Consider the following 115,343-nt stretch of genomic DNA (forward strand, 5'->3'; position numbering starts at 1 on the left):
ACTGAAAATTGCAGAATCTGTTTATTTCAGGCCAGGATTTCAGGCAAGCTATATTCGCAGGGATATAGGGTATTTTGAAAATTTGATTTTTGCCAACCAGATAAACCCTGAAGATCCTTTTGGTCCATTATTACCAGGTAATTCTGATTTGTCTGGCTTGGGTGAACCCGTGAATATGGTTTCCCTTTCTTTTGGAGGCTTGTTTTATACCGAAAATCTATGGCTTGGAGCATCCGTTCATCATATCAATCAGCCCAATCAGTCTTTTCTGGATGGAGAGAGCCTTTTACCAAGAAAATATTCAGCTCATGCCGGATATAGAATAGGGCTGGGTCATGGCGCTATGAAAAGAGACTTTACCCATACCTATAAGCAGCGGTATTTTGTTCCTACTGTCAATTATAAAAGACAAGGTCCGTTTGAGCAATTGGATGTTGGAGCTTATTTGTACGCAGAGCCATTGATATTTGGTCTTTGGTACAGAGGTTTGCCCTATAAACCCCTGAATAGCGAAACTAATCGGGATGCAATCGTAGCTTTGATTGGTGTGAGTCTTCCTTCAGGTTTGGACATTGGTTATAGCTTTGATTATACTGTTTCACAATTGGGTATTCAATCCGGGGGGGCACATGAGATAAGCATTTCCTTAAGGTTTCCAGATAGCAATCCGGGAGCGCCAAGGTTAAGAGAGACATTATTGCCGTGTCCCAAATTTTAGTAGCTTTGCCGCATGAGCGCAGAAGGACTGAAATACCTAATGATCGGCCTGATTACGGCTGGTTTCTTTTTTGATAAATTTACCAGTTGGCTTAACGTTCGACAACAGGTGCCCAAAGTTCCCAAAACTTTGGCTGGTTACCTTGACCAAGGTAAACTTCAAGAGTCAAAAAGCTACCAAAAGGCGAATTTTAAATTCGGACTCTTCACGGGCCTATTGTCGTTTATAATAACGCTTATATTTCTTTATTGGGGGATTTTTGGAGCCCTAGATAAGATGGTGAATGCTTGGGTTGAAAATCCAATTTGGCAATCCTTGATTTATTTTGGATTGCTTTATATTGGTTCAGACTTGCTTTCACTGCCCTTTGATTATTATCATACTTTTAAAATAGAGGAGGATTTTGGTTTTAACAAAACCAGTAGAAAGACCTTCTTTTTGGATAAGCTTAAGGGATATGTCTTGGCCATTATAATTGGTGGTGGACTTTTGGCATTTTTGCTTTGGTTGATCAATGAACTTGGGAGCTCTTTTTGGATATATTTCTGGACTGTGGCAGCCTTTTTTATGGTGTTGCTCAATATGTTTTATACTTCATGGATTTTGCCATTATTCAATAAACTCAGCCCTCTGAAGGAAGGAGAATTAAAGGAAAGTATTATGGCCTATGCGGCTTCTGTGGATTTTTCTCTGGAAAATGTTTTTGTTATTGATGGGAGCACCCGTTCTACTAAAGCCAATGCTTTCTTTTCAGGAATTGGAAAACAAAAAAAAGTAGTATTATATGATACCCTGATTGAACAACACAGCAAGGAAGAGTTGGTGGCTGTCTTGGCACACGAGATCGGTCATTATAAGAAAAAGCATATACTACAGAGCATGGTCATCAGTGTTTTGCAGGTTGGTTTGATGCTATATATTTTGTCATTGTTTGTAAACAGCGAGATGATCAGTTTGGCAATGGGTGCAGAAAGAGTTGCAGTACATTTGAACCTAATAGGCTTTATGTTACTATTTTCGCCGATATCTACCTTTTTGGGTATTGGGATGAATATTTTGAGTAGGAAAAATGAGTTTGAGGCTGATCTATATGCCAAAGAGACCTATGCAGGAGAACCTTTGGCAGCAGCTTTGAAGACGCTTTCAGTGAAGACCCTGAGTCAGATCAACCCACATCCTTTACATGTATTTGTCAATTATTCCCATCCTCCATTGATGGAAAGGTTGGGCAAATTAGAATCCTAAGTTCCAATTTTATTTATTAATGTCTGTTCAAGCGAAGTTTGAGTAATCGATAAAGAATGCGGTGTTTTTTGAAACATTTGATAAAAATTTAATTAAATTGGATAAATTAATTAAAAACTTTACGTATGAACAAACCACTTACCGCGACTACATTATTTTGCTTAATGCTTTATGTTCTTGGGATTTCAAGTTGTTCTTCATCTTCAGAAAAGGGAGAACAGGATTTACCGAGAATAGCTATAGCTGGATTGGCGATAGAATCCAGTACCTTTTCTCCTGCAGTGACTGAAAAAGATGCTTTCAAGGCCAGAAGGGGGGAGGAGATTTTCTCTTATTATCCATTTATGTCTGAAGGATCTGAAAACCGAAAAAGGGCAGACTGGGTACCGACCTTGAAAGGCCATGCCATTCCTGGAGGCATAGTCAGTAAGGAAGCTTATGAATCCTTGATGAATGAAACCTTGACGATGCTCAAAGAAAATGGTCCATATGACGGCCTGTTTTTTGATATTCACGGAGCCATGAGTGTTCAGGGTATTGATGATCCTGAAGGAGATATGATAGAAAAGATCCGAGAGGTGATCGGTGAAGAAGCTGTTATTTCCACTTCAATGGACCTGCATGGTAATGTTTCACATAGATTGGCAAAGCATTCGGATATCATAACTTGTTATAGATTAGCTCCGCATGAAGATGCTTTGGAATCTAAGAAAAGGGCAATGGATAATTTATTGGACAGGTTGGAGAGTGGAAAGGGTAAGCCTGCCTATAAGGCCTATGTGCCAGTGCCCATTTTATTGCCTGGAGAAAAAACTTCTACGCGAATTGAGCCGGGAAAAAGCCTGTATGAGCAAGTAGCTCCGGCGGCAAATCAGGAAGGCGTTGTTGATGCTGCAATTTGGATCGGCTATGCTTGGGCAGATGAACCAAGGAACCATGGCGTGGTGATGGTAACAGGAGATGATAAGGAAAAAGTAGGCAGTACAGCCGAAAAATTAGCAGAAAGCTTTTGGTCAGTGAGAGAGGAATTTGATTTTGTCGCTCCGACTGCCAGTCTAGAGGAAGCGCTGGATGCTGCAGTGGCAAGTGATAAGGTGCCATTTATGATCAGTGATTCAGGTGATAATCCCACCGCTGGTGGTGCAGGAGATGTTACTTGGACCTTAAAAGAAATATTAGCAAGGCCAGAATTTAAAAAGGCAGATGGCCCATCATTGATTTATGCTTCCATTCCTGGCCCTAAGCTGGTAGAGGCTGCTGAAAAAGTAGGTGTTGGTGGAGAAGTTGAAGCTCCTGTGGGAGCCGCTGTGGATGATCGTTATGCTGGTCCTGTGACCTTGAAAGGGAAGGTTGTTTCTATTGAAAAGGGAGATAGAGATGCAGATGTAGAGGTTGTTGTAAAGGTAGGTTCGGTTAATGTTATTGTTACCAAAAAGCGCAAGCCTTACCATCATGAAAGTGATTTTACCAATTTGGGGTTGAATCCTAAGGAGACAGATATTGTTGTAGTGAAAATCGGATACCTAGTTCCTGAATTGTATAATATGAGAGCAGACTGGCTATTGGCCTTAACGCCTGGTGGAGTAGACCAAGATTTGATGCGACTAGACTATAAGCGTATCAAGCGTCCAATGTTCCCTTTTGACCCTGAGATGGAAAAACCAGATTTATCTGCACAGTTTATTCCTTTATCTCATGAATAGTCAATGAGTTAGAATGGAATTATAGTGTGAATAAATAGGAAGGAAGCCTCATTTCTGATAATGGAAATGGGGCTTTTTTTGCTTTTGGGAAGTTTATATTGGGTTTAAAAACTTGGTTGGCCTTTTGAAGATCATATTTTTTCCCAAAGTAAACTGGATGAATTCATTCTGAAGACACTATTTAGTTAAAGCAAGGAGCTAAGTAAGGGTATTTGAAAAAAAAGCGGTAAATTAATTTGTAATATAAAGAATGTCAGTGTTTTGTGTTGAGGGTGAAAGGACTATGGCAATTTGATTTTTTATGAAACAGGCAGTTTTAATTATTCATGGTATTGGTGAGCAAAGGCCGATGGAAACCTTGAGGGGATTTGTTTGCGCTTTGGTGGGGGAGAATTATTCGAGTTCTCCAGATTTGGTTGATGATAGTTTTGAATTAAGAAAGCTCAGTTATTTCCATGAAGAAAATTCAGTGACAGATTTTTATGAGTTGTATTGGGCTTATAGGTTTAGGGATTCGACTTTTTCACAGGTTCTCAAATGGTTTTTGAAGATGATTTCATCAGAAAGCATTCCAAAGAGGTTTCAATTTATCAAAACTATTTTGGTTTTGATTTGTGTGTCTTTCTTTGTTATTATTTTTCTGCTAATCCTTAATTTATTGTGGGGTCCGGAAAAAAACAATTCCGCTAATTTCTTAACTACCTATTATTGGGAAACGCTAGCACTAATAGCTGAATTTATTCTATCATTTATTTCCTATCATTTCCTGAAAAAAATAGCAATGACTGCAGGTGACGCCTCAAGGTATTTAAGTCCAGATCCTGAAAATATCCAAGAAAGGCAGGCCATTAAAAAGGCCGGGATTCAAACCATTGATTATTTACATGAAAAAAGGGATTATGATAGGATATTGTTGGTGGGCCATAGTTTGGGAAGTGTAATCGGTTATGATATTCTCAAGCATGCTTGGCCAAAGTACAATCGTAAACTGGTATTTGACCCACATAAAATAAAAGACCATTTCAAGAGAAAGACTGAATATCCGTATAAGTTTCGAGATACGCAGCACCTTTATTGGTCCAGCCAAGTAGGCTTGGACAAATGGAAGGTGTCGGATTTTATTACATTGGGAAGTCCACTTACCTATGCAGATTTTTTATTGGCGGAAAATAGTGGGGAATTTGCTCAAAGGATCATCCAAAGGGAAATTCCTGTCTGTCCACCTGCAATAAGTAATCATGAATCGGATGGGGAAAATTACTTATTGAAATATGGCTACAAAGATGGCCAAAAAGTCATATTGCATCATGCGGCCCATTTTGCCCTGACTAGATGGACCAATATCTTCTTTGAGGGAGATATGCTCGGGGGAAAGCTTTCTTCTTTGTTTGGAAATGGAATTATTGACAAAAAAGTTGAATTGATTAAAAAGTTTAAAACGGGAAAATTGAAAAAGATTCATAGAAAAAGGGCTTCACACACGAAATACTGGATGAAGGGTGATATGCTGAATAATGAATCTGTTGCATTACTGAAGCATATTATTTTTAAAAGTGGAAAAGCTTTGAAAAAGGATTGATCAATATCAGTGATAAAATATCTCTAAATGAAAAAAGTAAAATTTAGTATTGGATGCCTCCTTATCGCTACCTGCTTTATTATGGTGAAGTGTACAGAAAAGTATCCTGAATATTTTGTACAAACTGTAAATGGTACTCTGGATATAGATACTTCAATGGTCTGGTTGAGTCATGAGCATTTATTGGTCGATTTTATTGGAGCTGACAGTATTCGGAAAGATGATTGGGATTTTGCTGAAGTAGTGCAAACTATGCTGCCCTATTTGGAAGCGTTAAAATTATATGAAGTAAGTTTCTTTGTGGATCCGACTCCCAATTACTTAGGGAGAGATCCAGCGTTGTTAAAGGAGCTTTCGAAGCAGTCTGGGATTAATATTATTACAAATACTGGTTTATATGGAGCTGTGGATAATAAATATCTTCCTGGTTTTGCTTTTGAGCTTAGTGCAAAAGAACTGGCTGAAAAGTGGATTGAAGAATATATAAATGGAATAGATGCTACGGGTGTCAAGCCTGGCTTTATTAAGATTAGTGTGGATAATATGGATCCTTTGGAGACAATTGATGAAAAATTGGTTGAAGCAGCTGCGCTAACTCACTTGCGGACAGGATTAACGATTGCTTCGCATACGGGGCCAGCCAAGGCCCTTTGGCCTCAGTTGGAAATATTGAGAAAGAATAAAGTTTCTCCTACTGCTTTTGTATGGGTGCATGCACAAGGGGAATCGGATATGAAAGAGTTCTTGAAGGCGGCAGAATCAGGATGCTGGATCAGTTTGGATGGTTTGGGCTGGGAAATGGAAAAGCACCTCGAGAAAGTTATTTTTGCCAAAGAAAATGGTTTTTTGGATCAAGTGTTGATTTCCCATGATGCGGGATGGTTTGACCCACAGAAAGATGAACAGGGAATCGTTGCTTATACCCGGATTTTTAAAGCATTCGTTCCGCAATTAAAATCAGCAGGATTTACCCAAAGAGAGATTGATTTATTGCTTAAAGTCAATCCAGCAAAGGCCTTCGGGATCAAGGTAAGGGAGTTGCAGAAAGCTGATCTTTTTGCACATTATAAATTAATTTCAACCTTTGTCCATGCACATTATATTAAGCAGGAAAGGTTTTGATATGCAATATGGGGGTCAGCCCAGTCCCATTTTGCCTGATGGTACTTTATTGAGTTTTCCTATTCCCGAAGATGCAGAGGCCTTAACGTTCAAGGAATTGACACATCGGGGACAAAGCTATTTGGATATCATTAAGACTTTAAATCCCAAAAGCCCTATCACTGCTGAAAGTGGCTGTCATTTAGATCCAGATTTAGTGAAAGAGACAATTATTAGAGGGGAGAACTGGAGTCCTTTGTTTGGTCAAATTGGAGCTGCTCAAGGTCATTTAGCCAAAAGTGGTATTGGCGAGGGGGACTTGTTTTTGTTTTTTGGAACCTTTCGACAAACGAAAATGGTGAATGGATCCCTTAGTTATGTTAGCAATGCGCCTGATTTGCATCTTATCTTTGGCTACTTGGAAGTAGGAAGCGTCCATAGTGATTTTGAAGATTTTGAAAGACATTTGAAATACCATCCTCATGCCCATGAGCGGTTTCGGGAAAGAACCAATAACTGTATTTATGAGGCAAGCGGAAGGCTCAGTTTTCAGCCTGAATTGCCCGGAGCCTCAGCTTTAAAATATCACCCTGGATTGCAGCTCACCAAGGAAGGTTATTCTAAAAGTAGGTGGGAGTTGCCGGAATTTTTTAAGGATTTGAAGATCAGTTACCATAGTGAAAGATCCTATAAATCCGAATATTTCCAATCAGCTGCCAAAGGGCAGGAATTTGTTGTCGAAGCTAATGTGAATTTGATTGATTGGGCCAAGACATTAATTCAGAGAGGAACATGAATTTCTAGTTTGTGTCCCTAATAGTTTGGTTTCAAAAGTGATTTAAGGGAAAGTCTACCAAATATTTTTCTGTCCATTGGTCATTTTATAGTTTCGCAGCTTAATTAATTGAAAGGTGATGAATTGTACTGCGAAGAGAAAATCAGTTAATAATATTTGTGCCACCAATGTATTGCCTCAAACACCCTTTTGGGCAAAGGTGAAGCACCAGCAAGGTTTTGTACCCAAAGGTTTTGAGCTGGCTGTATCCAAGGAATTATTGAATCCTGATACTGAATCTAGTCATAAGGATCAAGAGGATTTGTTGGTCTTGATTAAACATGTCAATGAACAGGATTGCTTTGCCTATGTTCCTTACGGACCAAAATTGGAACCTCAATTTGAGCAACAAGGCTTGTTCTTGGAAAAATTATCAGAAAGCCTCAGGCCCTATTTGCCTTCTAACTGCGTGTTTATTCGTTATGATCTGATTTGGGAAAACCAATGGGCCGATGAAGAGGAATACTTTGATGGAAATGGGAATTGGCAGGGGCCTCCTCCAGCGCAGACACAGGAATTCAGGTTGAATTTTGGTACAGATAATTGGAATCTGAAAAAGAGCCCTGGCGATGCTTTGCCCAAGAATACTTTTTTTCTGGACCTTGAAAAGCAAGATGAAGAATTGCTTTACGATATGCGATACAATACCCGTTATAATATCCGCCAGGCATTTAAAAAAGGAGTAGAAGTAAAGGAGTACGGAGTGGAGATGTTGGATGAATGGTTTGACTTGTATGAAGAAACGGGGATTAGAAAAGGTATAGAATACCAAACCAAGGACTATTTTTTGGATCTTTTTGAACATCAGGATGATAATGTGGGAGTTTGCTTACTGATGGCAGAATATGATGGTCAGGTATTGGCCTCTATGTTTTTGGTTTTGTCCAATAAGCGGGCGACGTATTTATTTGGTGCTTCATCTTCCCATCAGAAGCAGGCCATGGGAAGTTATGCTCTACAGTGGGAAGCTATAAAACGGGCCAAGGCTTTTGGCTGTGAGGAATATGATATGTTTGGTTGTGCACCCAATTTGGATAAGTCCCACCCTTTGCATGGAGTGCATTTATATAAAAAGGGGTTTGGAGGGGAGATCTATCATAGAATGGGATGTTGGGATTATCCTTTCAAGCAGGAAGAGTATGAGTTGATTAGGGCTATGGATTTGAATAAATGAGCCAGCTCCTATTGAGTAGATTCTATAATTGGAATTAAAGAGGGTGAGACTAAAATATTAGTCTCACCCTTTTGTATTTATCTAGCTCCTGCAATATCCATTTTCATGGTGTAGACAGCGTTGCTGGCTGTAATGAAAAGGGTTTTTCTGTCTTTTCCGCCAAAGGTGACATTAGCAGTCCACTTTTGGGGAATGGGAATATGTCCTATTTGTTCTCCTTTGGGATTAAAGATGGTGACCCCATTGCCGGTGAGGTAAACATTTCCTTTTTCATCGATGGTCATGCCATCCGATCCCATTGAAACGAAGCGTGCTGGTTCTCCCAGTTCTCCGTTATTTTTCACGGCATATCTATAGGTTTTTTTATCACCAATATCAGCAATATAAAGTGTCTTGCCGTCCTTTGTTCCAATAATACCATTTGGTCTTACAAAGTGGTCTGCCACTATCTTTACTTCCTGTCCATCAGGACTTCGATAATAGACACGCTGGCTATCCATGTCCATTTCTGTTCTTTTCCAATAGGGCCTTTGATAATAAGGATCAGTAAAGTAAATTCCTCCTTTTTTGTCCACCCAGAGGTCGTTTGGGCCATTGAAGTTTTTGGAATTATAGCCATCTACCAAAACTGTTACCGCTTTGTTCTTATCAATTTGCCAAAGTTGGAAATTTTCATCAGCGCAGGCCAACAGCTTGCCTTGATTGTCAAAATAGAGTCCATTGGCACGACCAGCGTTTTCCATATAGGTATTTACTTCACCGGTTTCAGCTGACCAACGGTGGATGCTGTTATTGGGTTGGTCCGTGAAATATACATCCCCATTGGGAGCTACTGCGGGGCCTTCAGTAAAGGCAAAATCTTCTGCTATGAGTTTTGGACTTGTGTCCTTAGGAAAAAGATTTTTCTCCGAAGTTTTGCAGGAAAACATTAAGGAACAAATAGTGATAATAAGAAGTGGTCTGATTTTCATTTGCAAGGTCTTTTGGGTATTAAAAAGCCCAGTCCCAAACTATGATGGAACTGAACTAAGTGTTTTATAGAAAGTCAATGTCTACATTGAATGGGTATTTCATCAGATAATGCAGGGCGTCCTCTACTTTAAAGCCTTCAAAAAGCACTTTATATAGGTTTTCAGTGATAGGGGCTCTCATGCCAGATCCCTCCAAAAAGGTTTTCATCAGTTTGACGGTATTGATGCCTTCTGCCACTTCCTCCATACTATTGTTAATTTCTTCCAAGCTTTCACCTTGGGCAAGTCGGTAGCCAACGGTATAATTCCGAGAAAGTGTGGAGCTGCAGGTGGCCACTAAATCGCCAATTCCTGCCAAACCTATAAAAGATTGTGTTTGCCCGCCTAAAGCATTGCCTAGGTGGATTAATTCTACCATTCCCCTAGAGATCAATAGGCCTCTGGCATTTTCCCCCAATCCAAGTCCTGCCAATGCCCCAGAAGCAATAGCTATGGTGTTTTTTAGTACTCCACTCAACTCTACCCCAATGATGTCCTGATTTCCATAAACCTGAAATTTATCGGAACGCAAAAGCCGTTGCCCTTCAAGGATAACCTCATTGAAGCGGCTGGCAACCACGGTGGCAGCAGGTTGACCTTTCGAAAGTTCTTTTGCCAAATTGGGCCCTGCCAAGCATCCTACCCTTACGACCACCGTTTCATTTAAAATGACCTCACTCATGGTGCAGATGTTTTCCCTTTTGATTCGGTTGACATCTTCCAAGCTTTTCCCGTCAGGTAAGTTTAATGCTAGTCCTTTTGTGCCATGGATCAGGATGTGATAGGGGTGTAGAAAGGGAGCAAACTTTTGCATGACCTCCCGAAAACCAGAAGAGGAAACCACAGGAAACATTACCTCACATGAATCACAAATCAATTCTGGATCAGTGGTGGCGCTGATGTTTTCATGAAGGGTTCTTCCTTCAACGGTATGTTTTTGGTTGATTTCATCAACGATTTCCTGCTTTCGGGCATAGACGATTACCTTGCTTTTGGCAGCCAGTATATTCGCAATGGCAGTGCCGAAACTGCCTATTCCAATGACTCCAACGGGCTTGTCAGAATTATTTGAAGAGTTTTTCAAGGTCATAACCATCGAGTCTGTTGTGATAAAAATATAATAGGCTCATATCTTGGGTAGTGATTTGCCCTTCTTGGGTTTTGATCAAGGGACGTTTTGCATGGTACATACCTACATTGGAGAGGCCATGATTAATGATATCATCCAGACCTTGTTTGAGGTGGGGAGCCACATGGACCAGTCCCTCACTTCTTATCTCCATGATCCGGTTAAGCACTCTTTGGCATTCAGACCTAAAATCACTGTATTCTAAAATTAGATCTTCTTCAGGGAGTCTCAACAAGCTAAAAAGATCCATTTTATTATTGTTTTTCTTGATCATCTCAAAAGCCGTAAAGGCTACTAAATGACTACTGAAGATCCTGTTGATCTTATGGTATTCCTCAACAATCCTTTCTCCTAATTTTTGGGTGTATACCTCTTCGCGTTGCGGGTCCTCAGTAACTTTTCCATTGGAAATAAAGTAATCCCTGCAATCTATGATTCTGTCATCCTTGTCCAGGCTGTTTCCTTCCTTGTCTACATAATTGCCTAGAATGTCCATGGCTTTACCAATAGAAACAGAAATATCTGAACCCTTGGTAAAGAACTTTACTAAGAATTTGGAGATTTTATAAGAGGTGGAAAATTCGTCAGTTTCCTTATAATATCGTTCCTGACCAGTAAGACTAAGGTGTTCTTTGATCAGACTAGGAGCCTCCAAGACAAAATGGTAATTGATGGTTACGGGAACAATAAATACCTTGCCACCAATATCATTTAGGCCTTTTTCATAGTTGGCTCTTTGAGCGCCTATGGCAGTACTTAGAAGACCTAGCTTAAGTTTGGATTCTATTTTCCCACTTCTAGAGCGAGTACCACCAGGGAAGAATAAGCTATGACATCCAAACTGGATTGCCTCGCTGGAGTAGGTCTTCAAGGTTTCTAGGTAGATCAGGTTTTTCTTTCTGCGGTCCACCTTATAAGCACCCAAGGCATCCATAAAGTAGGCAAAGATCTGGATGTTAAAGAGGTTTAGTCCTGCGCCATATATAAAAGGAGGCATGCCCAATGTACTGATGGTCCAGCCAATGAGAATACTGTCAAGGTTGCTGAAATGGGTGGGAACCATGACTACCGTCCCCTTTGATGCTAAATTTCTGATTTGTTCAGTTTCTCCTATAATCTGGATTTTGTCCTCCAGGCTATATTGCTTGCTGAATATGGACATCAATCCTTTCACCCTACCTGCATTCAATAATCGGGAAAAGCCGAAGGTGACTATTTTTCTGGTTGCTTTATAATGGCTGTGTTTGAAATTACTGGCGATTTCCTCTGCATATCGGGAAGTGATATTGTCCAGAATTTCATGATAACCTTTCTTTTTTGATTCCTCGGAGCCATTGGTCTCCGAAGAAAGCTGCACTAAAGCAGATTTTACATTGGCCCAAAAATCATCTTCATCATCTGGGTCAACCAGCCAAGGATTTTGTTTGATGCGTAGTTTTTCCCTGTATAGTGTGGTCTCTAGTTCCTCTTTGAGGAGTTCTATATTGTTGCCCGTAATATTGATGACGCTATCTTTACTGTGAGAAGCGATTCTCTGCACGAATTCTTTTCGGCTTTTGGATAGCTTCACCACTGGCCACTCATCTTTTTGAGGAAGAATCGGGTCGTATTTGTGTTTGATATAATCGTCAGTCAATGGAAATAATTTTGTTGATTTTTCAAAGATAAACAAAAATTGAAGCTTTGATAGTAAGGAGAACTAATAAGCTAATGAAAACAAAAAAGGGATTTCAGCATGCCTTAATGAAGATTTTTTAATATTTTGGATAATCTTTTACCTAATGCAAAACTTGTCCCTTGATTACGCCCAAGTTAGCCCTTGTAATTTTATCGTTTTTGTTCTTTTCTGTGCCAATAGTTAATGCGCAGAAAGCAGCTGATGTGATTAACAAGCATGAGGTGTTTCTGCAGTTTGATAATGATGCGTTTGCTTTTTCTCGCTTTGACCGTTATTACACCAATGGGCTTTTCGTTGGTTATAATTATCTTTTAAATGAGCGGTCAAGACTCAAATTTAATTTGTCCCAACAAATCTTTACACCACAGAAGTATACCAGGACAGAGTTGAAATATTATGATCGGCCCTATGCAGGTGTTTTATATGGAGCAGGAAGTTTTCAATATTTTGTGAAAAAAGCTTGGTTTGAAGGGGAGTTGATGCTGGGGAAGATAGGTCCAGGCTCAAAGGCTGAGGATGTTCAGGTTTGGTATCATCAAATTTTTGGTTTTCCTGAGCCTAAAGGTTGGCGTTATCAAATTCAGAGTGGAGGGTTAATTAATCTAAAAGTCAAATCTGCCTATAATTTGATAGCTACAAAGCGTTTTGATTTTTGGCTAAACGGATCAGCGGCTTTGGGAAATTATGACAGGAGCTTGCAGTTGGGGCCATCCATTAGGCTGGGGAAGTTTTTGCCGGGTGAGCAAAGTTATATTTCTGGATCTCGATTAGGAGCCAAAGGTGATAAAGAGTTTTATCTGCATATGGGGACATTGTTTAAAAGGGTATATTGGAATGCAACTTTGCAGGGTACTGATCATGTGTCTAAGTGGAATCTGGTAACCATGGACCCTAAGCGTTTAGTCAATGAATTTTTTGCAGAGCTTGTTTTAGGCTATCCTAGATTTGGGTTTTCCTATAGGTTTTTTTACCGTACTCGGGAAACTCAGACTGCAAGTGGACAGTATTTAGGGAGTTTGAGGTTTTCCTACCTCTTTTAGATTTCTTCCCATAGGTTATAAAAACCAATTTGTTGTAGTGAATAAACGTGTCCTCCATTTTGTCAATGGCATATTTGATTGTATTATTGCATCACCAAAGACGTAATGAAACCAGACCTCCAACAAATACAAGCACCTATAGCATCGGAAATGACCGACTTCGAAAAGAAGTTCCGTTCTTTTATGAAGAGCAAGGTCAAACTTTTAGATCATATCACCAGCTATATTGTCAAAAGGAAAGGGAAGCAAATGCGACCTATGTTTGTTTTTTTGACTGCTGGAGTGACAGGAGGTATCTCGGAGTCTACCTATAGAGGTGCTGCACTGATTGAATTGTTGCATACTGCTACCCTGGTGCATGATGATGTGGTGGATGATGCCAATTACCGTCGTGGTTTTTTCTCTGTAAATGCTTTATGGAAAAATAAGATAGCCGTTTTGGTAGGTGATTACCTCTTGTCCAGAGGCTTATTGCTAAGTGTGGATAATGGGGATTTTGAATTGCTAAAAGTGGTTTCTAATGCGGTTAGGGAAATGAGTGAAGGGGAGCTTTTGCAAATTGCCAAGGCAAGGAAGTTGGATATCACGGAAGAAGTTTATTATACCATTATACGTCAGAAAACAGCTAGTCTGATAGCTTCTTGTTGTGCTGTGGGTGCCTTGACGGCGGGAGCTGAGGAGGAAGTAGTTGAAAAGATGCGTGATTTTGGGGAGAAAGTTGGAATGGCTTTCCAGATCAAAGATGATTTGTTCGATTATGGTGAGGATGAGGTAGGAAAACCGGTAGGTATTGATATCAAAGAGAAGAAAATGACGCTGCCTTTGATCTATGCGCTCAATAATGCCAGCTGGTCAGATAAAAAGAAGATCATCTATCTGATTCGTAATAAAAATGAAGATAAAAAGGCGGTGAATCAGGTCATTGATTTTGTAAAAACTTCAGGAGGGCTGAATTACGCAGAGGAAGTAATGAACAAGTTTTATAGGGAGGCCTTGGGTATTCTGGCTGGTTTGCCAGATTCGGATTATAAGGTTTCTTTGGAGAACTTGGTGAAGTATACCATAGAGAGGAAGAAATAGGTTTGTTTTGAGCATTTGAAAATACGTTTTGCCGTAGTTGAAGAACGTTTAATTAGATGTGTTTTTCTTTATTATGCCTCGTTTTTCATTGTTTTTTAAGTTTTAAAAAGTGAAATTTTTTGTTTTTGAAAAAATCATGGGATTTCCCCCCACTTTTTGGGAAATCATGTAATTCCCTGTAAAATTGTACTAAAATCCACCCTAAATAAGCCTTAAATCGGCTTTTTAAGACTGTGGATACTGTTTTGTTGTTGTCTTGGTTGCTGCATAACTTGGTGAAAACCAGTTGATAGCTTTGATATTTTTTATTCATTTATTGGGAAAAATCAAACTTTTGGATACATTTATAAAGAAGTGGGAAAAAGTGGGGAAAGGTGGTGGATTGTGTGATTGCTTTTATTACTTTTGTATTTGAACGAGACTCGATCGGAACAACATGGCAAACTTCTCTAGCGAATATTATTGCAAGCTTGACGCCAAAGGCCGTCTGGTTTTGCCTGCCAAACTAAAGGCGGCATTACCGGAGACTTATGGTAATGAGCTTGTTATGCGCAGGGGTTTTGATCCATGTTTGGTGTTATATCCTATGAATGAGTATCGCAAGTTGGACAGTCAGGTGTCTGCTTTGGATGATTTTGATGTAGATAAAAGGAGGTTCAAAAGGAATTTTTACCGTGGCAACACAGAAGTGGAGTTGGATTCTACTGGTCGCTTTTTAATTCCTAAACCTTTGTTGAGGTTTGCTGATATCACCAAAGAAGTGGTAGTCGTTGGTATGGGTAAGACCATTGAGATTTGGGATCCGGAGAGATATGAAGATTATCTTATCCAAGATCCTGAAGTTTTTGCAAGTGAAGCTAAGAAATATTTGTCCAATACAAACAAATGAGTGAGAGCGAATACCATATTCCCGTAATGCTCCTACAGTGCATTGAGGGCTTGGCTATACGTCCTGATGGCGTATATATTGATTTGACCTTTGGTGGTGGAGGACATTCAAAAGAAATACTTAAGCACTTGGGGCCTGAAGGGCACCTGTATGGCTTTGATCAGGATGATGATGCGGCTAGAAATGCTTTGGAGCATCCCAACTTCACTTTTGTGCAGGCTAATTTCAGGGACCTAAAGCGTTACCTCAGGTTGTATGGGGTAAGCCAAGTGGATGGTATTTTGGCGGATCTTGGGATTTCCTCCCACCAAATTGATGAGCCTAGCAGAGGGTTCTCAACCCGTTTTGATGGGGACTTGGATATGAGAATGAATCAACTTGGTAGTGTTACTGCCAAGGATGTATTAAATACTTATGAGGAGGAAAAGCTTCATAAGGTTTTCGGTATATATGGGGAAGTGAAAAATGCAAAGTCGCTTGCCCAGGCGGTGGTTTCAGAAAGGGCTAATCAGCCTTTTGAAACCATAGAGCAGTTTAAGCAGCTATTGCAAAAGTTAGCTCCTCGAAACAGGGAGTTTAAATATTTTGCACAGGTGTTCCAGGCATTGCGGATAGAGGTAAACGATGAGATGGGAGCTTTGGAAGATATGTTGTATCAGACGGTGGAGGTTTTGAAGCCGGGGGGGAGATTGGTTGTTATGAGCTACCATTCCCTTGAGGACCGTATGGTGAAGAATTTTATCAACAAGGGAAAACTACAGGGAGAGGTAGAAAAGGATTTCTATGGCAACCTTATTAGACCCTTGGAGCCGGTGAGCAGAAAGGCTATTCAGGCAAGTCCTGAAGAAGTCGCTGTCAACAACCGTGCGCGAAGTGCTAAGTTGAGGATTGCAAAAAAATTGTAGTCATGGAGGGAAATTCTTTCAAGAAAAAAATTAAAAGAGGGGCCAATGAATCTAGAAGGTCGGGGAACCCTGGTGGAGGGAATAACCTCTTTTCATTTATAGACAAAAAGTTCAAGATCAGTGATTGGCTTGGAGAAGGAATCCCGGTAAGGTTGGTGCCTCCTTTTTTGTATGCGGCCTTTTTGGCACTGATTTATATCTGGTCCAATCACAAGGCCGAAAGTACGATTCGTGAAATCGAAAAGCTGCAGCAGGAAGTGGAAGATCTTAGGGCTGATGTCACCACGCTTGAAGCTGAATATATGTTTAGTAGCAAGCAGTCTGAAGTGGCCAAAAAAATTGAAGTGTTAAATATTTACGAAATAGAGGAACCTCCAAAAAAGATTATAGTAGATAAATGAATATAAAAAAATCCATACTTCTGAGAGTAAGACTTGCCTTTTTGGCAATGGTACTCTTTGCAGGGGCTATTCTTTATAGGATAGCCCATGTTCAGTTTGTGGATGGAGATAAATGGCGCCAAAAGGCTGAAGATATTAATCTTCAGTATAGAAAGGTCAGTGCCACACGTGGCAATATATACAGTGCGGATGGTAGTCTTTTGGCGACGAGCCTTCCATTTTATAGGGTGGCCATGGATCCAGGTATCGCCAGTGAAAAAGACTTCAGGGCAGGTATTGATTCCTTAGCGATGAACTTGTCCAATTTCTATAAGGACAAATCCGCCAATGCCTATAAGCGCATTATTAATGATGCACGGATAGATGGTAGAAGGTATTTGGTGCTTAACAGAAGACAAATTGGATATCAAGCCAAACAAAATATGTCTACTTGGCCTATTTTCCGCAAAGGAAGAATGGGTGGTGGTGTATTATTTGAAAAAGTAGAAAAAAGGTATAGGCCATTTAAAAATTTAGCCGGAAGGACTGTGGGGTTTTTGAATGAAGACCGGTATGGTGCTGGATTGGAATATAGCTTTAATGGTTATTTGGAAGGGAAAAATGGGGAGGCTTTGTTTCAAAAGATTGCTGGTGGAACTTGGAAACCTGTCCATGATGCTGAAGATATTCGTCCGGAGGATGGTTATGATATTGTGACAACAATAGATATAAATATTCAGGATGTCGCTGAATCGGCTTTGCTGAGACAGTTGATGAACAAAGATGCTGAATATGGAAGTGTGCTAGTGATGGAAGTGAAGACAGGACATATCAAGGCCATTGCAAATTTGGAAAAGAATGAAAGTGGAAGCGGATATGGGGAGTACTATAATTATGCGGTGGGCGAGCAAGGTTTGACTGAACCAGGGTCCACTTTTAAGTTGTTGTCCATGTTGGCGCTTTTGGAAGAAGGTAAAGTAAACCTTAAAGACACAGTAGATACAGGTAACGGTTCCTATAAATTCTATAACCAAACCATGAGGGATGCCAAATACGGAGGTTATGGAAAGTTGACCGTAAGGGAGGCTTTTGAAAAATCTTCCAATGTGGGTATTTCCAAATTGGTAGATGAGCATTTTGGTGTAAAGCCAGAGAAATTTCTTTCCTATTTGGAACAAGTGGGAATGGACAAGCCGCTGGGTTTCCAAATTAAAGGGGAGGGCGTGCCGTATTTTAAGGATCCAAAAGATAAAAAGAATTGGTATGGAACTACTCTTCCGTGGATGTCCATTGGTTATGAGCTAAAAGTTTCTCCACTACATACATTGACATTATATAATGCGGTAGCAAATGGCGGTAAGGTAGTTAAGCCTATGGTGGTGCAGAGGATCCAAAAAGGCAATCATATTGAGGAAGAATTTGACACGGAGGTATTGAGGAGAAGCATTGCTTCATCGTCTACCATCAAACAGCTCCAGTCCTTGTTGGAAGGAGTAGTAGAAAAAGGTACAGCCAGAAATATCAGTAATAGCGAATATAAAATTGCAGGAAAGACAGGGACTGCACAGAAATTAGTAAATGGAAGATATACTAGGAGATATTATACTTCCTTTGCTGGGTATTTCCCGGCTGATGATCCTAAGTACAGTATGATCATTGTCATTGACAGTCCAAAAGGATTTAATGCTTATGGCGGGGATGTTTCAGCCCCTGTATTCAAAGAGATTGCTGATAAAATATATGCCCAAGATCTAAAGTTGAACAAGGAGGAAGAAAAAAGTGCCCCTGCTGCCCCGCAATTATCACAGGTGGTTTTTCCTTATATACAAGCTGGAATGGCAGATGAACTCCAGATGATCTGTAATAAGTTTGGGCTTTCCAATCATTATGACGGGGCAGACAGGTGGGTGAAATCTTCTGTTGTAAACAGGTCCATTAATTGGAAATCCAATAAAGTAGAAGCGCCAATGGTGCCAGATGTTTCAGGAATGACACTTAAGGATGCTTTGTATGTATTGGAGAATAAAGGATTACGTGTGGATTATATTGGAAGAGGAAGGGTGAAAAAACAGTCGGTTCCAGCAGGTTCCAATATTTCAAAAGGTGGATCAATAAGAATAGTACTAGGTTAATGATGACGCTAAAGGACATATTGTATAAAGTTTCGCTGACCTCTACTACCGGTGATATGGAAGTAGCAGTGAAGGATATTGTCTTTGACAGCCGTAAAGTGAGCGAAGGCGTTGTGTTTGTAGCAGTGGCAGGGACTCAAGTTGATGGACATGATTTCATAGATCAGGCCATAGCCAAAGGGGCGAAAAGTATCGTCTGTGAGAAGATGCCGGAAAAATTACAGGCCGATACAACTTATGTAAAAGTTGTCCATGCTGCCAATGCCTTAGGAGTGATGGCTTCCAATTTTTATGACAATCCCTCCAGTAAATTGAAAGTTCTTGCAGTAACCGGAACCAATGGTAAGACTACCTGTGTCACCTTACTTCATCGTCTATTTATTGAGTTAGGCTACTTGACTGGTATGCTTAGCACGGTGGAAAATAAGATCAATGAAAAGATCATTCCAGCGACACATACTACTCCAGATAGTGTGGCGATCAATAAGTTGATGGCTGATATGGTTGAGGCTGGATGTACTCACTGTTTTATGGAAGCAAGTTCTCATGCCATTGTTCAAGAAAGAATGGCCGGACTACACATCAGTGGGGCAGTGTTTACCAATATTTCCCATGATCATTTGGATTATCATGGAAGCTTTGATGAGTATATCAAAGCAAAGAAAAAGTTATTTGATGATTTGCCAAGGGGTGCATTTGCCTTGGTCAATGCCGACGATAAAAGGGGGATGGTAATGCTTCAGAATACCAAAGCCAGCAAACATACTTATGGTTTGAAGTATCCTACGGATTTCAAAGCAAAGGTGCTAAGTAATACCCTTCAAGGGTTGGAGTTGGATATTAATGGTAAGCAGGCTTGGTTCCGACTGATAGGAGAATTCAATGCTTATAATCTTTGCAGTGTTTTGGGGTCTGCGATATTATTAGGAGAGGAAGAGGAAGAAGTTTTAACCCAGCTCTCTAAAATCAAAGGGGCCCATGGAAGATTTGACCAAATAGAAATAGCAGGCATAACAGCAATTGTGGATTATGCCCATACGCCAGATGCATTGGAGAATGTGCTGAAAACCATACAGGGTGTGAGAACTGGAGGGGAAAACGTGATCACTGTAGTGGGATGCGGCGGTAACCGGGATAGGGCCAAAAGGCCTCTGATGGCAAAAATAGCTACAGAATTTAGTGAGAAAGTGGTGTTGACTTCTGATAATCCCAGGGATGAGGAACCCATGGATATTATCAGAGAAATGGAAAAAGGAGTGAACCCAGTGGCCTTTAAAAAAACAGTGGTAATCGCTGACAGGAGAGAGGCCATCAAAACTGCCTGTGTAATGGCTGTAAAAGGGGATATTATCCTTGTTGCAGGAAAGGGGCATGAGACCTATCAGGAAATCAAAGGTGTAAAATATCCTTTTGATGATTTCCAGACCATAACAGAATTGATGCAATTAATACATACAACAAAATAGATAAATGCTTTACCATCTTTTCGAATATATCGACAGTAATTTTGATTTTCCTGGTTCGGGTTTGTTCAGGTACATTTCCTTCCGAGCGGGATTGTCTGCTATGCTGTCTTTGATAATTACGATCACTTTTGGTAAAAGTATTATCAATTGGATTAGAAAACAACAGATTGGAGAAACGGTAAGGGATCTTGGCTTGGCCGGACAATCAGAGAAAAAGGGTACTCCAACCATGGGGGGACTGATGATGATTGCTGCCATTATTATCCCTACACTTTTGTTCGCTGATGTATACAATATTTACATCATCCTTCTGCTGGTCACAGTTGTCTGGCTAGGCGGAATAGGCTTTTTGGATGACTATATAAAAGTCTTCAGGAAGAACAAAGAAGGGCTTGCCGGTAAATTCAAAATTATTGGTCAAGTGGGAATGGGGATTATCGTTGCGATTACTCTTTTCTACCATGAAGATGTGGTGGTAAGGGAGTTCCAAACCCCTGTTTCCATCGAAGAAGGCGTGGTAGAAACTCCCGCATATAAGGATGTGAAGGTGATGAAAACCACCATTCCATTTATGAAAAACAATGAGCTCAATTATGAGAATTTCTTTGGGTTTATTGGGGATGGAGTTACACCTGTTTTATACACCCTATTAGTGATATTTATTGTTACCGCGGTATCAAATGGGGCCAATATAACAGATGGGATAGATGGCCTGGCGGCAGGGACATCAGCGATTATCGGCTTGGCCATAGCGATTTTTGCTTACCTCAGTGGTAATGCGATTTTCTCCCAGTACCTCAATATCATGTTTATCCCCAATTCTGGTGAGTTGGTGATTTTCTGTGCAGCATTTTTGGGGGCTTGTGTAGGCTTCCTATGGTACAATTCTTATCCCGCTCAGGTGTTTATGGGTGATACGGGTAGTTTGATGTTGGGCGGAGTAATTGCTGTTCTTTGCCTAGTATTGAGAAAAGAGCTTTTGATCCCTGTTTTATGTGGGATTTTTGTAATAGAAAACTTGTCGGTAATTATTCAAGTGGCCTATTTCAAATATACGAAGAGGAAATACGGTGAAGGCAGAAGGGTCTTTAGAATGTCTCCATTGCACCACCATTATCAAAAAGGAGGGATTCCTGAGTCCAAGATCGTTACCCGTTTTTGGATTGTAGGGATATTGTTGGCGATTATCACATTGGCAACTTTAAAATTAAGATAAGTAATGAAGAAAATAGCCATACTGGGTGCTGGTGAAAGTGGGCTTGGTGCAGCATTGCTGGCCAAGAAGAACGGCTATGATGTATTTGTCTCAGACGGAGGCAAAATAAATACTGAAAGAAAGAAATTATTGGCGGAGGCAGGTATTGCTTTTGAAGAGGAGCAAAATAGTGTGCAGCGTATTTTGGATCAGGGAGAAATCATTAAGAGTCCTGGAATCCCTTATAGCAATGCCATTATAAAGGAAGCCTTGGAAAAAGGAATTCCAGTGATTGATGAATTGGAGTTTGCTTATGGTTTTACTAAGGGAAAGGTGATTGCTATTACTGGAACCAATGGGAAAACCACCACCACGCTTTTGACCTACCACCTGATGAAAAAAGGTGGACTTGATGTTGGAATTGGGGGCAATGTAGGGAGAAGCTGGGCTGCCCAATTAGTGGAAGAAGATCATGATTGGTGGGTGCTGGAGGTGAGTAGTTTCCAAATTGATGGATTCAAAACACTTAAACCTCGGATTGCGGTACTGACCAATATCACGCCTGACCATTTAGATCGGTATGATTATAAGCTGGAAAATTATATTCATTCCAAACTGAATCTTTTGAAGCAGATGGATGATGAAGATGACTTCATTTATTTCAGTGAAGACAGTAATATATGGAAAGGCTTATCGGATTTGATCGTGAAGCCTAGCGTGCATGAAGTGTCATTGGAAAAGATCGTGAAGGAGGGAAGTTTCTTCAATGGTACTGAGGTGAAGATCAATCATGATGAACATATGGTTTCATTCCCAGAAAGTGAAATGTCACTTAGGGGGACGCATAATATGTTGAATGTGATGTGTGCGGCCAATGCAGCATTATTGGCAGGAGCAAAGGAAGCAGCTATCAGGGAAGGCCTGGCTGATTTCAAGAATGCCCCTCACAGGATGGAGCAGGTGGCTGTGATAGATGGAGTGGTATTCGTGAATGATAGCAAGGGGACCAATGTGGATGCTACCATTTATGCCTTGGCAGCTTTCAAGGAGCCATTGATTTGGATTGCAGGAGGAGTGGACAAGGGCAATGAGTATGAAACGACAATGTCTGAAGTGAAAGGACATGTGAAGATCTTGATCTGTTTGGGAAAAGATAATGAAAAGCTGAAAAAGGCTTTTACAGGAGTGATTCCAGAGATTCTGGAAACTCAGGATATCACAGAAGCGGTGAGATGGGGATATGAGAAGGGAAAGTCCGGGGATGTGGTTTTGTTGTCACCGGCCTGTGCAAGTTTTGACTTGTTCAAAAACTATGAAGATCGAGGTGATCAATTTAGAGAAGCAGTAAAAAAGTTGAAGCAATAAAAGTATGGTAGCGGTCAAAACTTGGATCGACAAGAACTTAAAGGGTGATCCCATTATTTGGGGGATTGTGATGGTGCTTTCCATCGTCAGTATCCTGGTGGTTTATTCTGCTACTGGGACTTTGGCTTATCGTAGAATGGGCGGTAATACGGAGGCTTATTTGATCAAGCATTCCTTTTTGGTGCTTTTGAGTTTGGTGGTGATGTGGGGAGCGCACAAGTTGCCTTATAAGTACTATTCAAAGTTGAGTTTGATGGCATTGTGGGTGTCAGTACCTCTTTTGGCTATAACCTATTTATTTGGATCCAATGTGAATGATGCCAACAGATGGTTGACCATTCCCTTGATCAATCAAGCATTCCAGCCCTCTGATTTGGCTAAATTGGCCTTGATAGCAGCGGTGGCAGGGATGTTGGCCAAGCGTCAAAAGAATATTCAGGACTTCAAGCGAACATTTATTCCTGTGATGATCTGGATAGGAATGATCTGCATGCTGATTGGATTGGCGAATATGTCCACGGCAGTGATGTTGCTTTGTACCTGTTTGCTTCTGATGTTTATCGGTAGGGTTCCGGTGAAGTTCCTGATAGCGGTTTGCCTTATTGGCTTCCTTGCGTTGACCTCTGCCATTTTCTTGGGACAGCGCGGAGGAACTTTCTTTTCAAGGATAGAAAACTTTATGTCTGAAGAGGAAATTCCTTATCAGGCACAGCAGTCATATATGGCCATTGCCACTGGTGGTATTGCCGGCAAGGGTCCAGGGAATAGTGAGCAGAGAAACTCTTTGCCACACCCATACTCTGATTTTATCTACGCCATTATCATTGAAGAATATGGCATGATCGGGGGCGGGGTAGTCTTGTTCCTATACCTGGCATTGCTCTACAGGGGGATGCGGGTCGTAGCTGTTTCGAATCGGCCATTTGGGGGCTTGCTTTCTGCAGGTCTGAGTTTTGCCCTGGTGATACAGGCCATGGTAAATATGGCAGTTGCAGTAGGCTTGGGGCCTATTACCGGTCAGCCATTGCCATTGCTCAGTATGGGGGGGACCTCTTTATTGTTCACAGGGATATCCCTGGGAATTATTTTAAGTGTTAGCCGTGGAGATCAGGAAGATGGTTTTGCCGGTGATGCCAATACAATTAGAAAAAACGCCATGCAAATGGCACAATAAATATAATAGTCTATCAAAGAGAAGGAAATATATCGCATAATGATCAGTGGTGGTGGAACGGGTGGACACATCTATCCTGCCATAGCTATCGCCAATGCCTGGAATGAAAAACATCCAGACAGCGAAATCCTATTTGTTGGGGCAGAAGGGAAAATGGAAATGCAGAAGGTTCCAGAAGCGGGATATCCAATTGAAGGTTTGCCAGTGGCAGGGCTTCAAAGGAGATTGACCCTTGAGAACTTGAGCTTTCCCTTTAAGCTTTGGGACAGCATCAATAAAGCAAAGAAGCTGATCAAGCATTTCCGGCCTCATGCCGTGGTAGGTGTAGGCGGATATGCGAGTGGTCCTTTATTGTATGTAGCCCAAAGAAAAGGTATTCCTACTTTGATACAGGAACAAAACTCTTACGCTGGACTGACGAATAAGTTGCTGGCCAAAAAGGCAATGGCCTTTTGCGTGGCCTATGATGAGATGGATAAGTTCTTTCCTTCAGATAAGATCCATTTTACTGGAAATCCAGTAAGGAAGGATATCCTTCATCTGGCAGATAAGAAGGTAAAGGCACTTGAGCATTTTGGCCTTGACCCTGCAAAACCAGTGGTTTTGGTATTGGGAGGAAGCTTGGGGGCAAGGACCATTAATAATGCGGTGGTGACATCCATGAAGCATTTTGAAAAGAAAGGATATCAGCTGCTTTGGCAGACAGGTAGATTTTATATTAAAGAAATGCAGGGGAAGCTAAAGGGTGCTGGACTGAAAAGCATTCATGCTTTGGAATTTATCAGGGAAATGGACTTGGCTTATGCTGCGGCTGATATGGTGATATCCAGGGCAGGAGCGCTGTCTGTATCAGAGTTGAGCCTAGTGGGCAAACCAGTGATCTTCATTCCTTCTCCTAATGTGGCTGAGGATCACCAGACAAAAAATGCCCTCGCCTATGTGAGGCAGGAGGCCGCCTTGATGCTTGGAGATGATGAAGCAGTTTCTGGCCTTGCAGGTAAGGTGGATGAACTGATGAACGATAAATCCTTGCAAGAAAAGCTAGGAAAAAACATAAAGAAAATGGGCAAGCCTGAGGCTGCCCTTGAAATAGTAAAAGAATTGGAAGCATTGATCAAATGAAGTTGGACAAACTACATAGCGTGTATTTCTTAGGGATCGGAGGCATTGGCATGAGTGCCATAGCAAGGTGGTTTAAACATGTGGGCATACCTGTGTTTGGCTATGACCGCACACCTTCACCATTGACCAAGAAATTAGAGGAAGAGGGAATGGTAATCACCTATGAGGATAGTTTGGAAACCATTCCTGCACGGATTAAGTCTGACAAGGAAAATGTATTGATCGTGTGGACACCGGCCATTCCAAAAGATAATGTGCAGTTGCAGTTCTTCCAGAATGGTGGCTATGATCTGAAAAAACGCTCAGAGGTTTTGGGAATGATTACCCATGCTATGTATACCGTTGGGGTGGCAGGAACCCATGGCAAGACGACTACTTCTTCTATGGTCGCTCATATGCTAAAGAGTGCGGGGAAAAATATTGCGGCCTTTTTGGGAGGCTTGACCCAGAATTATGAGAGTAACCTTATTCTACATGATGAGGAAACCAATGAGCAAGCTACAGTGGTAGTTGAAGCGGATGAGTTTGATCGTTCCTTTCTAAGGCTTCATCCCAATGTGGCTGTAGTGACTAGTGTGGATGCTGATCATTTGGATATTTATGGTGATGCTCAGGAGCTTACAAGGAACTTTGAAAAGTACATCAGTTTGCTTCCTGAAGATGGCTTATTAATTATTCAAAAAAATGCCCTGAAAAAACTAAATAGGAATGGTTTTGGCGGAATGACTGTGCTTGAGTATGGTCTTGAGGAAGGGGAAATAAGAGCTGAAAATATTAAGGCAGGTATTGCTTCTTTTGAATTCGACTATGTCTCTGAAGAGAAGATTATCAAAGGCTTGGTTTTGAAGGTGCCAGGTTTCCATAATGTGGAAAATGCCCTTTCAGCAGTGACTATCGCCTTACATTTTGGCGTTGGGGAAAAAGATATCCGCGAAGGACTGGAGAGTTTCAGAGGAGTGAAGCGACGTTTTGAAATTAAGCGCCAGGATGAAAAAGGAGTTTATATAGATGACTATGCGCATCATCCCGAAGAGATCAAAGCCTTCTTGGGGTCAGTAAAAGCCATGTATCCAGATAAAAAGTTGACAGCCATATTCCAACCACACTTATTTACAAGGACCAGGGATTTCGCTGATGGTTTTTCTGAAGCCCTATCTATAGCTGATGAAGTGGTATTGTTGGATATATATCCAGCGAGAGAACTCCCAATAGAGGGCGTGAATGCTGCCATGTTAATGGATAAGATAAATGCTGCTGAAAAGTCCCTTCAAAGCAAAGAAGACTTGATGGACTTTTTGGATAAGAAGCGGCCAGAGGTCCTCGTGACTTTGGGAGCAGGAGATATTGACAGACTTGTGGATCCAATCAATAATTTGATAGCAACATGGGATTGAAGGATGTTAAAATAAAGCAATCATTTGTTTTCACGGCCTTGTTGTTGGTCTTGTTGGTATTCATAGGCTTTGTAGAAAAAAAAGGAGCTGAGAGGAGTTACCATGGATTATCGGTCAAGGTCAAAGGAATAAGTGATGTCTATTTTGTAGAAGAGGAGGAAATATCCTCCATGTTGTTGAAGGAATTTCCAAGTCTTAGTGATGGTGCCAAGCTGGAGAATATAGCCTTGAGGAATTTAGAGGAAAAAGTGGAGAGCCATCCTTTTGTAAAAAATGCAGAAGTGTATACGGACCTAAAAGGGGATGTTTTGGTAACAGTAGATCAATATAGGCCAATGGCCAGGATTACTAGACCCTTGGCTGCAGATGGATACATTTCTTCAGAGGGTTTGATTTTGCCTACTTCTACCCATTATACCTCTAGGGTATTGATTGTAAACGGGGCTTTGGCGAATGAGCTGCTGGCGGCAAAGGATCTGACCAAGAAGCATCAGGGGCTGTTAGATCTGATCAACTTTATTGATCAAAGTGAATTTTGGAGTGCCCAGATCGCCTCCTTGGAAATAGACAGAAATGGAAATATAAATATGTACCAACAGGTGGGAAGGCAGAAGATAGAGTTTGGAAAGCCTGAGGACCTAGAATCAAAATTTAATAAAATCAATCTCTTTTATGAGGAGATTGTCCCAGAGAAAGGCTGGGATGCCTATACAAGGGTGAATGTGGAATTTAAGGATCAAATCATTTGTGAATAATTGATATAGCTATGGAAACTGACAAATTAATCGTAGGACTGGACATTGGAACCACAAAAATTTGTGCCATCATTGGGCGCAAAAATGAGTTCGGAAAATTAGAAGTGCTGGGCATGGGTAAGGCCGTGTCTGACGGAGTAATCCGCGGCATAGTTACCAATATTGATAAAACCGTTAATGCTATACAGAAAGCAGTTAATGAGGCTTCTGATATGGCAGAGGTAGATATCAGAGAGGTAATTGTCGGTATCGCCGGACAGCATATTCGCAGTTCCGTACATCATGGTGTGATCATCCGGAATACCAAAGATGATGAAATCACCATTGAAGATGTCCGTCGTCTTTCCAATGATATGGAGAATATTGTTGTTCCTCCTGGCAATACGATTATTCACGTAATGCCACAGGATTATACGGTTGACTATGAAGATGGGATCAAGGATCCAGTGGGTATGTCAGGTGCCCGCCTTGAAGCCGACTTCCATATTATTACCGCCCAGACCACAGCTATCAATAATATTAACAGATGTGTTAAAAGAGCCGATCTTCATTCCAAGGATTTGATTCTTGAGCCACTTGCCAGTTCGCTTTCAGTCCTCAGCGATTTGGATAAAGAGGCTGGAGTATGCCTAGTAGATATCGGTGGTGGTACTACGGACATCGCTATATTTTACGATAATATCATCCGTCATACAGCGGTTATTCCATTTGGAGGGAATATCATCACATCTGATATCAAAGAAGGTTGTATGGTAATGCAGAACCAAGCGGAATTATTGAAAACCAAGTTTGGCCGTGCCATAGCTGAAGAGGCCAATCCTAATGAAATCGTATCTATTCCAGGTTTGAGGAACAGACCACCAAAGGAAATTTCGGTAAGGAACTTGGCTTGCATTATCGAGGCAAGAATGGAGGAGATCATTGAGATGGTCCAATCTGAAATCGTAGCAAGTGGACTTTATAAGAAATTGGCTGGAGGAATAGTCCTTACAGGAGGTGGTTCACAGCTGCAGGGTGTTGGTCAATTATTCGAATATATGACAGGGCTTGATACTAGAATCGGTTATCCAAATGAGCATTTGGGCAAATCTAAAATAGAGGAAGTGAAGAGCCCGATGTATGCCACCACAGTAGGTTTGGTATTGGCTGGATTTAAAGCCTTGGACGATAGAGAAGATTACTACCGTCAGCGTCAATCTGTTCCTGTTGAGGGGAAAAACGAGCGCAGACCGATGGAAATGCCAGGTAAAGATATTTTTGGAAGTATCCGAAAAAGATTGAAGGATTTTATCACGGACGATATCGGGGACGATAGCAACTATTAATACAGATTAGAAAGATTTAGAAAGAGTAATAAAGCATTTAGAAATAACAGTTCACCAAAAATTGAGGAAATAATGTCAGATATCATGAAAGATTACAAATTTGATATTCCTAAAAATCACAAGTCTATCATAAAGGTGATAGGTGTGGGAGGCGGTGGTTCCAATGCTGTGAACCATATGTTCAGCCAAGGAATAAAAGATGTGGAGTTTGTGGTAGTAAATACCGACTCCCAAGCATTGAAAAGCAGTCCTGTTCCTTTAAAGCTTCAGATTGGAGCACACCTTACTGAGGGACTTGGAGCAGGAGCTAATCCTGAGAAGGGGAGAAATGCCGCTTTGGAAAGTAAAGAAGAAATCAGAGAGCTGCTTTCTGATAATACCAAGATGGTGTTCATCACTGCTGGTATGGGTGGTGGTACCGGTACTGGTGCTGCTCCAGTGATCGCTAAGATTGCCAAGGATATGGATATCCTTACAGTAGGTATTGTTACTGCACCATTTATTTTTGAAGGTCGTAAGAAGACTGGTGCTGCCCAAAGGGGGATAGAGGATTTAAGAGCGAACTGTGATACCGTATTGGTTATCCTTAACGATAAACTAAGAGAGGTTTACGGTAACTTGCCGATCCGCTCAGCTTTTGGTAAGGCGGATAATGTTTTAAGTACTGCTGCCAAATCCATCGCGGAAATCATCACTGTTCATCAGGATGTAAACGTCGATTTCGAGGATGTAAAAACAGTAATGAAGGATGCCGGTGCTGCTGTAATGGGATCTGCTACCGAGGAAATGGAAGGCAGAGCCATCAAAGCTGCTGAGAAAGCCATTGCTTCTCCATTGTTGAACAATGTGGATATCAAGGGCGCTGAGAAGATCCTCTTGTCCATCATGTCAGGAGAGGAAGAAGAACTTTCAATGGATGAATTGAGCGAAATCACTGAATATATCCAAGAGCGTGCTGGTGACGATGCAGAGGTGATCTTCGGTCAGGGTATTGATCCGGACTTGAAGAAAGCTATCCGGGTTACGGTAATCGCTACTGGTTTTCAGGCAGGCGCATTGACCAAAGAAGAGGCCGATAAAGCAAAAAAAGTAGAGCAGGAAAAAGAAGAAAATGCTAAAAAGGTAATTGACTTGGACTCTGGTAAGACTACCAAAGTAACTGAGGATACAACAGCTACAGCTGGTCAGACCTTTACCTTTACGGTGCAGCAGCCAAGTCCTGCAAACAATAGACCTGAGGAGCCAAGTGCATCTTCTGCGCAACCGTCTAAGCCACAAGTACAGCCTCAAAGCCATGTGGAAACGGAAGAAGACTATAATCAGCCAAGTACAAATTCTTCTGAAGATGAATTTGAGTTTGTACCTGCGAATCCTGCTGCTGATTCTAGAAAAGTAACTCCATTGTATGACGAGGAACCTCAAGCTGAGCAGCCTAGTGCACCAAGATATGAGGAGCCTAGTCAGTCCAATGCTGCGTATACCAATGATTACTATGAGCAGATCAAGCAAAAAGCCATGCAACGCGCTCATGAGCGTTTTGAGAGATTAAAAAATCTTAGAGCTGCAAACCAAACGCCAGAAGAGTTTAAGGAAAAGCTTGATAAGCCTGCTTATTTAAGGAAAAATGTAAAACTCCAGGATGTGCAACATAGCTCAGAAACCAACATTTCTAAGTTCAATTTGAACGATGATAATGAAATTCTGGGCAATAACCGGTTTTTACATGATAATGTTGATTAACTAAAAGTTAATCAACATTTCTGCCTGGGATTTTAAAAGGTCTATGTAAAGCTTGTTGGTGAGCAAGTTATTAGACATGTTTTCCTCAATTTTTGCAAGTTTTGGTTTACTCGCCAAAACATGCATTCCCAGGTAGTTGAATATGTCGGTCAGGTGGCTCAATGCGATGCCACCGCCGCCTATTCCAGAGGAGAGCCCCACCAAAGCACATTTTTTGTTCCTAAAGGTATTGGGATAGGTCATTCCATCTATAAATGATTTTAATATTCCAGGAAACGATCCATTGTATTCCGGAACGATAAACACGAATTTGTCTCCAGTTTTTATTTGATCATGAAGTTGGTTATAATCTTCGTTTTGCCCATTGTTTTCATATAGGGCTGTAAAGACAAAATCGTTTGGAAGCTTCCTTAGATCAATTAACTCAGATTTTACCCCTAATTCTTTTAGAATTTCCTGGTACAGAATGCCTATGCTTTTTGATAATGCGTTTTTTCTATTGGTACCTATAATAATTTTAATCATGAATAAGTCTTATTCTTGTTAAATTGATCTTTAATATACAATATCGTAGTGTATAAAGTTCTAATGATATTTTATTAGCCTCAAAGTAAGATTGTAGTTTGTCCAATTCCAAGAAAACATGAAAAAAGGAAGTACAGAAGCATATAGTGACCAAATAAGTCAAGCCGTAAATTTTATTCAGGGAGCATACACTGGTCAGCCCAAAATCGGGGTGATTTTGGGCACGGGACTTGGTCAGTTGATAGATCATGTTGATGTAGAAAAGACCATTTCCTACGCGGATATTCCATATTTCCCCATTTCCACTGTAGAGACCCATACAGGTGAATTGATTTTTGGTAAGCTATCTGGGGTTGATCTTATCATCATGAAAGGTCGGTTTCATTATTATGAAGGTTATAATATGAAGGAAGTGACCTTTCCGGTAAGGGTGATGAAAAAACTGGGGATAGGGAAATTAATAGTGTCAAACGCCGCGGGAGGATTGAAACCTGATTTTAAAGTGGGGGATGTGATGATCATCAATGATCATATTGATCTATTTCCGGAGAATCCACTGAGAGGGAAGAATTTGGATGATTTTGGTGTAAGGTTTCCAGACATGAGTGAACCTTATTGTTTAGCGTGGATAGAGGAAGCATTAAAAATTGCCAAGGACAAGGGGATCAATGCGCATCAAGGTGTATATGCAGGGGTTCAGGGACCTAATTTGGAAACCCGGGCAGAATACAAATATTTAAGAACCATAGGAGCAGATGCTGTGGGGATGAGTACGGTACCTGAAGTGATTGTAGCACGACAGATGGATATGCCAGTGTTTGCTATTTCAGCCATTACTGATTTATGTTCACCTGGTAATATCAAGAAAATTTCAATTCAAGAAGTGATTGCAGCCGCGGCCATAGCAGAACCAAAGATGACTGCAATAGTCAAAGAATTGGTACATAAATTATAGAGGTTTATCCAGTTTTTATGTTGATTAAATTCCAAGATGCTTTGCGTCAACATTTCAAAAAGAGCAGGCTTTTTTGTAAGTTAAGGAATGGCAAATTACAGATTGAAAATTTTGGAAAAAGAGCCATTGACACATGATGTCAATAGGTTCAAATTGGAGAAACCGCGTGGCTTTCAGTTCAACCCTGGGCAAGCTACAGAGGTGAGTTTGCTAAAAGCAGGGTGGGAAGCAGAAAAGCGTCCTTTTACATTTACCAGTTTGCCCTCTGACGATTATTTGGAGTTTATTATCAAGTCTTATAAGGGGCATGAAGGCGTAACCAAAAGACTTGGTAATGCGGAAGTGGGTGATGAAGTAGAAATAGGAGATGCCTGGGGGACAATCAGTTTTAAGGGTGAAGGTGTTTTTATTGCAGGAGGGGCAGGAATTACCCCATTTATAGCAATTTTAAGACATCTGCGAAAGAAAAATAAAATTGGTAATAGTATGTTAGTGTTTGCCAATAAAACGAATGATGATATTATTCTTTATGAGGAACTTAAAGCGATTCTTGGGCATAAATTCCTCAATATTATATCTGACCAAAAAGATACTGCCTATGATAAGGGCTTAGTTAATAAGGCCTATTTAAAAGATAAAATTGGCCATTTCGATCATCAACATTTTTATGTATGTGGACCCGGCGGGTTTATGAAGGCTGTTATGGGTGGACTGAAAGACTTGGGGGCGAATCCCGAGGCTTTGGTATTTGAAAAGTAAATTTTCTTAAGCGAAATATATCAAAGAAGGCTGTTAAATTAATTGACAGCCTTCTTTGATATTAAAATTTATTATTGCTGATCCATATAATCTACAGTTAAATAACTTAAGGCCCTTACTCCGATTTTAAGACTTTCTTCATCAATGAAGAAATCAGGAGTATGGTGGGCGGCTACTTTTGTAGGATCTTTTCCCTTTGGCATTCCACCCAAAAAGATAAACAAACCAGGAGCTTGCTGTTGAAAATAACTAAAATCTTCCGCTCCGGTGATAGGGTCATGGTATATGACGTTTTCTTCGCCAGCTACTGCATAGAGTGTTTGGAGCATTTTTTCGGTGAGTTCTGGATTATTGATGGTGGAAGGGTAAATTTTGTCAATTTGAATGTCCACCTTGGCTCCGGCTGCCTCAGCTGTATGACTTACGATTTCGCGAATTCTTTTATGAATAAGCTCTTGCTGTTGTGTTCCATAAGTTCTGATGGTGCCGAGCATTTCAACTTTCTCAGGGATGATATTTTGGCGTACGCCCCCATGGATGCTCCCAATGGTAACAATAGCTGGGTTTTCAGTGATATTTACATTTCTGCTGATGATAGTCTGTAGGGAATTAACGATTTGTGCTGAGGTCACTATAGGATCAACTGATGACCAAGGATAGGCCCCGTGAGCTTGACGGCCATTGACAATAAGCTTAAGGTTATCAACTGCGGCCATCGCGGGACCAGGCCGGTACTTAATTTTGCCTACTTCAGTTTGAGAGTTGATATGCAGCCCAAAAATCGCATCCACCTCTTTCATAACACCTTCTTCCACCATTTGTTTGGCTCCCCAAGAATCAATACCGGGATCAAAGACACCTTCTTCTGCTGGTTGAAAGATAAATTTGACATTTCCATGTAGGTCATCCTTCATGCCTGCCAATACTTCTGCTACCCCCATTAAGATCGAAACATGAGTGTCATGACCACAGGCATGCATGATACCTGTTTCCTGATCATTATATATGGTGGTCTTGGTAGACTTAAATGGTAAATCGTTTCTTTCAGTAACTGGCAAGGCATCCATATCTGCCCTCAGTGCAACAGTGGGGCCTTCATGACCACCTTTCAAAAATCCGACGACACCCGTGACCGCTATATTTTCTTTTACCTCTAATCCCAGTTGTCTAAGGTGTTTTGCAACTAAGGCTGCAGTCCTGGTTTCTTGGTTACCCAATTCAGGATTCTGGTGGATATCCCTCCGCCAATCAATTACCTTAGATTCGATGGCAGAGGCAGTTTGATCGATTTTTTTATGTAATGGGTTTTGTCCGAAAGAAAGGGTGCTTATTAGAAAGCAAAAAGAAGTGAAAAGGCTTTTGTACATGGTTGAATGATTGGTTTAATTAAAAGTAGGAAAAATTAGAAAGTATTAAAATGGGTGGATTTAATAACTTTTAAGAAGTTTTTAGTTTGAAACTATTTTATTCTAGAAAAAAAAGGAACAATTTGTGTTCGTATTTCATTAAGGAAGTTCAAATAAAATCAATGAGATATGGAATTATCAGGTAAAAGGGCCATCGTAACTGGCGTGAGCAAAGGAATTGGATTAGAAGTGGTAAAACAACTTCTTGAAAAGGGAGTTCAAGTAGCTGGATGGGGCAGGACTAGTCCTCAATTGGAAAATGAGTATTTTCATTTCATCAGCTGTGATGTGTCTGATGAGGAGTCTGTTGGTAATGCCTATGATGAAACCAAAAAGATAATGGGGGATGACCTCAGGATTTTGGTCAATAATGCTGGATTTGGCGTTGCAGGAAATATTGAGGAAATGGATACGGCTGATTGGAAAGCCATGTTTGATACCAATGTACATGGAATTTTCTATACCAGTAAGAAAGTTATTCCCAATATGAAAAAGCAGGATGAAGGACACATACTTAATGTCGCTTCTATTGCAGGATTAAACGGGGTAGCTAAATTTGCAGGGTACTGCGGTACAAAGCATGCTGTTAAAGGGATTTCGCATGCCATGTATATGGAGTTGAGGGATTATGGGATAAAAGTTTCCACCATTTATCCAGGATCCGTTCAAACCAATTTCTTTGATGATATCGAAGGAATGAATGCCCATGAAAATATGATGCGTCCAGAGGATGTGGCAAGCACCATTGTCCAGACTTTGGAAACACACCCCAATTATTTTGTGGCTGATGTGGAATGTCGACCACTAAGGCCAAAAGGAAAACAATAAAAAATGTCGCTTCAAGTAAAGCAGCTCAGTAAGTTTTATAAAAAACAGAAAGCCCTTGACCAGGTCAGCTTTGAAGCTGTCCCTGGTCAGGTTTTAGGTTTTTTGGGCCCTAATGGGGCCGGTAAGTCTACCACCATGAAGATTGCAGCAGGATATATTCTTCCCGATGAGGGAGATGTCTTGGTGGATGGGGTTTCGTCTATCCTGCATCCAGAAGAAACAAGTCGTCTGATTGGTTATTTACCCGAGCATAATCCACTTTACTTGGATATGTACATTAAGGAATTTTTGGGCTTTATGGCCGGATTGCACAATATTAAGGGCAAGCTTGCAAAAACTAGGATTGACGAGGTGGTTGAATCTTGTGGCTTGTTACCTGAGCAACACAAAAAGATAGGCGCCCTTTCAAAAGGCTACCGTCAAAGAGTAGGTTTAGCCAAGGCACTTGTACATGATCCAAAGGTTATCATTCTTGATGAACCTACCACTGGCCTGGACCCCAACCAATTGGTGGAGATCAGAAAATTGATCAAAACAATCAGTAAAGATAAGACGCTTATATTGAGCACCCATATTATGCAAGAGGTGGAAGCTTTATGTGAAAAGGTGGTTATCATTCATCAAGGAAAAGTGGTGGCCCAAGATCTGCTTTCAAATTTGAAGAACAAAAGAGAAAAAGCCATTTTAATTCTTGAAACACAGGAGAGCTTGAAGGAAGAATGGTTTGAGGGATTGCCTGGATTGGATAAGATGAAATTGTTGGATGGGCAGCAGCTGCAAATGTCGACAGATGATCCTGGGCTTTTGCGTAAGGGCTTGATGGAACTCATTCATGAAAGACAGCTTACACTCTTAAACTTGAAACAAGTCGAGAAAAACTTGGAGACCATTTTCCATCAGTTAACAGGAAGTAATATATGATCAGCTTGGTTTACAAAGAGGTAAATGCCTTTTTTAATAATATCATAGGTTATTTGATACTTACTGTATTTCTGGTGGCCATGGGCATGGTGGTTTGGGTATTTCCTGATACAAGTGTTTTAGAATATGGTTTTGCGGATTTGGAGGCACTATTTGTATATACTCCTTATGTTTTTGCCTTTTTGGTACCAGCAATTACCATGAGGATGATAGCAGAAGAAAAGAAAACGGGTACTTGGGAATTATTAATGACATCTCCCTTAAAGCCTCATCAGCTGGTGCTTGCCAAATATTTTGCAGGCTTGTTGGTACTCACCTTTTCCCTTGTGCCTAGCTTATTGTACTATTTCAGTGTTTATCAATTGGGGGCTCCAATAGGAAATATTGATAGTGCAGGATTTTTTGGTTCTTTTTTTGGGATCATTATGATAGGAGCTGTATTTACAGGTATTGGGCTTTTTAGTTCTTCTTTAACGGATAATCAAATAACAGCTTTTGTACTTGGCGTTTTTTTGTGTTTTGTGTTTTATTTTGGTTTTATGGGGCTTATAAGTCTTTTTGACACTAGTCAATGGGCTGTTCTAATAGAGCAGGTTAGCCTTAGTTATCATTATGAAAACTTGAGCAGGGGAGTGATAGATTCAGGAGATTTATATTTTTTCATCACTTGGATTGTTGTAATGATTGTTTTTACCACACTAATGGTCAGAAGGAAATGAGTAATAAAGAATCGAATTTTGGCCTGATGAATAGGATGAGAATTGTTAAAGGAGGAATCCTGATAATCTTGTTGGCAGGAGTTCTTGCCATCATGAATAATCTTTTTCCTTTTCGCATAGATCTTACCGAGGAGAAAAGGTATTCATTACATCAATCGACCAAGGACGTTCTTGAGAGCTTAGAGGAGCCTTTGGAAGTAGAAATGCTTTTGAATGGTGATCTACCAGGGGGCATGCGTCGTTTCCAAAAGAATATTGAAGAAATGGTCAAAACCTTCAATGACTACAGTTCTGTATCGATCAACCTTAAAAGGTTTGATCCATTAAGTATAGAAGGAGAGAAGGAAAAGGAAGACTATATTGTTTACTTGGCTGAATTTGGTATCAATCCGACCAACCTTTTTGCAACTGAAGGTGGAGCACAAACTTCGAGGATGATTTTTCCGGGTGTTGTAGTTCGAAATGAAGAATTTGAAACAGGAGGTCTATTGCTAAAAGGAGAAAAAGGGATGACACCTGACCAGATTCTTAACCTATCTGTAGAGAATTTAGAGTTTGAGTTGATTAATATGATCAAAAAGCTCACCAGAAACCAAATGCAAAAGGTTGCGATGATTACCAATCATGGCGAATTGCAAGAAGATGAGGGCTATGGGATCGTAGAGGCTTTGTCTGAAGAATATGAAGTTTACAAAGTCCCTTTGGGTCAGGCAAAAGGTGTTGAAGATCTTTTAAGTTTTGATGCGATAATCGTTGCTGGACCAAAATCAGCTTTTTTGGAAAGGGAAGTGTATTTGTTGGATCAGTACCTGATGAGTGGTGGTAAATTGATGTTTTGTATCGATCCTTTAGCGATCAATATGGAGGATGCAGGAGGGGAAGGTACTTTGGCCTTGGGCTTTGATACTGGCTTGGAGCGCTTGTTGTTTAAGTATGGTATCCGGATCAATAAGGACTTGGTCCAGGATATGAATTTCGGGTATTATCCTGTAATGGCAGGAGAGTTTGGTGATCAGCCCCAGATAGCTCCTTTACCATGGCCTTTTTATGTTATCGCCAATACTATGAGCGAACATGTTATCACTAAAGGGCTGGATCAAATGAAATTTAGGTTTATCAGTTCTTTGGATACCGTGAAAGCCGATGGTATAAACAAGATTCCACTGGTTTTTAGTGGGAATTATAGTAGAACATTGGCTCAGCCCGTGAAGGTTGCTTTCGAGGATATGTCGAAAGAGCCGGATATTAATTTGTACAATCAGAAGCAACTACCATTAGCGTACTTATTGGAAGGTCAATTTGAGTCTTATTTCAATAATCGATTTTTACCGGAGGAATTTGAACAAGATTCTGATTTTATTAAAGCTAATTCAGATGGAGCTGTGATTGTAATTGGAGATAGTGATTGGATTCAAAGTGAGCATGAAGTAGGATCAGGAGATCCTTTGCCCTTGGGGATAAGTCCTTTTACGACTAATAGTTACGCTAATAGGGCTTTTCTACAAAATAGTTTAAAATACCTGATTGATCCTGATGGTATAATGGCCACAAGAAGTAAAGTGCTTAAAATCCGCCCATTGGATAAAAAGAAGGTTAAGGAAGAGAAGTTAAAGTGGCAGCTTGTTAATATAGCATTACCTGTAGGCTTGATAATGTTGATTGGACTGGTGAAAGTTTATATGCGAAAAAGACGATATGGAGGATGATTGGTGGAGTGGAATGAAGGATACAATAAGTATGAAATTTTTTTCTTGAGAAATCCTCGAGCCGTACAGGCTTTTATGATTTTATTTATAAATTTACCCTGTTGAAAACCAATTGGAATAAAAGCTTTGGTATTTTGATTGAAAAGTTTTGCTCTATCTATAGGATTGTGGATGATCAAGACGTATTTTCAATTTAATTCCAGTAAAAACTAAATCATATTCACATGAAATTTATTGTTTCTTCTTCTGCTCTTTTGAAGCAACTATCCGGAATCAATGGGGTGGTGACCACTAATCCTGTCGTGCCGATTTTAGAAAATTTCCTTTTTGAAATCAAAGAAGGGAAGCTGACCATTACGGCATCCGACTTGCAGACATCCATGATGACCGAGATTGATGTAGAGGCCAAAGAAGATGGAAATATTGCTGTACCAGCAAGGATCTTGATTGAAACTTTGAAAAACCTTCCTGAACAGCCAGTAACTTTCAGTATTGACCACGATACTTATAGTGTTGAAATCAGCTCTGATAACGGTCGATATAAATTAGCAGGTGAAAATGCCACTGATTTCCCTAAAATTCCTTCTGTTACCAATGCCACAGCGGTGGATATGTCTACAGAGGTTTTGAGCAGTGCGATCAATAATACCATTTTTGCTACTAGTAATGATGAGCTTCGTCCCGCAATGACTGGGGTATATGTGAATTTGAGTAATACGAATGCTACTTTTGTTGCTACGGATGGTCACCGCCTTATCCGTTACAGAAGAGTGGATATCGCTGCTCAGGACGCTGCAAGTATTATTATTCCTAGAAAGGCGCTTAATTTATTGAAATCTACTTTGCCAACTGAAAATGTACCGGTTACTGTTGAGTTCAATAATTCCAATGCATATTTTAAATTTGGTAATATCCAGATGATCTGTAGATTGATCGATGAGCGTTTTCCAGATTATGAAAATGTAATCCCAGTGGACAATAATAATGACATGACCATCGATAAGGTGGAGTTCTTAAGTTCATTGAAGAGGATTGCTATTTATGCCAATAAAACCACGCATCAGGTAAGACTGAAGTTGACTGGTAGCGAATTACAGATTTCAGCAGAGGACCTTGATTTCTCCAATGAGGCGAATGAAAGATTGTCATGTGAGCATGAAGGAGAGGATATTGAAATTGGTTTCAATGCCAAATTTTTAGTAGAGATGTTGAATAATATTTCTGCCAAGGAGGTTACTTTGAAATTCAGTGCTCCAAACCGTGCAGGTTTGATCGTTCCAAGTGAAAAGGGGGAGAATGAAGATATTTTGATGCTCGTGATGCCAGTAATGCTTAACAACTACGTGTAAGCGTCAATTATAAGGATTTTGAAACCCGAGTCGTAAGGCTCGGGTTTTTTTGTTTTTAAGCCATTTTACTTTTGCTGAAAAACTTAACATAAGATTTTCAAGTGCGATATTGCTCTAATGTTAACAAATTGTTAACTTGTTTATATTAAGTTAACATTAGAAGGGAGGAAAGTTGAAAAGGGTATTATTTATAATATTAGGATTGGTGTTAGTTATTTCTCACGGAATGTCCCAAGAATGGGAAGGAGAGAAGTCTGTTTATGAAAATCTACAAGAGCAATCCTATTTGATGAGCTCTACAGAGCCTATTCAGTTATTTCAGGCCTTGCATGCGGAGGAGGATTTAAATACGGAACGTTTTGATAAGTTAGTGAGCAAACTGGATTCAAAAGCCAAAAGAAAGCATTATACTGAATGGTTTCTTGGAGAAGTGTTTTATAAAGCTCATCAATACTTGTTAAAGAATTACACCAAGCATAGTAGCTTTAATCAATTGATGGAATCGGGAGATTATGACTGTGTGAGTGGATCAGCCCTGTATGCACTACTATTGGAAAGATATGGTTTTTCATATGACATCATAGAAACCGATTTTCATGTTTTTGTATTAGTCAATGATCAGGATAAATCGTATGTGTTGGAAAGTACTGAGCCAAGAGCAGGATTCATAAAAGACCAAGAAGAAGTTAAGGCATATATTGCCTCTTTTAAGCCGAGAGCAAATCCTAGGAAAAAGATAATGTCAGAATTGGCTGGTTTGTCTGCTGAAACTGAAGACGGAAAAACGATATATTCTTCTATTTCTCTTAAAGAACTGGCTGGTTTGCAATACTATAATGATGCAATTCATCATTTCAACCAAGGTAAGGCAGTTACGGCCGAAAAACAATTGATAAAGGCAAAGCAGATTTATCCTTCAGAAAGGATAAGGTCGTTTTACGAATATTTGTCCGAAAGAAACAGTAGTGTTAAGAACTTAGCAGGGAGATAACTTTAATTTTTTCAAGCAAAAAGGCCGAAGAATTTTTTCTTCGGCCTTTTGTATTTATTCAGCTATTTTCTATTAATCTATTCTTACAATATCTGCACCAAGTGCATTAAGTCTTTGGTCGATGTATTGATAACCTCTATCGATTTGTTCTACATTATCAATAACAGAAGTTCCTTCAGCAGATAAAGCAGCGATCAATAACGAAACTCCAGCTCGAATATCTGGGGAAGTCATCCGAATACCTTTTAGAGGATATTTTCTGTCCAAGCCAATCACTGTGGCTCTATGCGGGTCACAAAGAATGATCTGCGCTCCCATGTCAATCAATTTATCGACAAAGAAAAGTCGACTCTCAAACATCTTTTGATGTACCAATACGGTGCCTTTTGCTTGTGTAGCTGTAACTAGCACAATGCTCAGTAGATCTGGAGTAAATCCAGGCCAAATGGCATCTGCAACTGTTAGGATAGAGCCATCAATAAAGGTTTCTATCTCATAATGCTTTTGAGCAGGAATATATATGTCGTCACCCTTGAATTCAAGTTTGATTCCCATTCTCTTAAATGTGTCAGGGATGATCCCTAATCGATGGATTTGGGCATCTTTAATGGTGATTTCAGATTGGGTCATGGCAGCAAGGCCAATAAAAGATCCAATTTCGATCATATCAGGAAGCAGGGTGTGCTCAGTGCCGCCCAGTTCTTTTACTCCCTCGATATGCAAGAGGTTAGAGCCAACACCTGCGATCTTGGCACCCATGCGGTTAAGCATATCACATAATTGCTGAAGGTATGGCTCACAGGCAGCGTTATAAATGCTTGTTTTTCCTTCTGCCATTACAGCAGCCATTAGGATATTTGCTGTTCCGGTAACGGAAGCTTCATCCAATAGCATATAGGCGCCCTTAAGCTGCTTTCCATCTATATTGTAGATTTCCTGCTTGTCATCATAGTTAAATTTGGCTCCTAGTTTTTGAAATCCTACAAAGTGGGTGTCCAATCTCCTGCGGCCGATTTTATCACCACCTGGTTTCGAAATTTTACCCTTTCCGAATCTGGCCAAGAGCGGGCCAAGGATCATTACTGATCCTCTTAGTGCTGATGCTTTGGTGAGGAATTTTTCTGAATCAAGGTAATCTAGGTCAACCTTTCCTGCATTGAAACGGTAGCTTTCTGGTCCTATCTTTTCTACTTTTACCCCCATGTCAGCCAATAATTCCATGAGTTTATTGACGTCCCTGATATTTGGGATTTTATGGATGGTAATGTCTTCCTTGGTTAACAGAACGGCGCAAAGAATTTGGAGTGCTTCATTTTTAGCACCCTGAGGGGTGATTTCGCCTTTTAGTTTTAATCCCCCTTTTACTCGGAATGAAGACATTAATTTCTGCGTTTTTTATAGTTGCCCCCGTTATTTCTTCTTTTGTTATTTCTTCGGCCACCTCCATTATTATTGGAGTGATCGCTAGATTGGGAAGGTGTTTTAAAGTCCCTTCTTGTATTGGTTTCAAAAAGAGAATTTTCTTTTACCTTTTCTAGGTCTATATGAAGTTTGCCTTTAGACAAGGTTTTGATATCATCGATGATAATCCCGTCGTCAAAGTTTTCCCTGTTCCAAGTCGAGTGAAAGCTTCTCATCAACTGACCGATATAAATGATAGCGGTTTCTTGGTCCTCATCATTTTCAATTTCGATGGCTTTTTCGATCAGCTTTTCTATATTTCTCCCGTAATGTTTGAATTTTACTTCACCTTCCGGGTAGCCCACGACTTGAGGTTTTTTGCCTAATAATTCCTTCTCGGGCATAGGAAATGGGCTGTCCACATCTAGTTTAAAATCGGACATGATGAACAGATCATCCCAAAGTTTTTGATCGTTTTCACTTTTAAGCTGCGGATTTAGCTGCTTCATCAATTCCACCAAGGTATAGGACTGTTCTGTACGCTTGGCTTTATCAGGAACGGTAGTGATATAGTCCACCAGTTTCTGAATGTTTTTTCCGTATTCTTTCAAAATTACTGAGTGTTTATGCTTTTCTGTTTCTTTCATATCTTTCCCCAGTTTAATTAACGATTGTTTCAAGTTACGAAAAAATGTCGTTAAGAGGGGAAAAGGGAATAGGTTACCTGGAAGATTTTTCTTGGGGTATTCATATAAGTTGCTCTCTTCTAGGATTCCACAATTCGAAGCTTAGCAAAGCTAAGTAATAATGTCTTATCTCCAAAATTGTCGAAGCCTATAGTGGCTTTTTTATTTAAACCTTCTACTTCTACCTTTAAAACCTTGCCATAACCAAACTTAGGATGCTCCACTTTCATTCCCGCAGACAGGTTGTTAGTGTTGGAAGGTTTGAAGTCTGGACTTGGTGTATGGATTTTAGCGGTAGTATTAGCCCTTACTGTCGGTCGCTGCTTGATGCCTATAAATCCAGATTTCCCTTCACTGCTATTGGCTTGATCCCTATAAGAATGGCCCATTTGTATGCCTTTTCTTTTGGTGACCTTCATGCAGTTAGGGTCCACCTCCTCAAGGAAGCGGCTGGGTTCGCAATTCAGCAATCTTCCAAATCGATAACGCGTAATGGCATAACTTAAATATAGTTTTTCCATAGCCCTGGTCGAGGCTACATAGAAAAGCCTTCTTTCTTCTTCCAAATCCTCCCTGCTTTGCATCATCATTTGTGAAGGGAACAAGTCTTCTTCCATTCCCACCACAAAAACTTGACGAAATTCTAAACCTTTGGAAGAGTGAATCGTCATCAAGGTAACTGCATCTGTATCATCTTTATCCCTGTCGTTGTCGGTTAGTAAGGCAATTTCCTGCAAAAATGCACCGAGACTCTTGTCTTCATTGTCCTTATTGTCAACATACTCTTTGATGGCATTTAACAATTCTTGGACGTTTTCATATCTGTTAAGACCTTCTATGGTTTTATCTTCATAAAGTTCCCTGAGAAGCCCGGATTGCTTGGCAATAGTTGAAGCTGCTTCATAGGCGTCTTTTCTTTCGCATTCCATCCGGAAGCTTTTGATCATCGTCGCAAAGTCAGATACTGAATTGGCCGCCCTGCCACTTAAGAAGGAATTTGAATTATCTACCACCTGCCAAAGAGGGATGTCGTGCTCATAGGCGGCTACCAGCATCTTTTCAACACTGCTTAGCCCAATACCTCTTTTGGGATAATTGATGACACGTTTGAAGGCCTCCTCGTCATCAAGATTGACTACATAGCGAAGATAAGCCATCAAATCTTTGATTTCTTTTCTTTGGTAAAATGAAAGACCACCTACAATTTTATAAGTAATATTCATTTTTCTCAAGGCTTCCTCTATCGCTCTTGATTGGGAGTTGGTCCTATAGAGTATAGCGAAATCACTGTTTTGAAGCTTTTTATTGTTTTTTTCCTCAAAGATAGTGGAGGCAACCATTCTGCCTTCCTCATTGTCCGAGGCAGATTTTATAAGCTCAATAAGGTCGCCGCTGTTGTTTTGGGTCCAGACATTTTTCTTTAGCTGGGCTTTGTTTTTAGCAATGATGGAATTGGCTGCTTCGACAATGTTTTTTGTTGATCTATAGTTCTGTTCTAGTTTTACAACTTCCAGATCAGGGTAATCCTTTTCAAAGTTCAGGATATTTTGAATGTCGGCGCCTCTAAAAGCATAGATACTCTGGGCATCATCCCCAACCACACAGATGTTTTGGTGTACCGCTGCCAGTTTTTTGGTGATAAGGTACTGGGATAAATTGGTGTCCTGAAACTCATCTACTAGCACGTATCTAAATCGTTGCTGGTATTTATTAAGGACATCAGGATGATCTCTGAAAAGGACATTAGTGTTAAACAATAGATCATCAAAGTCCATTGCAGAAGACTTGAACAATCTTTTTTGATATGCCCTGTATATTTCTCCCATTCTCGGCTTCATGGCCGTTTCATCGTCTGCTTTGATATATGGGTCGTTAAGGTAGTTTTCCCAAGAGATTAACCTGTTTTTTGCCCCTGAAATCCTTGATAAAACAGTGTTAGGCTTATAAACTTTATCGTCCAGCTTCATCTCTTTGACGATGGTCTTGATCAGGGATTTACTGTCGTCAGTATCGTAAATGGTGAAGTTAGAGGGAAATCCAAGTTTTTCAGATTCGACCCTAAGGATTTTGGCGAAGATAGAGTGGAAAGTACCCATCCAAGTATTTCGTGCTTCCAGGCCAATAAGGTTTTCAATCCTGTTTCTCATCTCACTGGCAGCCTTATTGGTAAAGGTGAGTGAGAGGATCTGAAAGGGATCGACTCCCTTTGCATGTATTAAATGGGCAATCCTGTAAGTGAGTACCCTCGTTTTACCCGATCCTGCACCTGCAATGATCATCAATGGCCCTTCTGTATGTTCTACTGCTTGTCTTTGTGGGGGATTTAATCCTTCTAAATAATCCATGCTTCTAACCTCCTGTAAGCTTCAAAGTTAATGTATATAAATGGAAAAATGGAAGCAAGTCGGGATCACTTACTATTTTTCCATCTATTATGTGACCATAAGTACAATGCTGGTTCTTCCCGAATGTTCTTTTCTGTTAATTCAATAAATTTTTCCGTAATACTATGTTCTGTGGTATCATGTGGTGGTTCGGTTACAAAGCGATAGGTAAATTTATAATGGCCGCGTTTTATCTTATGAACTTCAGAAAATATCACTGTAAGGTCAAATCGTTTGGCTAGTTTTTCTGCTCCTTCAAAAAAACCTGTTTTTCGGTGCATGAAATAAGTGTGGTAGCGTTGGTCTTCTCTATTGGGTCTTTGGTCAGCAGCTAAGCCAATTAGTCTGGGGTGGTGTCTATGTTTTAAAAAGTGTCTTTGGAATTTACTCTTTTCCACTAAGTAACCACCAAATCTACTTCTTATGGCTCTCATCAGCTTTTCGAAAAACGGGTTGCTGACTTTTTGGTAAACAATTTCGATTCTTTCGTCGACCAAGGCCCTGACGGATAATGGGTGTCCTTCCCAGTTAAAGAAATGGGCGGTTAAGCCCACAATGACTTGCTCCCTTTCTAAAAGGCCTCTTAAGAGATCCATGTTTTCAAGTTGAAATCGCTTTTCTATTTCAGCTTTACCCATGGTCATGAGTTTGATGGTCTCGGCAAATGAATCAGTGAGGTTTCTGTAAAATTCCCGCATGATCTTTTTCCTTTCTTGCGGGCTCTTCTCAGGAAAAGCATGTAACAGGTTTTCACTGACTACCTTTTTTCTGTATCCAATCAAATAATAAGCGATGAGGTAAAAGACATCTGATATCAAGTATAAAAACCAAAGAGGGAGATAAGAAATTAAGCGGAATGCAAACATTAAGTGCTGTGTTACGTTAAACTCGTCCTATTGAAAGGTGAAAGGCGTGGTTTTGGGAACTCAAAATAAATCAAATCAAGCGAATTCTTTCAAAAAATTAGTGATAAATTAAGTCAATGATTATTTTTGAAGCTTATGTCTGAGGTACAGAAGAAAAAATATTCCGATAAAGAGAAGAATAATATATTCGATCATGAGTTTATGCCCCATATTGACTCGATGTATAATTTTGCCTTCAGGCTGACTTTTGATGAGGATGATGCCAAAGATTTGGTCCAAGATACTTATTTAAAAGCTTACCGTTTTATAAACTCCTTTGAACAGGGCACTAATGCTAAGGCTTGGTTGTTTAGGATTTTGAAGAACAGTTTTATCAATGAGTATAGGAAAAAGAGTAAGCAGCCATCGAAGGTAGATTATCAGGAAGTTGAAACTTATTATAACTCCGATAGTGTTGACTATAATATTACCTCAGATCTAAGGATAGACGCGGTAAAGGATATGCTGGGGGATGAAATCTCCAATGCGCTCAACAGTTTGGCTGTAGATTTCAGAACTGTCATCATTTTATGTGATCTTGAAGGTTTTACTTATGAGGAAATGGCCAAGATTTTAGACATTCCTATCGGTACAGTCAGATCAAGATTACACAGGGCAAGGAACTTATTGAAGGAGAAATTACATTCTTATGCTAAGAATATGGGGTATGATACTGAGGAAGAGTGATTTGAGTTTGAAAGTGAAATTAAAAGGAACATGGAGAAAAAAATAGACTCGTCCGGAGAAAAGAAACTTAAGTGTGGTGATGTAAGCAAGTGCTTCCAGCTTTTGGAAAGCATCTTGGATGGTGAGGATAAAGATGCTTCTAAGGAGGTTTTGAAAGAAAAACTATCAAAATGTCAGCCCTGTTTTGAACATTATCACCTAGAGCAAGCTATTCGTGAGGTACTTAAAAATAAGTGTACAAAACAATCTGTGCCTGGGGAATTGGCTAACAGTATCCGCCAGAAAATCGAAGATATTAAATAAGAAATCACCACCATGTCTTTTGGAAAAGCTTTTATTTTTTCAGCACCTTCGGGCTCTGGAAAAACCACTATTGTTCATCACCTTCTTTCGAACCATGATAATTTAGATTTTTCAATTTCAGCTTGTACCCGGGATAAGCGAGGGGAAGAAGAGGATGGTAAAGATTATTATTTTTTAAGCCTGGATGAATTTAAGACGAAAATTGAAGAAGATGCCTTTATAGAATGGGAAGAAGTCTATGAAGGGAATTTCTATGGAACCCTCAAGTCAGAAATGCAAAGGATTTGGGACAGTGGCAAACATGTAGTCTTTGATGTGGATGTAAAAGGAGGGTTGAAAATCAAAGAGTATTTTGGTAACCGAGCCTTGGCTGTTTTTGTAAAAGTCCCTTCCTTGGAAGTATTAGCAGAAAGATTAAAGGATAGAGGTACAGAATCCGCTGAAAACCTCGAAAAGAGAATTAGTAAGGCCAAATTTGAGATGTCTTTTCAGGATAAATTTGATGCTGTTTTGGTAAATGATGATATGGAAAAATCATTTCAAAAAGCAGGTACACTGGTCAATGAATTCATTGATAAATAGGGAAAATTGAAGGTAGGTTTATTTTTCGGTTCATTTAACCCCATTCACATCGGGCATTTGATCATTGCGAATGTCATGCAGGACAGGACAGATTTGGATGAGGTCTGGTTTGTGGTTTCTCCCCAAAATCCTTTTAAAAAAAGAAAAGCCTTATTGCACGAATTTGATAGGTTGCGAATGGTGGAACTGGCCATTGAAGGAAATTTCCATTTTAGGGCAAAGGATGTTGAATTTCATATGCCCAAGCCCAGTTATACCATTGATACTTTGACCTACCTTTCTGAAAAACATCCCCAAAATGAATTTAAACTGATCATTGGAGGGGACAATTTGACACATTTCCATAAGTGGAAAAATTCAGAACAAATTTTGGAACATTATGGGCTCTATGTTTATCCTAGACCTGGGGAGTCAAAAGCATATTCACATCCCAACGTTCAGTTTGTAGAGGCACCTTTAATTGATATCTCCGCTACTTTTATAAGAAAATCTGTAGAGGAGGGTAAATCTGTTACCTATCTGTTACCGCCTTTAGTAGAAGATTATATAAGAGGGAAAAAATTCTTTCAATAAACAAGAAAAAATAAGGCCTGATAATATTGATTATCAGGCCTTATTTATGATATAGACATTAAGAACTGATTTTGTCAACAATCCAGTTTCCTACGTTTTTTCCTTGGGTCTGGCCTCTGGTGATAGCATCCATAAAATGTATCCCTCCATAAAGCCTGGAGATCGCTGCTTCATTGGCTGCTTGAGCAAATGATTCATAGGTTCTAGCTTTTAGTCCGTAGCGTTCTTCAACGGTGTCCGAATATTCAAAATTGTCACCAAGATAGTGGGTGAGAATTACCGATGCTGCTGTGGAAACAGTTGAATGTCCACTCAGATATTCAGGAAAAGGTGGTGTTTGTAGGAATGGGGTCCATGTTGGATCGATATATTTTCTGATGGCTGTTTCTGGTCTAATTCTGTTGCTCCTATATTTTTCATCCCAACAGGCGATAAACCCATCCATTAATGTCACTGCTACCATGGTGTGGATTTCCAAGGTTTTTGCAAATGAAAGACCTGCTTTTTGACAGGCTATATTGGTAATACCCATCCAGTGTGCACCTGGGGATATTTTTTTCATGCCAACCATCAAGTGACCATTGTCTTGTAGTGCAAAAGGATTACAGTCCCAAAATGCTGCAATTTCTTTATTTTCCTCATTGAGGTCGACTTTGTATACTTCTTCGGTGATTTTAAAGAATTCAGAAGTTTTTTCAGGAGAAAATGCAACAGGTGGAGCTGGTTTGAACTGTTGGGCTGAGTCCAAAAAGAATGGTCTCACCGTGTGGAAGTAAGGTTCAACAGGGGCAAAATAACCTGGAGGTGTTGGGTACCAGCTACCGGGTGTTTCCAATGGTGAATACCTAGGGTAGTTGCTGATTAAATTGTATCCATCAGCCTTGGCATATTTTAGTATCTCTTTGCTAATGGATTTGGCGTATGCTAAAGAGTGAGAAATTGTCGTCTCATCTACGCCCATATTTCTGCAGCTATCCAAAATGGCATCCTCCAATGATTGGAGTTCAGGTCCTGAAGGCTGTATTTTTTTTGCAGTTTGAAGCATCCCTAAAACAGCACTAAGCTGGTAAGATTGCTCTGGAAATCCTGATGGTTTTTTGATATCAGGATATTGATTGAGAACACCATGTAGGTCTGATAGGCTAGTGTCATTTTGGGAGGTGATTTCATAGCCCGTTAGACAGGCATAAGAGAAAAACCTTGCAGCTAATGGGGGATTGGTGACGTCGTGTATCATCAATTCCGTCATTTGAATGGTCACCTCATCTATATAGGAGGTTGGGATAGCTATCTTTTTATTTTCTTTTTTGCCACATCCGAATAGAAAAATGGCTATTAAAATTAGTCCGAGGAATTGATTGAAATATTTCATGATAGGTAATCGATTTAAATACTTTATTGGGCAGGGGTATAGGCAACTATACCTGTTTGGTTGATGCCAAACAGCCATTGGTCCTTCAGCTTGATAATACTACGTACATCTCCTTTTAATTTGAATCCTGATTGATGTTGTGGGATATATTTAAATCCACCTTGTCCATCCCCTTTTAAAAGGGTGCCATAGTTAGCATCATATTTCCCAAATCGCAATCTGGCATTTTCAATATTGCCACATAAGAGCAGGTCCATATTTCCATCTCGGTCAAAATCATCACATGCAATGGCCATGATCGGAGAGGCCTGAGCTTCCTGCGGTAAAGTGGCTGGGGTGTATTTCCCCGAGCTATTGCTTAAGAATACAGCGGTTTTTAGATAGTTGGCTGATAGTTCTTTTGCTCCTTTAAGTTCTTCTTGGGTAAATATATCAGCAATTTTTGCTTGAGCATAACTTTTATAGCTTGGAAAACGGGTTCTCATGCTGGCCATTTGGTCCAAAAGCTCATCTCTGGTAAGATAAGGAAATTTTTCACCTTGGATATAACAGGTCAAAATAGGATCAATAGAACCATTTTCATCGAAGTCTTTATAGAGCATTTCTGTAGGCTCTTTTTGATTGGCGTGTATCTGGGTATTGGTGCCTTGGTTTCCTATTATAAGATCCATTTGGCCATCACCATTAAGATCTTCTATTTCCAAGGTATTCCACCAACCGCTATAATTACCTTCAATATACTTGTCAGTGACCTTGGAAAGTTTTCCATCTTCTTGTTCATAGATACTGATGGGCATCCATTCACCTATAATGATCAATTCGTCCTTTCCATCAGCATTTAAATCGGCCCATTGTGCATCAGTTACTAGGCCTGGGGTCTCAAGCTCACTGGACACTGCTTTGGTTTGATCAGTAAATTTTCCTTTGCCATCATTGATTAATATATAGCTTCTAGGGGCTGCCGGGTACATTCCAGGAATAACTCTTCCCCCAACAAATAAATCTGGAGCACCATCTGCATTGATGTCTGAAGAGCTTACAGTGCCAGAACTTACCAGCATGCTTGGCAATGCGCTATTGGATTTTTTAAAATTGCCATTACCGTCATTGATATAAATCCTGTCTTGGAGATTTTTGTCCTCAGGCATAAAGTTGGAATACCCACCACTGGCCACATAAAGATCCAGATGGTCATCACCATTGATGTCTAGAAATATGGCATCTGTATCCTCACTGTCTTTGTCTGCTAAAAAGGCTTGTCCCTTTGATTTAGTGAAACTACCATTTTGGTTTTGAAGGAATAGGCTTGCTGCATCTCCTAGTCCGCCTCCAACAAAAATATCTTCCAGTCCATCGCTGTTTACATCAGCTTTGGCCATGGTAGGGCTGTTAAATGATAGAGGATTAACTAATAGAGGCTGCCTTTTGAAATCATTTATATTATTTCTGCTTAGGTTAGGGGTGATGGGTGATTGTGAAGTGGTGAATAGCGGAGAGTTTTTCTCTTCAGTCCTTTTTTTATCCAATGCATCAGCTTCTGAAATCGCCAAAGTTTGGTTAGGTTTGACATTTTCCAATTGCTGGATTTTTCCACTTTGCCACTCCACGCGGATGGAGTCTATGGTGTTGGCTTTTCCTATTCCAAAATGCATCATTGGAGAAACGCTGGACTGATAGCCACGGGTAGGCATTTGTTCTTGATAATAAACTTCTTGGTCACTATATATCCAGATTTTAGTGCCCAGTCCAAATGTGTTTTTGTCTTTTCCCTTTAGTTGTATTTTTAGGTATGCATTTTCTGATTGTGTATCACTTAGATTTTCAAATACAAAGGCCTCCAGGTTTATATTATTGACTACTAAGTCTAAATCACCATCATTGTCCAGATCAGCGTAAGCGGCGCCATTGCTGTTGGAAGAAAAGTCTAGTCCCCATTTCTTGCTTACTTTGTCAAATGTAAGGTCTCCATTATTTTTGAACATATAGTTGTGAAGGTTGGAAGAAGGGATTTGTTTGACGAGATCCAACACATTTTGCCTCCTGATATTACCATCGTTATTTTGGACATAATCTCCCATAAATTTTAGGAAGTCCATATTGGTATAATCCCGTAAATATCCGTTTGTGATATATAAATCCTTCCAGCCATCGTTATCAAAATCTGCAAAAAGTGCTGCCCAGCTCCAATCTGTATTGGATATTCCAGCCATTTGACCAATTTCACTGAATGACTGGTTACCATTATTGACCTGCAACATGTTTCTCATGTATTGATGGTGAAAGCCTACTTTGACTTTAAAGTCAAATTTTTCATAGTTATCAGGTGCCATGAGTAATTTTTGTCGATTATTATCCTCTGGCAACATGTCCAGTGTAAAAATATCTGGTAAACCATCATTATTGATATCAGCAACATCACTCCCCATGGAAAAGTGGGAGGTATGTCCCATTTCGCTGCCAATTACATCGGTAAAGGTGCCGTCACCATTATTGATATAAAGATAATCAGGCGCAGTATAATCATTACTTTCATAGATGTCGGGCCATCCATCGCCATTGATGTCGGCAACACCCAAACCCAAGCCATAGGAGAGGGCAGAGTTCCTGATCCCGGCTTTTTCCGTAACCTCAATAAATTTTCCATTATCATTTCTAAAAAGTTGAGATCCAGCAGGTGATTTTGATTTCAGTATTTCTGCTGTACTAGATTCATCGAGGACAGGAAGGGATTTGTGATTGTGGTTAAGCAGGTAAAGGTCCAGATCTCCATCTTTGTCATAATCAAAAAATGTCCCTTGGGTACTGGTTGCAGAACTAGCAATTCCATATTTTTCAGCTTCCTCAGAAAATTTGGGAATGCCATTTTTATCAGATCCCTGATTAATGTAGAGTTCATTTTTTCTTTTTTCTGGTCTCAAATTACCTGAATAGCACACATAGATATCTAGTAAACCATCTCCATTTACATCTGCCATGGTAACGCCCGTTTTCCAAGGCCCCTTGCGTCCTTTTGTACCAGAAGGGTTGGTGATGTCCTCAAATACCATTTCACCTCTGTTAAGATAAAGCTTGTTTTCTGACATATTAGCGGTGAAATAAATGTCATCAAGTCCGTCATTATTGATATCACCTATGGCTACTCCTCCTCCATTATAAAAATATTCGTACATCAGTACGTTGGTATTAAGTCCTTCAGTGAGTTTGTTCTGGAAGGAGATATTGGATTTTTTTGAATCTACTAATTCAAATAGTGGTTTTACGTTTGACTTAGGTTCATCCTGCTGCTTTGGTGGCTCGCAAGAAACAATCAAGCTAATGATGAGTGATAAGGTTATTCCTGAGTAGAGTTTGAGCATATTGGGTGTTTGTTGTGGATAATTAAATATAAAAAAATCTATACCAAACACTTAGGTTCGGTATAGATTCTTTATTAAAAATTAACAATAGGTCGTGGCTTAATCTGTATAGCCTGGATTTTGTACCAAGGCTCCATTTCTATTCATTTCATCCCTATGGATAGGTAGGAAATACATTTTGTCCAACCAAGTCCTGTTTTCCTTACCTGGATCTATGTTAACAGGTTGGTAAGAATAATTATAGATATCTGGATCATATCTATACAGGCTGAGTGACTCTCCTGGTTTTAATTCTCCAACGATATTGATGCCATTGGCTTTTCTTCCTAATGTTTCTTCAGGAATCATCCACCTTCTACAATCGTGATAACGTTGCTCCTCATAGGCCATTTCTATTCTTCTCTCATTACGGTATCTTTCCATTAAGGCGTCACCGGAATCGTTAATGGCTGGCATACCCACTCTATAGCGGATTTTGTTCAACCAATTTCTGGCTTCTTCTTCTTGACCCAATTCGATACAGGTCTCCACGTAGTTCAATACTGCTTCGGTGTATCTTAATACAGGCCAAGGAATCTCTTGCCAAGTGTTTTGATCAACAATGGCAGGGTCTGGATCAATGAACTTTCTCATATAATATCCAGTATAACTACCGTTCCAGTCTTCTATAGGGCCATTTCTTGTATCCAAGCCAAAGTGGATGACCGTTTCACCTCCAGAAATGATTTCGTACTGTCCAGTTTGGATTTGACCAAGAGGATCCCTTGGTTGGTTAGCTGAAGATCTTGGCTTCCACTGCGAACCATCATAAAGGATAGATGCATAGAACCTAGCATCCCTGTTGTCATAAGGTGCAGAGGCATGCTCAGGATTATCCCAATCGAATTCAGTACCATCCATCATTTCATAATCATCCACAAAATGTTGGATTGGCGTATTACCTGCCCAGTTATTATAACCGTTTGGCCCATTGAACAAGCCTTGGCGGCCACCGTTTTCCTGTTTGGCATTAATAAAATACCTGGCAAATATCAGCTCGTTTTCACCGCCATTTCTTGAAAGTGAATTATTGATATAGTTTTGGATGCCTTCTTCATGAGAAACAGGCCCATCTAAGTTCAATAAATTGCCATCTGCATTGTCCAAAACCGCTTTGGCAGCTGTTTGTGCCCTTTGCCATCTCTGGGTTCTGTCACCAGATGTGTATCCAAGGAATTCAGGATTAGAGTAACCGGATATCACAGAGGAATTTGCTGATGCAGTAGGGACATCATGAAGGTCACTGGCAGCATATAGTAGTACCCTAGACTTAAGTGCTAAGGCAGCAATTCTACTGGTGCGGCCAGAAGCCATGGATTTGCCATCCAATAAAGTTGCCGCATCGTCCAGATCAGTAACGATGAAATCCACACATTCTTCCCAAGTGTTACGGGCTGCATCATAGGATTCTTCACCTAATTCGTAGGGCCTGTCTACAATAGGGAATGCACCATAATATCTCAATAACTGATGACTATAATAGGCTCGCATGAATTTGGCTTCGCCCATCAGTCGGTCCACAATCCCATTATCATTCGGGAATTCTGGTTCGGTCAGGTTTTGGATAGCCACATTAGTAGCACGGATATAGCTGTACATATTTCCCCAAGAAAGGGTATTGTTCACCCAACCAATATCAGCAGGGTTTGATCTTGCTTCTGTGATCGTGGTGATTCCACGTCCAGGGTGCGTAAATATGGCTTCGTCAGTTAGAGAAGCTAGCATTTGCTCATCAAAACCACCATTTCCTAATCCCCGATAAATATCGGTAACTGCTGCTTCTGCTAAGGCTGCATCAGACCAAACATCGGATTCAGATACTTCTCCCAATGGGTCGGTATTTACAAAATCTGCACTACAGCTGCCCATCATCCAGGAAGACAGCGTAACTAAGACTATGTAGCTTATATTTTTAAGTTTATTCATCTTCGTGTCCATTAATTATTAGAAGGTGAGAGATAGGCCAGTATTAATAACTCTAGCTTGTGGGTAGTATTGACCAGTAGAAGCATCGGTTTCTGGGTCAAGAATTCCAAGCTTATTCATGAAGTTGGCCAAGTTCAATCCATTAGCAAATATTCTTAGGTTACTGATGCCTACTTTTTGACCTATTTCTACAGGTAGGTTATAGCCGATTTCAACATTTTTCAAACGGATATAATCAGCTTTTCTGAACCAGTAAGTGTTTCCATTTGAATAGTATTGGTCACTTCTGTTGGCAATTCTTGGGTGTTCAGTACTTGGGTTGTCCACAGTCCATCTGTTCTGATAGATATCCAAGAAGTAATTACCAATATTACCGGACTCACCTGCACTGATGTACTGGCGTGCACCAAAAGCTCCTTGGATCAAAACAGAAAGATCGAAGTTCTTATAGGAAGCCGTTAGGTTAATACCACCTTGGAACATTGGAATATTGTTTTGGTCCATTCTAACACGGTCATCTGGAGTGATGGCACCGTCACCATCATAATCCACATATTTCATGTCCCCAGGTCTCAATTCATTTGTGATAGCGCTGTAGTCCAATGTTTCTGAATCTATTGACGCCTGGTCAGGGAAAACACCATCATATTGGTATACCAAGAAAGTGTTCATTGGTTTACCCGTGGAGCGTTGCCATTCCGGAGCTCCTGGAGCTTCATCCCAGAAAAGGATTTTGTTTTTGGCATAACCACCATTCACACTTGCGCTATAATTGAAGTCACCTGAGCGGCCTCTGTAGCCCATTAGGAAATCAAAACCAGAGTTGGCTACCTCACCAATATTCTCGGCAGGAAGGGAAAGTCCTGTACTTTGAGGTACTGATGCATTTTTTCTCCATAAAATATTGGTACGCTTATTATAGAAATAATCCATTTCGAAGAAGATTTTTCCATCTAATAATTGACCTTCTATACCAATATTGGAATTATTGGCGACCTCCCAAGTAATGGCTGTATTGGGAACCCTAGTTTCAAACAAAGTTTTGGTCTCTGTTCCGTCAATGATATAACTATTAAATCCATAAGTGGAAAGGAACTGGTATTCCTGAAGGGTGTTTTCAAAATAAATTTGGTCATTACCCATCTGTCCCCAGCTACCACGGATCTTGAAGAACTCAAGTGCTGGAATCGCATTTTTAAAGAAATCTTCTTCAGAGGCTACCCAACCCAGCATGATGCCTGGGAAGAAACCAAATCGAGTGTCTTCAGGGAAGATATAAGAAGCATCATATCTCCAAAGGAACTCCGCAAGGTACTTTTCTTTATAGTTATAGGAAGCACGACCGAAATAGTTCAGTCTGGCCCTTTCGTAAGCACCACCACCATTATCTTTTTCCAAGTCACCACCGGCAAACATTTGGTCAATGGCAGGAGAGATAAAGTACCTTCTGAATGCAAAGAAATTATCGCCTTCTTCAGTTTCTCTATTTGTACCAGCCAAAATATTAATGGTATGGTCCTCATTGAATGTTTTGTCATAAGAGAAAACACCTCCCAAAAGGATATTCAGCTGATTATAGTGTTGCTGACGAAGTCTTGGTTCAGCAGGTCCTCTTTTACTAGGAACCAATACTGGAGTTACACCATCATCTTCAAAACCGCTGCCTCTTTCATAAAGTGTCCAGGGCGTTTCCCATCTTTTAAGGTCTCTGGATAGTTTATCTACGGCTGCCGTTCCGACAAATTTAAGACCTTCTACACCTGGGATCTTGATAGTCAATTCACCATTGGACTGGAAATAATCCCTTTTGTCTCTGTCGTAACCAGTAGCATTGGTGGTGATCACCACAGGGTTTTCTCCGTTTTCGATATCAGGTCCCGGAAGCCCGTTTGGCCAGTAGGCTGGTTGGTGAGGTTTACCTCTAACCTGCATACGGAAGATAGCTCCTGCACTCCTTGTTGGGAAGAACCTGAATTCTTCACGACCTAGTACACCCAGTTTGACACTGATATAATCGTTGATTTTTGCATCAAGATTAATTCTCATGTCATATTGTTTATAGCCAGTTGCCGCATTTTTATAATAAGCATCTTGGTTTTGATAGCCTAGGGAAGCCAAATATTTTACGTTTTCACTACCACCATTAAGTTGTAGGTTATGTCTTACCTGGGGAGACCATGTTTTAAGGGTTTCATCATACCAGTCTGTGTTGGGATAGTTCCATGGATCACCGCCGGCGCGATAGGCTGCAATATCTTCTGGAGTAAATGGAGCAGCTCTTTCTTGACCGTTCGGGCGGGTGTAGACACCTGTTGTTTTATAGGCGTCATTAGCTGCTTGCCATTCCTCTGCCGGTAATTCATAAACACTTAGGTCATTAAGCATTTCAGTGTACTGGGCGGCATCCGCCATATCAGGCAATACAGTTGGTTGACCCCATCCTTGGTTGAACTGATAGGATAGTTCTGGCTTGCCGCTTTTACCTCTTTTGGTAGTTACCAAGATAACACCATTTGCTGCTCTGGAACCATAAATGGCCGCAGAAGCATCTTTCAATACAGAGATGCTTTCAATATCATTTGGGTTAAGTCTTTCGAAACCACCTGCTCTGGCAGGTATTCCATCAATCACGATTAGGGCATTATTATTACCTAAAGTGTTTGAGCCACGGATACGAATACCTGATCCATCATAACCAGGCTCTCCGCTACGGTTTACAGCGACTACACCTGGCATTCTACCGGCGATGGAATTGGAAATGTTTGTAGCAGGGGATTTAGCTAATTCAGTACCTTTTACTGATGCTACGGAACCTGTGACGGTTTCCTTTTTTTGCTCACCGTAACCAACAACGACCACTTCTCCCAGAGATTTTAGGTCTTCGTTCATGGTGATAGATAGGTTGGTTTGATTGCCAACGGTTACATCTTGACTTTCAAATCCGATGAATGAAAAAGTTAAAACATTTTCACCCGGGTTTAAGGTGATTTTGAAATTACCATCCAAATCTGTGATGGTCCCTTTCGTGGTGCCCTGTACTAAAACAGAAACACCCGGTAAAGGTTGATTGTCTTCAGAAGAAATAACCGAACCGGTTACCTCTCTACTTTGTCCGTATGTTATCGATTGCACTGCTGTTAGAAACACCGTGCATAACAGGAGGACCCTCAACTTTTGTAGAGTTTTTCTCATGTGGGTTATTGTTAAAATTTGTTAAAAGGTTATAATAATATATTACATAAAAATGACTGTTTAATGGGACAATTGCAATACGTGATTTTTACATATAGATATTTTACCTTATAAATTTTTCAATATTATCAGTAATTGATAATGATTGTTTTAATATTAGAGGGTTATGACTGCTGATTTATTATCCGAAATCGGTTGTTGAGTTAAAATCATTAAAATCTACTAATAATATAATATTTCAATCGTTTGTTGAAATATATAATTTGGATTTTTTGCTAAAAAATGGTTATTATTTGGTTTTTATAATTGTTTTTTTGACATTTAAGATATGGATAAATGGTTTTAGTGAATCAATCCAAATAAAATTTTTTTGTGTGTAATTTACACTTAAATAATTCTCAGGTATTTTTTGTGGTAAAAAGGGAATTCTGACTAAGGGCACTTTCGTTTGCTTATTTAGTCATTTTTTTAAAGTGACGGGAATTGCAATAAATCATAATATATTGGCTCTATATGGTTTGCTGTGGGTAACTTTTACTTTTGTTTACCATATTCTAGCGCAATATTAACCTGATCGCCACTGCTACTTTTTTCCTACAGGTGAAAAAAGAAACCAGCCCAAAGGCCGGGAGGTAGGGAAATCTGTCGCTACGCCAGGGTGAACAGGTGGACATTTATCAATACATTTGGGGGCTTGAGGACCAGATAAGATATTATTTGTCATTAATGTTTAGCCACATTATTTCATATAAGGACTTATTTATATGTATGGCTACTATTGCACAGATACCAAATAATTTAGTATTGTCAATTGTTCCAGTTAAGTTTTGACTCTGTATAAATAGGGTTAAAACAAACGGTTTTGGCCAGTAATATCCTCAACTTTAGCAACCTGTTTCCTGACGGATCTTCTTGTGTCTCGTCATCAAGTAGAAAGGGAGTAAGCTATCCTCATCTGTTGGATTAATTCAAGCATTTACAATCTATCTGTTCCTTTTTAATGCATTTATTGGAGCCCAATGCTACAATTTGACATAATCAGGATTGAGATCTATGCGTTGATCAAAATCTGGTAAAAGAAAGAAAATCTTATCTGAGCCATCAGCTGCCCCAACCATTCTAAAAATCAAATCAGGTATTGGGCTCCTTTAGGGTTGAGGGAATGTTGGCTTATCACGATGACAAAAAAAGGCTTAGGCTTCTTTTTGCTAAAATATTTAAGGATATGTACCCATGCTCTTCTAGGACTTAAGGTGAGGGTAAGTTCAAGACGACCCGAAGATAACCCTAGGACTAGTCTCTGTTTCTGATAAGAGAAACACGGCTAAAACACGGGATAAACACGGCTTAACTAGGGGGTAAACACGGGTTAATGCATGAACGTTAAAAATGTTAAATTCATTAATATTGGACAGTTTTCACACCAGTCATCTGATTTCCCACAGCCAGTTCAGCCCATGTCGGGGATTCTTGGGATTTAGCTATCGGTAGAAAGGAAGAATCGATCATTTCTGTGAGATCTGTGCTGTCTTGGAGAGCATGTTTTGATTTGAATAGTAAAATGTACTGGTGCATAGCAGATATAATGCAAAGGGAATATGAGTAAACAGGAAAGAATTACTTGTTCTAAAATTTTGATTTTGTAATAAGCCAAGGTATATTTAAATCGTAAGGTTTAAATAAATGGAAAAGAATTGGCAGCTCATGGCTGTCCCTTCTTTAATTAACAGCTTCTTAAGGAAGCTTTTTTTGTGCCCTTTATTATGGGGAGAACAATTTTTAGAATTGGCCTAGCTAAATTTATTTACATGCATGCTTTTTATATCTTAGGATATGATTAATTTATTCCACTGAAACATGTACATTTTGTATGGGCAGTTCTTTTTATATCAAGTTAGTCGTCTTATTGAGTTTTTTCCTTCTGATATGTTATTTGAGTTCGGGGCAAGGAATAAGAGGAACTGTGAGAAACGAGGCTGGAGAATCATTGGCCTATGCGTCCATATTAATAAGAAATCTTAATGATGGGGTTCCTACTAATCAAGAGGGAGTCTTTGAAATTGAATTGGCCCCAGGGTATTATGATGTCATTGTTCAGCATTTAGGTTATGAGTTTGCTCAAAGAAACATTGAAGTAAAAGGTGCTTGGGAGGAAGTTGAATTTGTCCTGAAGCCCCAAGTTTATGCTTTGGAGGAGGTTGAAATCAGGGACGATGCTGAAGATCCTGCCTTAACGGTGATGAGGAAGGCAATTGCCAAAGCAAAATACCATAGGCTTCAGGTGGCAGAGTATAGCATGAAGGTATATATTAAAGGAACGGGAGAGTTGACGGACGCACCGTTTTTTATGAAAAAGAAGCTCAAAGACGAAGGATTAGCACTTAATGAAGCCTATACTTCGGAGTCCGTTTCAGAGATTACTTTTAAACAGCCAAATGAAATTTCGGAGAAAGTAATCAGTATCCGGACCACTGGGGAAAATAATCAAACCAGTCCAGCCCCTTATATTGGAGCAAGTTTTTATGGAGATAAGATCAATGAGGTGGTATCGCCATTGTCCAATTCTGCATTTGTATACTATAGGTTCAGGCATGAGGGTACATTCTATGAAAACGGGGTCTTGGTCAATAAGATTAGGGTTAGGCCAAGATCAAGGGGGGAGCAGGTGTTTGAAGGTCATATTTATATTATTGAAGACCTTTGGGCGATTCATAGTTTAAGCTTAAGCACTAGTATTATGGGGTTTGATATTGGTGTGAAGCAGCAATATGCATCGGTCGAGAAAGATGTTTGGATGCCTTTGACACATGTTTATACTTTTTCGGGCAAATTTTTTGGATTCAAAGGGCATTATAAATACTTGGCCTCAACCAGGGATTATAAGATCAGATTAAATCCGGATTTGAAAGTAGAGACAGCAATACTAGATGAAAATATTGAAAATATCCCTGATGATGTAGAGGAAATAAATGCAAGAAGCATTTCTGTAAAAGATTTGGGAGATATGGAGCAGATGAGTAGAAAGGATTTTAGAAAAGTGATCAATCAGTATGAAAAGGAGCGTTTAAAAGAAAGGAATGATGCTGAAGTCATTGCTAAGAGGGAATATAGTATTGATTCATTGGCTGAAAAGAGAGGGATGGCTTATTGGGATAGTATCAGGCCTGTGAAATTGACCCAAAAAGAAATTGAGGGGTATAAAAGGGATGATAGTCTGGCACAAGTGGAAGCGTCAAAAAGATCCAATGTGGACTCCCTTGCTGACGGGGTCAAGAGAAAATTCAATGCCCTCGATGTTTTAGGAGGGGGTAAATATTATTTTGGAAATGGATTGTCCGTCGGATTTAGTCCAAATTGGAGCAAGATATCTTTTAATACAGTGGAAGGCTTTAAAATAGGTTTCGGAGGTTATTTTAAGGTGGAGAGGGAGGATAGTATTTCTTTAAATTCAAATTCATGGAGTATTAGTCCTGAACTACGGTATGGCTTTTCGAGCAAAAAATTTTATGGTACTGTGGACTTTAGAAAATCCAGAAAGGAAAATGAAGGGGAGATGTCTTACGGTTTAAAAGGTGGGAGTTTTATTTATCAGTTTAATTCCAATAAACCAATTAATGAACAGGTGAATGCCTTTTACTCTCTCTCTTTCCGGCAAAATTATATGAAGCTTTATGAACAAAGGTTTTTAAAACTTTATTTTGATCATAAAATCAGTGAGGTGTTTGATTATAAGTTGTCTCTTAGCTATTTGGACAGGGGGGAGTTAGAAAATAACAATAACTACAGTTTCTATAACAAGCCGGGGAGGGAATATACCTTAAATAGACCGGCGAATATAGAAGCAGTGGATATGGCTTTTGAGCCTAACGAATCATTGATTTTGGATTGGGAAATGCAGTGGAGGCCTGGGTTGAAGTTTTATGAGCGAAACGGTGAAAGATATTCCCTTAATAATACTGCTCCACTAATTAGCTTTGTTTATAGGAAAGGCTTGGCAAATGTAGGTTTAGAGGATGCTGCTGCCAATTTTGATCAATTAGAAATAGGTATAAAACATGGTTTTAAATTTGGGGTGAGTGGTAAGCTTGACTTCAATATTAAAGCAGGTGATTTTGTCAATAGAGAAAAGCTTTATTTCATGGATTATAAGCATTTTGGAGGAAATAGAACAGTTTTTTCCAATATGGGTACTGTGAATAATTATCGATTCTTAGATTACTACCGGTATAGTACCCAGAGGAATTATATTAGTTCTATTATTCATTACCAGTTCAGAAAGTTTCTTTTTACACAATTTCCTGTATTAAGGTTTTCGGGGATTAGAGAAAACCTGTTTTTTAATTATCTTAAAACAGAGGAGAGTCCTCATTACTGGGAGATAGGATATTCTTTGGATAATTTGTTCCGTTTATTCAGAGTAGAATTTGGAGCTGGATTTGAAAACAGCAAATATCAAAGAAGTGGGGTGCGGATAGGTGTAGCCTCATTTATCAATATTGATTAAAAAACAAAGGCCTTATGATTGCTCATAGGCCTTTGAAGATTTTCCATATTGAAAATTAAACCGTCATAATTTCGGCTTCTTTTTTAGTAAATAGGTTGTCAATTTTTGTAGAGAACTGGTCTGTAAGTTTTTGAACAGCATCCTCAGCTCTTTTAATGTCATCCTCAGGAGCACCGTCCTTTTGGAGTTTTTTCAAAGAATCATTGGTGTCTTTTCTTGCTGTTCTGATACTGATTTTGCCATTCTCGCACTCATTCTTCACTTGCTTAACCAAAGACTTTCTTCTTTCCTCAGTTAAAGGCGGGATGGTTAACATCACCAATTCTCCATTGTTTTGAGGAGCCAATCCAAGGTCGGAGTTAATGATGGATTTTTCTATTTCTCCGATCAAGTTTTTCTCCCAAGGTTTGATGGATAATGTTCTGGCATCTGGAGTGTTGATAGAAGCTACCTGCTGAATTGGGGTAGGGGCTCCATAATAATCAACCATGATGCCATCCAAAAGATTGGGCATGGCTTTGCCAGCCCTGATTTTTAGCAGTTCTGCGGCAGTATGGTCTACTGATTTTTGCATTTGCTCCTTGGCTGCATCGAGTTCTAGCTGTATCTCTTCCATTATATAATAGCTTAATTAGATTTTATTAAAGTACCCACATCTTCACCTTTTACCAAGTTCTGAAGATTACCTTCTTTATTCATGTCAAACACGATAATAGGCAGGTTGTTTTCCTGGCAAAGGGTAAAAGCAGTCATATCCATGACATTGAGGTTTTTTTCGTAAACTTCTTGGAAAGATATATTGGTATATCTTTCTGCATTTTTGTCCTTTTCTGGATCAGCTGTATAAACACCGTCGACCCTTGTTCCTTTTAGGACCACTTCAGCTTCGGTTTCTATCGCTCTTAAGCTGGCTGTGGAATCTGTAGTAAAATAAGGATTACCTATTCCAGCTCCAAATATTACAATACGTCCCTTTTCAAGGTGTCTAATGGCTCTTCTCCTGATGAATGGTTCACAAACGCTTTCGATTTTTATTCCTGACATCAATCTGGTGTACATACCGTTTTGCTCAAGGGAGCTTTGTAAAGCCATGGCGTTAATCAAAGTTGCTAGCATTCCCATATAATCACCCTGCACGCGGTCGATGCCTACTTTTTCACCCTGTACCCCTCTGAAAATATTTCCACCTCCAATTACAATGGCGATTTCAACTCCCAGTTCCTTAACTTTTTTGATCTCCTGGGTATATTGCTTGAGTTTGTTGGAGTCGATTCCATATCCATTTTCCCCCATCAAAGCTTCACCACTGAGTTTAAGCAGAATTCTTTTGTATTTCATAATGTGTTTGGTTAGCAGAGTGCTAAATACTAGATTGATTATAGAATAGATAAACTCGACAAATATAAATTCTTGAGCCCAGAAAAATAAATCTAGGATTCTAAAATTGTATCAATACTTGATTTTTTTCTACACTATCACCTTTAGATACCAGGATTTCCTTTACTTGACCATCTGCGGGCGCCTTTAGAATATTTTCCATTTTCATGGCTTCCAGGACCAGGAGTGCTTGGCCTTTACTAACAGGATCCCCCACTTTTACCTTGATGTCTAAAATCAATCCTGGCATTGGGGCAGAGATAAATTGGGCTTTATTTTCTTCTCTACCATTGATTCCAAGTTTTTCTAGGAGTAGGTCGAATTTGTCTCGGATTTGGATCTCTGCCTGTTTGTTGTTCAGTTTCAGCGTGAGAGATTTTTTTTTGTGGTCCAAGTTGACCAATTCAATATTATAAGATTTGTGATTATATATAATGTTGAATTGGCTTTCGTTGAATTGATGTAGGTCCCAGTTCAAGGCTTTTCCATTAATCAAAAAATCGTCGCCATCATGCTCAATACTAAAGTTTTCTTCGTTTATGGATACTGAGTACATTTGATTTAATTTAGCATTACAATATACTATTTATCTTATAATAAGCTTTTATGAATTTAAAATTCTCTTTCGCACTTGTTTTGGTGAGTTTAGTCTTTGATGCTTGTCAGTCTCAAAAGCCAATGGTGAAGCCTGAAATCCCAGAAACGGTTCAGGTTCCAGTGAAGCAAGATGAAAAGATGGATGATCAAGAACTGGTCGAAAGTAAAGAGCGTGCACTTTCTGATTATAGAGCCAGTCGGGAGAGAAAGTTTGATCTGTTGCATTTTAGTTTGGATTTGAGTTTTGACTGGGAGAGGCAGCTGGTCAATGGTAAAGCTTTATTACAATTAAAACCTTATTTCTATGATCAAAAGTTTTTGGAGCTGGACGCAAAAGATTTTGATTTCCATGTAGTAAGCTTGGTGGAAAATCAAAAAGAGCAGCCTTTGGGTATGAGGTATGATGGTCAGGTCTTGAAAGTGTACCTGCCTAAAGAGGTTACTGCGAAGGACACTTTGAAACTCAAGGTAAATTATACCGCCCATCCAAATAAAAATAGTGGGAAAGGTAGTGAAGCAATTAAAGATAATAAGGGCTTATACTTTATCAATCCAGAAGGTAAAGATAATAAGCCTAGGCAAATCTGGACGCAGGGAGAGACAGAACATAACTCTAAATGGTTTCCGACGATAGATGCTCCCAATGAACGTGCTACTCATGATATTCGGTTGACAGTAGAAGACAGGTTGACGACGATAAGCAATGGGGAATTGATAGGTCAAGTTGTCAATGGGGATGGCACAAGGACGGATCATTGGGAAATGGACCTGCCACATGCACCTTATTTGGTGGCTATTGCTATAGGTGAATTTGCCAAAGTGGAAGATGAGTGGAAGGGAAGACCAGTGAATTATTATGTTGAAGAAGACTTCAAAGAAGGGGCTGCCAAAGTTTTTGGTAATACCCCTGAGATGATGAGTTTTTATTCAAAACTATTGGGTGTTGAATTTCCTTGGCAAAAATATGATCAAATAGTCGTCCGTGATTTTGTGTCCGGGGCCATGGAAAATACTACGGCATCGATTTTTATGGAAGAGCTCAATATGAATGCTCGTGAAGCAATTGATAATGAATATGAAGGAATTATTGCGCATGAGCTTTTTCACCAGTGGTTTGGAGATTTTGTGACCACAGAGTCCTGGTCTAATCTGCCCTTAAATGAAGCATTTGCCAATTATGGGGAATATCTCTGGTACGAACATAAAGAAGGACGTGATGCGGCTGATCTTCATCATATCGGAGAAATGGAGACTTACTTTTATGAAGCCAACACCAAGCAGGTGGACCTGATTCGATATGAATATGAAGACAGTGAGGAGATGTTTGATAGTCATTCTTATGCGAAAGGGGGGCGTGTGCTGCATATGTTGAGGAGCTATTTGGGAGATAAGGCATTTTTTGAAGGTTTAAAATATTATTTGACTGAAAATGCATTTAGTTCGGTGGAGATCCATGATTTGAGATTGGCCATGGAAAAAGTCTCGGGTCAGGACCTGAACTGGTTCTTCAACCAATGGTTTTTGGATTCCGGTCACCCTGAGTTAAAGATCAAAGTGGACTATTCTGTTCCGGAAAATATACTTCTAACGGTGATGCAAACTCAGGATCTTAAGGAATTTCCATTATACCAATTACCCTTTACGGTGAGTTGGTATGATAATGGACGGCGAAAGGAGAAAGCCTTTGTTCTTGATAGAAAAGTGCAGCAGTTTGCTTTGGAGAATGAAGTCCCTTTGGATTTGGTTTTATTTGATGAGTATAAGACAATCCTTTCGAAGAACAGCACTAATCGGAGTAAGCAACAGTTTATGAATCAGTTCGAAAAGTCCATAAGCGGTGTTGCTAGATATGAGGCTTTGGACAGTTTGAGTAGTTTGGACTTGGAGGAAAATGAAATACTATGGGTTTTAGAAAGGGGATTAGCTGATGCTTATTGGCCGATCAGAGAGATATCGCTGAGTAGATTAGTAGATCAATCAAAATCAGAAAGAGTGCTGGATATCGTAAGGAAATTGGCCGCCGAGGATCCCAATAATAGTGTTCGTGCTGCCGCTATAGAAAAGCTAGGATCACTAGAGGATGAAATCAGTCGTAACAGGTTTCTGGAATGGATGGAGGATTCATCCTATTATGTTTCGAGTGCGGCCTTGACGGCCTATTTGGAAAGTACGGAAGAAGGAGTAGGGAAGGAGATTGTAGCAGAGTCGTTTGAGGGAGAGGATAATATAAGAATTTTGGTGCCTTTGATTGATTATTACAGCCGAGCGTCCATAGGAGGCAAGGGAGAGTGGCTTCATAAGAAATTTGAAGCCACCAGCGGAAATTCTTTGTATTATTTGATCGGTTTTTACAGTGATTATTTTGTAAGGATGCCCGATGAGGGGAGTGGTCGAGCCATTAAAAATTTATTGGGCTTGGCAGAAGGACACCGTGCTAGCCATGTGAGGCTGGCCGCTTTTCAGGCACTTTTTGGATTTATAGATGATCCTGGAATGCAGGAAAAGTTAAGGTCAGTTTACCTTAAAGAAAAGGATTTGGAAACCCAGAAAGCAGAAGAGTATTTTTTGCTGCCCTATTTAGATGAAAATTAATTCACTGATTACGAAAAGCTTAAAGAAAAAGGTGTGAAAAAGATGAGAAATATTTAGCCAAAGTTTTGAACTTTTCAAGAAAGGGTATACCTTTGCCATCCGTTAAGACAAACAAAAAAGAACAAAAGAGTTCGACAGTCGAAACGAAGTTTGAAATTTTGCCAGATGGGGGAATACCAAAGCGGCCAACTGGGACGGACTGTAAATCCGTTGACTTATGTCTTCACAGGTTCGAATCCTGTTTCCCCCACACTTTATATTTTCATAAATATTACTAAATTTGTGAAAACTATACAGCAAAAGTTCTTCATAAAGGAACACGACGATTGAAATTATTGTCAATAGTTGATATTCTTTTGCAAGATTTTGGTATGTATAAAATTAATCCTGAGTGGATTTTTCACGAGGGTATTCTAAAGCGTTTCCCTTTCTCAGGGAGTCGATTTAGAAATAGCATAAAAGTATTAGAGTATAAGCGGGAGTAGCTCAGTTGGTAGAGCGGCAGCCTTCCAAGCTGCAGGTCGCGGGTTCGAGCCTCGTCTCCCGCTCTATGCTATTTATAGCGTAGACAAATTAAATGTTATCAGCCGACGTAGCTCAGGGGTAGAGTGCTTCCTTGGTAAGGAAGAGGTCACGGGTTCAAATCCCGTCGTTGGCTCAGTGACATTAGCAAAATTTAACTAATTCATATCATTAACTAAACAGAGGATTTTCACGCATGGCAAAAGCAACCTTTGACCGTTCCAAACCGCACGTAAATATCGGTACTATTGGTCACGTCGATCATGGTAAGACTACCTTGACAGCTGCCATTACTACTGTATTGGCCAGAAAGGGTCTTTCTGAATTAAGAGATTTCTCTTCTATCGATAACGCTCCAGAAGAGAAAGAAAGAGGTATCACCATTAACACTTCTCACGTAGAATATCAAACTGAATCAAGACACTATGCTCACGTAGATTGTCCTGGTCACGCCGATTACGTGAAAAACATGGTAACTGGTGCTGCGCAGATGGACGGTGCTATTCTAGTAGTTGCTGCCACTGACGGTCCAATGCCTCAGACTAGAGAGCACATCCTTCTTGCTCGTCAGGTAGGTGTACCAGCTCTAGTAGTATTTTTGAACAAAGTTGATTTGGTAGATGATGCTGAGCTTCTTGAGCTAGTTGACATGGAAGTAAGAGAATTGCTTTCTTTCTACGACTTTGACGGAGACAATATCCCAGTTATTGCTGGTTCTGCTCTTGGTGCACTTAATGGTGAGCCTGAGTGGGAAGAAAAAGTAATGGAATTGATGGGTGCAGTAGATGAATATATCCCACTTCCTGAGCGTCTTGTTGACAAAGATTTCTTGATGCCTGTAGAGGACGTATTCTCGATCACTGGTCGTGGTACTGTAGCTACTGGTAGAATTGAAAGAGGTGTAATCAACTCTGGTGATCCTGTAGATATCATCGGTATGGGTGCTGAAGGTCTTAAGTCTACCGTAACAGGTGTTGAGATGTTCCGTAAGATCTTGGATAGAGGAGAAGCTGGTGATAACGTAGGTCTTTTGCTAAGAGGTATTGAAAAAGCTCAGATCAAGAGAGGTATGATTATCTGTAAGCCTGGGTCTGTAACTCCTCACGCTCACTTTACTGCAGAAGTTTACGTATTGTCAAAAGAGGAAGGTGGACGTCACACTCCATTCTTTAACAAATACCGTCCTCAATTCTACTTGAGAACAACAGACGTAACTGGTGAAATTAAACTTCCTGAAAACGTTGAAATGGTAATGCCAGGTGATAACGTTTCTATGGATGTTACATTGATCAACCCTGTTGCTCTTGAGAAAGGACTTCGTTTCGCTATCCGTGAGGGTGGTAGAACTGTAGGTGCTGGACAGGTAACTGAAATTCTTGACTAATACTTGATCAAGATATAAAATCAAATGCGGTTCTGAAATTTTCAGAATCGCATTTGTTTCTTTATAGAATAATACCTACTTTTGCATTCCTTTTGGGATGTAAAAGTGTACACGGGCATAGTTCAATGGCAGAATAGCGGTCTCCAAAACCGTTGATGGGAGTTCGAATCTCTCTGCCCGTGCAATTAAAATCATATACCATGAACGTAAAAAACTTTGTTATCGAGTCAATTGACGAAATGAAGAACAAGGTTACATGGCCAAAATACGCGACATTGCAAAGTAATGCAGTATTGGTTCTTGTTGCCTCTTTGATATTTGCCATTGTAATCGGCTTAATAGATCTGAGCTTCGAGAATGTCATGAAATGGTTTTATGATTTGTTTTAATTGAATCAATAGTTACTGATGGCAGAACATAAATGGTATGTACTTAGGGTGGTAGCCGGGCAAGAGAAAAAGGCCAAATCTTATTTGGACAATGAAATTGCAAGGCAAAAGCTTGAGGATTTTATTCCTGAGGTTTTGATACCTTCTGAAAAAGTATACGAAATGCGCAATGGCAAAAAGAGAGTCAGAGAGAGAAACTTCTTTCCTGGCTATGTTTTGGTTAATGCGGATTTGTCCCATGGTGAAGCTAATCACGTAATTACGAGTATCCCGGGTGTTATCGGTTTCTTAGGAGCAAATGCAGGAGGGGCTTCCAAAACTCCTGAGCCATTACGACAATCTGAAGTCAATCGTATTTTAGGTAGGGTTGAAGGGATTGATGAATTTGCAGAGAAGCTGGATACGCCATATATAGTTGGAGAGAGCGTTAAGGTAATGGACGGTCCTTTCAGTGGTTTCTCGGGAACAATAGAAGAGGTGTTTGAAGACAAGAAGAAGCTTAATGTTATGGTTAAGATCTTTGGTCGAAATACACCTGTCGAATTAAACTTTATGCAAGTAGAAAAACAAGACTAGGAAATGGCTAAGGAAATTACTGGTTATCTGAAATTACAGGTGAAAGGTGGCCAGGCAAATCCATCTCCTCCTGTTGGTCCGGCCCTTGGTTCAAAGGGTTTGAACATCATGGAGTTCTGTAAGCAATTCAACGCTAGAACTCAGGACAAAATGGGTCAAGTTCTACCTGTCCTTGTTACGATTTATTCGGACAAGTCTTTTGATTTTGTAGTAAAAACTCCTCCAGCTTCCAATTTGTTGCTAGAGGCTGCAAAGCTAAAAGGTGGTTCTCCTGAACCAAACAGAAAGAAAGTGGGCTCAGTAACCTGGGATCAAGTTAAAGAAATTGCTGAGGTGAAGATGCCTGACTTAAATGCCTTTAAAGTGGAATCTGCAATGAGAATGGTTGCAGGTACGGCGAGAAGTATGGGAATCACAGTTTCAGGAAAAGCTCCTTGGGAGGAATAAATATAAAACAATGGCTAAGTTAACAAAAAAGCAAAAAGAAGCTCTTTCTAAGTACGACCCAAGCCAGCAGTACTCCCTTACTGAGGCTTCTTCAATTGTCAAAGAAATCACCAATACTAAGTTTGATGCTTCTGTAGATGTAGACATCCGTTTGGGTGTTGATCCTAGAAAAGCAGATCAAATGGTTAGGGGTGTGGTTGCTTTGCCTCACGGAACAGGTAAAGAAGTTAAAGTACTTGTACTTTGCACACCTGATAAGGAAGAAGAAGCTAAGGAAGCTGGAGCTGACTATGTTGGCTTAGATGACTATATTGCCAAAATCGAAGGTGGATGGACTGACATTGACGTCATCATCACTATGCCTAACGTAATGGCTAAAGTAGGTAGATTAGGTAGAGTATTAGGACCGAGAGGTTTGATGCCTAACCCTAAATCTGGAACTGTAACCCTAGAAGTAGGAAAGGCAGTTAAAGAAGTAAAAGGTGGTAAAATCGACTTTAAGGTAGATAAGTTTGGTATTGTACATGCAAGTGTAGGAAAGGTTTCTTTCGAGCCAGCTAAAATTCTTGAAAATGCTCAGGAATTGATCAATACTATCTCTAAGTTGAAGCCAGCATCTTCTAAAGGTACTTACTTCAAGAGTATACATTTATCTAGCACAATGTCTCCTGGTATTGCAATTGATAAGGGGAGTATTCAAGGTATTTAATTATGACTAGAGAGGAAAAAAAATCAATAATCGAAAGTCTTACCGAGAAGTTTAAAGAAACTCCGCATTTCTATATTGCAGATGCATCAGGTTTCAATGTTGCTCAGGTAAACGCTTTCAGAAGACTGTGTTACGAGAAGGGCGTTGAATATCGTGTGTACAAAAACACCTTTATCAAAAAGGCGCTAGAAAATCTTGACACGGATTTTACAGAATTAGAAGGAACTCTTAAAGGTTTTTCAGGTGTTATTTTTGCTACCGAGACAGCAAGTTTACCTGCAAAAGTCCTTAAGGAATACAGAAAAAAAGCTGGATCAAAAGAAACTAGACCAGTATTCAAAGGAGCTTCTATTGATAGCGACATTTTCATTGGCGAAGCCAACTTGGACGTGTTGTCATCTTTGAAGTCCAAAGAAGAACTATTGGGCGAGGTTATCGGATTGCTTCAGTCTCCTGCCAAAAATGTTATTTCTGCGCTTTCAAGTGGTCAGGATACATTGGCTGGGCTTGTTAAAACTCTTTCTGAAAGAGAATCATAATATCATTCAAATCAATTAGAAAAAAATCAGTTAATTTTAAATAATAATACAATGGCAGATCTTAAAGCATTCGCTGAGCAGTTAGTTAACTTGACTGTTAAAGAGGTTAGTGAATTAGCCGAAATATTGAAGGACGAGTATGGTATCGAACCTGCTGCTGCAGCTGCTCCAGTAATGGTAGCTGGTGGTGCTGGTGAAGGTGCTGGTGAAGAAGAAAAATCTTCTTTCGACGTGATCTTGAAAGCTGCTGGTGGACAGAAGTTGGCAGTTGTGAAATTGGTTAAAGAATTAACCGGTCTAGGTCTTAAGGAAGCTAAAGAAGTAGTTGACGGAGCTCCTAAGGCTATCAAAGAAGGAATCGCAAAAGACGAAGCTGAAGCACTTAAGAAGCAACTTGAGGAAGCTGGTGCTGAAGTAGAGCTTAAGTAATTTGAATAACCTCATCTAATAGGTGATGGTTATTGCAATAGACCTGACTTTTTAGTCAGGTCTTTTCCTGTTTGTGCACAGTTTGAAAATTGCACTATTCTAAGCGGAAATTGCCGCATTCAGTTATTAATTATCACTATAAACATATACTGCCTTGGCTATCCAGAATCAAACCGAAAGGAAAAGTTTCTCATCTATTAAGGTAGTCAAAGACTATCCGGATTTCCTTGATATCCAATTGCAATCATTTAAGGATTTTTTCCAATTGGATACTCCCGCTGAAAAGAGGAGACAGGATGGGCTTTTCAAGGTGTTTTCTGAGAACTTTCCAATAAGTGACTCAAGAGAAAACTTTACCCTTGAATTTATTGACTATGCAGTCGACCCGCCTAAATATAGTGTCGGTGAATGTATTGACAGGGGATTGACTTACTCTGTTCCGTTGAAAGCGAAACTTCGTTTATTGTGTTCAGATGAAGACAATGAAGACTTCGAAACGATCGAACAAGAAGTATTTCTAGGGAACCTACCTTATATGACTGAAAAGGGCTCTTTTGTCATCAATGGAGCTGAAAGAGTCATCGTTTCCCAGTTGCACCGTTCCCCTGGGGTATTCTTTGCCCAAAGTAAGCATACCAACGGTACCAAGCTTTATTCGGCCAGGATCATTCCTTTCAAAGGATCTTGGATTGAATTTGCTACGGATATCAATAATGTCATGTATGCTTACATTGACAGAAAGAAGAAATTCCCTGTAACTACCTTGTTGAGAGCCATTGGCTATGGTTCTGATAAAGCCATATTGGATTTGTTTGGCCTTTCTGAAGAGGTTGAATCAAACAAAGCCAAGCTGGAGAAGGTAGTAGGTAGAAAATTGGCTGCCCGTGTTTTGAGAACTTGGGTAGAGGACTTTGTGGATGAAGATACCGGTGAGGTAGTTTCAATCGATAGGAATGAAGTACTCTTAGAAAGAGACTATGTGTTGACGGAGGAGGATATCGATTTGATCCTTGATTCTGGCGCTAAGAGTATTATTCTACATAGAGATGATGTCAATATAGCTGACTATTCTATTATCTATAACACCTTACAAAAGGATAATTCTAATTCAGAGAAAGAAGCGGTTGAGGTGATTTACCGTCAATTAAGAAATACTGAAGCACCTGATGAAGCTACTGCTCGTGAGGTTATTCATGGTTTGTTCTTCTCCGATAAGCGTTATGACCTAGGTGAGGTTGGTAGATATAGAATTAACAAAAAATTGGGCTTGGAGATTGAATCAGAAAAGATCGTTCTTACCACCCAAGATATCATTAGTATTGTTAAGTACCTTATCGGTCTAATCAATTCTAAGGCTGTGGTCGATGATATTGATCACTTGAGTAATAGAAGGGTTAGAACTGTAGGGGAACAGTTATATAGCCAGTTCGGAGTAGGTTTAGCCAGAATGGCCAGAACTATTCGCGAGAGAATGAACGTAAGGGATAATGAGGACTTCAAGCCGGTTGATTTGATCAACGCTCGAACCCTATCATCTGTTATCAATTCATTCTTTGGTACCAATCAGCTTTCTCAGTTTATGGATCAGACCAATCCATTGGCAGAATTGACGCATAAGCGTAGACTTTCTGCCTTGGGGCCAGGCGGTCTATCCAGGGAAAGAGCAGGTTTTGAGGTACGAGATGTTCACTATACTCACTATGGTCGTCTTTGTACTATTGAAACACCAGAGGGGCCAAATATTGGTCTGATTTCTTCTCTTTGTGTTCACGCGAAAGTGAACTCTATGGGCTTCTTGGAAACACCATATAGAAAAGTGAAGGAAGGTAAAGCTGGAATGGAATCGGAAGATATCGTATTCCTAACTGCAGAGGAAGAGGATAATAATAATATTGCCCAGGCAAATGCACCATTAGAGCCTGATGGTACATTTGTAAATGACAGGGTAAAAGCAAGGTTTGAAGGCGACTTCCCTGTGTTGGAGCCTAAGGAAATCAGTTATATGGACGTTGCTCCTAACCAGATTGTATCTGTTGCAGCTTCCTTGATTCCTTTCTTGGAGCATGATGATGCCAACCGTGCATTGATGGGATCAAACATGCAGCGTCAGGCCGTACCGTTGTTGAAAGCAGAATCACCAATTGTAGGGACTGGTCTTGAGGCAAAAGCAGCCGTTGATTCTCGTTCTTTGATCATTGCTGAGACCGATGGAGTGGTTGACTATGTGGATGCTAAGAAAATTGTCATCAAGTATGACTTGAGTGATGATGAATTATTGGTTAACTTCAGTGATGAGTATAAGTCTTACGACTTGATCAAGTTCAGAAGAACTAACCAAGATACTACCATTAACTTGACACCGCTAGTACTGAAAGGTCAACGTGTTAAAAAGGGTCAGGTATTGGTAGAAGGTTATTCAACTAATCAAGGAGAATTAGCTCTAGGTAAAAACCTTAAGGTGGCTTATATGCCTTGGCAAGGATATAACTTTGAGGATGCGATCGTGATTTCTGAAAGAGTTGTAAGGGAAGATATCTTTACCTCAATTCACGTAGAAGAATTCCAACTTGAAGTTAGGGATACTAAACGAGGTGAAGAGGAATTGACTTCTGAAATTCCTAACGTATCTGAAGAGGCTGTTAAGAACTTGGACGAGAATGGTATTATCAGAATCGGTGCTGAGCTGAAAGAAGGTGATATCATTATCGGTAAAATCACTCCAAAAGGAGAGACAGATCCTACTCCTGAAGAGAAATTGCTTAGAGCGATTTTCGGTGATAAAGCTGGTGATGTGAAAGATGCTTCATTGAAAGCTTCTCCTTCTTTGAACGGTGTGGTTATTGAGACCAAATTGTTCTCAAGACCTAAAAAAGATAAAGAGTTAAGAGCTAAGGCTAAAGCTGAAGTTGAGAAATTGAAGCAGACTTATACCAAAGAATTACTTGGTGTACGAGCTAAGATGATCAATAAATTGCTGAGTATTCTTGAGGGTAAAACTTCTCAGGGAGTGAAACACAAGTTTGGTGATGAAATCATCAGCAAAGGAGTGAAATTCAACGCCCAGAATATTGAGCAAAACTTATTCCCTGCTAAGAATCCATATAGAGATGAAAGTAACTATAACGTTCCTGAAGAGGCTAATTTAGTTTCTGACATTATTCTGGATGATTGGACAGATGATGAGCATACTAATAGCTTGATTCAGCAATTGGTGAAAAACTATACCAACACCCGAAATGAGATTTCAGGTAGATTTAAGCGTGATAAGTTTACCCTTGAAGTAGGGGATGAGCTTCCAGCTGGTATCGTTCAGCTTGCCAAAGTTTATGTGGCTAAGAAACGTAAGCTTAAAGTGGGAGATAAGATGGCAGGTCGTCACGGTAACAAAGGTATCGTAGCGAAGATTGTCAGAGATGAAGATATGCCGTTCCTAGAAGACGGTACGCCAATGGACATTGTTCTTAACCCACTAGGGGTGCCTTCCCGTATGAACATCGGACAGATCTTTGAGACTGTATTGGCATGGGCAGGAGAGAAGATGAACAAGAAATACGCAACCCCGATCTTTGATGGAGCTACCACAGATGAAGTGGCTGCAGAATTGGATTTAGCAGGTCTTCCTTCTTTCGGTAGAACTTACCTTTTTGATGGTTTGTCCGGTAAGAAATTTGACCAACCAGTTACAGTAGGTATTGCCTATATGTTGAAACTTGGTCACTTGGTGGATGATAAGATGCACGCAAGATCTATTGGGCCATACTCATTGATTACGCAACAGCCATTGGGTGGTAAAGCCCAGTTTGGTGGTCAGCGTTTCGGAGAGATGGAAGTTTGGGCACTTGAGGCATTTGGTGCATCTCATGTGCTTCAAGAAATCCTTACTGTGAAGTCTGATGACGTAATAGGTAGGGCCAAAGCTTATGAGTCTATTGTAAAAGGAGAAAACCTTCCAAAACCAAATATTCCTGAATCTTTCAATGTATTGGTTCATGAATTGAGAGGTTTGGCATTGGAAATTACCTTAGACTAAAATTAGATCAATTTGGGCCGAAAGGCCCTTCACATACTCACAAAACGAATTATGGCGTTCAGAAAAAATAAAAAACTAAACAACGACTTTTCCAGAGTCACTATTAGTTTGGCTTCTCCGGAATCCATCCTGGATAGCTCTCATGGTGAGGTGACCCAACCTGAAACCATCAATTACAGAACTTACAAGCCTGAAATGGGCGGTCTTTTCTGTGAGCGAATTTTCGGGCCTGTAAAGGATTGGGAATGTCATTGTGGTAAGTATAAGCGCATAAGATATAAAGGTATCATTTGTGACAGATGTGGGGTAGAGGTTACAGAAAAGAAAGTACGTAGAGAAAGAATGGGACACATCGAATTGGTGGTTCCAGTGGCGCATATTTGGTACTTCAAATCTCTTCCTAACAAAATCGGTTACTTGCTAGGTCTTCCTACCAAGAAACTGGATCAAATTGTATACTACGAAAGATATGCTGTAATTAATCCTGGTATCAAGGCTGAAGACGGTCTTCAATACCTAGATTTCTTGACAGAAGACGAGTATTTGGATATCATGGACAAGCTTCCAAAAGAGAACCAAATGCTTGATGATGATGATCCTAATAAGTTCATCGCCAAAATGGGTGCTGAAGCTATCGAAATGCTATTGTCAAGATTGGATCTTGATGATCTTTCTTACAGCCTACGTCACCAGGCAGCAACTGATACTTCTCAGCAAAGAAAAGCGGAAGCTTTGAAGCGTCTGAAAGTAGTTGAAGCCTTCAGAGATGCCAGAACCAGAATTGAAAACCGCCCTGAATGGATGGTAGTAAGAATGGTTCCTGTAATTCCACCAGAATTGAGACCTTTGGTTCCTTTGGATGGTGGTCGTTTTGCAACCTCTGATTTGAATGATCTTTACAGAAGGGTGATCATTAGAAATAACCGTCTGAAGAGATTGATCGATATTAAAGCTCCTGAAGTTATTCTCAGAAATGAGAAGAGGATGCTTCAAGAGGCAGTGGATTCCTTGTTTGATAATTCAAGAAAGGTTAACGCTGTAAGATCCGATGGTAACAGAGCATTGAAGTCATTATCAGACATGCTTAAAGGTAAGCAAGGACGTTTCCGTCAAAACTTGCTTGGTAAGCGTGTGGATTACTCCGGTCGTTCTGTAATCGTGGTAGGTCCTGAATTGAAACTACACGAGTGTGGTTTGCCTAAGAATATGGCAGCAGAACTTTTCAAGCCTTTTATTATCAGAAAACTGATTGAAAGGGGTATTGTTAAGACTGTAAAATCTGCCAAGAAGATTGTAGACAGAAAAGATCCAGTGGTATGGGATATCCTTGAGAATGTATTGAAAGGACACCCTGTATTGCTTAACCGTGCTCCTACGCTTCACAGATTGGGTATTCAGGCTTTCCAACCTAAATTGATAGAAGGAAAAGCTATTCAGCTTCACCCATTAGTATGTACAGCCTTCAACGCCGATTTCGATGGTGACCAGATGGCGGTTCACGTACCACTTGGACATGAAGCTATTTTGGAAGCTTCTACCTTGATGCTTTCATCTCATAACATCCTTAACCCTGCAAATGGTGCGCCTATTACAGTACCATCTCAGGATATGGTATTGGGTCTGTATTATGTAACCAAAGGTAGAAGATCTACTCCTGAAGAGCCCGTTGCTGGTGAAGGAATGACTTTCTATGGAGAAGAAGATGTAGTAATCGCTTTGAATGAAGGCGTTATTTCTCAGCACGCTTATATTAACTGTAAGGTTACTGTAAGAGAAGAAGACGGATCTTTGGTTGATAAAGTGATAGAGACCGTAGCCGGTCGATTGATCTTTAATCAGTTCGTTCCTGAAGAAGTAGGTTATGTTAATGAATTGCTTACTAAGAAAAAGCTTCAGCAGATTATCGCTGAGGTAGTAAAAATATGTGGTATCGCTCGAAGTGCTAAATTCTTGGATGATATCAAACATTTAGGTTTCCAAATGGCTTACCAAGGTGGTCTATCGATGGGACTTAATGATGTGATTATCCCTGAAGATAAGGATCCATTGATCACAAAAGCTAAGGAAGAGGTTGATCAGGTATGGAATAACTACCTAATGGGATTGATCACGGATAATGAGCGTTATAACCAAGTAATTGATATCTGGACCAGAACCAACTCCAATCTGACTAATATCTTGATGAAGCAGATGGAAGAGGATAAGCAAGGATTCAATGCTATCTATATGATGATGCACTCAGGTGCGAGAGGTTCAAGAGAACAGATTCGTCAGCTAGGTGGTATGAGGGGATTGATGGCCAAGCCGCAGAAAAACCTTCAAGGTTCTGTAGGTGAAATTATCGAAAACCCGATTCTTTCTAACTTTAAAGAAGGTCTTGATGTATTGGAGTACTTTATCTCTACTCACGGTGCCCGTAAAGGTCTTGCCGATACAGCCTTGAAAACTGCCGATGCTGGTTACTTGACCAGAAGGTTAGTGGATGTTGCTCAAGATGTAATTGTATCTGAAGAAGACTGTGGTACGCTTAGAGGGCTGGTAGTTCAAGCATTGAAAGATAATGATGAGATTGTAGAGCCACTATCTGAGCGAATTGTAGGTAGGGTATCAGTTCATGATGTGGTTGATCCTCTAACTGATGAGATAATCATTCAGTCTGGTGAAGAGATCTCTGATGAATTGGCCAAAAAGGTAGATGAATCTGCAGTTGAAGAAGTTGAGATCAGGTCTGTATTGACTTGTGAGTCCAGAAGAGGAGTTTGTACCAAGTGTTACGGTAGAAACCTGACAACTGGAAATATAGTACAAAGTGGTGAGTCAGTAGGGGTAATTGCTGCCCAGTCTATTGGGGAGCCAGGTACGCAGCTTACCTTAAGAACTTTCCACGTAGGGGGTACAGCATCTAATATTTCCGTTGAAGCAAGCATCAATGCCAAGTTTGAAGGTGTTGTTGAATTTGAAGAGGAAATGAGATGGATCAATACCACAAACAAGGATGGTGATCCTGTCGCCATTGTAATGGGAAGATCTGGTGAGATAAAAATCAATGATGTCAAATCTGGTAAGACACTAGTTTCAAACCATGTGCCTTATGGTGCGATCCTAAATGTTAAGGATGGTCAGAAAATCGGCAAAGGAGATTCTCTATGTACTTGGGATCCATATAATGCAGTGATTCTTTCTGAATTTGACGGAGAGGTTTCATTTGATTCTATTATTGAAGGGATTACTTTTAAAGAAGTAGCCGATGACCAAACTGGTTATAGAGAAAAAGTAATCATTGATACCAAAGATAAAACCAAAAACCCTGCTGTAGTTGTAAACTACGGAGATGAGACAAAGGGATACAATATTCCTGTGGGGGCTCACCTTGCAGTGGAAGAGGGAGACAAAGTTAAAGCTGGTCAGATCCTTGTGAAAATTCCTCGTTCTGTAGGTAAGACAAGAGATATTACCGGTGGTCTTCCAAGGGTAACGGAGCTTTTCGAAGCACGTAACCCATCTAACCCTGCTGTAGTTTCAGAAATTGATGGTGTGGTAACTTATGGTGGTATCAAGCGTGGTAATCGTGAGATCTTTATTGAATCTAAAGATGGCGTGAAGAAGCGTTATATGGTATCATTGTCCAAGCACATTTTGGTTCAGGAAAATGACTTTATTAGAGCTGGTGAAGCACTTTCTGATGGTGCTATTACTCCTAATGATATCCTTTCTATTAAGGGACCAACTGCTGTTCAGGAATATTTGGTGAATGAAATCCAAGAAGTATACCGACTGCAAGGTGTGAAAATCAATGATAAGCACATTGAGGTTATTGTTAGCCAGATGATGCAAAAAGTTGAAATCCTTGATGCTGGAGATACTGGGTTCCTACAAGGACAAGTAGTAGACAAGTGGGCTTTCCGTGAGGAAAATGACAATATACTAGATAAGAAAGTTGTTATGGAACCAGGAGATTCGGCCACGCTTAAAGCAGGAATGATCATTACTGCCAGAAGGTTAAGAGATGAGAATTCAAGCTTGAAGCGTAAAGACTTGAAATTGGTACAAGTTAGAGATGCAGAAACTGCAGTATCTAAACCAACCCTTCAAGGTATAACCGCTTCTTCATTGGGTACTGAAAGCTTTATCTCTGCAGCTTCCTTCCAGGAAACTACGAAGGTATTGAGTGAAGCAGCCATTAGAGGTAAGCGAGATGAGTTACTTGGTCTGAAAGAGAACGTGATCGTAGGTCACTTAATTCCTGCGGGTACTGGTCAACGATATTTCAAAGATATCATCGTTGGATCTAAGGATGATTTGGATAAACTTTCCACTTCTGAGAAAGAAAAAGGCTCGCGTAAGACTAAGGAAGCCGTAAAGTAATTAGAGTTTAACTTTATATAAAAGGCCTGTAAACAGCAGGCCTTTTTTTAATTCAAGGGAAAAATGGAAGACAATAAGGAAGATAAGAAGCACGATAATCAGCAAATCAATGTAGAATTGACTGATGAGATTGCTGAGGGGATTTATTCCAATCTGGCAATGATTGCGCATTCCAATTCAGAATTTGTAATTGATTTTATTCGTTTGATGCCTGGTGTTCCTAAAGCTAGGGTAAAATCAAGAATCATCATGACCCCTGATCATGCTAAAAGGTTATTGTCCGCATTGAAGGATAATATAGAAAAATACGAGAATGCATTTGGGAAAATTGAATCAGGTACGGAAACACCGGAATTTCCTATGAATTTTGGTGGAACATTAGGAGAGGCTTAAATAAAATATAACCCTTTAATTTTGTTTGTTTTACCTATTTGATTACCTTTGCAGTCCAAATTTCATATGTTAAAGGAGTATTAAAATTATCAGTTAATGCCTACTATACAACAGTTAGTTAGAAAAGGTAGAACTACCCTTGAGTCAAAATCAAAGTCTAGGGCTTTGGATGCTTGTCCTCAAAGAAGGGGTGTTTGTACCAGGGTGTATACTACTACACCAAAGAAGCCTAACTCGGCCATGAGAAAAGTAGCCAGGGTTAGATTGACAAACGGAAAAGAAGTGAATGCTTACATTCCAGGTGAAGGTCACAATTTGCAAGAGCACTCTATTGTATTGATCAGAGGTGGTCGTGTGAAGGATTTACCAGGTGTACGTTATCACATCATCCGCGGTGCACTAGATACTGCAGGGGTTAAAGACCGTAAGCAAGGTCGCTCTAAGTACGGTGCGAAACGTCCTAAGGACAAGAAATAATCAATTGAAAAAAACTGAACAATGAGAAAAGCGAAACCAAAAAAGAGATATATTCTTCCTGATCCAAAGTTTAATGATACTTTGGTGACCAAGTTTGTTAACTGTCTTATGGTTGATGGGAAGAAGAGTATTGCTTACAAAATTTTCTACGATGCAGTGGACAAAGTAGAAGAAAAATTGGGTGAGAATGGTCTTGAGGTTTGGAAAAAAGCGCTTAACAATATTACTCCATCTGTAGAGGTGAAGAGTCGTAGAGTTGGTGGTGCAACATTCCAGGTTCCAATGGAAGTAAGGCCAGAAAGAAAAACATCATTAGGTATCAAATGGATGATCACTTTTTCTAGAAAAAGAGGTGAAAAGACCATGATGGATAGACTGGCTGGAGAAATCATAGCTGCTTCTAAGGGTGAAGGTGCTGCTGTTAAGAAGAAGGATGATACCCACAGAATGGCAGAAGCCAACAAAGCATTCTCACATTTTAGATTCTAATACAAGATGGCAAGAGATTTAAAATTAACAAGAAATATCGGTATCGCTGCCCATATCGATGCTGGAAAGACTACCACCACAGAGCGTATTCTTTTTTACTCTGGTGTTTCTCACAAAATAGGTGAGGTACACGATGGTGCCGCTACTATGGACTGGATGAGCCAAGAGCAGGAAAGAGGTATTACGATTACTTCTGCTGCCACTACTGTTTTTTGGCCATATAGAGATAATAAATACCAAATTAATATCATTGATACTCCAGGTCACGTCGACTTTACTGTAGAGGTTAACAGATCTTTGAGGGTTCTTGACGGATTGGTGTTTTTGTTTAGTGCTGTGGATGGTGTTGAGCCTCAGTCAGAAACTAACTGGAGGCTAGCTGATAATTATAAAGTAGCTCGTATTGGTTTCGTTAATAAAATGGACCGTGCAGGGGCTAATTTCCTTGAAGTTTGTAAACAAGTAAAAGAAATGCTTGGGAGCTATGCAGTTCCTTTGCAGATTCCAATCGGGTCGGAAGATAAATTCCGCGGTGTAGTTGACTTGATCAACAATAGAGGTATCGTATGGAATGAAGATGATATGGGGATGACCTTTGAAGAGGTGCCTATTCCTGATGATTTGAAAGATGAGGTAGCGGAATATAGAGAGTATTTACTTGAAGCTGTGGCTGAATATGATGAGAGTTTGATGGAGAAATTCTTCGAAGATTCTAATTCAATCACAGAAGAAGAGATCCTTACAGCCCTTAGAAAAGCTACCATCGATATGAAAATTGTTCCGATGGTATGTGGATCTTCATTCAAAAACAAAGGTGTTCAAACCATGCTCGACTTGGTGATGGAATTACTTCCTTCTCCACTTGATAAGGATGATATCATTGGACATGATTTGGATGATGAAGAGAAAGAGGTTGCTATAGCACCAGACAGAGATGAGCCATTTGCAGGTCTTGCCTTTAAGATTGCAACTGACCCATTTGTAGGTCGTCTTTGTTTCGTAAGAGCTTATTCAGGTGTTCTTGAGTCTGGTTCTTATGTTTATAACAGCCGTTCTGGAAATAAAGAGCGTATCTCTCGTGTATTCCAAATGCACGCGAATAAGCAAAATCAAATCGAACGATTAGAAGCCGGTGATATCGGTGCTGTTGTTGGATTTAAAGATATTAAAACTGGGGATACACTTTGCGCAGAAAGCCGTAAAGTAGTATTGGAATCTATGATTTTCCCAGAGCCTGTTATCGGTTATGCTATCGAGCCTAAGACGCAAGCTGACGTTGATAAATTAGGTATGGCTGTTGCTAAATTGGTAGAAGAAGATCCTACCTTGCAAGTAAACACCGATCATGAGACTGGACAGACTATCCTTAGAGGTATGGGTGAACTTCACCTTGATATCATCATGGACCGTCTAAAAAGAGAGTTTAAAGTAGAGGTAAACCAAGGTGCACCTCAGGTTGCTTATAAAGAAGCTTTGTTCGGAAATGTAGAGCATAAGGAAGTTTATAAGAAGCAGTCAGGTGGTAAAGGTAAGTTTGCCGATATCGTATTTGAATTGGGACCTAAAGAAGCAGATCCTGAAACTGGTGAGATCAAGCCAGGATTGGAATTTGACAATGCAATTGTGGGTGGTGTGATTCCTAAAGAATTCATCCCTTCAATCCAGAAAGGTTTCCAAGAGGCAATGAAGAACGGTCCTTTGGCTGGATACCCTGTAGAGGCAATGAAAGTAAGGCTTTTCCACGGTTCCTTCCATGATGTCGATTCAGATGCCCTTTCATTTGAATTGGCAGCTAGACTTGGTTTCAAAGAAGCAGCTAAGAAGGCCAAGCCACAATTACTTGAGCCAGTTATGTCAGTAGACGTTGTTACTCCAGATGAGTACACAGGTCCTATCACAGGTGACTTGAATAGAAGAAGAGGTTTGATGAAAGGAATGGATACCAAAGGTACTTCATCTGTAATCAAAGCTGCAGTTCCATTGTCAGAGTTGTTCGGTTATATCACTGACCTTAGAACAATTTCATCAGGTAGAGCGACTGCCTCATTGACATTCTCTCATTATGAGCCTGTTCCTAATAATATAGCTGAAGGTGTTATTGCCGAAGTTAAAGGAGCTAAAGCCTAAAATTAAAAGAAAATGAATCAGAAAATTAGAATAAAACTTAAGTCTTACGATCATACTTTGGTGGACAAGTCATCTGAGAAAATCGTAAAAGCTGTGAAAACTACAGGTGCTGTGGTAGTTGGTCCAATTCCATTGCCTACAAAGAAAGAAAAATTTACTGTGTTGAAGTCGCCACACGTAAATAAGAAAGCAAGGGATCAGTACCAATTGTGTACTTATAAAAGATTGGTTGATATCTACTCAAACAGTTCAAAGACTGTGGACGCTTTGATGAAAATCGAACTTCCAAGTGGTGTAGATGTTGAGATCAAAGTTTGATCTTCCTACCATCTAAGATATAAAAAACCTGTCTGCTTCGGTAGACAGGTTTTTCTTTTATCAGCTCTAAGCTCATATATTATTCGGTTAAAGGTGATGTAAGGTGGTGACTTATAGAAGAATATTTTTGTAAATGTTTGAAAATATATAAGTTGTAATTTGTAAGGTGTTTATAAATTACTAACTTTGCAGTCCTTAAAAAGGCACAAGTGTGTAAATACCTGTGCATAATTATATTATATAACAGAAGATGTCTGGAATAATAGGTAAAAAAGTAGGAATGACTAGCATTTTCAGTGCCGATGGGCGTAATGTCGCATGCACGTTAATAGAAGCTGGTCCTTGCGTAGTGACGCAAGTAAAAAATGTTGAAACAGACGGGTACAGCGCTGTTCAGTTGGGGTACGGTGAGCGTAAGGAGAAAAACACTCCTAAGCCACTTTTGGGCCATTTCAAAAAGGCCGGTACAACACCTAAACAGAAAGTTGTAGAATTCAGAGACTTCAGAGTTGAATTTGAAGGTCAGGTGGATTTAGGGAAAACCGTAAAAGCTGGAGAGGTATTCGGTGAAGGTGACTTCGTTGATGCTATCGGTACTTCTAAAGGTAAAGGTTTCCAAGGTGTAGTAAAACGTCACGGATTCGGTGGTGTAGGTGGTGCGACTCACGGTCAGCACAACCGTCAAAGACACCCAGGTTCAATCGGTGCTTGTTCTTGGCCTTCAAGGGTATTCAAAGGCTTGAGAATGGCAGGTAGAATGGGCGGTAGCCGCGTGAAGGTTTTGAACCTTAAGGTATTGAAAGTCTATCCTGAAAAGAACTTGATCTTGGTAAGTGGCTCTGTCCCTGGTCCAAAAAATTCTTTCGTTATTTTAGAGAAGTAATCAAATGGAATTAGCAGTATTAAAACATAACGGTGAAGAGACAGGTAGAAAGATTAGTCTTTCTGACGATATTTTCGCGATCGAGCCTAATGATCATGCGATCTACCTGGATGTGAAGCAGTTTTTGGCCAACCAAAGACAGGGTACGCACAAGAGCAAAGAGAGGGCTGAGATAGCCGGCTCAACAAAGAAAATCAAGAAACAAAAAGGTACAGGTGGTGCCAGAGCTGGTTCTATAAAATCTCCATTGTTCAGAGGAGGGGGAAGAGTTTTCGGTCCTAGACCAAGAAACTATTCTTTCAAATTGAACAAGAAAGTAAAACAATTGGCAAGAAAGTCTGCCCTTACTTACAAAGTACAGGATAATAGCCTTACAGTTTTGGAAGATGTGAACTTTGATTCTATCAAAACCAAAAACTTTGTATCGTTATTGTCAGGTCTTTCTTTGGCGGATAAGAAGACATTGTTTGTGCTTCCTGAAGCTAACAATAATGTTTATTTGTCAAGTAGAAACCTACCAAAGGCACAGGTAAAAACAGTAAGTGATGTAAATACTTATGATTTGCTTCACGCTGATACATTGGTGCTTTGTGAAGGTTCAGTAAGTAAGTTAGAAACCCTTTTATCGAAGTAATACAATGGATATACTAAAGAAGCCTTTGATTACGGAAAAGATTTCTGCCTTGAACGAAAGTGGTGTTTATGGGTTTGTAGTTGAGAAAACTGCAAAGAAACCAGAAATCAAAGCAGCCGTAGAGAAAATGTTTGATGTAAAGGTGGTATCTGTTAGAACGATGCGTTATGCAGCAAAGCAGAAGACACGTTACACAAAAAGTAAAGTAGTATCCGGTTATACCAATGCTTTCAAGAAAGCTATTGTACAAGTAGCCGAAGGAGAAGTAATTGACTTTTACGGAGAAATTTAATTGAATCAGAATCATGGCAGTTAAAAAATTAAAGCCTGTAACTCCCGGTACCAGATTTAGGATGGCTCCGGCTTTTGATGAGATCACTAAGTCAAAGCCAGAAAAGTCTTTGTTGGCTCCGTTGAAGAAATCGGGTGGTAGAAATAACTCTGGAAAAATGACTGCACGCTACTTAGGTGGTGGTCATAAGAGAAGACTTAGAATCGTAGATTTTAAGCGTAATAAATATGATGTTCCTGCAACTGTTAAGGCAATCGAATATGATCCTAACAGAACGGCTCGTTTGGCGTTATTATACTATGCTGACGGTGCCAAAGCATATATCATCGCTCCGGAAGGTTTGGAAGTAGGCCAAACCGTTGTGTCCGGTGAAAATGTAGCTCCTGAAGTAGGTAATAACCTTCCGATGAAGAATATTCCTTTAGGTACCATCATCCACAACGTGGAGTTGAAGCCTGGTAAAGGTGGTGCTATGGCAAGAAGTGCTGGTGGATATGCTCAGCTAGTAGCAAAAGAAGGTAAGTATGTAGCAATCAAACTTCCTTCTGGAGAAATGAGACTAGTATTAGGTGTATGTACGGCTACTATTGGTTCCGTGTCTAATGCAGATCATATGAACGTGGTACTTGGTAAGGCAGGTAGAAACCGTTGGTTAGGAAAAAGACCTAGAGTAAGAGGTGTAGCGATGAACCCTGTAGATCACCCAATGGGTGGTGGTGAAGGTCGTTCATCAGGAGGGCACCCAAGATCTAGGACTGGTTTGCTAGCTAAAGGTAAGAAAACCAGAGCTCCTAAAAAGTATTCAAACAAGTTTATTATTAGTAAAAGATCTAAATAATTATGGCACGTTCATTAAAAAAAGGGCCTTATATAGCTCATCACTTGGCCAAAAAAGTAGATGCAATGAACGAATCCGGCAAAAAGTCTGTCATCAAGACTTGGTCAAGAAGATCTATGATCTCTCCGGATTTTGTTGGCCATACCTTTGCTGTGCATAATGGAAACAAATTCATTCCAGTTTTTGTAACAGACAATATGGTAGGTCACAAGCTTGGTGAATTTGCTCCTACAAGAAACTTTAGAGGTCACATTGCCAAAAAAGATAAAGGAAAGAGATAATCATGGAAGCAATAGCAAGACTAAATAATGTTCCTACATCGCCTCGTAAGATGCGTCTTGTAGCTGACCTTGTAAGAGGACAAAGAGTAGGCAACGCCTTGAGTATATTGAAGTTCACACCAAACCATGGTGCGATCAGATTGGAAAAACTTTTGCTTTCTGCCATTGCTAACTGGCAGGCAAAAAATCCAGATGTGAAACTTGAAGAGGCTGATCTTTATGTGAAGACCATTCAAGTAGATGGTGGTCGAATGCTTAAAAGACTTAGACCTGCTCCCCAAGGTAGGGCCCACAGAATTCGTAAAAGATCAAATCATGTGATCTTGGTAGTTGATGCATTCAACACTGAGCTTACCGCTGATGAAGTAGAAACAAAAGAAAACGCTAATTAAGATTAGAATATGGGACAAAAAGTTAACCCTATTGGTCTTAGACTAGGTATCGTTAAGGGCTGGGATTCTAACTGGTATGGCGGCAGAGATTTTGCCGACAAACTATACGAAGATCAAAAGATCAGAAAATATGTATATGCTAGGATCCCTAAGGGAGGCATTGCAAAGGTAATTATCGAAAGAACGCTTAAGAGAATCACGCTTACTATCCATACTGCCCGTCCAGGTGTAGTTATCGGTAAGGGCGGTGCTGAAGTCGATAAACTTAAAGAAGAGCTGAAAAAACTTACCAGCAAGGATGTTCAAATCAACATTTTTGAAATCAAACGTCCTGAATTGGACGCCAAGTTGGTAGGAGAGTCTATAGCTCAACAACTTCAGGCAAGGATCTCATTTAGAAGAGCAATGAAGCAATCTATTGCTGCTACAATGAGAGTAGGTGCTGAAGGTATCAAAATCAAATTATCAGGACGTCTTGGAGGTGCTGAGATGGCCAGATCTGAAATGTACAAAGAAGGAAGAATTCCTTTGCATACATTGAGAGCTGACATCGATTATGCTATTTCTGAAGCGAACACCATCTACGGTATCATCGGTATCAAAGTATGGATTTTCAAAGGTGAAGTTTACGGTAAAAGAGATCTTTCTCCAAATGCCGGAATAGCTAATGAGAAATCAGGTGGAGCCGGTCGTAGAAGAAGAGAAGGCGGACCAAAGAGAAGAAAGAGAAATAACTAATTTTCACCCCATAAGTGAGAAATCATGTTACAGCCAAGAAGAACTAAATATAGAAAAATGCAAAAAGGGCGTATCAAAGGGATCGCGCAAAGAGGGCATACGCTCGCTTTCGGTAACTTTGGTATCAAGTCCTTAGAAGCAGGATGGATTACCTCTCGTCAAATTGAGGCAGCTCGTATTGCGATGACTAGAGCAATGAAGAGGGAAGGTCAGGTATGGATCAGGATTTTCCCTGACAAACCGATCACCAAGAAGCCTGCTGAGGTTCGTATGGGTAAGGGTAAAGGTGCTCCTGAATACTGGGTAGCAGTAATCAAGCCGGGAACCATCCTTTTTGAAGCTACAGGTGTAAGTAAGGAATTGGCCCAAGAGGCCCTTCGTTTAGCTCAACAAAAGCTTCCAGTGAGTACAAAATTTGTAGTGCGTAGAGATTACGTAGGATAATAGGAACTATGAAAAACTCTGAAATCAAAGCACTCTCCGAGAGTGAAATCATTGAGCGTATTGCCTCTGAGCAAGAAAAACTAACTAAGTTACGTTTTGCCCATGCAATTTCTCCAATTGAGAATCCCAATAGAATTAGCGAGACAAGAAAGCTTATCGCAAGATTGAAGACTTTTTTGAGCGCAAAACAACTAGCTAAATAAGAAGAAGATGGCTACTGAGAGAAATCTACGTAAAGAAAGAATAGGAAAAGTAGTCAGCAGCAAAATGGATAAATCCATCACTGTAGCCGTAGAGAGAAGGGTTAAGCACCCGATTTACGGTAAGTTTGTTGCTAAGACTACCAAATTTATGGTTCATGACGAGAAAAACGAGTGTGGTAAAGGAGACCTCGTTAAGATAAGTGAAACTCGTCCGCTGAGTAAGAATAAGCGTTGGAGATTAGTAGAAATATTAGAAAGAGCTAAATAATCATGATACAGTCAGAATCCAGATTAAGTGTAGCGGATAATTCAGGTGCCAAGGAAGTGCTTGTTATCCGAGTACTGGGAGGAACCGGTAAGCGATATGCCTCTATCGGGGATAAAGTTGTCGTGACGGTAAAGTCTGCTCTTTCTTCCAGCAATATGAAAAAAGGTACCGTTTCTAAAGCGGTGATCGTGAGAACTCGAAAAGAAGTTAGAAGAAAAGATGGATCATATATCCGTTTTGAAGATAACGCAGCGGTTCTTTTGGACAATAATGATCAACCAAAAGGTTCTCGTATCTTTGGTCCAGTAGCAAGAGAGCTGAGAGAGAAGCAATTTATGAAGATCGTATCTTTGGCACCAGAAGTATTGTAATCATGGAAAGAAAAAAGAATAAGCAACCAAAATTGCACATCAAAACTGGTGATACTGTTAAAGTATTGGCAGGTGATGACAAAGGTAAGACTGGTAAAGTACTTTCGGTAAACTTGGAGAAGAGCAGAGCTATCGTTGAAGGTCTTAATATGGTAACAAAACATGTTAAGCCTACAGCTACCAACCCTCAAGGAGGTATCGAAAAGAAAGAAGCTGCCATTCATGTAAGTAACTTGATGCTTGTAGATCCTAAAACTGGTGAAGCTACCAGAACTGGAAGAAAGCCAGGTGAAAATGGAAAATTAGTTAGATATTCTAAGAAAACCGGGGAGGTAATCAATGGCTAATCCTAGAGTAAAAGAAAAATATGTTAAGGAAATTTCTCCTGCACTTAAGGAGAAGTTCCAATATAAAACAGTAATGCAGGTGCCTAAGTTGACCAAAATTGTGATCAACAAGGGTATTGGAGCAGCTGTTGCTGACAAGAAATTGGTAGACCAAGGAGTAGAAGAGCTTACTTTGATCACTGGTCAAAGAGCTGTAGCTACTAAGGCAAAAAACTCTATCTCTAACTTTAAGTTGAGAGATGGTATGCCAATTGGCGCAAAAGTTACCCTTCGTGGAAACAGAATGTGGGAATTCCTTGATCGTCTTACTACAGTGGCTTTACCACGTGTAAGGGATTTTAAAGGAATCAGCGACAAAGGTTTCGACGGAAGAGGAAACTACACCTTGGGTGTCACTGAGCAGATTATCTTCCCAGAAATCAGCATTGAGAAAGTAAACAGAATCTCTGGTATGGACATCACATTTGTGACTACTGCTAATACAGATGAAGAGAGCTATGCTTTGTTGAAAGCTTTCGGGATGCCTTTTGTAAATAATAATAAAGAAGAATAATTATGGCAAGAGAAGCGATCAAAGCTCGTGAAAGAAAAAGAGAACGTCTTGTTGCTAAGTATGCTAAGAAGAGAGCAGAATTAAAAGCAGCCGGTGATTTTGAAGCACTGGACAAACTGCCTAAGAATGCCTCTCCAGTGAGACTTCACAATAGATGTAAATTGACTGGCCGTCCTAAAGGTTATATGAGGAAGTTTGGTATCAACAGGGTTACCTTTAGAGAAATGGCTTCTGCGGGAAAAATTCCTGGTATAACTAAAGCGAGCTGGTAAAAATCAGAAAAAGTTTTTATTCTAAGAATCAATGTGTAACTTTGCACGCCTTAAAGCGCATGCAGTTAGACTTATAATAATATGACTGATCCAATAGCTGATTATTTGACCAGGTTGAGAAATGCCATCAAGGCATCTCACCGTATCGTTGAGATACCTGCTTCTAATATCAAGAAGGAGATTACGAAAGTGCTTCACGATAAGGGATATATCCAGAACTATAAGTTCGAGGAGAATGGACCTCAGGGAACGATTAAAATCGCCCTGAAGTACAACCCATCTACGAAGCAGAATGCTATCGTAAATCTTTCTAGAGTAAGTAAGCCAGGTCTAAGAAAATACGCACCGAAAGATGAACTTCCTAGAGTAATCAACGGCCTAGGAATTGCGATTATCTCCACTTCAAGAGGAGTGATGACTGATAAGGAAGCCCGTACCGAAGGTATCGGCGGGGAAGTACTTTGTTACGTATATTAATAATACCGTTATGTCAAGAATAGGTAAAAAACCAATAAATCTACCAGCGGGTGTTACTGTAGACGTGGCAACAGGTAATGTTGTTACTGTTAAAGGTCCCAAAGGTACGCTATCTCAGGATGTGAATCCCGACATTGCCGTTGCGGTGGAAGACAATCAAGTTGTATTGACCCGTCCAACCGAATCGAAGAGACATAAGTCACTTCATGGCCTGTATCGTTCTTTGATCAACAATATGGTTGTTGGTGTTAGCGAAGGTTACAAAAAAGAATTAGAACTAGTGGGTGTGGGTTATAAAGCTGCCAACCAAGGACAAGTTTTAGAACTTTCATTAGGTTACTCTCACAGTATCTTTTTTGCACTTCCTGCAGAAATTAAAGTGAGTGCTGAGACGCCAAAGGGTAAAAACCCATTGGTAACCTTAGAAGGTATTGATAAAGAATTGATAGGGCAGGTAGCCGCTAAAATCAAGTCTTTACGTAAAGTAGAACCTTACAAAGGTAAAGGTATCCGCTTTGTAGGTGAGATAGTTAGACGTAAGGCTGGTAAAACTGCCGCTAAAAAATAATTGAGAGATGGCTTTTAATAAGAATTCAAGAAGACTTAGGATCAAAAAGAGTATCCGGAAGAAAATTTCTGGTACTGATAAAAGACCTCGTTTGTCCGTATTTAAAAGCAATACGGGAATATACGCTCAACTCATTGACGACCTTAAAGGTCACACGCTAGCACAAGCTTCTTCTAAGGAGCTTGGTGCTAAAAACAATGCAAATATCTCTGTTTCCAAGGAAGTAGGTAAGAAATTGGCAGAGCGTGCAGTAGCAGGCGGATTCACAGAAGTAGTTTTTGATAGAAGTGGCTACTTATATCATGGTAATGTAAAAGCTCTTGCCGAGGGTGCGAGAGAAGGTGGCCTTAAATTTTAATTAATTATGTCCCAATTAAGAAAAAAACCCATTAGGGCAACAGATACAGAGCTTAAAGAAAAAGTTGTAGCTATCAACCGAGTAGCTAAAGTAGTGAAAGGTGGTAGAAGGTTCTCTTTTTCTGCTATAGTAGTTGTAGGAGATGGTAACGGTGTCGTGGGATTTGGATTAGGTAAAGCTAATGAGGTTACCGATGCAATTACCAAAGGTATAGAGGACGCTAAAAAGAGTTTGGTACAAGTACCAATCTTAAAAGGAACTATTCCTCACGAAGCTATCGGTAAATTCGGCGGTGGATTGGTATTGATCAAGCCAGCTGCTCCTGGTACCGGTGTTATTGCAGGTGGTGCGATGCGTGCTGTATTGGAAAGTGCTGGTGTTACGGATGTATTGGCTAAGTCCAAAGGATCTTCAAACCCTCACAATGTGGTGAAAGCTACCATCGATGCCTTGTCTAAAATGAGAGATGCTATCGCGGTTTCACAACAACGTGGTGTTAAATTGTCTAAAGTATTTAACGGGTAAGATCATGGCGAAGGTAAAAGTAACGCAAGTTAAAAGCACGATCAACAGACCAAAGAATCAAAAAGCGACTATTGTTGCTTTGGGACTTGGTAAAATCAATAAGTCTGTGGAAGTGGAAAATACTCCGCAGATTGCTGGAATGATAAGAAAAGTTAGTCACCTTGTAAAAGTGGAGGAAGCCTAATTATGAAACTACATACATTACAACCTGCAAAAGGTTCTGTAAAAAACCGAAAAAGAATCGGTCGTGGTACAGGATCCGGAAGAGGAGGAACTTCGACGAGAGGTCATAAGGGTGCTCAATCAAGATCCGGTTATAGCCGGAAATTGGGATTTGAAGGTGGTCAGATGCCACTTCAAAGAAGAGTGCCTAAGTTTGGCTTCAAGAGTCTTAATAGAATCGAATGCAAACCAATTAATTTAGACGTATTACAATCAGTAGCTGAAAAGCTTAATACTGACACTGTTACGTTCGAAACTTTGGTAGAAAATGGATTGGTTTCTAAAAAAGATGTTGTAAAAGTCCTAGGAAGAGGCGAACTTACGGCGAAAATAAACGTAAGTGCTCATTATTTCTCAGCTTCTGCTACAGAAACTATTGAAAAATTGGGCGGGACTGTTAACAAGATTTAACCAATGAAAAAATTTATCTCAACAGTTAAGAATATCTTTTCTATTGAAGATTTAAGGATCCGTATCCTGAATACAATCGGATTTCTGATTGTATTCAGATTGGGTTCTTATATCGTATTACCCGGTGTGGATCCTAGTCAACTGAAAGACTCTTCAGAGGGGATTTTTGGTTTGATAGACACCTTCCTGGGTGGGGCTTTCAGTAATGCCTCTATCTTTGGATTAGGTATTATGCCGTATATCTCTGCATCCATTGTGTTGCAATTATTAACTGTTGGAGTACCTTATTTTCAAAAACTTCAAAAGGAAGGGGAGTCTGGAAGAAAGAGAATCAACCAAATTACAAGAGTGTTGACCATCTTGATTACGCTAGCTCAGGGTGTAGGATATATTACCGCTACCATTCCTAATGAAGCGATCATGGTTAGTAAGACACTATTCACTTTCAGTTCTCTAGTATTATTGGCTTCAGGTACCATGTTCTGTATGTGGCTTGGAGAGAAAATTACTGAGAAAGGAATTGGTAATGGTATCTCAATGCTAATTATGATTGGTATCATTTCTAGATTTCCAGGAGCGATTTTGGGAGAAGTGGTGTCAAAAGGTACATCTGGGGCATTGTTGTTGATTATTGAATTCTTTGTATTGTTCTTCGTTGTTGTGGGCGTGGTAGCCTTGACAGAAGCGACTAGAAGAATTCCTGTACAATACGCTAAACAAGTTGTGGGCGGAAAAGTATATGGAGGTCAACGTCAGTATATCCCTATTAAGGTAAATGCCTCTGGTGTGATGCCTATCATCTTTGCACAATCTTTAATGTTTGTGCCTGCATTGGTAGCTCAAATTTGGGCTTCAGAAAGTGATATTGCTAACTATATTGGTAATACTTTCAGTAGTCCTACATCTTGGCAGTATAACTTGGTTTTTGCTATCATGATTATTCTGTTCACCTTTTTCTACACTGCGATTACTGTTAATCCAGAGCAGATAGCAGAAGATATGAAAAGAAATGGTGGTTTTGTTCCAGGTGTTAAGCCAGGAGCACCAACAGCAGATTTCATTGATAATATAATTTCAAGAATTACCTTACCAGGTTCCGTATTATTGGCAGCTGTAGCTATTATGCCTGCTTTTGCTATGATGGCTGGAGTGAGTAATCAATTCTCAGGATTCTATGGTGGTACATCCCTACTGATTATGGTAGGTGTAATTATGGATACCCTAAGACAAATTGAGAGTTATCTACTGATGAGGCACTATGAAGGAATGATGAAGAGTGGCAACATGAAAAACAATCCTTCTAATTACGCAGTAGCATAATATGATACATTATAAGACTTCAGAAGAAGTCCAGTTAATAAAAGAAAGTGCTCAAATATTAGGTAAGGCTCACGGTGAAGTGGCCAAACTTGTAAAGCCAGGGGTAAAGACCGCTGACTTAGATAAAGTTGCAGAAGAATTTATAAGGGATCACGGAGGTATACCTTCATTTAAAGGATACAATGGTTTTCCCGCCTCACTTTGTATTTCTGTGAACGAAGTAGTCGTTCACGGATTTCCAAGTGGGTATGTTTTGAAAGATGGCGATATAATCTCAATAGATTGTGGAGTCTTTCACCAAGGTTTTCATAGCGATTGCGCTTATACTTACCCTGTCGGTGAAGTTTCCCCAAAAGTTTTGTCATTGCTCAAAGCAACCAAAGAATCATTGTATTTAGGTATTGAAAATGCAATTGCCGGAAAAAGAATCGGAGATATTGGTAATGCCATTCAAAAATATGTCGAAGCTAAAGGCTACACAGTAGTTAGAGAGCTAGTAGGACATGGAGTTGGCAAAAGTTTACATGAGTCTCCGGAAGTTCCGAATTACGGTAAAAAAGGAAGTGGTCCTTTGTTAAAAGATGGTATGGTGTTGGCTATAGAGCCGATGGTGAATCTAGGTACTAGAAATGTGGTCCAAGAAAGAGATGGATGGACCATTCGTACTGCAGATAGAAGGCCTTCGGCACATTTTGAGCACACTGTAGCGATATTTGAAGATAGGACAGAAATACTTACAACGCATCAATACATAGAAGAAAACTTTAAATTCTAAATATGGCTAAGCAAGCATCTATAGAGCAAGATGGTACTATAATAGAAGCGTTATCCAACGCTATGTTTAAGGTGGAACTGGAGAATGGTCATCAATTGATAGCTCACATTTCCGGTAAAATGAGAATGAACTATATAAAGATCCTCCCTGGAGATAGAGTTAAATTAGAAATGTCTCCATATGATCTTTCAAAGGGCAGAATTGTATATCGATATAAATAAAATGTCATGAAAGTTAAGGCATCTATTAAAAAGAGAAGTGCGGACTGTAAAGTGATCAGAAGAAAAGGAAAGCTTTACGTCATCAACAAGAAGAATCCTAAGTTTAAACAAAGACAAGGTTAAAAAATTATGGCAAGAATTGCAGGTGTTGACATTCCCGACAATAAGCGCGGTGAAATTGGCTTAACCTATATTTTTGGTATAGGTAGAAGTTCTGCTAGAGCGATCCTTACTAAAGCAGGTATTTCGTTTGATAAGAAAGCGGGTGAGTGGTCAGATGATGAGTCTACTACTATTAGAAATATTATCGCTGAAGAGTTCAAGACAGAAGGTGTTTTGAAGTCAGAGGTACAGTTGAGCATCAAGAGATTGATGGATATCGGTTGTTACAGAGGTCTTCGTCACAGAAAAGGACTTCCTGTAAGAGGTCAAAAGACTAAAAACAACGCTAGAACTAGAAAAGGTAAGAGAAAGACTGTTGCTAACAAGAAGAAGGCAACTAAATAAATCTTGATATAGATTATGGCTCAAAGAAGAAACGATAAAGCTAAAGGAAAAAAGAGAGTTGTTAAGGTGGAAGCTGTAGGCCAGGCCCACATCAAAGCTTCTTTTAACAACATCATCATTTCCATTACCAATAATTCAGGTCAGGTTATTTCATGGGCTTCTGCCGGTAAAATGGGTTTCAGAGGTTCTAAAAAGAACACTCCATACGCTGCCCAAATGGCCGCTCAGAACTGTGGACAGGTTGCTTATGACCTTGGCTTAAGAAAAATTGAAGTGTTTGTAAAAGGTCCTGGTTCAGGTAGGGAATCAGCTATCAGAACCTTGCAGAACGTAGGTCTTGATGTTACTACGATTATAGATGTGACTCCGCTTCCGCATAATGGATGTCGTCCTCCTAAACGTAGAAGAGTTTAATTTAACTAAGAAATAAGAATGGCTAGATATAGAGGTCCAAAAGCGAAAATTTCTAGAAAATTCGGAGAGCCTATCGAAGGACAAAGCAAGGCACTTCAGAAGAAAAACTACCCTCCTGGTCAACACGGAAGAGGTAGAAGAAAGAAGCAATCAGAATATGCTATTCAGTTGTCTGAAAAGCAAAAAGCAAAATATATTTACGGAGTTCTAGAGAGACAATTCTCTAAAATGTTTGATATCGCTTCTAGAAAACAAGGTATCACTGGTGAGAACCTTCTTCAATTGTTGGAGGCTCGTCTTGATAATACTGTTTATAGATTGGGTATCGCTCCTACTCGTAGAGGTGCAAGACAGTTAGTATCACACAAGCATATCCTAGTGAATGGTGAATTGGTAAACATTCCATCATACACTTTAAAGCCTGGTGACATTGTATCTGTAAGAGAGAGATCTAAATCTCTTGAAGCAATTACTGCTAGTCTTGCGGGTAGAGGTGCAAACCGCTATTCATGGTTAGAGTGGGATAATAATTCGTTATCTGGTAAGTTTGTAAGTATCCCTGTTAGAGAGGATATCCCTGAGAACATCAAGGAACAACTTATCGTCGAACTATACTCTAAGTAATAACTAAACTTTCTGACTTAAAAGAACTATTGATATGTCCATACTTGCATTTCAAATGCCCGAAAAAGTGGTGATGGAAAAAGCTGATGACTTCCACGGCTTGTTCACCTTTAAACCACTAGAAAAAGGTTACGGGGTTACAATTGGTAATGCGCTGAGAAGAATCTTGCTCTCTTCCTTAGAGGGCTACGCCATCACCTCGGTGAAATTACCTGGTGTAGTTCATGAATTCTCTACTATCGAAGGCGTTGTGGAAGACGTTACTGATATTATTCTTAATCTTAAGCAAGTTAGATTTAAGAAGATCCACGACTCTATAGATGGTAAGATTACTGTGGAAGTAAAAAACCAAGATGTTTTTACTGCTGGAGATATCGCTAAGTTCACCTCATCTTTTGAGGTTTTGAACCCAGATTTGGTAATCTGTCACTTGGATGATTCTAAAAGCTTTGAAATTGAGCTTACGGTAGAAAAAGGTAGAGGATACCTTCCTGCTGAAGAATCTAAACCAAAAGAGCAGGTATTCGGAGTTATTCCGATCGATGCTATCTTTACGCCAATTAAGAATGTGAAGTATAGTGTTGAGAATACAAGGGTGGAACAAAAAACTGACTTTGAAAAATTGATCTTGGAAGTTTCTACTGATGGATCAATTCACCCTGAGAAGGCGCTTCAAGAATCTGCAAAGATTCTTATTCAGCACTTCATGTTATTCTCTGACCAAACGATGGTTATTGATACTCCAGGTGGAGATTCTCCTGAGCCGATTGATGAAGAATTCTTGCATATGCGTAAGTTGTTAAAGACGCCGCTTAGCGATCTTGATCTTTCAGTTAGGGCGTTCAACTGCCTGAAAGCTGCTGATGTGAAAACATTGGGAGACTTAGCAAGACTAGAAATTTCTGACATGATGAAGTTCAGAAACTTCGGTAAAAAATCCCTAGCAGAATTGGAACAATTGATCCAAGAAAAAGGATTACAGTTCGGCATGGACATATCTAAGTATAAACTTGACGAAGAATAATAAAAGATGAGACACGGTAAGAAATTTAATCACCTTGGCAGGAAGGCTTCTCATAGAAAAGCTATGCTTTCTAATATGGCTGCCTCTCTGATTCTTCACAAGCGTATTTCTACTACGCTTGCCAAGGCCAAGGAGTTGAGAAAATATGTAGAGCCTCTAGTGACTAGAGCCAAAGAAGATACTACACACAATAGACGTATTGCTTTTTCTTATTTGCAGAATAAAGAAGCTATCAAAGCTCTTTTCGGTGAAGTTATTGAAAAAGTAGCTAGCAGACCAGGTGGTTATACTAGAATTATTAAGACTGGGTTCCGTCTTGGTGATAATGCTGAAATGTGTATTATCGAGTTAGTTGATTTCAATGAATTGATGTTGAAAGAAGCTAAACCAGAGGTTAAGAAAACCAGAAGAAGCCGTAGAGGTTCTGGTAAATCAGCTGAGGCTACAGGTGCTACGGAAACTAAAGCAGAAGATGCTAGTGCTTCCGAAGATAAAGCAGCAGATAACGATGCAGGTTCAGAAACTGAAAAGTCTGAGTAATAAATGCATTCATTATAGTAAATATAAAGAGGGGTTGGACTTTGGTTCAATCCCTTTTTTATTATCCTTTTGAAAATTATTCTGTCTCTTAGTGATAAAATCCTTAAATTTGGGCATTCAATTTCAATAAATGGACAAACAAAAAGCAACACTTCTTCTTCAAGATGGTACCGTATTTCACGGGACCCTAATTGGTAAACATGGTACTAATGGCGGTGAGATCTGTTTTAATACAGGTATGACCGGTTATCAGGAAATTTACACGGATCCGTCTTACACAGGACAAATTATTGTGAATACAACACCTCATATCGGAAATTACGGTGTGATTGACACAGAGGTTGAATCTGATGCTCCTACCATTGCAGGTATTGTAGTGAACAGTTTCTCTGAAATCTATAGTAGGTTGGATGCTACCGAGTCATTGCAGGATTATCTGGAATCAAACGGTATTACAGGAATTGCCGATGTAGATACAAGGAAAATTGTAAAACATATCCGTTCCAAAGGAGCGATGAATGCTATCATTAGCTCTGAATTCGACAATGTAGAGGATCTTCAAAAAGAATTGGATAAAGTTCCTGATATGGATGGCCTTGAACTGTCCTCTCAGGTTTGTACTAAAGAGCCGTATTATGTGGGCGATGAAAATTCATCTATCAAAGTCGCTTGTTTGGATTTCGGAGTTAAGAAAAATATCCTTAGATGTTTATCTGAACGGGGTGTTTATATCAAGGTGTTCCCTGCGAAATCTTCACTTGAAGACATGGAAGCTTGGGCACCCGATGCTTATTTTCTTTCAAATGGACCAGGTGATCCGGCTGTGATGGATTATGCTGTGGAAACAGCCAGCCAAATCTTGAACTTAAATAAACCTGTTTTCGGTATTTGTCTTGGTCATCAAATCATTGCAAGGGCTTGTAATGTATCTACTTATAAGATGCACCATGGACATAGGGGCTTAAATCACCCAGTCAAAAACTTGGTTACTGGTAAGAGTGAAATCACTTCCCAAAATCATGGGTTCGTGGTTACAAAAAAAGATATAGATGAAAATGATGCTTTAGAAATTACTCATATTCACCTTAATGATCAGACGGTAGCTGGTATTAAATTGAAGGATAGACCTGTATTTTCTGTACAGTATCACCCAGAGTCTTCTCCGGGACCGTATGATTCCAGGTACTTGTTTGATGATTTCATCTCTTTAATCAAAAACTAATAGAACAACCTATAAACCTTTTAGAATTATGACATTGATTCAAGCAATTCATGCGAGACAAATTTTAGATTCTCGTGGAAATCCAACTGTAGAAGTTGACGTAGTAACTGACAGCGGAGCATTTGGTAGAGCCGCTGTTCCAAGTGGAGCTTCTACAGGTGTAAATGAAGCTGTTGAGCTTCGTGACGGCGATAAGAGCAAATACCTAGGTAAGGGTGTATTGAAAGCTGTTGAGAATGTAAATGAAATTATCCAACCAGAATTGATCGGACAGTCCGTATTTGACCAAAGGGGCATTGACGATTTGATGATCAAATTGGATGGTACAGATACTAAATCTAAATTGGGAGCTAATGCGATATTGGGTGTTTCTTTGGCAGTAGCTAAAGCAGCAGCTGATGATCTTGGTTTGCCTTTATTTAGATATGTAGGAGGTACTAACGCCAAGACTCTTCCTGTTCCAATGATGAATATCATCAATGGTGGATCTCACTCTGATGCTCCTATAGCATTCCAAGAGTTTATGATTCGTCCAGTAGGTGCTGCTGATTTTTCAGAAGCAATCAGAATGGGGGCTGAGATTTTCCATAATCTTAAGAAGATCCTTCATGACAAAGGTTTGAGTACAGCAGTTGGTGATGAAGGTGGATTTGCACCTAATTTCTCTGGTGGTACTGAAGAGGCACTTGAGTGTATCCTAGATGCTGTTTCTAAAGCTGGTTATAAAGCTGGATCTGATATCACGATTGCTCTTGACTGTGCTGCCTCTGAATTCTTTGTAGACGGAGTTTATGACTACAAGAAGTTTGAAGGTGAAGGTGGAGTAGCTAGAAATAGAGAAGAGCAAGTGGCTTATCTTGCAGAATTGACTGAGAAATATCCTATCGACTCTATCGAAGATGGATGTGGCGAAGAAGACTGGGAAGGCTGGGCTATGTTGACTGCTAAGATTGGAGATAAAGTTCAGTTGGTTGGTGATGATCTTTTTGTAACTAATGTTAAGTTCTTGAAGAGAGGAATCGAAGAGAAATCTGCCAACTCTATCTTGATCAAAGTGAACCAAATCGGTACTTTGACTGAAACTTTGGACGCTATTGAATTGGCTCACAAAGCTGGATTTACAGCGGTTATGTCTCACAGATCAGGTGAAACCGAAGATTCTACTATTGCTGATTTGGCCGTTGCTTGTAACACTGGTCAAATTAAAACTGGTTCTGCTTCTCGTTCTGATAGAATGGCTAAGTACAACCAATTGTTGAGAATTGAAGAATTATTGGCTGAGTCAGCTTATTTTCCTGGAAAATAATTCTCAAAAAATATATGAAGAGCACCCCAAGGAATTGGGGTGCTTTTTTTGTTTGGTGCTTATTTGTATTTTGTGATTGGGAGCAAATGAGTTTTATTTTGTTTTTTGTAGGGAGTCGTTAGTCAATTCTATTCCCTATATTTGTTGTGATCAAAAGCATCAATATAATGAGGAGGTACCTTAAATACACTAAAAACTTCTATTTCATCTTTACTGTCCTGTTTGTGATTTGGATGGTTTTTATTGATACTAATGATATTATTAGCCAGTTTACTCTTCGTTCTAAACTTTCTAAGCTAGAGGACCAGAAGTCATTTTATTTGGAGCGAAAAGCGAAAATTAAAGCTGAAAGAGAAGAATTACTCAGTAATTATGAACTTTTGGAAAAGTTTGCTCGTGAAAGATACTTAATGAAGAAAAAAACTGAAGATCTTTATGTTATTGTTGAAGAATAATATTGCTGGTATCGTAATTTTTATAGCTTTTGGCTTATGTCTAATTTCTCAAGACGTTTTTGCTCAAAGAGAGTTTTATGAGGAAGATGAAGAAAAGGTACCGCTAAGTGAACGCTTGTATTTTGGAGGGAATTTTGGTCTACAATTCGGTTCTATTACTTATGTGGATGTATCGCCATTAGTAGGGGTGATGATCACGGACCGTTATTCTGCCGGTGTAGGGATTACTTACCAATACTTGAAGTATCGTGATTTTTCTGAATCTTCCAATGTATATGGGGGCAGGATTTTTAACCGCTATAATGTATTACCTAATGTGTTTGCTCAGGCGGAGTTTGAGAGCTTGAATGTAGAGGCTTTTAGGAAAAATTTAAATGGAGACATAGTAAGTAGTAGGGAGTGGGAGCCAGGTTTATTTTTAGGGGGAGGTTATTTTATTCCTTTTGGCAGAAGAGGAGGTATGAACTTCACATTATTATATAATGTCCTTTATGATAACCAAAATTTGCTCTACAATGAACCTTATGTAATCAGAGCGGGTTTTGTACTTTAACAGACATATCATATTAATAAATGGATTTCCAAAGATCTTTCATAGATAAAATATACCAATCACATTCTCATTGTCCTGAATGCCCTTCACCCAGAATCGTACAGGAGTTTTTTGAAGGTTTATTAGGAGTGCTTTTTCCAGAGTATGCTGTACAAATTCTACAGGATACTCAAGAAGTGGAAGATAAGCTTCAGTATTATTCTATACAGCTTCAAGGGATTTTAGGAAGGAATAAAAAACTGATTAATAAAGATAGTGACATTGTAGCCAAAGACTTCTTTGCTGGCTTAGAAAGCGTGTTTGAGGCTGTGCATGAGGATATTGTGGCTATGTATGAGGGTGATCCTGCTGCAAAATCCAAAACTGAAGTTATTCGGAGTTATCCTGGCTTTTACGCCATAGCGGCTTATCGAATTGCTCACCTTTTACATCAGCAGGGAGTAGTCTTAATTCCTAGGATGATTACGGAATTTGCCCATAGTAAAACTGGAATTGAAATTCATCCTGGGGCTAAGATTGGAAAACATTTTTGTATTGACCACGGAACGGGGGTTGTGATCGGCGAGACTACAATTATTGGTGACAATGTGAAAATCTATCAGGGGGTTACTTTGGGTGCATTGAGTGTTAATAAAGAAGATGCAGATATTAAGCGTCATCCAACTATTGAGGATAATGTAGTTATCTATGCTGGAGCAAGCATATTGGGAGGTAAAACAGTGATAGGAGCGGATAGTGTGATCGGGGGTAATGTATGGTTAACGAAGAGTGTTCCAGCAAAAAGTAAAATTTATTACAAAACCAAGATGTATGATGCCAGTGCTGAAACCACTGATATGTTCATCTTTAAAAATGATGCTTAAATGAAATTGTTTGAGTTGATTGGGAATACTCCATTAGTGGAGCTTCAACATATACCTACCAATCCCAATGTTAAGATATATTGTAAACTTGAAGGACAAAATCCTGGAGGTAGTGTTAAGGACCGCGCGGCCTACAGCATGATTAGAAATGCACTGGAGAGGGGCGATATTAAGAAAGGTGATAAATTAGTAGAAGCCACCAGTGGTAATACGGGGATCGCTCTGGCCATGATAGCCAAAGTACTTGGTGTGGAAATGACTTTGATCATGCCGGATAATTCTACGCGTGAAAGGGTCGTTTCCATGGAAGCTTATGGAGCCAAAGTAATATTGACGCCTGCAGCCAAGACCATTGAATATTCAAGAACCCTAGCTGAAGAGATGGCCGAAAAAGAGGGGTATTATATTCTTAACCAGTTTGCCAATCCGGATAATTATAGGGCACATTATGAAGGGACCGGGCCTGAGATTTTTAAGGATACCAATGGTGAGATTACTCATTTTGTTTCTGCAATGGGGACAACGGGTACCATTATGGGGGTCTCCAGGTATTTGAAGGAGCAAAATGCAGCTATTCAAATTGTGGGTACTCAGCCAACGGATGGGTCTAGCATTCCGGGGATTAGAAGATGGTCACCGGAGTTCCTGCCAAAGATATATGAATCTAGCAGAGTGGATCAAATCATCGATGTGAGTCAATCAGATGCTACAGAAATGACACGAAGAATGGCGAGAGAAGAGGGTGTCTTGGCAGGGATGAGCAGTGGCGGTGCTTTGCATGCGGCCATAAAACTATCAGAAACATTAGACTCAGGTGTGATTGTATGTATTACGTGTGATCGGGGGGATAGGTATTTGAGTTCGGATTTATTTGGTTGATTAACCTATTAATAATTTCATATCAAACCGAAATATCAAGATGATATTTCGGTTTTTTTATGAGAAAATTTCCCGTTTTTGAAGAACGATTCTAAGCCAGAGACCGTTTGAAAAGACGTTTGGATAAATAATATATGAAAGAAGAAAAAAAGCTTAAAGACACGTTATATTCAGCTCTTGATTTGGCTATCATAAGAGATGGGCACGATGCGCGAGATGCTTTTGATAGGAGCTTGGATTTGGCAAGGCAGCTTGAAAAACTAGGGTATGAGAGGTTTTGGTTAGCAGAGCACCATAATATGGCAAATGTCGGTAGTTCAGCTACTGCTGTTTTAATTGGGCATATCGCTGGAGGAACTCAGTCTATTCGAGTGGGATCCGGAGGTATTATGTTGCCCAATCATGCGCCCCTGATGGTAGCCGAGCAATTTGGAACTTTGGCAAGTCTTTACCCTAATAGAATCGATTTAGGTTTAGGTAGGGCGCCAGGAACTGATCAGACCACTGCAAGGGCCCTGAGAAGAGACAGGATGGAAACAGTAGAAGAGTTTCCGAATGATCTCGAAGAACTACAAGGCTATTTTTCTGATGAAAATATTGATGGTGCAGTTAGGGCAATACCTGGAGAAGGGTTAGATGTGCCTATTTATATATTAGGAAGTAGCATGAGCAGTGCAGTCTTAGCTGCAAAAAAAGGGCTGCCCTATGCTTTTGCGAGTCATTTTGCTCCTGCCCAATTTTTAAGCGCAATTCGTTATTATAAAGATAATTTTCAGCCATCTGAATATTTGAAAAAGCCATATATAGTTGCCTGCGTAAATATTATTGCAGCTGAAGAAGAAGAGGAGGCACAAAAGTTGGCTACTTCCTTTTATCAAATGGCTTTGGGAATAGTAAGGAGGAAATCATATCCTTTAAAAAGACCTGTTGGATCTATGGATGGAATGTGGTCTGAAGCTGAAGCTGCAGCAATACAGCAAATGCTAGCTTGTTCCTTTATTGGAACACCATCAAAAATTAAAGATGAATTGAATCAGTTCCAGCAAGTAGCTCAAGTAGATGAAATTATGATTTGTTCACATATCTATGATCATGCAGATCGGATAAAATCCTATGAACTGGCACAAAGCTGTTTCAGTTGAGGTAATTCTATTTTTGCTTTTGTGAGCTCATTTTAATATTGTAATTTCACCACTGATCAAACTTTAGGGGTGCCTAGATAGCTTGGCTGAGATAATACCCTTTGAACCTGAAACGGATAATTCCGGCGAAGGAAAAAGTTGCCTTGTCTTTTTATGCCTATTTGCTAGGACGGACTCCTAAAGTTTTTTAACCGATAATATATAGGAGTCAAAATACCATCATGATAAGTGAGAATTAACTTTTGCTAGTTTGAATACAGGCTCAAGTCTTGGCTACTACTTTAAGAAGATCCGTAAATGTGAATTATCAATTGATTATTCCAAGGTTAGTACGGTGACTTATAATGCAAAATACATTAAAGGAAATAGATATGGGTGATATCAAGATGTTGTACCCTTCAGTATTGACGATTGCGGGGTCAGATAGTGGAGGGGGGGCAGGTATACAAGCTGACCTTAAAACCTTTTCGGCACTTGGGTGCTTTGGGACAAGTGTAATTACGGCTACCACAGCCCAGAATACAAAAGGGGTCAGTAGCATACATGATATTCCAGTTGAGCATATACTGGACCAGCTTAGGGCTGTATTGACTGATATTTATCCAAAGGCCATTAAGATTGGGATGTTAAGTCGGCCTGAAGTAGTTTGTGCTATTGCCAGTGAATTAAGAAGTTATCCTACTATTCCCATAGTATTTGATCCAGTGATGGTGGCTACTAGCGGTGACCGGTTAATTAAACAAGAGACGGTCGATGTAATCAAGTCAGAATTATTTCCTTTATCTCATATTGTAACCCCCAATCTAGATGAAACAGCAGTGCTAGTGGGAAGAGAAGTTCAATGTGTTGATGCTATGCGAAAAGCAGGAAGGGAAATATTATCTATGGGGCCTGCTCATGTTTTGGTGAAAGGGGGACATTTGGAAGGAGAGCAAATAGTGGATTTTCTATTAGGCGGAAGTGATGTTAATAGGGAATTTGAAGGGCACAAGATAGACACAATGAATACCCATGGCACGGGTTGTACTTTGTCTTCTGCAATTGCTGCTTTTTTGGCCCGTGGATTAAGTATGCTTGAATCAGTAGCAATGGCAAGAAATTATGTCTTGTTGGCTATTGAGGCTGGAAGGGAAGTGAAAACCGGTACAGGGCATGGTCCATTAAATCATTTTTTTGAACCTCAAAAATTAATAAAATATGAAATGGTCTGAAAAAGCATGGATGGAGATTACTCCCTTATATGAGAAAATCCTTTCTATGCCATTTAACCAGGAATTGAAAGATGGTATTTTACCCAAAGAAGTATTTAAATTTTACATGGCGCAAGATGCTTATTATTTGGGTGAATTTGGAAAGGCATTAAGTACAATTAGCGGGAGAATGGAAAACTTGGATCAGGTCTTGGCCTTTTCGGAGTTTGCTGCTGGAGCAATTGCTGTTGAACGGGCATTGCATGAAAGTTACTTTAGGGAGCTTGGCTTGCCTGATGAGGTTGAGCCCTCTCCATCATGTCAATTGTATACCAATTATATCCGAAATAAAGCTGCCTTTTCAAATATAGAAGTTGCAGTGGCAGCTATACTGCCGTGTTTTTGGATTTATAAGGAGGTAGGAGATTATATATATTCCAAACAAGAAGGTGGGCAAAATCCTTATAAAAATTGGATAGATACTTATTCGGGGGAAGAGTTTTCAGCTGCTGTTTCAAAAGCAATTGAAATCACTGATGAATTGGCCAGTTGTGTAGGAGAAAAATCACAAGAAGAAATGTTAGTTGCTTTTAAAATGGCTACGAAGTTGGAATGGATGTTTTGGGACAGTGCCTATCAGTTAGAAAGTTGGCCTGTTTGAGAAAAGAAATAAAAGCACACCTGTATTGATTGGGGTGTGCTATATTAGTGGTAGGTGGTTTAAATAATATGGTTTAGTCTTCTAATTCATTGCCCTTTTTGTTGTATTTCTTGGTGAACTCTATCTTTTCAAGCCCAAAACTGATTTTATAAATTCTATCTCCAGATGTATCAGTGATTTCGTAAGCTTTATAGATGGGTAAAGATTTTGTTTTTTCCTTCGATAAGATCGTTTCCTTTACTGCCTTCGGGAGATCTTGCGGCTCAATTTCATTTTTGTTGTCCTGAAAGGGGCTTATGATTAGTGTTTTATTGGAAATTGAGTCTGCATCTGCTCCAACTAATGCAAAGGTGTTTAGAGCAAAAACTAATGCTAATTTTTTCATAAAGTCTACAATTGTTTTCGACAGTTCCTTTGGAGTGAAGTAATCTATTCACTCATAATTTGCATTATTTGTTTCAGTTATTGTGCCAAGTCAGCATGTGTCCTCTGATAGCTTTCATGACCAATTATGCGTAACTGATCTGTTGTTTATAGGAACAAATTGTGGATATAAATAAACAAAAAGTACATATAAGGTTGAATTCAATTGGAAGCAAATCGGAGGATTGTATTTGCGAATTCCCGTCATTGGGGTTTTGAATAATTATTTGAAACTTAATAATAATGGATTAAGTAGGATACGTTATATTTATCGGAAAGAAGAAACAGTATTTTTTAAATTTGATTAATTGATTAATAGCATGTCAAATAGTAAGTCCAAATCCAACGAAGGAAGAAGAAGGTTTATTAGAAATGCATCATTGGCTACATTCTCAGCAGCCTTAGGGGCAGAGATTGTCTTTGGTTGTAATATGCCTAAAGATTATGTTCCCGTGGCATTTAAAGAGGATGATCCTTATCAACTTTTTAATAAGCATAAGGACCTTATTGTGTTAAATAATAAACCTTGGAATTTGGAGTCCCAACCCCATATTTTGGATGATAGGGTAACACCAGAGGACAAGATGTTCATAAGAAATAATGGGGTGATTCCTAAAGATATAAATGTCCGTAATTGGAATTTAATTATAGATGGAGAGGCGGTGACTTCTCCAAAAACCTACAGCTTGTCAGAGTTGAAGAAGAAATTTAAGCATTATACCTATCAGTTGACTTTAGAATGTGGAGGGAATGGTCGAAGTGAATTTTATCCTCCAGCTAGTGGAAATCAATGGAAGACAGGTGCTGTTTCTTGTGCCAATTGGACAGGAGTTAGACTGAAAGATGTTTTGAATGATGTGGGGATAACTGATGAAGCGGTTTATATAGGCTATCATGCTGCAGATGTGCATTTGAGTGGGAATCCTGATAAAGAACCGATTTCTAGGGGAGTTCCTATTTCTAAGGCCATGCAAGAGGAAACATTGTTGGCATTTGCCATGAACGGGAAAGATATTCCTTTGGCGCATGGTTATCCGTTAAGGTTAGTCGCAGGTGGTTTTCCTGCTTCAGCATCAGGGAAATGGCTTGAGCGTATTTCGGTTAGAAATATAGTTCATGATGGGCCAAAGATGGCTGCACCATCCTATAGGGTGCCTTGCAAACCTGTAGCGCCAGGAGAAAAGGTAGCAGATGAAGATATGTGTATTATAGAATCCATGCCTGTCAAATCTTTGATTACTTATCCTAAAACTGGGGCAATGATTCGATCGGGAGAGTCATTGGAAGTTAGAGGCCATGCTTGGGCAGGGGAATTGGAAGTTAGTGAGATGGAAGTATCTATTGATTTTGGTGAGACTTGGCAGCAGTGTCAACTTGAGAAGCCGGTTAACAGATTGGCATGGCAGCATTTTAAATCTACTTTAAAGTTCCCTAAGGAAGGGTACTATGAGGTATGGGCAAAAGCTACAGATTCCAAAGGAGTGGCCCAGCCGATGGTGGTTCCCGGGTGGAATCCCAAAGGGTATTTGAATAATGCATGTCATAGGATAGCGGTAAAAGTTGGTTGAGATGAATAAAGAACTGATTAATTCTTTAAAAGGGCTTTTAGGTCTTTTGCTAGGACTATCAATATTTTTGGTTGTATTTATGGTAGGCCTTTTGGTTATCAATCAAAATCCTGAACTGTTGTTAAGTGAAGTGGAAGAAGAAAAACCAGTTTCTTTAGTTCAGGACGACTTGGTTAAGGATGGGGTTCATGTTGCAACAGGTTTGGTGGCCAAGGAAGGGTATGAATTAGTTGTAGCTAATTGTACCAATTGTCATGCAGCAGATTTGGTGATTCAGAATAGGGGGGATAAAGAGCATTGGGTGTCGTTAATAAATTGGATGCAAGAGACGCAAGGGTTATGGGATTTGGGTGACAATGAAGAGAAAATCGTAGCTTACCTTTCAGAAAATTATGCTCCCATTCAAAAAGGCCGAAGAGCAAACCTGACAGATATCGAATGGTATGAGTTGAAAGATTGATCGGTGATCTTTTTTAAGTGTATGTTAGGTTCATAAGAGGAGCTTTTAGGGTGGGTTTGAATATTTGTTTAAATAAAATTTAAAAAAGTTAAACAAAAATAAGTTAGCATAGTTATTCAGTTGTAATCAATAATCAATTAAATACAACTGAACCATGAAACTCACTAAGAAAAGATTTCCGATTATTCTGGCAGTAACTTTCTGCTGGTTGTTTTTGACAGCATGTAACGACGATGATGATCCAACACCAATGGAGGAAGATGATATTGTAGATATCGTAGTTGGTAGCCCAAATTTTACCACTTTAGAAGCTGCTGTAATTGAAGCAGGATTAGTTACTACTTTGCAAGGAGACGGTCCCTTCACAGTTTTTGCTCCAACCGATGCTGCTTTTTCTGATTTTTTAGGCGATAATGGATTGACTGCCGAGGCATTGTTAGCTAGTCCTGATTTGGGAGATGTTCTCACTTATCATGTTTTATCTGATGAGGTTTTGGCCTCAGAAGTAAGTGCAGGAGAGGTGTCCACAGTAAATGGAGAAAGCTTTTACATCAGTCAGGATCCAGATGGTAATCTATGGATAAATGGTAGCGCAAGAATAACTGATACAGATGTGATGGCTTCAAATGGCGTTATTCATGTTTTGGATTATGTTATTGTTCCTCCTTCCCAATCTATAGCTGAAATAGCCGTTGGATATACAAGCGCTTCTAGTCCTGAGTTTACACAACTGGTAGGTGCTTTACAAAGAGCCAATTTGGTGGATGCTGTAAGTGGAGATGATGGAGATTTGACCGTGTTTGCACCAACGGATGCTGCTTTTCAGGCTTTGTATGATACCAATCCTGAATGGACTGATTATAACGATATTCCACTCGAGACGCTTACGGCTGTGTTAACAGCTCATGTGGTGCCGGCGCGTGCATTCTCCCAGGATTTAAGAGATGGAGCGTCACTTCCAACCTTAAATGAAGGAGCCATGCTTTCGGTAGATCTTGGAGCATTAACCGTTGGAGGGGCTTCATTGAATACTGGTTTACTTAATATCCATGCAACAAATGGCGTAATACATGTTATAGATAATGTGATATTACCATAGATGGTGTATTTTTTTGTATTTGGTTTTGAAACTGCTGGTGTAATGCCAGCAGTTTTTGTTAAATTACAATTGATATTTACCTTCCCCAGTGTAAAATGATGAGTAGGCCTAAGATAGATTTCAATTTTTTGTTATTCCTTACGGTTGTTTTTCTATTTTGTATCAATCCGGTTTTTGGCCAGACTCCTAGTACTTTAATAGTTTTAAAACCTGAATATTTAAATATAACTCCCGGTGAATTTTATTTTAAAGAGGTAAGAAATAACCTAAAGTTTAAAGAAATCATAGGGAATATATACACAAGCCGCGAGGCATCGGAAACTGAATATATAGGCTTGCAGGGAGGGGTGGAAAGAGCTTTGTCGGATTATGTTTTTAAAAGTGTTCCGATTGATCGGTCTCTTAAGCCTGTGGTTTTGGAGGTGAATAAATGCCAAATAGCGGAAAAGAGGTTGAGTACTGGCTTGATAGATGGAGAAGTGAGTTTGAATTTTACTTTTAAATTTGAGAAGGAGGGTGAACTGGTTCATTTACTGGATTATAAAGGAGGGGCCAAATATAAAAGGGCCTCAAGTAATTATAAGGTAATTTCTTCAGCGCTCAAACAATCACTGGGAAGTTCTTTAAAGTATTTCAATGAATGGTTTAGCCAACGGGCTCTTAATGATATTCGATTGGCCAAGGGCGTAAGTTTGAGTTTTCGAGATTACGATATGGTGGAAATAGGAGATACTGTTTTTTATCAAAAAAATCATCCTTTGGTATGGGAGGACTTTAAAGCAAAACCACATGTTGGTAGTAAATATGCTGCTTCTATATTTTCTAGTTTTTCCTGGGAAGGAAATACAATTGTTAAGGACGGTGTAGTCGTTTTGGATTTGGTGACAAAGGTTTTTATGCTGAAATCATCTTCTTGGGTAAGGTCTAATAGTCGTGATGAATATGGGTTAAATCATGAGCAAAGGCATTTTGATATTACCAAGATCATTGTCGAACGATTCAAGGAAAAGGTCAATAGTATGGAGCTTAGTCCTGATAATTATGATGGTAAAATAGGTTATTTGTATTTAGAGACGTATAGAGAGATGAATAAGATGCAGGATGCATATGATGCCGAGACTGAACACGGAAAAAATAGAGCAGCCCAATCCATATGGAATGAATTGATCGATCAGGAACTGTCCAAGTATTCCTATTGAATTTTATGGGAAGAAGCTGTCCTGTTTAGGGGCATAGTCCGGTCCCCATATTTTTATATTGTCAAATCTTCCAATATCGTCAAAAGTTCCGAATCCAATATGACCATAGTCAAAGTGTAGGTCCTTGGCTATCATGATCGGATTTTCCATGTCATCAAAAAATATTTTTATTGACCCTGAGTCTATGTCTCTTTCGACTCGTACTTTATGCCATTTGTTGGTTTTGCCCCAATCTATTCCTTCATTTACCCATTGACCTATTGCTACTCGAGGTTCATCATTGACCAAGAATATATTATGGGCATGAGCGTCAGGTTTTGAAGCTATATGTGTGTAATAAAAATTGCTTGGGTTTTCCATGCCAAAGAAAAGGCAAAGATCTCGGTGTCCGTACTCTTTGCCTGTTTGTTGTAAATCTGCTTCTAGGATAAAGCTGCCAAATCTCATGTTTTTAAGGACGGCAATATTAAAAGGAGATCTGACTTTGGGTTTGTAATTACCTGCCTGATGAATTTCTAAGGTTTGGTTGGAGATTTTCCATGAAGCTTTGTCCGTTGTCTCAAATTCTTCAAGAGCTGCTTCTTTTGAGAAATCTTGTTGATAAAGTAATCTATAGGAGTTTGGTATACTTTGGCTAAAAGCCCCTGTTGAAAGTGTGAAAAATATGATGAAGAGTATGTGGAAGAATTTCCTTGTATTCATATTGGTCTAATTTGTTTTGGTCAATAGAGAAAAATTTTATGAAAAATAGAAAAAAAAGAGCCGATCTTCAAAATGTGGAATCGAGATCGGCCTTTTTTAATAAATAACCCTAACAAACCAGATAATCTTTATCTTGTTACTAATCTCTGAATAATAAATAAGATATGCAAATAAAACGAAAATAATTTTTTTTGAATTCTTTTAAATACTTTTTATGGTTTGATGATTTAGTTTGTTTTTTCAAATATTTCATAAGTTTTTCTTTCGTGATTTCTATTTGAATAAAGTGATTTGTATCTGGTATCAGGACTAAAGTACTTGACTTAAGAGGAAAGCTAGATCATTTAAGGGGGATCCTACTGGCGTATCGAAAGAGGATTTGTTTCTGATTTTTGTTTTTTATTGATTTGATGTTTTGTCTTAAAATTTTGTAAATGTTAAGAATATGAAAATATTAATATTTTCATTGAGGGTTTGTTTGTTAATGATTAGGTGTGGTAATCGTAAATACCTATGATATTGTTTGAATAATGAAACTAAATGAGTATTTTTCGAAAGTTTTTTTGAGGAAAAGCAATTATTTAATTTAATCTAGGATTGAAATATGAAAAAAACAGCACAACGCAGGTCCAGGATTTTGGAAGTTTTGGATGAGCATGGTCAGGTAAATGTGAGTGAACTCAGCAAGGACCTTGGTGTAAGTGAAGTTACTATAAGGAACGATTTGGCTAATCTGGAGCGCAATAAATTATTGGTAAGGGCACATGGAGGTGCTTTTAAGACTAATAATATGGCGCTTCCTGTTACAGAAAAGAAAAAGATCAATCTTGATCTTAAGAGAAAAATAGGGAAAAAAGCGGTTTCTTTAATAGAAGAGAACGATTCTATCATTTTGGATTCAGGTACAACAACTTTCGAAATTTCCAATAATCTAGGTAAGTTTGAAAGGTTGACAGTCATCAGTAATGCCCTGGATATTGTGAATAACCTGGCTAGTTATGATAATTTGGATGTGATGATGCCTGGAGGGTTTTTGAAAGAGTTTTCAATGTCTTTGGTTGGTCCAATGGCCGAAAGAAACCTAAAGCAATTACACTGTAATAAGCTTTTTCTTGGTGTTGATGGGTTTAAGTCAGATGTAGGGGTCTTTACCCATTATATGGAAGAGGCGTATCTTAATCAAATCATGATTGATATAGCAGAGGAAGTGATTGTGGTTTCAGATTCAACTAAGTTTAAGAAAATTGGTTTGGCGTTTATTGCTGGTTTCGATAAGGTGGACAAAGTGATTACTGACGATGCAATTGATCCTGATTTTGTAAAAATGTTAGAAAGAAATAATGTGGAGGTGGTCATTGCCAGTTGATTCACAGAGCAGAAATAAAAAAAGATCCCGAACTTAGTTCGGGATCTTTTTTTTATTTCAATTTTACTTTTACCAAAAGTGGCATGTGATCGGAATAATCTACATCTAAGACTTTTGCTTCGAGTACTTCCCAATTTGAATTTTTGGATAACCATACATAATCTATCCTGATCCTTGGATCATCAGTGGGGAAGGTGTGCTGCGGGCTTCCATATGCCTCTGCAGCATCTATAAAGTTTTCTGTCAGGGAAGCGTATGCTTTACTGTCAGGTTTAAAATTTAAGTCCCCAGCAAAAAGAAAAGGTCCATCAATATTTTCTTGGTTGTCAAGAATGGCGTTGGATTGTGCAATTCTATTATTCTCGTATTGGTGGCATAAGTGGGTTGCACCAAAAGTTAGTGCTACTCCATTGGGCATTTCAACGGATGCCAAAGCAATTGCCCTTCCTTCTCCTCCATCGGGAATGGGTAGGTCAAGTTTGCTCATTTTTGCTGGATATTTGCTAAGAAGACCTTCTCCGTATCCTCCTCCGCTGAAATCGATGGCTTTGGCGAAGAACCCATGCATGCCTGTTGCTTTTGCTAATTCAGCCGTCAGGTCTACTGCCTGGCCATTCCTGATAGAAGCAGTTCTTTGTGTAGCGCTATCAACTTCTTGCATGGCAACAAAGTCAGGGTCCAAATCTTTTATTAGCTGGGCGATTTCTTCCAAGTTACTTTTTCCATTTTCATAACTGTTTTCACCATGATATATATTGTAAGATAATACAGTGATTACGGTTTCCTTTGGCTTGCACTGGAAGCATACAAAACCAACTAATAGCAATAAAAATAATCTTGATATCTTTTTCATTAGAAAGAATGGGTTGAAAAAAGGCCGGGTATAGGTTCCGGCCTTAGGGTATTATTCAATGGTTACTTCGAATTGATTACTTTGACGACCTTCAGGGGTTACTATTAAATATTTTAATACTAAGTTGTCCTGACCTTCATTAGGTATAGGGGCTAAAATTGGGGCTCGGTACAGGTATGCTGTTTGATCTGCTTTGTGCCCGTCTACAGTGTAGTACACTTTAGCTCCCTTTACAAAAGGGGTAATGGTGATTTTGTGTCTTCCAGAGCTTTGGTCTTTGCTGATATTTACTTTTGCCTCAGGAATTCTATAGAATACATCTAGTTTTTCTAATTCGGCAAGTCTCGCTGGAAGTCTTTCTTGGGAGAATTCTTTATAGTTTTTCTCTTCTTTATTGCTCCAAGCTACCTCTGCTAAGGCCAAGGCTCTAGGGAACAAGTGGTATTCCATTTTGTTGTTAGTTGCAATATATTCTGTCCATAAATTGGCTTGAACACCTAATACATGTTTGTTTTCTTCAGCAGTTAGACTTTCAGGTCTTGGTGAATAGCTGTAGACTTTTTCTAAAGAAAGGAAGCCTCCAATTGCTAGTGGCTCTTGTTCTTTGTCTTCGGATTGGTAATGGTCAATGTACATGTGACTGTTAGGGGTCATGATTACATCATGGTTCATTTTGGCTGCAGCAATACCTCCTTTTTCGCCTCTCCAGCTCATTACGGTAGCATTAGGGGCAAGGCCTCCTTCAAGGATTTCATCCCATCCAATCAGTTTTCTGCCATTTTTGTTAAGAAACTTTTCGATTCTGGTGATGAAATAACTTTGCAATTCATGCTCATCTTCTAGTTTTTCTTTCTTGATAAGCTTTTGCGAAATAGCTGAGGTCTTCCAGTGGTCTTTTGGAGCTTCGTCACCGCCAATATGGATGTACTCGCTTGGG

At 39.6% G+C, this 115,343-nt stretch carries 114 protein-coding genes, 4 tRNA genes and 1 riboswitch (2 of these 119 only partly in view); of the genes, 97 read left to right on the plus strand and 21 right to left on the minus strand.

The genetic code is table 11. The features are described from left to right. The 7 genes from H7U17_RS02315 to H7U17_RS02345 all read left to right on the plus strand — a co-directional run. Window positions 1-718 carry the 3' portion of a PorP/SprF family type IX secretion system membrane protein gene (locus H7U17_RS02315; protein ID WP_186754358.1) on the plus strand. The gene continues 332 nt to the left of window position 1, outside the view, so only the last 718 of its 1,050 coding nucleotides appear in the window; the start codon falls outside the window, past its left edge; it ends in the stop codon at window positions 716-718. Window positions 719-730: 12 nt separating this feature from the next. Then, entirely contained in the window at window positions 731-1,963 is a 1,233-nt protein-coding gene (locus tag H7U17_RS02320) for a M48 family metallopeptidase (protein ID WP_186754360.1), read from the plus strand. Between the two features lie 164 nt (window positions 1,964-2,127). After that, entirely contained in the window at window positions 2,128-3,666 is a 1,539-nt protein-coding gene (locus H7U17_RS02325; RefSeq protein WP_222439125.1) for a M81 family metallopeptidase, read from the plus strand. A gap of 301 nt (window positions 3,667-3,967) precedes the next feature. Then, window positions 3,968-5,245 (plus strand): hypothetical protein, encoded by a 1,278-nt coding sequence (locus tag H7U17_RS02330; RefSeq protein WP_186754364.1) that lies wholly within the window; start codon window positions 3,968-3,970, stop codon window positions 5,243-5,245. Between the two features lie 27 nt (window positions 5,246-5,272). Beyond that, complete coding sequence (locus H7U17_RS02335; RefSeq protein WP_222439112.1) at window positions 5,273-6,367, plus strand: phosphotriesterase family protein; 1,095 nt, start codon at window positions 5,273-5,275, stop codon at window positions 6,365-6,367. Further along, complete coding sequence (locus H7U17_RS02340; RefSeq protein ID WP_186754365.1) at window positions 6,336-7,142, plus strand: Nmad3 family putative nucleotide modification protein; 807 nt, start codon at window positions 6,336-6,338, stop codon at window positions 7,140-7,142. The genes H7U17_RS02335 and H7U17_RS02340 overlap by 32 nt, the downstream gene beginning before the upstream one ends. Before the next feature lie 118 nt (window positions 7,143-7,260). Next, on the plus strand, window positions 7,261-8,355 hold the full coding sequence (locus tag H7U17_RS02345) for a lipid II:glycine glycyltransferase FemX (RefSeq protein ID WP_186754373.1): 1,095 nt from the start codon (window positions 7,261-7,263) through the stop codon (window positions 8,353-8,355). A 77-nt stretch (window positions 8,356-8,432) separates the two neighbouring features. Here the strand turns inward: H7U17_RS02345 and H7U17_RS02350 are convergent, their stop codons facing one another. The 3 genes from H7U17_RS02350 to H7U17_RS02360 form a co-directional block, all read right to left on the minus strand. After that, entirely contained in the window at window positions 8,433-9,326 is an 894-nt protein-coding gene (locus tag H7U17_RS02350; RefSeq protein ID WP_186754375.1) for an SMP-30/gluconolactonase/LRE family protein, read from the minus strand. A 64-nt stretch (window positions 9,327-9,390) separates the two neighbouring features. After that, window positions 9,391-10,455 carry an NAD(P)H-dependent glycerol-3-phosphate dehydrogenase gene (locus H7U17_RS02355; RefSeq protein WP_186754377.1) on the minus strand — a complete coding sequence of 355 codons (1,065 nt, stop codon included), beginning with the start codon at window positions 10,453-10,455 and terminating at the stop codon, window positions 9,391-9,393. Continuing rightward, window positions 10,430-12,130, minus strand: a complete 1,701-nt coding sequence (locus tag H7U17_RS02360) for a 1-acyl-sn-glycerol-3-phosphate acyltransferase (protein ID WP_186754379.1) — start codon at window positions 12,128-12,130, stop codon at window positions 10,430-10,432. Before H7U17_RS02360 ends, H7U17_RS02355 begins: the two co-directional genes overlap by 26 nt. A gap of 161 nt (window positions 12,131-12,291) precedes the next feature. Here H7U17_RS02360 and H7U17_RS02365 point away from each other — a divergent pair, with 161 nt between their 5' ends. From H7U17_RS02365 to ftsZ, 15 genes are all read left to right on the plus strand, one after another. Further along, window positions 12,292-13,212, plus strand: a complete 921-nt coding sequence (locus tag H7U17_RS02365) for a lipid A deacylase LpxR family protein (RefSeq protein ID WP_186754381.1) — start codon at window positions 12,292-12,294, stop codon at window positions 13,210-13,212. A 105-nt stretch (window positions 13,213-13,317) separates the two neighbouring features. Continuing rightward, window positions 13,318-14,292: a polyprenyl synthetase family protein gene (locus H7U17_RS02370; RefSeq protein WP_186754383.1), complete on the plus strand. Its 975-nt coding sequence runs from the start codon at window positions 13,318-13,320 to the stop codon at window positions 14,290-14,292. A gap of 436 nt (window positions 14,293-14,728) precedes the next feature. Next, window positions 14,729-15,181 carry a division/cell wall cluster transcriptional repressor MraZ gene (gene mraZ / locus H7U17_RS02375; protein WP_186754385.1) on the plus strand — a complete coding sequence of 151 codons (453 nt, stop codon included), beginning with the start codon at window positions 14,729-14,731 and terminating at the stop codon, window positions 15,179-15,181. Next, window positions 15,178-16,086, plus strand: a complete 909-nt coding sequence (gene rsmH, locus H7U17_RS02380) for a 16S rRNA (cytosine(1402)-N(4))-methyltransferase RsmH (protein WP_186754387.1) — start codon at window positions 15,178-15,180, stop codon at window positions 16,084-16,086. Before mraZ ends, rsmH begins: the two co-directional genes overlap by 4 nt. A gap of 2 nt (window positions 16,087-16,088) precedes the next feature. Then, window positions 16,089-16,487 carry an FtsL-like putative cell division protein gene (locus H7U17_RS02385; RefSeq protein ID WP_186754394.1) on the plus strand — a complete coding sequence of 133 codons (399 nt, stop codon included), beginning with the start codon at window positions 16,089-16,091 and terminating at the stop codon, window positions 16,485-16,487. Continuing rightward, a complete protein-coding gene (locus H7U17_RS02390) occupies window positions 16,484-18,598 on the plus strand; it encodes a penicillin-binding protein (RefSeq protein WP_186754396.1) in 2,115 nt (704 codons plus the stop codon). The genes H7U17_RS02385 and H7U17_RS02390 overlap by 4 nt, the downstream gene beginning before the upstream one ends. Beyond that, window positions 18,598-20,064, plus strand: coding sequence for a UDP-N-acetylmuramoyl-L-alanyl-D-glutamate--2,6-diaminopimelate ligase (locus tag H7U17_RS02395; RefSeq protein WP_186754398.1), 1,467 nt, complete (start codon window positions 18,598-18,600; stop codon window positions 20,062-20,064). Before H7U17_RS02390 ends, H7U17_RS02395 begins: the two co-directional genes overlap by 1 nt. Window positions 20,065-20,068: 4 nt before the next feature. Then, window positions 20,069-21,280: a phospho-N-acetylmuramoyl-pentapeptide-transferase gene (mraY, locus tag H7U17_RS02400; RefSeq protein ID WP_186754400.1), complete on the plus strand. Its 1,212-nt coding sequence runs from the start codon at window positions 20,069-20,071 to the stop codon at window positions 21,278-21,280. Window positions 21,281-21,283: 3 nt separating this feature from the next. Further along, window positions 21,284-22,624: a UDP-N-acetylmuramoyl-L-alanine--D-glutamate ligase gene (gene murD / locus H7U17_RS02405; protein ID WP_186754402.1), complete on the plus strand. Its 1,341-nt coding sequence runs from the start codon at window positions 21,284-21,286 to the stop codon at window positions 22,622-22,624. A 4-nt stretch (window positions 22,625-22,628) separates the two neighbouring features. Then, a complete protein-coding gene (locus tag H7U17_RS02410) occupies window positions 22,629-23,798 on the plus strand; it encodes an FtsW/RodA/SpoVE family cell cycle protein (RefSeq protein WP_186754404.1) in 1,170 nt (389 codons plus the stop codon). A gap of 39 nt (window positions 23,799-23,837) precedes the next feature. Further along, window positions 23,838-24,920 carry an undecaprenyldiphospho-muramoylpentapeptide beta-N-acetylglucosaminyltransferase gene (gene murG, locus H7U17_RS02415; protein ID WP_222439113.1) on the plus strand — a complete coding sequence of 361 codons (1,083 nt, stop codon included), beginning with the start codon at window positions 23,838-23,840 and terminating at the stop codon, window positions 24,918-24,920. Continuing rightward, window positions 24,917-26,314 (plus strand): UDP-N-acetylmuramate--L-alanine ligase, encoded by a 1,398-nt coding sequence (gene murC / locus H7U17_RS02420; RefSeq protein WP_186754406.1) that lies wholly within the window; start codon window positions 24,917-24,919, stop codon window positions 26,312-26,314. Before murG ends, murC begins: the two co-directional genes overlap by 4 nt. Further along, entirely contained in the window at window positions 26,305-27,069 is a 765-nt protein-coding gene (locus H7U17_RS02425) for a cell division protein FtsQ/DivIB (protein ID WP_186754408.1), read from the plus strand. The genes murC and H7U17_RS02425 overlap by 10 nt, the downstream gene beginning before the upstream one ends. 11 nt (window positions 27,070-27,080) lie before the next feature. Continuing rightward, window positions 27,081-28,394, plus strand: a complete 1,314-nt coding sequence (ftsA, locus tag H7U17_RS02430) for a cell division protein FtsA (RefSeq protein ID WP_186754410.1) — start codon at window positions 27,081-27,083, stop codon at window positions 28,392-28,394. A gap of 84 nt (window positions 28,395-28,478) precedes the next feature. Continuing rightward, on the plus strand, window positions 28,479-30,134 hold the full coding sequence (gene ftsZ / locus H7U17_RS02435) for a cell division protein FtsZ (RefSeq protein ID WP_186754412.1): 1,656 nt from the start codon (window positions 28,479-28,481) through the stop codon (window positions 30,132-30,134). Here ftsZ and H7U17_RS02440 read toward each other — a convergent pair whose 3' ends face one another. Continuing rightward, on the minus strand, window positions 30,135-30,659 hold the full coding sequence (locus tag H7U17_RS02440) for an NADPH-dependent FMN reductase (protein ID WP_186754414.1): 525 nt from the start codon (window positions 30,657-30,659) through the stop codon (window positions 30,135-30,137). It abuts the gene before it with no gap. A gap of 118 nt (window positions 30,660-30,777) precedes the next feature. Here H7U17_RS02440 and H7U17_RS02445 point away from each other — a divergent pair, with 118 nt between their 5' ends. Beyond that, window positions 30,778-31,614 (plus strand): purine-nucleoside phosphorylase, encoded by an 837-nt coding sequence (locus H7U17_RS02445; RefSeq protein ID WP_186754416.1) that lies wholly within the window; start codon window positions 30,778-30,780, stop codon window positions 31,612-31,614. An 87-nt stretch (window positions 31,615-31,701) separates the two neighbouring features. Beyond that, entirely contained in the window at window positions 31,702-32,373 is a 672-nt protein-coding gene (locus H7U17_RS02450; RefSeq protein ID WP_186754418.1) for an FAD-binding oxidoreductase, read from the plus strand. A gap of 71 nt (window positions 32,374-32,444) precedes the next feature. Here H7U17_RS02450 and H7U17_RS02455 read toward each other — a convergent pair whose 3' ends face one another. Continuing rightward, complete coding sequence (locus H7U17_RS02455; RefSeq protein ID WP_186754420.1) at window positions 32,445-33,740, minus strand: amidohydrolase; 1,296 nt, start codon at window positions 33,738-33,740, stop codon at window positions 32,445-32,447. Window positions 33,741-33,908: 168 nt separating this feature from the next. On the opposite strand from H7U17_RS02455, the gene H7U17_RS02460 reads away from it, so the two are divergent. The 6 genes from H7U17_RS02460 (at window position 33,909) to H7U17_RS02485 (ending at window position 40,293) form a co-directional block, all read left to right on the plus strand. Then, window positions 33,909-34,607, plus strand: a complete 699-nt coding sequence (locus H7U17_RS02460) for an SDR family oxidoreductase (RefSeq protein WP_186754422.1) — start codon at window positions 33,909-33,911, stop codon at window positions 34,605-34,607. Window positions 34,608-34,610: 3 nt separating this feature from the next. Beyond that, the gene (gene gldA, locus H7U17_RS02465) at window positions 34,611-35,528 is read left to right on the plus strand and encodes a gliding motility-associated ABC transporter ATP-binding subunit GldA (protein ID WP_186754424.1); all 918 of its coding nucleotides are present in this window, start codon (window positions 34,611-34,613) and stop codon (window positions 35,526-35,528) included. Further along, a complete protein-coding gene (gldF, locus tag H7U17_RS02470) occupies window positions 35,525-36,247 on the plus strand; it encodes a gliding motility-associated ABC transporter permease subunit GldF (RefSeq protein WP_186754426.1) in 723 nt (240 codons plus the stop codon). Before gldA ends, gldF begins: the two co-directional genes overlap by 4 nt. Beyond that, complete coding sequence (gene gldG / locus H7U17_RS02475; RefSeq protein ID WP_230981236.1) at window positions 36,244-37,953, plus strand: gliding motility-associated ABC transporter substrate-binding protein GldG; 1,710 nt, start codon at window positions 36,244-36,246, stop codon at window positions 37,951-37,953. The genes gldF and gldG overlap by 4 nt, the downstream gene beginning before the upstream one ends. A gap of 224 nt (window positions 37,954-38,177) precedes the next feature. Beyond that, window positions 38,178-39,302: a DNA polymerase III subunit beta gene (gene dnaN / locus H7U17_RS02480; protein WP_186754428.1), complete on the plus strand. Its 1,125-nt coding sequence runs from the start codon at window positions 38,178-38,180 to the stop codon at window positions 39,300-39,302. A 172-nt stretch (window positions 39,303-39,474) separates the two neighbouring features. Next, entirely contained in the window at window positions 39,475-40,293 is an 819-nt protein-coding gene (locus tag H7U17_RS02485; protein WP_186754429.1) for a hypothetical protein, read from the plus strand. A 72-nt stretch (window positions 40,294-40,365) separates the two neighbouring features. On the opposite strand, the gene murA is transcribed toward H7U17_RS02485, so the two are convergent. The 4 genes from murA to H7U17_RS02505 all read right to left on the minus strand — a co-directional run bounded on the left by murA (window position 40,366) and on the right by H7U17_RS02505 (window position 45,630). Further along, entirely contained in the window at window positions 40,366-41,673 is a 1,308-nt protein-coding gene (gene murA, locus H7U17_RS02490) for a UDP-N-acetylglucosamine 1-carboxyvinyltransferase (protein WP_186754430.1), read from the minus strand. Next, window positions 41,673-42,341 carry a DUF4290 domain-containing protein gene (locus tag H7U17_RS02495; protein WP_186754432.1) on the minus strand — a complete coding sequence of 223 codons (669 nt, stop codon included), beginning with the start codon at window positions 42,339-42,341 and terminating at the stop codon, window positions 41,673-41,675. The genes murA and H7U17_RS02495 overlap by 1 nt, the downstream gene beginning before the upstream one ends. A 119-nt stretch (window positions 42,342-42,460) precedes the next feature. Continuing rightward, the gene (locus H7U17_RS02500; RefSeq protein WP_186754435.1) at window positions 42,461-44,725 is read right to left on the minus strand and encodes an ATP-dependent helicase; all 2,265 of its coding nucleotides are present in this window, start codon (window positions 44,723-44,725) and stop codon (window positions 42,461-42,463) included. Window positions 44,726-44,790: 65 nt separating this feature from the next. Further along, the gene (locus H7U17_RS02505; protein WP_186754437.1) at window positions 44,791-45,630 is read right to left on the minus strand and encodes a lysophospholipid acyltransferase family protein; all 840 of its coding nucleotides are present in this window, start codon (window positions 45,628-45,630) and stop codon (window positions 44,791-44,793) included. 135 nt (window positions 45,631-45,765) lie between these two features. Here H7U17_RS02505 and H7U17_RS02510 point away from each other — a divergent pair, with 135 nt between their 5' ends. From H7U17_RS02510 to nadD, 4 genes are read left to right on the plus strand one after another with little or no spacing between them, the layout of a single operon-like run. Further along, a complete protein-coding gene (locus tag H7U17_RS02510) occupies window positions 45,766-46,356 on the plus strand; it encodes a sigma-70 family RNA polymerase sigma factor (RefSeq protein ID WP_186754439.1) in 591 nt (196 codons plus the stop codon). Between the two features lie 30 nt (window positions 46,357-46,386). Continuing rightward, the gene (locus H7U17_RS02515) at window positions 46,387-46,659 is read left to right on the plus strand and encodes an anti-sigma factor (RefSeq protein ID WP_186754441.1); all 273 of its coding nucleotides are present in this window, start codon (window positions 46,387-46,389) and stop codon (window positions 46,657-46,659) included. Between the two features lie 12 nt (window positions 46,660-46,671). Next, a complete protein-coding gene (gmk, locus tag H7U17_RS02520) occupies window positions 46,672-47,241 on the plus strand; it encodes a guanylate kinase (RefSeq protein ID WP_186754443.1) in 570 nt (189 codons plus the stop codon). Between the two features lie 6 nt (window positions 47,242-47,247). Next, window positions 47,248-47,814 (plus strand): nicotinate (nicotinamide) nucleotide adenylyltransferase, encoded by a 567-nt coding sequence (gene nadD / locus H7U17_RS02525; RefSeq protein ID WP_186754445.1) that lies wholly within the window; start codon window positions 47,248-47,250, stop codon window positions 47,812-47,814. 58 nt (window positions 47,815-47,872) lie between these two features. On the opposite strand, the gene H7U17_RS02530 is transcribed toward nadD, so the two are convergent. The 5 genes from H7U17_RS02530 to H7U17_RS02550 all read right to left on the minus strand — a co-directional run bounded on the left by H7U17_RS02530 (window position 47,873) and on the right by H7U17_RS02550 (window position 59,274). Beyond that, window positions 47,873-49,186, minus strand: a complete 1,314-nt coding sequence (locus H7U17_RS02530) for a vanadium-dependent haloperoxidase (protein ID WP_186754447.1) — start codon at window positions 49,184-49,186, stop codon at window positions 47,873-47,875. 23 nt (window positions 49,187-49,209) lie between these two features. Beyond that, window positions 49,210-52,542, minus strand: a complete 3,333-nt coding sequence (locus H7U17_RS02535; RefSeq protein ID WP_186754449.1) for a VCBS repeat-containing protein — start codon at window positions 52,540-52,542, stop codon at window positions 49,210-49,212. A 99-nt stretch (window positions 52,543-52,641) separates the two neighbouring features. Beyond that, window positions 52,642-54,507, minus strand: a complete 1,866-nt coding sequence (locus H7U17_RS02540; RefSeq protein WP_186754451.1) for a RagB/SusD family nutrient uptake outer membrane protein — start codon at window positions 54,505-54,507, stop codon at window positions 52,642-52,644. Window positions 54,508-54,525: 18 nt separating this feature from the next. Then, entirely contained in the window at window positions 54,526-57,699 is a 3,174-nt protein-coding gene (locus tag H7U17_RS02545; protein ID WP_186754453.1) for a SusC/RagA family TonB-linked outer membrane protein, read from the minus strand. Between the two features lie 1,401 nt (window positions 57,700-59,100). Next, a complete protein-coding gene (locus H7U17_RS02550; RefSeq protein WP_186754455.1) occupies window positions 59,101-59,274 on the minus strand; it encodes a hypothetical protein in 174 nt (57 codons plus the stop codon). Between the two features lie 295 nt (window positions 59,275-59,569). Here H7U17_RS02550 and H7U17_RS02555 point away from each other — a divergent pair, with 295 nt between their 5' ends. After that, the gene (locus H7U17_RS02555) at window positions 59,570-62,203 is read left to right on the plus strand and encodes a DUF5686 family protein (protein ID WP_186754457.1); all 2,634 of its coding nucleotides are present in this window, start codon (window positions 59,570-59,572) and stop codon (window positions 62,201-62,203) included. 55 nt (window positions 62,204-62,258) lie between these two features. On the opposite strand, the gene frr is transcribed toward H7U17_RS02555, so the two are convergent. The 3 genes from frr to H7U17_RS02570 all read right to left on the minus strand — a co-directional run bounded on the left by frr (window position 62,259) and on the right by H7U17_RS02570 (window position 64,136). Then, window positions 62,259-62,819, minus strand: a complete 561-nt coding sequence (gene frr / locus H7U17_RS02560) for a ribosome recycling factor (protein WP_186754459.1) — start codon at window positions 62,817-62,819, stop codon at window positions 62,259-62,261. A gap of 11 nt (window positions 62,820-62,830) precedes the next feature. Next, the gene (gene pyrH / locus H7U17_RS02565; protein ID WP_186754460.1) at window positions 62,831-63,541 is read right to left on the minus strand and encodes a UMP kinase; all 711 of its coding nucleotides are present in this window, start codon (window positions 63,539-63,541) and stop codon (window positions 62,831-62,833) included. Window positions 63,542-63,641: 100 nt separating this feature from the next. Next, window positions 63,642-64,136 (minus strand): acetyl-CoA carboxylase biotin carboxyl carrier protein subunit, encoded by a 495-nt coding sequence (locus tag H7U17_RS02570; RefSeq protein ID WP_186754462.1) that lies wholly within the window; start codon window positions 64,134-64,136, stop codon window positions 63,642-63,644. Window positions 64,137-64,186: 50 nt separating this feature from the next. Between H7U17_RS02570 and H7U17_RS02575 the strand changes: the two genes are divergently transcribed. The 57 genes from H7U17_RS02575 (at window position 64,187) to tenA (ending at window position 106,736) form a co-directional block, all read left to right on the plus strand. Continuing rightward, window positions 64,187-66,769 (plus strand): M1 family metallopeptidase, encoded by a 2,583-nt coding sequence (locus tag H7U17_RS02575; protein ID WP_186754464.1) that lies wholly within the window; start codon window positions 64,187-64,189, stop codon window positions 66,767-66,769. 167 nt (window positions 66,770-66,936) lie between these two features. Next, window positions 66,937-67,019, plus strand: a tRNA-Tyr gene (locus tag H7U17_RS02580). Between the two features lie 225 nt (window positions 67,020-67,244). Next, a tRNA-Gly gene (locus H7U17_RS02585) sits at window positions 67,245-67,317 on the plus strand. Window positions 67,318-67,355: 38 nt separating this feature from the next. Next, a tRNA-Thr gene (locus H7U17_RS02590) sits at window positions 67,356-67,427 on the plus strand. 60 nt (window positions 67,428-67,487) lie between these two features. Continuing rightward, a complete protein-coding gene (gene tuf / locus H7U17_RS02595) occupies window positions 67,488-68,675 on the plus strand; it encodes an elongation factor Tu (RefSeq protein ID WP_186754466.1) in 1,188 nt (395 codons plus the stop codon). 111 nt (window positions 68,676-68,786) lie between these two features. Continuing rightward, window positions 68,787-68,857, plus strand: a tRNA-Trp gene (locus H7U17_RS02600). A gap of 18 nt (window positions 68,858-68,875) precedes the next feature. Beyond that, on the plus strand, window positions 68,876-69,064 hold the full coding sequence (secE, locus tag H7U17_RS02605; protein ID WP_186754468.1) for a preprotein translocase subunit SecE: 189 nt from the start codon (window positions 68,876-68,878) through the stop codon (window positions 69,062-69,064). 18 nt (window positions 69,065-69,082) lie between these two features. Then, window positions 69,083-69,640, plus strand: a complete 558-nt coding sequence (nusG, locus tag H7U17_RS02610) for a transcription termination/antitermination protein NusG (protein WP_186754470.1) — start codon at window positions 69,083-69,085, stop codon at window positions 69,638-69,640. Between the two features lie 3 nt (window positions 69,641-69,643). Next, window positions 69,644-70,087, plus strand: a complete 444-nt coding sequence (gene rplK, locus H7U17_RS02615; protein ID WP_186754472.1) for a 50S ribosomal protein L11 — start codon at window positions 69,644-69,646, stop codon at window positions 70,085-70,087. 10 nt (window positions 70,088-70,097) lie between these two features. Then, the gene (gene rplA, locus H7U17_RS02620) at window positions 70,098-70,796 is read left to right on the plus strand and encodes a 50S ribosomal protein L1 (protein ID WP_186754474.1); all 699 of its coding nucleotides are present in this window, start codon (window positions 70,098-70,100) and stop codon (window positions 70,794-70,796) included. Between the two features lie 2 nt (window positions 70,797-70,798). Beyond that, window positions 70,799-71,335: a 50S ribosomal protein L10 gene (rplJ, locus tag H7U17_RS02625; protein ID WP_186754476.1), complete on the plus strand. Its 537-nt coding sequence runs from the start codon at window positions 70,799-70,801 to the stop codon at window positions 71,333-71,335. 51 nt (window positions 71,336-71,386) lie between these two features. Then, window positions 71,387-71,764, plus strand: a complete 378-nt coding sequence (gene rplL / locus H7U17_RS02630; RefSeq protein ID WP_186754478.1) for a 50S ribosomal protein L7/L12 — start codon at window positions 71,387-71,389, stop codon at window positions 71,762-71,764. 154 nt (window positions 71,765-71,918) lie between these two features. Continuing rightward, window positions 71,919-75,794 (plus strand): DNA-directed RNA polymerase subunit beta, encoded by a 3,876-nt coding sequence (rpoB, locus tag H7U17_RS02635; protein ID WP_186754480.1) that lies wholly within the window; start codon window positions 71,919-71,921, stop codon window positions 75,792-75,794. 51 nt (window positions 75,795-75,845) lie between these two features. Then, a complete protein-coding gene (gene rpoC, locus H7U17_RS02640) occupies window positions 75,846-80,159 on the plus strand; it encodes a DNA-directed RNA polymerase subunit beta' (protein WP_186754482.1) in 4,314 nt (1,437 codons plus the stop codon). Between the two features lie 63 nt (window positions 80,160-80,222). Then, on the plus strand, window positions 80,223-80,552 hold the full coding sequence (locus tag H7U17_RS02645; protein WP_186754484.1) for a DUF3467 domain-containing protein: 330 nt from the start codon (window positions 80,223-80,225) through the stop codon (window positions 80,550-80,552). A 96-nt stretch (window positions 80,553-80,648) separates the two neighbouring features. Beyond that, window positions 80,649-81,029 carry a 30S ribosomal protein S12 gene (rpsL, locus tag H7U17_RS02650; protein ID WP_186754486.1) on the plus strand — a complete coding sequence of 127 codons (381 nt, stop codon included), beginning with the start codon at window positions 80,649-80,651 and terminating at the stop codon, window positions 81,027-81,029. A gap of 21 nt (window positions 81,030-81,050) precedes the next feature. Continuing rightward, complete coding sequence (gene rpsG / locus H7U17_RS02655; protein ID WP_186754493.1) at window positions 81,051-81,518, plus strand: 30S ribosomal protein S7; 468 nt, start codon at window positions 81,051-81,053, stop codon at window positions 81,516-81,518. A gap of 6 nt (window positions 81,519-81,524) precedes the next feature. Then, entirely contained in the window at window positions 81,525-83,645 is a 2,121-nt protein-coding gene (fusA, locus tag H7U17_RS02660) for an elongation factor G (RefSeq protein ID WP_186754495.1), read from the plus strand. A gap of 12 nt (window positions 83,646-83,657) precedes the next feature. Next, window positions 83,658-83,963 carry a 30S ribosomal protein S10 gene (gene rpsJ / locus H7U17_RS02665; RefSeq protein ID WP_015264118.1) on the plus strand — a complete coding sequence of 102 codons (306 nt, stop codon included), beginning with the start codon at window positions 83,658-83,660 and terminating at the stop codon, window positions 83,961-83,963. A gap of 250 nt (window positions 83,964-84,213) precedes the next feature. Next, a complete protein-coding gene (gene rplC, locus H7U17_RS02670) occupies window positions 84,214-84,846 on the plus strand; it encodes a 50S ribosomal protein L3 (RefSeq protein WP_186754497.1) in 633 nt (210 codons plus the stop codon). Between the two features lie 4 nt (window positions 84,847-84,850). Next, a complete protein-coding gene (gene rplD / locus H7U17_RS02675; protein ID WP_186754498.1) occupies window positions 84,851-85,480 on the plus strand; it encodes a 50S ribosomal protein L4 in 630 nt (209 codons plus the stop codon). A 4-nt stretch (window positions 85,481-85,484) separates the two neighbouring features. After that, window positions 85,485-85,772 carry a 50S ribosomal protein L23 gene (gene rplW / locus H7U17_RS02680; protein WP_186754500.1) on the plus strand — a complete coding sequence of 96 codons (288 nt, stop codon included), beginning with the start codon at window positions 85,485-85,487 and terminating at the stop codon, window positions 85,770-85,772. Between the two features lie 13 nt (window positions 85,773-85,785). Further along, window positions 85,786-86,610: a 50S ribosomal protein L2 gene (rplB, locus tag H7U17_RS02685; RefSeq protein WP_186754503.1), complete on the plus strand. Its 825-nt coding sequence runs from the start codon at window positions 85,786-85,788 to the stop codon at window positions 86,608-86,610. 2 nt (window positions 86,611-86,612) lie between these two features. Further along, window positions 86,613-86,891: a 30S ribosomal protein S19 gene (rpsS, locus tag H7U17_RS02690; RefSeq protein ID WP_018475621.1), complete on the plus strand. Its 279-nt coding sequence runs from the start codon at window positions 86,613-86,615 to the stop codon at window positions 86,889-86,891. A 2-nt stretch (window positions 86,892-86,893) separates the two neighbouring features. Beyond that, window positions 86,894-87,283 carry a 50S ribosomal protein L22 gene (gene rplV / locus H7U17_RS02695; protein ID WP_186754512.1) on the plus strand — a complete coding sequence of 130 codons (390 nt, stop codon included), beginning with the start codon at window positions 86,894-86,896 and terminating at the stop codon, window positions 87,281-87,283. Between the two features lie 9 nt (window positions 87,284-87,292). Then, window positions 87,293-88,021 carry a 30S ribosomal protein S3 gene (gene rpsC / locus H7U17_RS02700; protein ID WP_186754514.1) on the plus strand — a complete coding sequence of 243 codons (729 nt, stop codon included), beginning with the start codon at window positions 87,293-87,295 and terminating at the stop codon, window positions 88,019-88,021. A 24-nt stretch (window positions 88,022-88,045) separates the two neighbouring features. After that, the gene (gene rplP / locus H7U17_RS02705; protein WP_186754516.1) at window positions 88,046-88,465 is read left to right on the plus strand and encodes a 50S ribosomal protein L16; all 420 of its coding nucleotides are present in this window, start codon (window positions 88,046-88,048) and stop codon (window positions 88,463-88,465) included. An 8-nt stretch (window positions 88,466-88,473) separates the two neighbouring features. Further along, complete coding sequence (gene rpmC / locus H7U17_RS02710; protein WP_186754518.1) at window positions 88,474-88,668, plus strand: 50S ribosomal protein L29; 195 nt, start codon at window positions 88,474-88,476, stop codon at window positions 88,666-88,668. A gap of 7 nt (window positions 88,669-88,675) precedes the next feature. Beyond that, on the plus strand, window positions 88,676-88,936 hold the full coding sequence (rpsQ, locus tag H7U17_RS02715) for a 30S ribosomal protein S17 (RefSeq protein WP_186754520.1): 261 nt from the start codon (window positions 88,676-88,678) through the stop codon (window positions 88,934-88,936). A gap of 2 nt (window positions 88,937-88,938) precedes the next feature. Continuing rightward, on the plus strand, window positions 88,939-89,307 hold the full coding sequence (rplN, locus tag H7U17_RS02720; RefSeq protein WP_186754522.1) for a 50S ribosomal protein L14: 369 nt from the start codon (window positions 88,939-88,941) through the stop codon (window positions 89,305-89,307). A gap of 2 nt (window positions 89,308-89,309) precedes the next feature. Further along, window positions 89,310-89,654, plus strand: a complete 345-nt coding sequence (gene rplX / locus H7U17_RS02725) for a 50S ribosomal protein L24 (RefSeq protein WP_222439114.1) — start codon at window positions 89,310-89,312, stop codon at window positions 89,652-89,654. Further along, a complete protein-coding gene (gene rplE, locus H7U17_RS02730) occupies window positions 89,647-90,207 on the plus strand; it encodes a 50S ribosomal protein L5 (protein ID WP_186754524.1) in 561 nt (186 codons plus the stop codon). The genes rplX and rplE overlap by 8 nt, the downstream gene beginning before the upstream one ends. Before the next feature lie 2 nt (window positions 90,208-90,209). After that, the gene (gene rpsN / locus H7U17_RS02735; protein WP_186754531.1) at window positions 90,210-90,479 is read left to right on the plus strand and encodes a 30S ribosomal protein S14; all 270 of its coding nucleotides are present in this window, start codon (window positions 90,210-90,212) and stop codon (window positions 90,477-90,479) included. 81 nt (window positions 90,480-90,560) lie between these two features. Beyond that, complete coding sequence (gene rpsH / locus H7U17_RS02740; RefSeq protein WP_186754533.1) at window positions 90,561-90,956, plus strand: 30S ribosomal protein S8; 396 nt, start codon at window positions 90,561-90,563, stop codon at window positions 90,954-90,956. Between the two features lie 10 nt (window positions 90,957-90,966). Next, a complete protein-coding gene (gene rplF, locus H7U17_RS02745) occupies window positions 90,967-91,524 on the plus strand; it encodes a 50S ribosomal protein L6 (RefSeq protein ID WP_186754535.1) in 558 nt (185 codons plus the stop codon). Window positions 91,525-91,531: 7 nt separating this feature from the next. Beyond that, the gene (rplR, locus tag H7U17_RS02750; protein ID WP_186754537.1) at window positions 91,532-91,882 is read left to right on the plus strand and encodes a 50S ribosomal protein L18; all 351 of its coding nucleotides are present in this window, start codon (window positions 91,532-91,534) and stop codon (window positions 91,880-91,882) included. A 6-nt stretch (window positions 91,883-91,888) separates the two neighbouring features. Further along, window positions 91,889-92,407 carry a 30S ribosomal protein S5 gene (gene rpsE / locus H7U17_RS02755; RefSeq protein ID WP_186754539.1) on the plus strand — a complete coding sequence of 173 codons (519 nt, stop codon included), beginning with the start codon at window positions 91,889-91,891 and terminating at the stop codon, window positions 92,405-92,407. 4 nt (window positions 92,408-92,411) lie between these two features. Next, the gene (gene rpmD, locus H7U17_RS02760) at window positions 92,412-92,591 is read left to right on the plus strand and encodes a 50S ribosomal protein L30 (RefSeq protein ID WP_186754541.1); all 180 of its coding nucleotides are present in this window, start codon (window positions 92,412-92,414) and stop codon (window positions 92,589-92,591) included. A gap of 2 nt (window positions 92,592-92,593) precedes the next feature. Next, the gene (gene rplO, locus H7U17_RS02765) at window positions 92,594-93,040 is read left to right on the plus strand and encodes a 50S ribosomal protein L15 (protein WP_186754543.1); all 447 of its coding nucleotides are present in this window, start codon (window positions 92,594-92,596) and stop codon (window positions 93,038-93,040) included. A 3-nt stretch (window positions 93,041-93,043) separates the two neighbouring features. Next, window positions 93,044-94,360 (plus strand): preprotein translocase subunit SecY, encoded by a 1,317-nt coding sequence (gene secY, locus H7U17_RS02770; RefSeq protein WP_186754545.1) that lies wholly within the window; start codon window positions 93,044-93,046, stop codon window positions 94,358-94,360. A gap of 1 nt (window position 94,361) precedes the next feature. After that, window positions 94,362-95,135, plus strand: a complete 774-nt coding sequence (map, locus tag H7U17_RS02775; RefSeq protein ID WP_186754547.1) for a type I methionyl aminopeptidase — start codon at window positions 94,362-94,364, stop codon at window positions 95,133-95,135. Between the two features lie 2 nt (window positions 95,136-95,137). After that, window positions 95,138-95,356: a translation initiation factor IF-1 gene (gene infA, locus H7U17_RS02780; RefSeq protein WP_186754549.1), complete on the plus strand. Its 219-nt coding sequence runs from the start codon at window positions 95,138-95,140 to the stop codon at window positions 95,354-95,356. 6 nt (window positions 95,357-95,362) lie between these two features. Next, window positions 95,363-95,479, plus strand: a complete 117-nt coding sequence (gene ykgO / locus H7U17_RS02785) for a type B 50S ribosomal protein L36 (RefSeq protein WP_009053196.1) — start codon at window positions 95,363-95,365, stop codon at window positions 95,477-95,479. A gap of 6 nt (window positions 95,480-95,485) precedes the next feature. After that, window positions 95,486-95,863, plus strand: a complete 378-nt coding sequence (gene rpsM, locus H7U17_RS02790; RefSeq protein ID WP_186754556.1) for a 30S ribosomal protein S13 — start codon at window positions 95,486-95,488, stop codon at window positions 95,861-95,863. Between the two features lie 15 nt (window positions 95,864-95,878). Continuing rightward, entirely contained in the window at window positions 95,879-96,277 is a 399-nt protein-coding gene (gene rpsK / locus H7U17_RS02795) for a 30S ribosomal protein S11 (protein ID WP_015264093.1), read from the plus strand. Between the two features lie 18 nt (window positions 96,278-96,295). Next, the gene (gene rpsD / locus H7U17_RS02800) at window positions 96,296-96,901 is read left to right on the plus strand and encodes a 30S ribosomal protein S4 (protein ID WP_186754562.1); all 606 of its coding nucleotides are present in this window, start codon (window positions 96,296-96,298) and stop codon (window positions 96,899-96,901) included. A gap of 34 nt (window positions 96,902-96,935) precedes the next feature. Next, window positions 96,936-97,925, plus strand: coding sequence for a DNA-directed RNA polymerase subunit alpha (locus H7U17_RS02805; RefSeq protein WP_186754564.1), 990 nt, complete (start codon window positions 96,936-96,938; stop codon window positions 97,923-97,925). Window positions 97,926-97,931: 6 nt separating this feature from the next. Beyond that, window positions 97,932-98,465 (plus strand): 50S ribosomal protein L17, encoded by a 534-nt coding sequence (rplQ, locus tag H7U17_RS02810; protein WP_186754566.1) that lies wholly within the window; start codon window positions 97,932-97,934, stop codon window positions 98,463-98,465. A gap of 130 nt (window positions 98,466-98,595) precedes the next feature. Then, window positions 98,596-99,687: a glutamine-hydrolyzing carbamoyl-phosphate synthase small subunit gene (gene carA, locus H7U17_RS02815; RefSeq protein WP_186754573.1), complete on the plus strand. Its 1,092-nt coding sequence runs from the start codon at window positions 98,596-98,598 to the stop codon at window positions 99,685-99,687. 28 nt (window positions 99,688-99,715) lie between these two features. Next, window positions 99,716-100,993, plus strand: a complete 1,278-nt coding sequence (gene eno, locus H7U17_RS02820) for a phosphopyruvate hydratase (protein ID WP_186754575.1) — start codon at window positions 99,716-99,718, stop codon at window positions 100,991-100,993. Between the two features lie 167 nt (window positions 100,994-101,160). After that, on the plus strand, window positions 101,161-101,448 hold the full coding sequence (locus tag H7U17_RS02825; RefSeq protein WP_186754577.1) for an FtsB family cell division protein: 288 nt from the start codon (window positions 101,161-101,163) through the stop codon (window positions 101,446-101,448). Beyond that, window positions 101,429-102,001 carry a hypothetical protein gene (locus tag H7U17_RS02830; RefSeq protein WP_186754579.1) on the plus strand — a complete coding sequence of 191 codons (573 nt, stop codon included), beginning with the start codon at window positions 101,429-101,431 and terminating at the stop codon, window positions 101,999-102,001. Before H7U17_RS02825 ends, H7U17_RS02830 begins: the two co-directional genes overlap by 20 nt. 20 nt (window positions 102,002-102,021) lie before the next feature. Further along, complete coding sequence (gene epsC, locus H7U17_RS02835) at window positions 102,022-102,864, plus strand: serine O-acetyltransferase EpsC (protein WP_186754581.1); 843 nt, start codon at window positions 102,022-102,024, stop codon at window positions 102,862-102,864. Further along, a complete protein-coding gene (gene cysM / locus H7U17_RS02840; protein WP_186754583.1) occupies window positions 102,865-103,743 on the plus strand; it encodes a cysteine synthase CysM in 879 nt (292 codons plus the stop codon). Between the two features lie 134 nt (window positions 103,744-103,877). Further along, on the plus strand, window positions 103,878-104,885 hold the full coding sequence (locus H7U17_RS02845) for an LLM class flavin-dependent oxidoreductase (protein WP_186754585.1): 1,008 nt from the start codon (window positions 103,878-103,880) through the stop codon (window positions 104,883-104,885). Between the two features lie 55 nt (window positions 104,886-104,940). Next, a riboswitch (TPP riboswitch) is annotated at window positions 104,941-105,036 on the plus strand. Between the two features lie 193 nt (window positions 105,037-105,229). Then, the gene (gene thiD, locus H7U17_RS02850) at window positions 105,230-106,096 is read left to right on the plus strand and encodes a bifunctional hydroxymethylpyrimidine kinase/phosphomethylpyrimidine kinase (protein ID WP_230981237.1); all 867 of its coding nucleotides are present in this window, start codon (window positions 105,230-105,232) and stop codon (window positions 106,094-106,096) included. Next, window positions 106,083-106,736 (plus strand): thiaminase II, encoded by a 654-nt coding sequence (tenA, locus tag H7U17_RS02855; RefSeq protein ID WP_186754592.1) that lies wholly within the window; start codon window positions 106,083-106,085, stop codon window positions 106,734-106,736. The genes thiD and tenA overlap by 14 nt, the downstream gene beginning before the upstream one ends. 73 nt (window positions 106,737-106,809) lie before the next feature. Here tenA and H7U17_RS02860 read toward each other — a convergent pair whose 3' ends face one another. Next, window positions 106,810-107,121, minus strand: a complete 312-nt coding sequence (locus H7U17_RS02860; RefSeq protein ID WP_186754594.1) for a hypothetical protein — start codon at window positions 107,119-107,121, stop codon at window positions 106,810-106,812. 358 nt (window positions 107,122-107,479) lie between these two features. Here H7U17_RS02860 and H7U17_RS02865 point away from each other — a divergent pair, with 358 nt between their 5' ends. The 4 genes from H7U17_RS02865 (at window position 107,480) to H7U17_RS02880 (ending at window position 111,485) form a co-directional block, all read left to right on the plus strand. Continuing rightward, window positions 107,480-108,727 (plus strand): sulfite oxidase, encoded by a 1,248-nt coding sequence (locus tag H7U17_RS02865; RefSeq protein ID WP_186754602.1) that lies wholly within the window; start codon window positions 107,480-107,482, stop codon window positions 108,725-108,727. A 1-nt stretch (window position 108,728) separates the two neighbouring features. Beyond that, window positions 108,729-109,187: a hypothetical protein gene (locus H7U17_RS02870; protein ID WP_186754604.1), complete on the plus strand. Its 459-nt coding sequence runs from the start codon at window positions 108,729-108,731 to the stop codon at window positions 109,185-109,187. 154 nt (window positions 109,188-109,341) lie between these two features. Continuing rightward, window positions 109,342-110,286 carry a fasciclin domain-containing protein gene (locus H7U17_RS02875; protein ID WP_186754606.1) on the plus strand — a complete coding sequence of 315 codons (945 nt, stop codon included), beginning with the start codon at window positions 109,342-109,344 and terminating at the stop codon, window positions 110,284-110,286. Between the two features lie 95 nt (window positions 110,287-110,381). Further along, complete coding sequence (locus H7U17_RS02880) at window positions 110,382-111,485, plus strand: hypothetical protein (protein WP_186754608.1); 1,104 nt, start codon at window positions 110,382-110,384, stop codon at window positions 111,483-111,485. A 3-nt stretch (window positions 111,486-111,488) separates the two neighbouring features. Here H7U17_RS02880 and H7U17_RS02885 read toward each other — a convergent pair whose 3' ends face one another. Next, entirely contained in the window at window positions 111,489-112,187 is a 699-nt protein-coding gene (locus tag H7U17_RS02885) for a hypothetical protein (protein ID WP_186754610.1), read from the minus strand. A 604-nt stretch (window positions 112,188-112,791) separates the two neighbouring features. Here H7U17_RS02885 and agaR point away from each other — a divergent pair. Beyond that, complete coding sequence (gene agaR, locus H7U17_RS02890) at window positions 112,792-113,553, plus strand: transcriptional repressor AgaR (protein WP_186754612.1); 762 nt, start codon at window positions 112,792-112,794, stop codon at window positions 113,551-113,553. A 52-nt stretch (window positions 113,554-113,605) separates the two neighbouring features. Here agaR and H7U17_RS02895 read toward each other — a convergent pair whose 3' ends face one another. Next, a complete protein-coding gene (locus tag H7U17_RS02895) occupies window positions 113,606-114,406 on the minus strand; it encodes an endonuclease/exonuclease/phosphatase family protein (protein ID WP_186754620.1) in 801 nt (266 codons plus the stop codon). Window positions 114,407-114,457: 51 nt separating this feature from the next. After that, a protein-coding gene (locus tag H7U17_RS02900) for a beta-N-acetylhexosaminidase (protein WP_186754627.1) crosses the window boundary here: on the minus strand, window positions 114,458-115,343 show its 3' end. 1,034 nt of this gene lie beyond the right edge of the window; only the last 886 of its 1,920 coding nucleotides appear in the window; its start codon lies beyond the right edge, outside the window — the gene reads right to left on this strand; its stop codon occupies window positions 114,458-114,460.

The sequence above is a fragment of the Echinicola salinicaeni genome, assembly GCF_014280965.1.
GTDB classification, from domain to species: Bacteria; Bacteroidota; Bacteroidia; order Cytophagales; family Cyclobacteriaceae; genus Echinicola; species Echinicola salinicaeni.

Bases quoted from the DNA above. Each gene is read 5' to 3' on its own strand.
- rsmH (WP_186754387.1), top strand. From the start codon at position 15,178: ATGAGTGAGAGCGAATACCATATTCCCGTAATGCTCCTACAGTGCATT.
- H7U17_RS02350 (WP_186754375.1), bottom strand. From the start codon at position 9,326: ATGAAAATCAGACCACTTCTTATTATCACTATTTGTTCCTTAATGTTT.
- ftsA (WP_186754410.1), top strand. From the start codon at position 27,081: ATGGAAACTGACAAATTAATCGTAGGACTGGACATTGGAACCACAAAA.
- rpsC (WP_186754514.1), top strand. From the start codon at position 87,293: ATGGGACAAAAAGTTAACCCTATTGGTCTTAGACTAGGTATCGTTAAG.
- H7U17_RS02545 (WP_186754453.1), bottom strand. From the start codon at position 57,699: ATGAGAAAAACTCTACAAAAGTTGAGGGTCCTCCTGTTATGCACGGTG.
- H7U17_RS02845 (WP_186754585.1), top strand. From the start codon at position 103,878: ATGAAAGAAGAAAAAAAGCTTAAAGACACGTTATATTCAGCTCTTGAT.
- rplL (WP_186754478.1), top strand. From the start codon at position 71,387: ATGGCAGATCTTAAAGCATTCGCTGAGCAGTTAGTTAACTTGACTGTT.
- dnaN (WP_186754428.1), top strand. From the start codon at position 38,178: ATGAAATTTATTGTTTCTTCTTCTGCTCTTTTGAAGCAACTATCCGGA.
- H7U17_RS02370 (WP_186754383.1), top strand. From the start codon at position 13,318: ATGAAACCAGACCTCCAACAAATACAAGCACCTATAGCATCGGAAATG.
- rpsS (WP_018475621.1), top strand. From the start codon at position 86,613: ATGGCACGTTCATTAAAAAAAGGGCCTTATATAGCTCATCACTTGGCC.
- mraY (WP_186754400.1), top strand. From the start codon at position 20,069: ATGCTTTACCATCTTTTCGAATATATCGACAGTAATTTTGATTTTCCT.
- H7U17_RS02500 (WP_186754435.1), bottom strand. From the start codon at position 44,725: ATGGATTATTTAGAAGGATTAAATCCCCCACAAAGACAAGCAGTAGAA.
- H7U17_RS02410 (WP_186754404.1), top strand. From the start codon at position 22,629: ATGGTAGCGGTCAAAACTTGGATCGACAAGAACTTAAAGGGTGATCCC.
- H7U17_RS02535 (WP_186754449.1), bottom strand. From the start codon at position 52,542: ATGCTCAAACTCTACTCAGGAATAACCTTATCACTCATCATTAGCTTG.
- H7U17_RS02340 (WP_186754365.1), top strand. From the start codon at position 6,336: ATGCACATTATATTAAGCAGGAAAGGTTTTGATATGCAATATGGGGGT.
- rplE (WP_186754524.1), top strand. From the start codon at position 89,647: ATGGCTAATCCTAGAGTAAAAGAAAAATATGTTAAGGAAATTTCTCCT.
- rplB (WP_186754503.1), top strand. From the start codon at position 85,786: ATGGCAGTTAAAAAATTAAAGCCTGTAACTCCCGGTACCAGATTTAGG.
- secE (WP_186754468.1), top strand. From the start codon at position 68,876: ATGAACGTAAAAAACTTTGTTATCGAGTCAATTGACGAAATGAAGAAC.
- rplA (WP_186754474.1), top strand. From the start codon at position 70,098: ATGGCTAAGTTAACAAAAAAGCAAAAAGAAGCTCTTTCTAAGTACGAC.
- rpsL (WP_186754486.1), top strand. From the start codon at position 80,649: ATGCCTACTATACAACAGTTAGTTAGAAAAGGTAGAACTACCCTTGAG.
- H7U17_RS02440 (WP_186754414.1), bottom strand. From the start codon at position 30,659: ATGATTAAAATTATTATAGGTACCAATAGAAAAAACGCATTATCAAAA.
- H7U17_RS02385 (WP_186754394.1), top strand. From the start codon at position 16,089: ATGGAGGGAAATTCTTTCAAGAAAAAAATTAAAAGAGGGGCCAATGAA.
- H7U17_RS02495 (WP_186754432.1), bottom strand. From the start codon at position 42,341: ATGAAAGAAACAGAAAAGCATAAACACTCAGTAATTTTGAAAGAATAC.
- H7U17_RS02555 (WP_186754457.1), top strand. From the start codon at position 59,570: ATGGGCAGTTCTTTTTATATCAAGTTAGTCGTCTTATTGAGTTTTTTC.
- secY (WP_186754545.1), top strand. From the start codon at position 93,044: ATGAAAAAATTTATCTCAACAGTTAAGAATATCTTTTCTATTGAAGAT.
- H7U17_RS02860 (WP_186754594.1), bottom strand. From the start codon at position 107,121: ATGAAAAAATTAGCATTAGTTTTTGCTCTAAACACCTTTGCATTAGTT.
- gldA (WP_186754424.1), top strand. From the start codon at position 34,611: ATGTCGCTTCAAGTAAAGCAGCTCAGTAAGTTTTATAAAAAACAGAAA.
- tenA (WP_186754592.1), top strand. From the start codon at position 106,083: ATGAAATGGTCTGAAAAAGCATGGATGGAGATTACTCCCTTATATGAG.
- rplP (WP_186754516.1), top strand. From the start codon at position 88,046: ATGTTACAGCCAAGAAGAACTAAATATAGAAAAATGCAAAAAGGGCGT.
- rpsN (WP_186754531.1), top strand. From the start codon at position 90,210: ATGGCAAGAGAAGCGATCAAAGCTCGTGAAAGAAAAAGAGAACGTCTT.
- H7U17_RS02530 (WP_186754447.1), bottom strand. From the start codon at position 49,186: ATGAAATATTTCAATCAATTCCTCGGACTAATTTTAATAGCCATTTTT.
- H7U17_RS02355 (WP_186754377.1), bottom strand. From the start codon at position 10,455: ATGACCTTGAAAAACTCTTCAAATAATTCTGACAAGCCCGTTGGAGTC.
- nusG (WP_186754470.1), top strand. From the start codon at position 69,083: ATGGCAGAACATAAATGGTATGTACTTAGGGTGGTAGCCGGGCAAGAG.
- H7U17_RS02510 (WP_186754439.1), top strand. From the start codon at position 45,766: ATGTCTGAGGTACAGAAGAAAAAATATTCCGATAAAGAGAAGAATAAT.
- H7U17_RS02445 (WP_186754416.1), top strand. From the start codon at position 30,778: ATGAAAAAAGGAAGTACAGAAGCATATAGTGACCAAATAAGTCAAGCC.
- carA (WP_186754573.1), top strand. From the start codon at position 98,596: ATGGACAAACAAAAAGCAACACTTCTTCTTCAAGATGGTACCGTATTT.
- rplR (WP_186754537.1), top strand. From the start codon at position 91,532: ATGGCTTTTAATAAGAATTCAAGAAGACTTAGGATCAAAAAGAGTATC.
- H7U17_RS02895 (WP_186754620.1), bottom strand. From the start codon at position 114,406: ATGAAAAAGATATCAAGATTATTTTTATTGCTATTAGTTGGTTTTGTA.
- rplF (WP_186754535.1), top strand. From the start codon at position 90,967: ATGTCAAGAATAGGTAAAAAACCAATAAATCTACCAGCGGGTGTTACT.
- rplW (WP_186754500.1), top strand. From the start codon at position 85,485: ATGGATATACTAAAGAAGCCTTTGATTACGGAAAAGATTTCTGCCTTG.
- H7U17_RS02395 (WP_186754398.1), top strand. From the start codon at position 18,598: ATGATGACGCTAAAGGACATATTGTATAAAGTTTCGCTGACCTCTACT.
- gldG (WP_230981236.1), top strand. From the start codon at position 36,244: ATGAGTAATAAAGAATCGAATTTTGGCCTGATGAATAGGATGAGAATT.
- H7U17_RS02870 (WP_186754604.1), top strand. From the start codon at position 108,729: ATGAATAAAGAACTGATTAATTCTTTAAAAGGGCTTTTAGGTCTTTTG.
- rpsE (WP_186754539.1), top strand. From the start codon at position 91,889: ATGTCCCAATTAAGAAAAAAACCCATTAGGGCAACAGATACAGAGCTT.
- H7U17_RS02325 (WP_222439125.1), top strand. From the start codon at position 2,128: ATGCTTTATGTTCTTGGGATTTCAAGTTGTTCTTCATCTTCAGAAAAG.
- H7U17_RS02515 (WP_186754441.1), top strand. From the start codon at position 46,387: ATGGAGAAAAAAATAGACTCGTCCGGAGAAAAGAAACTTAAGTGTGGT.
- infA (WP_186754549.1), top strand. From the start codon at position 95,138: ATGGCTAAGCAAGCATCTATAGAGCAAGATGGTACTATAATAGAAGCG.
- H7U17_RS02880 (WP_186754608.1), top strand. From the start codon at position 110,382: ATGATGAGTAGGCCTAAGATAGATTTCAATTTTTTGTTATTCCTTACG.
- rpmC (WP_186754518.1), top strand. From the start codon at position 88,474: ATGAAAAACTCTGAAATCAAAGCACTCTCCGAGAGTGAAATCATTGAG.
- H7U17_RS02455 (WP_186754420.1), bottom strand. From the start codon at position 33,740: ATGTACAAAAGCCTTTTCACTTCTTTTTGCTTTCTAATAAGCACCCTT.
- map (WP_186754547.1), top strand. From the start codon at position 94,362: ATGATACATTATAAGACTTCAGAAGAAGTCCAGTTAATAAAAGAAAGT.
- rplX (WP_222439114.1), top strand. From the start codon at position 89,310: ATGGAAAGAAAAAAGAATAAGCAACCAAAATTGCACATCAAAACTGGT.
- H7U17_RS02865 (WP_186754602.1), top strand. From the start codon at position 107,480: ATGTCAAATAGTAAGTCCAAATCCAACGAAGGAAGAAGAAGGTTTATT.
- H7U17_RS02335 (WP_222439112.1), top strand. From the start codon at position 5,273: ATGAAAAAAGTAAAATTTAGTATTGGATGCCTCCTTATCGCTACCTGC.
- thiD (WP_230981237.1), top strand. From the start codon at position 105,230: ATGCAAAATACATTAAAGGAAATAGATATGGGTGATATCAAGATGTTG.
- rplO (WP_186754543.1), top strand. From the start codon at position 92,594: ATGAAACTACATACATTACAACCTGCAAAAGGTTCTGTAAAAAACCGA.
- H7U17_RS02575 (WP_186754464.1), top strand. From the start codon at position 64,187: ATGAATTTAAAATTCTCTTTCGCACTTGTTTTGGTGAGTTTAGTCTTT.
- frr (WP_186754459.1), bottom strand. From the start codon at position 62,819: ATGGAAGAGATACAGCTAGAACTCGATGCAGCCAAGGAGCAAATGCAA.
- rpsH (WP_186754533.1), top strand. From the start codon at position 90,561: ATGACTGATCCAATAGCTGATTATTTGACCAGGTTGAGAAATGCCATC.
- murC (WP_186754406.1), top strand. From the start codon at position 24,917: ATGAAGTTGGACAAACTACATAGCGTGTATTTCTTAGGGATCGGAGGC.
- rpsM (WP_186754556.1), top strand. From the start codon at position 95,486: ATGGCAAGAATTGCAGGTGTTGACATTCCCGACAATAAGCGCGGTGAA.
- murG (WP_222439113.1), top strand. From the start codon at position 23,838: ATGATCAGTGGTGGTGGAACGGGTGGACACATCTATCCTGCCATAGCT.
- H7U17_RS02425 (WP_186754408.1), top strand. From the start codon at position 26,305: ATGGGATTGAAGGATGTTAAAATAAAGCAATCATTTGTTTTCACGGCC.
- ftsZ (WP_186754412.1), top strand. From the start codon at position 28,479: ATGAAAGATTACAAATTTGATATTCCTAAAAATCACAAGTCTATCATA.
- murA (WP_186754430.1), bottom strand. From the start codon at position 41,673: ATGTCTTCATTCCGAGTAAAAGGGGGATTAAAACTAAAAGGCGAAATC.
- H7U17_RS02320 (WP_186754360.1), top strand. From the start codon at position 731: ATGAGCGCAGAAGGACTGAAATACCTAATGATCGGCCTGATTACGGCT.
- H7U17_RS02540 (WP_186754451.1), bottom strand. From the start codon at position 54,507: ATGAATAAACTTAAAAATATAAGCTACATAGTCTTAGTTACGCTGTCT.
- rplN (WP_186754522.1), top strand. From the start codon at position 88,939: ATGATACAGTCAGAATCCAGATTAAGTGTAGCGGATAATTCAGGTGCC.
- H7U17_RS02460 (WP_186754422.1), top strand. From the start codon at position 33,909: ATGGAATTATCAGGTAAAAGGGCCATCGTAACTGGCGTGAGCAAAGGA.
- H7U17_RS02645 (WP_186754484.1), top strand. From the start codon at position 80,223: ATGGAAGACAATAAGGAAGATAAGAAGCACGATAATCAGCAAATCAAT.
- H7U17_RS02825 (WP_186754577.1), top strand. From the start codon at position 101,161: ATGAGGAGGTACCTTAAATACACTAAAAACTTCTATTTCATCTTTACT.
- cysM (WP_186754583.1), top strand. From the start codon at position 102,865: ATGAAATTGTTTGAGTTGATTGGGAATACTCCATTAGTGGAGCTTCAA.
- tuf (WP_186754466.1), top strand. From the start codon at position 67,488: ATGGCAAAAGCAACCTTTGACCGTTCCAAACCGCACGTAAATATCGGT.
- murD (WP_186754402.1), top strand. From the start codon at position 21,284: ATGAAGAAAATAGCCATACTGGGTGCTGGTGAAAGTGGGCTTGGTGCA.
- H7U17_RS02885 (WP_186754610.1), bottom strand. From the start codon at position 112,187: ATGAATACAAGGAAATTCTTCCACATACTCTTCATCATATTTTTCACA.
- rpsK (WP_015264093.1), top strand. From the start codon at position 95,879: ATGGCTCAAAGAAGAAACGATAAAGCTAAAGGAAAAAAGAGAGTTGTT.
- rplD (WP_186754498.1), top strand. From the start codon at position 84,851: ATGGAATTAGCAGTATTAAAACATAACGGTGAAGAGACAGGTAGAAAG.
- rpsJ (WP_015264118.1), top strand. From the start codon at position 83,658: ATGAATCAGAAAATTAGAATAAAACTTAAGTCTTACGATCATACTTTG.
- gldF (WP_186754426.1), top strand. From the start codon at position 35,525: ATGATCAGCTTGGTTTACAAAGAGGTAAATGCCTTTTTTAATAATATC.
- fusA (WP_186754495.1), top strand. From the start codon at position 81,525: ATGGCAAGAGATTTAAAATTAACAAGAAATATCGGTATCGCTGCCCAT.
- H7U17_RS02450 (WP_186754418.1), top strand. From the start codon at position 31,702: ATGGCAAATTACAGATTGAAAATTTTGGAAAAAGAGCCATTGACACAT.
- H7U17_RS02875 (WP_186754606.1), top strand. From the start codon at position 109,342: ATGAAACTCACTAAGAAAAGATTTCCGATTATTCTGGCAGTAACTTTC.
- rplQ (WP_186754566.1), top strand. From the start codon at position 97,932: ATGAGACACGGTAAGAAATTTAATCACCTTGGCAGGAAGGCTTCTCAT.
- epsC (WP_186754581.1), top strand. From the start codon at position 102,022: ATGGATTTCCAAAGATCTTTCATAGATAAAATATACCAATCACATTCT.
- H7U17_RS02550 (WP_186754455.1), bottom strand. From the start codon at position 59,274: ATGCACCAGTACATTTTACTATTCAAATCAAAACATGCTCTCCAAGAC.
- H7U17_RS02570 (WP_186754462.1), bottom strand. From the start codon at position 64,136: ATGTACTCAGTATCCATAAACGAAGAAAACTTTAGTATTGAGCATGAT.
- ykgO (WP_009053196.1), top strand. From the start codon at position 95,363: ATGAAAGTTAAGGCATCTATTAAAAAGAGAAGTGCGGACTGTAAAGTG.
- rpmD (WP_186754541.1), top strand. From the start codon at position 92,412: ATGGCGAAGGTAAAAGTAACGCAAGTTAAAAGCACGATCAACAGACCA.
- mraZ (WP_186754385.1), top strand. From the start codon at position 14,729: ATGGCAAACTTCTCTAGCGAATATTATTGCAAGCTTGACGCCAAAGGC.
- eno (WP_186754575.1), top strand. From the start codon at position 99,716: ATGACATTGATTCAAGCAATTCATGCGAGACAAATTTTAGATTCTCGT.
- H7U17_RS02805 (WP_186754564.1), top strand. From the start codon at position 96,936: ATGTCCATACTTGCATTTCAAATGCCCGAAAAAGTGGTGATGGAAAAA.
- rpsG (WP_186754493.1), top strand. From the start codon at position 81,051: ATGAGAAAAGCGAAACCAAAAAAGAGATATATTCTTCCTGATCCAAAG.
- pyrH (WP_186754460.1), bottom strand. From the start codon at position 63,541: ATGAAATACAAAAGAATTCTGCTTAAACTCAGTGGTGAAGCTTTGATG.
- rplK (WP_186754472.1), top strand. From the start codon at position 69,644: ATGGCTAAGGAAATTACTGGTTATCTGAAATTACAGGTGAAAGGTGGC.
- rplV (WP_186754512.1), top strand. From the start codon at position 86,894: ATGGAAGCAATAGCAAGACTAAATAATGTTCCTACATCGCCTCGTAAG.
- rpoC (WP_186754482.1), top strand. From the start codon at position 75,846: ATGGCGTTCAGAAAAAATAAAAAACTAAACAACGACTTTTCCAGAGTC.
- H7U17_RS02345 (WP_186754373.1), top strand. From the start codon at position 7,261: ATGAATTGTACTGCGAAGAGAAAATCAGTTAATAATATTTGTGCCACC.
- rpsQ (WP_186754520.1), top strand. From the start codon at position 88,676: ATGGCTACTGAGAGAAATCTACGTAAAGAAAGAATAGGAAAAGTAGTC.
- rplJ (WP_186754476.1), top strand. From the start codon at position 70,799: ATGACTAGAGAGGAAAAAAAATCAATAATCGAAAGTCTTACCGAGAAG.
- H7U17_RS02830 (WP_186754579.1), top strand. From the start codon at position 101,429: ATGTTATTGTTGAAGAATAATATTGCTGGTATCGTAATTTTTATAGCT.
- gmk (WP_186754443.1), top strand. From the start codon at position 46,672: ATGTCTTTTGGAAAAGCTTTTATTTTTTCAGCACCTTCGGGCTCTGGA.
- rplC (WP_186754497.1), top strand. From the start codon at position 84,214: ATGTCTGGAATAATAGGTAAAAAAGTAGGAATGACTAGCATTTTCAGT.
- H7U17_RS02330 (WP_186754364.1), top strand. From the start codon at position 3,968: ATGAAACAGGCAGTTTTAATTATTCATGGTATTGGTGAGCAAAGGCCG.
- H7U17_RS02505 (WP_186754437.1), bottom strand. From the start codon at position 45,630: ATGTTTGCATTCCGCTTAATTTCTTATCTCCCTCTTTGGTTTTTATAC.
- H7U17_RS02390 (WP_186754396.1), top strand. From the start codon at position 16,484: ATGAATATAAAAAAATCCATACTTCTGAGAGTAAGACTTGCCTTTTTG.
- agaR (WP_186754612.1), top strand. From the start codon at position 112,792: ATGAAAAAAACAGCACAACGCAGGTCCAGGATTTTGGAAGTTTTGGAT.
- rpsD (WP_186754562.1), top strand. From the start codon at position 96,296: ATGGCTAGATATAGAGGTCCAAAAGCGAAAATTTCTAGAAAATTCGGA.